Here is a 115343-nt window from a genome sequence, read left to right on the forward strand (position 1 = left end):
GGTTCTAAAACCGAAAAAGAATATACATCGGTTTGTTCTGCTGTTGCATCTGTTCGACCTGGAATAAAAGGTATGGTTACCTTCACACCTGCTTTTTTTGCTGCTTCTTCTATCCCAACATTACCAGCGAGTACGATTAAGTCTGCGAGTGAAATTTTACTACCTGAATCATCAAAATCGGATTTGATTTGTTCCAATTTTTTTAATGTTTTTGATAGTTCTTCAGGGTCATTCACTGGCCAATTCTTTTGTGGTGTGAGTCGGATTCTTGCACCATTCGCTCCGCCTCTCATATCAGTGCTACGAAAACTTGCAGCCGATGCCCAGGCAGTTTTTACAAGTTCTGGAATCGAAAGTCCTGATTTTAGGATTTTACTTTTTAAGGAATCAATTTCCTTCGTTCCAACCAATTTGTGATCTACAGGAGGAAGTGGATCTTGCCAAATCAAAGGTTCTTTTGGTAAGTCTTTAGAAATATAACGAGAGAGAGGTCCCATATCTCTGTGTGTGAGTTTAAACCAAGCCTTAGCAAATGCTAGTTCGAACTCTTTCGGATTTTCCTGGAATTTTTTCGCGATCACTTTGTAACTTGGATCGAATTTTAAAGCTAAGTCGGTTGTGAACATGATGGGAGCATGACGTAATGTTTTGTCATGTGCATCAGGAACCATATTGGCACCAGCTCCGTCTTTGGGAATCCATTGAATCGCACCTGCTGGACTTTTTGTTTGAACCCATTCAAAATTAAAAAGGTTGTTTAGGTATTGAGTTGTCCATTTGGTTGGATTTGCAGTCCATGCTCCTTCGAGCCCACTAGTGATGGTATCTTCTGCATTTCCTTTTTTATATTCATTTTTCCAACCAAACCCTTGTTCTTCGATTCCAGCCGCTGCTGGTTCTTTTCCAACATGTTTGGAAGGATCTGCCTTTCCATGAGCTTTTCCGAATGTATGACCACCTGCAATCAGAGCCACAGTTTCTTCATCATTCATCGCCATGCGACCAAAAGTATCTCTAATGTCTTTTGCTGCGGCAAGAGGGTCTGGATTTCCATTAGGCCCTTCTGGGTTTACATAAATTAGTCCCATTTGAACAGCACCGAGTGGATTTTTTAACTTTCGATCACCTTCGTAACGTTCGTCGGCCAACCATTTTTTTTCTGGTCCCCAATACACAAGATCGGCTTCCCAGTCATCGGTTCTTCCACCTGCAAAACCATAAGTTTTAAATCCCATGGATTCAAGTGCTACGTTTCCAGTGAGAACCATAAGATCTGCCCATGATATTTTTTTTCCGTATTTCTTTTTGATCGGCCAAAGGAGGCGTCTTGCTTTGTCTAGGTTTGCATTATCAGGCCAACTGTTGAGTGGCTCAAATCTTTGTTGTCCACCACCGGCCCCACCGCGACCGTCTGCGATTCGGTAAGTTCCCGCACTGTGCCAAGCCATCCGAATGAAAAAGGGACCATAGTGACCGTAGTCAGAAGGCCACCATTCTTGCGAGGTTTTCATTAGAGTTTTGATCTCTTCTTTTACCTGCTGGATGTCTAGTTCCTTAAACTCTTTCGAGTAGTTGAATTGTTTTCCCATCGGATTGGATTCCGCTGCATGTTGGCGGAGGGGTGCCAAATCGAGTCGTTCTGGCCACCAAAACTGGTTTGAGTTGCCTAGGCGCTCCATTGAATTTTTCGATTCTTTCGTGTCCGTAGCTCCTAGTGAGCTAAAAGCGAACACCAAAATGGCAATAGCAGAGATATTGATTGTTCTCATATTATCCTTCACTTTCTAGATTTAGTTTAAATTTAGAACTAGTCTAATAATGGAAATCAAGCTATTTTTTTAGATTTAGTCTAAATTTATGCAGGTGGAACACCCAAATCGAGATTTTGTCAATGCGAACGGAAAAAAAATCTGAATTAGATTCTCTATTCCTCAGGTTTTCTCACGGAAAAGGAATGGGAGAGGTGGCAGACGAAAAAGAGTTTGTTTCTGATTTTGGAGCTTTCGCGAGGCCGGCAAAAGAGATATTTATAGAAGGTTTTTCTGGAATTTACCTGAGGGACTCCAGCTTGAAATTTTTAAGTTTATCTTTAGGGATTTGGTAGAATTTGACGGAAAGATAAATTAGATCATTTGAAAATTCTAATAGACATTTCGGCACAAAACATAAGTTTTGTGTAAAAAAATACGCTGATTCTATGGTGTATTCAGGAAGGTTTTCTTTTGTTTTTTGTTTTATTTTCTAAATTCACTCGTCATTTGTCTAAGTTTGGAATTCAAATTGGTTTATTGGTTCTTAGTTTTGTTTTAGGTAGCGGTTGTGATAGTCTGGGGAAAGATTGTTCCAAAGCAAAAGACAATGAAATTGTTTGTTTGTATTCTGTGTATGCTGCTTACCCTAGTTGTCTAAAAACTGAATACCGTACTAATTATCAAATGCCTTCCAATCCTTCAACTTATACAATTACGACGCGAGATTTCACCTGTGAAACGACTCGTTCATTGTTATTACAGAATTGTCGGGACCAGAAGAAAAAACAGTGCGGGGGGTAAACTTTTTGTAAAAACTTGGTTGGATGACTGCTTTGTTCGATGAATGCAAAAAACAAAGTCATTTTGCGTAGAGACTACCCAGGGATTCTAAAAACTAGATTTGTTTGAAATCAACAATTCCTTTTAAAAAAAATATCCGAAACCAATAAAATCGGATATAATTAAGGAATGGGTTATCAAACAGTTCTAGGAACCAAAACATATCAATTCCCCGAATTAAAAGACCTTCTCGCGAAGGCAAGTCCGGCCAGGTCTGGGGACGACCTTGCCGGTATATCTGCCATTAGCCAAGAAGAACGGATTGCCGCTCAGATGGCACTTGCTGATATTTATCTTTCCGAATTTTTAAATGTTGAGTTAATCCCAGCAAACAAAGATGAGGTGACTCGCCTTATTTTGGATTCTCATAATAAAGAAGCTTTTATTCCCATCTCTCATCTAACGGTTGGTGGATTTCGTGATTTTTTGTTAGCGGAAACTACAACTTCTGATGTGATTCGTTCCATTCGCTGGGGCATCACTCCTGAGATGGCAGCAGCTGTTTCTAAACTTATGTCCAACCAAGACCTAATTTTAGTTGGGAAAAAAATAAATGTAATCACAAAGTTTAGAAATACGCTGGGTTTACCAGGTAGAATTTCTGTTAGGTTACAGCCGAATCATCCAATAGATGACCCGAAGGGGATTGCCGCTAGTTTACTCGATGGACTTCTTTTGGGAAGTGGAGATGCTGTGATTGGAATCAATCCTGCAACAGATAATATACCAACTTCCATTGCCCTTTTGGAAATGTTGGACAATTTAATCCAAAAATATTCCATTCCGACTCAATCTTGTATTTTATCTCATGTCACTACTTCTATGGAAGTGATGAAAAGAGGTGCCCCCTTAGATTTGGTGTTTCAGTCCATTGGCGGAACGGAAGATTTAAATAAAAGTTTTGGGATAAACCTTTCTATTTTGAAGGAAGCAAGAGAAATGGCTCTTGGTTTGGGGCGCGGGACTGTTGGAGACAACGTGATGTATTTTGAAACAGGTCAGGGAAGTGCCTTGTCTGCAGGTGCTCATCACGGGATCGACCAACAGACGTTAGAGGTTCGAGCATATGCTGTTGCTCGGCAGTTTTCACCACTTCTTGTAAACACAGTGGTTGGATTTATTGGTCCCGAATACTTATATAATGGAAAACAAATCATCCGAGCTGGACTTGAAGACCATTTTTGTGGAAAGTTACTTGGTCTTCCTATGGGTGTAGATGTTTGTTATACAAATCATGCCGAAGCAGATCAAGATGATATGGATACCCTATTGACTTTGTTAGGTGTTGCTGGTTGCACATACATTATGGGAATTCCTGGGGCAGATGATGTAATGTTGTCTTACCAAAGTACGTCCTTTCATGATGCCTTGTATCTCAGGCAAGTCCTTGGGTTAAGACCTGCCCCAGAATTTGAAAGTTGGTTATTGGATCGAGGGATTTTTTCCAATCAGAATGGGTTTTTACCAAAAGAAAATCGAGAGTTGGGCTTACTGGAAGAAATGTTGGGGAAATCAAGTGTATGACTTTTTTGGACGAATGGAAAGAGTTTAGTAATGCAAGGATTGGACTTCCACGCTCTGGTGGTTCAATTTCCACCAAAGAAGTGTTACGTTTTCGTTTGGATCATGCTAGAGCCAGAGATGCCGTTAACTTGAGTCCTGATTTTCTTAAATTAACGCAAAGTTTAGATATGATGGGGAAATCGAAAAACCTTTCTAGTTTACTTGTAAAAAGTCAGGTTGATACCAAAGAAGAATATTTACTACGGCCTGATTTGGGACGAAGGTTAGATTTTGAATCCACTTGTAAGTTACAACCCTTGGCAGGCGATTTTGATTTAGTTTTGATTGCAGTGGATGGACTTTCTGCCAAAGCCATCGATGAAAACCTAATTCCCTTTTTTGAACTTTTGACAGATTCCATTGAAAAAAAACAAATGTCAATGGCTCCTATCATTTTATCGAAGTTTGGAAGAGTTGCCATCGGTGACGAGATTGGAGAAATTTTAAATGCAAAAGTATCTGTTGTCGTGATTGGAGAGAGGCCCGGTTTGTCTTCTGCCGATAGTTTAGGTGTTTACATCACCTATCATCCGCAAGTTGGAAAAACGGATGAAAGTCGCAATTGTATCTCAAATGTTCGTCCTAGTGGGTTTAGTTTTGAGAGTGCAGTACAGAAAACTATATATTTAATTCAAGAATCAATGCAAAGAAAACTTTCCGGGGTAGAGTTAAAGGATGAAATGCCTCCAGAGTTTTTACCAAAACCAAAAGATTCTTTGAGAATCGAAGATAAAAATTAAGTAATAATTCGTTGTGAATGAAAATATTAGAATTTTGATGAACAGAAGATTGACAGAATAGGTTGCATTGGTATTTCATTAAATCAATTCCGGGAGGAATGAGGTGAAACTCCTCAGCTGACGGTGCAACCGTGAATTCACATCCTTAGTGTAGGATGGAAAAGTCGGATCTTCCCACAAATGAATCGCCCGTAAACGATCATTCGTTCCTTGTTATTCAAAAGGGATCCCGGACTTTAGTTTGCCGGGACTTCTCAACCTCCAGAACAGACTGAGATTGTGGTTCCTAGTTTTAAGGAGAAACGTTTGGAAAATTTCAAATCAAATGTCTTTGATACGACAAGTAACGGGAAACCTCCCCTCAAACATGAAGAAAAAATATGCCCTAATTGTTTAAGAAGTTTTGAGTGTAAGGTCGGTTCGATCAGTCTCTGCCAATGTACCAAAGTGAATCTTTCTTTGGAAGAAAGAGAGTATTTGTCTAAACAATTTTCCGATTGTCTTTGTTATCAATGTATGGAAACCCTTGCCTTTGAATATAGAATTACAAAATCTTATAAAACAATCACATGGAAATTTTGAGTTTTTATTTTCTTTGATTTCTTTTGTAAATCCGCCAAACAATTGTATTATTTAAGTGAAAACTTTTTTAAATCACAAATTTGAATGGCTAAAAATTTAGCCTGATGTCTACTTTGTTCAAGTAGGGTGCTGTTTTTTTGTGATTAGTTTATTCTTTTTAGTCCCTTTGTTTGCTTCCTTAGCGAACCTAAGTTGTTTTATTGAAAATATCACTCGAGATCACAGGTTCCACCGTCTCCTCAGCATTTTTTATTTTACCATTGGGGTTCAGAACGCAGCTACAGCCGCTTTATGTTTTGCCAAAGAAGAAACCACTGGACTTGCATTTTGGATTTTTCAATGCCATTCTTTTTTTCTTTTGGCACCAGTTCTGGTTGCTCTCTGTTCTTTTTGTACGGGAAGGAAGTTGTTCAATAAAGCAACCATCTTCATTGCTGTTTATGCTTTGGCGGTAGATTTACTTTGTTCCTCAATGCCCAAAACAATTGTTTATGGATTTGCAATGTTTTCTTTTGGAATGGCACCCATGCTCACCATTTTTGGAGGAATCTTAGGTGGTTCTGTCCATTTTTTTGCCATTGCTGTTTCTTTATATTTTGTTCTTTCTCCTTTGGAATGGAATTCTTTCTTTAACCGAAAAGTATTCATTTTTGCTTTATGTGTTTGGTGGATTGGGCTCTTTTCTAATTTTTTACCAATGTATGGACTTGATTTTCCTCCTTTCCATCCGGTGGTTGATGCCACAATTTCTGTTTTGCTTTCTATTTATTTGAATCGCTTCAATGCATCAAGACCTAGTATTTATAGCCTGATTGCTTCCATTTTGATTTCTCTTGCAGTAGGATTACTTTTTGGAATTTTAGCCTTAGGTTTCCTACCAATTTTTCCACTTAAGGAATTAGTCGTTTCTGTTGTCACAACTTTGACTGGTTTGTTGTTTTTTTCGTATCTATTAAAAACTACATTAAAAGATGAAAAACCACATCTTTCCTTTGTTCTCCCACTCGAAAACTTTGCTTTATCAAAACAAGAACTTCGTATCTGCGAGTTAATAGCAGAGGGTCATAGCCGTTCCTTCATTCGATTGATTTTGAATGTTTCTGATGGAACGTTACGTAACCATTTAAAAAATATCTATGCGAAAGTCCTTCCTGAATCTAACTCAACCTCCAAAGATCAGTTGCAACGTTTGACAGTTTTTTTGTCCAAACAGAAGTTAAGTGAAGATGGACCAGTTAAATAAAATTCGAAATTAATTTTAGAAGTTTTGATTCGGTTTTTTTATTGTTCAACACAAACTAACTCATGATTTACCGAACAAAGCTGTAATCCTCGACCAGCTGTCAGTGTGATGATATCTTGGGTGTAAGCATCTCCTACAATTCCCGAATCGGAAGCCGAGTTTGAGTTCCATTTCTGGCAGGTCCCATTTATATTTGTGGTCCAATCAGTGTTTAGTCCTGTCCAATGGTCTGAACTGATTGTAGTAATGGGTGTTGAAATTCCAGTTATGAATAAACCATTGTTATCTGAAGATTCAATATTAGTGCCATCATCTCGGATATAAGTTTGGTTGGCTTTGAATACCCAATCAATTTGTTTTTCACCGGAATTAGGGGTAAAACTCGCCCGTCGAGATTCCCCGTCAACTAACATCGCTTTGAACTTCCCTGATCCTGGATAGTTGGGATCAGATTGACAGAAAGAATCAAAATTTGCGGCCTTTCCTGCATTCGCAGGATAAGCATTCTGTGTCACAAAAATTTTACAATTGATACAAGACTGAAAACAATGAATTTCTATTTCTTTGATATCTCGATTGAAAATTTTTCCAATGGGGTTTGTTAACTCACAAAAGTTTCCTTGTGCTTGAGTGGCAAAATTAACCTCATACCCAGAGCCGACAGGAATTCGGTCTGGAAAGGAAAACTCTGTTGTACCGGCAGGAAGAAGGAGCTGAGTGTCTTTGTTTAAAATGAGACGTAAACCATTACCGGTCAGTCCTGAAACCTTTCCGCCAATCGTAAATCCAAGCCCTCCCGATTTTCCATCAACCGAACAATGGGAGTTAGTATCACCTAATATCGATTTTGCTGCCACTGCTTTTGAAAAAGATTGCGAATTAACATCACAGACATTTTCCATCTGAGAAGGTTCACAATTTACCAATAGCCCAATCGATAAAATAGAAAACCAAAGTAGTTCCGATAGATTCTTATTTGTGAATGGATTGTAAAACCTGGATGTCTGCGAGATGCATCTCCCAAAGAGATACCCAGGTTTTTGAATTATTATTGCCTCATTCATTCGGAATGCTTACATATCCTTTCAACAAAGTAAAGCGGAACGGTTGATCCACCATAAGTAACGACTGAACGTTCGTACAAAGATATTCCTTCTCGTGAATCCCAAAACTAGTTGTGATTGTATGTTCACCAGCTTTAGGAGTTGCAATGTCTAGGTTGACTGCCGGTGCGATATATTCAGGTAAAGTCGTTCTTGGATTGAGTCCTGCTATGTCCAAAGAGAGAGAGACGCCATCAACGGGTAGGTTGTATTTTACTTTGATTTCAATTCTGTCAGCTACTTGATTGGTCTCGAAACAATGGTCAGTACAGTTTCCGAATGTTCCTGGAGTTTTTATGGCATTGGCACAATTTCTTGCATGCCCTATCTTCAGTTCTTTTGATGAAATTCCAAATTCATTTTTTGCGACAACGAACACTTTGTACTTTCTGTCTGAATCGACAAGAAAGGTATAACCAGAGAAATTCGCCGCAGTCCGATTGACTATTGTTACGGCATTTGTAACCGTTCCATCGGCTAGGAGCTCCATATTTTTTTTTCCTAGATAGAGAGAAACTTCTGTATTAGCAGGAACTGGTTTTACAAAGCTAATACTAGTTTTTTGGAATTGCAAAAGACCTTTTGTGGAGTAAGGGTCATCTGCTGGGTTGGCATTATTTGTGATGTAATTGATATCATTTAGGATGGGGGCGACACTTGGAGGAGGGTCATTCACAGTAATGGGAATTTCAGTTCCTCCTGTCCCTCCACCGTTGCCGGGGTTATTCCCAATGGCAGTGGATGCGTTTGCTTCCGAAGAAACCAAAAGAGGAACTAGGATTGTTTTCACGTCCGTGTTTGCTCCTTCACATTTTAGTATCAAAAGAGATAAACCAGTCATAACTAGAACTGGAAGGTTGGATCGAACCAGCCGAAAGGTTCTTTCGCGGAATTGATGGAAATACAGGGAAGGTTGGCTCAGTGTTTTCATGCACTCAAGGTAACATGAACCTAGTTTTCTTACCATGTCCTGGATGTCATAAGTGGGAGAAGGAGCCTATCCCAAATGTCATGTTTTGATTTTTTTAGTAAATTTCTCCCGAGTCTGCTCACGAACGTGAATTGGACAGGAAAAGAGGACCTACAAGGGAAAGGGACTGGCGTTTTCCAGGGAGTAAAAAGGAAAGATAGGGATTAAAGAGGGAAATAAATGGCTTTTTTCAGGCGATGGAAAGGGAAAGTCGCTTACTTTTTCCTGTCAGTAGAAATCGAAACTCCCTTACCCTTTCGAGCGATGCGAAAATTTGCATTTAGTTATCCACTTGGGTAACTATTTTCTTGCAAAAAAAATACTCCCAGATGATAGTTTTCCAAATGGATAACTATCAAAGACCCAACCTTCTACTATACATCCACCCTCTGGCCTCTTTTTGCCATAAGGTCCTGATTGCTCTTTATGAAAATGGAACGGAGTTTGAGGCCAAGGTTGTCGATCTTATGGACGAGAAGTCGAGCGCCGAACTTTTACAGTATTGGCCGGTAGGAAAAATTCCCCTCCTCAGGGACAGGGCTCGAGAGGAGACGATTCCGGAAACTTCCATCATCATCGAATATCTAAACGAATTCTATCCAGGGAAAGAAAAACTCATTCCTAGTGATTTCTCTTTGGCTTTGGAAACAAAACTTTGGGACCGTTTTTTTGATCTCTATATCAGTGAACCCATGCAAAAGATTGTCATCGATCGTCTGCGGCCGGAAGGTCAGAACGATTTTTTTGGGGTTGAAGGGGCTTACCAGAACCTAAGAGTTTCTTATGATATGTTGGAGGCTAAATTAAACACGACTCGCAGGTTTATCGCAGGTGAGAACTTTAGTATGGCTGATTGTTCTGCAGTTCCGGCTCTGTTTTACGCAGACACAATTTTAAGTTTTCAAACCACTCATCCAAAACTCTCTTCTTACTTTGAAAGGTTACTCGAAAGACCTTCCGTCAAACGGACGATAGCTGAGGCGGAACCATATTTTCACCTGTATCCATTTTATGACAAAATTCCAGAACGGTTCCGGAAGGGAAAATCTTGAAGGCCATTTTTAAAAGTAAAAAGGAATGAGTTCTATTCATTTATGAATTCTAATATTTCGGGTTTAGAACATATTTTTCATGCCCTTGCGGATCGTACGAGATTGGGTATGGTCGAACGATTGAGCCAGGGGCCGGCTTCGGTCAAAGAATTGGCTGAACCTCTTGCTATGGCTTTACCTTCTGTTTTAAAACATTTAAAAGTTCTAGAAGATAGTGGACTTGTGTTTTCAGAAAAATTAGGTAGGGTTCGTACTTATCGGTTGGAGCCTACTAAACTTTCAGGGATTGATGTTTGGATGGCAGAGAGAAAGGCTGCATGGAATTTAAGTTTTGACAGGTTAGGAAATTTTTTAATCGAAACATCCGATGAAAATTCAGATGGAGAGTGAATATGAAAGAAGGATTTGTGAAACATTCTACATTTACCATTGAAAGGATTTTACCTGCTTCCAAGGAAAGGTCTTTTGCTGCTTGGGCAAACGCAGAATCCAAACGAAAGTGGTTTGCTTGTCACGATGATTGGAAAACTGCAGCATTCAGTTTGGACTTTAAAGTAGGGGGAAAAGAATCTAATTTAGTTTTAACACCCGAAGGGGGTCGTCATGTTTTTGACGCAACTTTTTATGATATTGTACCCAATGAAAGAATTGTTTATGCCTTTGGTATGTATGTGAACGACATTCGTATCTCTGTTTCTCTCGTAACAGTTTTATTTGAGTCACCCACTTCTGGAAGAACCAAAATGACCTTTACCGAACAGATTGTACTATTAAAAGAACCTGGTCGCGAAGGATTCTCCACAGAGGAGGAGGTTCGCGGTCGGGTGGAAGGTACAAATGCCGGATTTGACCGACTTGTGAACGAACTGAGTTAGTGGCTCCTTTGTATCGGAGCCTATGATTTGTTGTAATCTTTTGTACTCTAGATAAGATTCAAACAGGATATAAAAATTCATAAAAAGTTCCATTCGTCGTAGGAACTCTTATGTTTTTGATATCTCTCTTTTCTGATTCCGTTTCCAAGTATTGAAAAAAAGTTTTTTCTGGTTTGTAAAAATATTTGGTTCTCGTTCTTTCTAAGGATTGAACCGCATTTTTAATGTTTGTTTCTTTTGATTCTTTTGGATCAAAGAACTGGAAGAGCTGGCGGTTTTTTGCCGAAGCAGGAAGGGAAGATTCCCAACAGATTTCTTCTTCGATGGATAAAATCTCATCATAAAGATCGGAATCCTGCGCAGGACCTCCTAGTGTTGCTAATTTCAAAGAAAGTTCGTAATACTCATCGAGTAGGGATTCAATGTATTCCATAATGTGGTTCACCTCTTTCCTACAAAGATACCAAAGGGGTGGGACAAATTGCGTAAAACTTGGAGAAATTAGCGGCGAAAAAGAGAATTTATGAATTTTTTTTTTGGTTTTAGAACAGATACCCGACTCGGTTGGTTTGTTTGCTTACGTTAATTGTGGATCAGGTATTTGCCTACAAGTAGACGTGAATCCGGTGGTAAAAGGAGCCATCCAGATCCTGCGCGCGTGCAGGAATCAAAACAGCATCGATTCCTTAATCTTGGGAAAGATGCTGTTTGACTAAAAAAAATTGAAAGTTTTATCCTTCTAAATACTTCATAAAGTTAGCAGAAGCCTTTAATTTTTCCATAAGCACTTTGAGGATTGCCACCAAATCTTTTTCTTTATGTTCAAAGAAACGAATGATGTTTAAAATTTCCCAAACCTCTTTTCCTATTTCCATAGTTAGTTTTACCATGGGCGGTGGATTTTTGAGATAAGAATTTTCACCAGCAGCATTCACTTTGACAATGATTTCTGCTAGTTTCCCTGGGATTTGAGGAATTTCAGTGACATATTTCCAGTTGTAACTAAGCCCAGTGAGTAATGGGTTGTCCAAACCATTGAACTCGGTCCTTGGATCATTTTTATAAATGACAATGGGTTTGCCGGTCGCAAAAGAGATTCCTGTTTCGGAAATGGAACCGTCGTCAGCTGGTCTTCCGTTCATATTGAACACAGTTGCATTACATCGTTCCACCACTTGGTAGACATCCATAGCAAAAACAGCTTTTTGAACAAAAATCATAATGTCTCGAAAGATTTCGCCAGAGATGATGGGGGTATTGATGAGTGCCATGACCTTGGCCACTTCAATCCCGTCCCTTTGCGGAAGGTAGGTTTTGTATCCAGCTGCCTCTAGGGTGGCGGCAATCGTTGCCATAGTGCTTAGTTCTTCAGGGCTAAACATCGGGCCAGAACAGTAAATATATTCGCTCATAATCTCCTCTAATTCATTAAAAATGAATCTGAGCAGTTTTTCATTGAAACTAAATTTTAATCATCAATAATTTTCTAATGATTAAAAAAAGTTAAATGTTTGGTGGGACGATTATAAATCCACTACAACAAGTGTTATGTCATCATCGGGAATGGGTTTTCCGCAAAAATCTTTTACCCGTTCGAGTAGCCCATCGGCAAAGAGGTCGGTGGATCTATTTGCGGAGTTGTCTATAATATAACTACTCAGACGTTCGTCCCCAAACATTTCTCCAGAAAGGTTCCTTGCTTCAGAAATTCCATCTGTGTATAAAATAACTCTATCGCCAGGAGCAAAAGGAAGATCCAGGATTTCATCTGGGATTTCTGGAAAACAACCGAGAACTCTTCCACGAGGTCGAACGAGTTCCACTTTGTTAGTTTTTCGTCTATAAAAGGCTACTGGCGGGTGACCTGCACTTGCATATTGGATTCGTTTGTTTTCCAAATCAAAAAACAAATAACAAGCTGTCACAAATTCTTTATGGATTGAGTTGAGTAGTAGTTTGTTGATTCTTTTTAATACTTCGCTTGGTCTTTTTGAAACATGTTTTTGTAAGTTGAATGCCATCTTAAACATGGCAGCAACAATGGCTGCTGGAATTCCATGTCCAGAAACATCCGCAATGACAACACCTAAACTATATTCGTCGGGAGTATGGAAATCATAATAATCTCCTCCAATGGCCATCATTGGATTGTATCTAGAAACTATATTGGCCCTTCCTCCTGTTGGTGGTTGGAGAGGGAGAGAAGAGTCTTGGATTTTTTTTGCAAGTTTGAGTTCTGCTTTGATACTTAAATAATCTTCTTTGTCTTCCACTGCAGACTTTAAAAGCACGAGTGAATTGACGCGTGCCAGAAGTTCCCTTTTATCAAAAGGTTTTCCTAGATAGTCATTGGCACCCACTTCGAGTCCAGAAAGTACATCTTCGATTCTGTTTTTTGCCGTGAGCATCAAAATCGGCATTTCATACATCGAGTAAGTTTCTCGCAAAATTTTGCAAACTTGATACCCGCTCATCTTAGGCATCATGATGTCCAAAAGAACTAAATCTGGTTTTATTTCGTGTGCCACAGAAATGGCCGTGGGTCCATCCAAAACGGGTATTACATTGAATCCAGAACTACTGAGTTGGATTTTTAAAACTTCTAAATTGATAGGGTCATCATCAACGGCAAGAATGGTTAGATTCCGATTCAAATCACTGGATAAATTTGCAGAAACTTCTACCCTTTCCACATATACCTGTTCAACGATAAAGTTTCCGCGAAGGTCTTCCTCGGTTACCAAATGATCGGACGAATCCGTTTTTTGATCTGAAGGATTTTTCTTGAACCCTGTTTGCCCGTTTGCCAAAGGTAAGGTGAATCGAAATACAGATCCTTTCCCTAATTCCGATTCCACGGAAATACTTCCTGTATGCAGTTCTACTAAGTTCTTAGTGATGGAAAGGCCTAGCCCAACTCCTCCAAAGTTTCTAGCAATGCTTGCATCCGCTTGTGCGAAGGGTGTAAAAATTTTCCCTTGGTCTTCTTCGGAAAGTCCAATCCCAGTATCGGTAATCGAAATTTCCAAATAATCAACGATACCACCTCTTGTTGTTGGTTTTGCATTGACTCGGACGCTACCAGATTCTGTAAATTTCAGAGCATTCCCAATTAAGTTAAAGAGGATTTGTTGGATTCTGTTTTCGTCACCAAACACTAGGGGAGTGTCATCTGGAATTTCATTGATGAGAGTAAGTCCTTTTTCTTTGGCGGAACGTTCTAAAAGAGTAATCACAATGTCAACAGAAGGTTGGATGGCAAGAGTGATTGGTGAAAGATTAAACTTTCGATTTTTCATTTTGGAAAAATCAAGTAGATCATTAACTAAGCCAGAGAGTCGTTTGGCAGAAGAAATGATAAGGCTCAAGTTTTTGGAAACTCCGGCAGAAACTACCCCCATTGCACCTTCTAACAAAGATTCTGTGATTCCTATGATTCCATTTAGCGGAGTCATAAGTTCGTGAGAAGTATTAGATAAGAAAACATCCTTCATTTTATCTAATGAAATCAACTCTTCGTTCTTTCGTTCCAATTCTCCTTTTAATTGATTGGTGACTTCATAGAGTTTTGCAAATCGGATCGAAAGGGCAAAAGATAAACTAAGAGTATAAATGAGAAATCCTTCGGAAATGGAACGATCTAAAATGGATACATAAATCTGTAGATAACTTAAAATCGAAAATACGGCAGTAGCTCCAAGAGCCATTTGGCCAAAAAAAATAATGATGGCTCCTGGTTCTTTGTTTTTTACTGCTTTTATGTTAAGCGTAAATGCATAGATAAGTTCTAATATGGATAAAAGGCTACTAATGTTTAGTGTATATTTGGAATAGATCTCCATCATAAAGGGATGGAAGGTAAAAAAAGGAACAAGTCCAATGATAAAATGGAATAGCAGAACTCCCTTTACAATGCGAGAAGGTTTGATCGCTGAAAAGTCCAAAAAGAAAAGAATTCCAAAAACACCAATTAGGTTAAGTGCTGGGTGGAATAGGAAATGATTGAACCAAAAGTTATCCCAAATGAAATATGGGAGAGAAAGATTTCCGAAGACAGTAAGTCCTGCAAGTGTTGCAAAGAAAAAATAAATTAAATAAGCACGTTCTCTTCGACTCCTGATCCAAAGGATCAAACAATACAATGCAGAATAAATAAAACCAAAACAGGTTGCAGAATTCCACATGATATATTTATAAAATTTACTATTGATTAAGGAGGATTCTCCCAGATAGAACTCTGAATTTACAAATCCACCCCAACCCACATCATCTGCGACTCGAACGGCAATGGTGTTTTCGTTTTCAAAATCAAGAATCTCTTCAGGGATTTGGTAAACGCTGATCCGACTACTCTTTTTAAGGATCTCACCTTCTTCGGTGATTTCTCCTGTTTTACCTACAAGAACCCCATTGATATAAATTTCATTGGCATCTGCTATAATTGGTGTTAGAATGCTAATCCTTTGGTTTTGGAAAGCTTTTGATACTTTGAAGGAATGCCTATACCATCCAACCTTAAATCCTGATAAGCCAGAATTATTCCACTGCGCCGGGATTGGTAACTCACTCCAATCTTGGTCGGGGAAATCTTTTTTGGCTTGGGATACATTGTCCTCTGAATGAAACTTCCAAGTTCCGGAAAGCGAGAGAAGTTTTGTCGGTTCTTCTAGCGGGAAGGCGGACTGGTTTGGGCTTGCGAAACTGGGAGAGAAACTGAACAAATAAAAGATGATGAGTAGGTAGCAAATTTTCATTACAAATCCAAAGAAAAAGGGCCCGTCTTTGCATAATTAGCGGGAATGCCTAATTTTATCCAAGAACAAAAGGGTCTTGTTTTTAAGAAAACAAGTAATGGCGAATCTAGTTAAAAACGAACAATGTGCATATTCGGGTGATAGAATTTAAGCCAGATTGCTACAAAAGTAACAAATATGGAATTAAGTTATAATGAAATATAGATGTTTGTTCATGTAACAGACGATAGGTTTTCAGTTTGCAACTTTCCGTAAAGTGATTTGATGGCTAAGGAAACTTCTACAAATACTAAAGGCAACACAACCGTAACCACATCCTCCCTGGTGGCGAAAAAAACTATCTATACTGAGACTCCTTGGAGTTACCTCACAGAAAAATCGTTTTAAAATATTTGTTTGGCAATTTTATTTTGCCAAACAACCTGGGTTTATCAATTCAAGTTGGAAATTTATGTTTAAAACTCGTAAATCACGCCTCTGGTTTTTCCTACTGATCGGACTCATACTTCTATCGTTTTTAAGGCCGAAAGATGAAGGTTCTTCTTATCAAGAATATTATTCTGCTCTTAATGAAGAGTTAAAAACACATGGCTTGGGGAAACCGGTTGTACTTTTGGACTTGGATCGGTTGGATGAGAATTTATCCACACTGTCAAAAAATATTCCGCCTCCTTTAAATTATCGTATTGTTGTTAAGTCCCTTCCTTCTTTGGATCTTCTTCGTTATATTACGAAAGCAACTAAAACAAATCGCCTTATGGTTTTTCATTCCGGTGATCTAGTGATGTTACTTGGTGATCCTGAGTTTTCTTCCTTCGATATTCTTCTTGGAAAACCGATGCCAGTTCGAGCATTAGAAGATATTTATCGAAAAACAAAACTAGACCGGTTCCAGAAAATTCACTGGTTAGTAGATACAAAAACAAGGCTCAATCAATACTTGGAATTTGCAAAACTGAAGAATATAAAGCTAAACCTTGTTTTAGAAATTGATATTGGCCTTCATCGAGGTGGATTCGTCCATCCTGATGAAGTAAATCAAATTCTTTCTTTGATTCAGAGCGATCAAAAAAACTTGGAGTTCGGTGGGTTTATGGGCTATGAGCCACATGTCGCGTCAGTTCCGAATTTGTTAGGTGATAAAAACAAGGCCATTGAAAAAGAAATTCAGTCTTCGTTGAAAAAATATGAAGCATTTGTGGTTACTGCTAAAAAATACTACCCATCCTTATTTGATAAAGAATTGCTATTAAATGGTGGAGGGAGTAAAACATATCGATTTTATCAAAAGAATCAAAATGTTGTAAATGATGTCTCAGTTGGTTCAGCACTAGTGATGCCGACAGATTTTGATGTGAGTACGCTTCTGGAACACAAACCTGCATTTTTTATTGCGACTCCAGTTTTAAAACGATTAGAAGGAACAACAATTCCATTTTTAGAATCCATTTCTTTTTTATTTCCACTTTGGAATCCAAACTTACAAGTGACTTATTTCATTTATGGTGGTGCTTATCTTGCAAAAAAAGAATCTCCGAAAGGTCTTTTTGACAATAACCTTTACGGTACGAGTACAAACCAAGGGATATTGAATGGCAGTTTGGCGACTGGATTAAAACCTGATGACTATGTTTTTTTCCGCCCGACACAGAGTGAGAAGGTGATGGCAGAAATGGGTGAAGTGGTTCTTTTGAGAAAGGGAAAAATCATAGGAACTTGGAAGTGTTTTATTAACTAGCATACAGATGTTATCTGCATACTAGTTGATTATTGTTTTTTTACTTCATTTTGCATTAAAGAATTCCCACATCACGTCATTGGCTCTGATTGCCTTGGATGGAGAAGCAGATCCAAAGAAAAGGGAAGGTTTTTTACCTCCTGGCCAGGAATGGCCCCCAGATTCAGTGACACAAAGTTTTACTTTTACATCATTTTTGCATCCACCATATTCATCACAAGTCACCCCTGGTTCTTCTAATACTCGTTTGGGAACTGGATTACACTCGTTGAAACCCACCCATTTGGAAATGGTTTTCGGAACAGAAACAAAATCAGTCACAAGACTTCTATCATTAAAACTGTTTCCTGCTCCCCCATAAAACAAAACTTTATCATCATCTTTTGCATGGATGTGTAAGACTGAAATGGGTTTGGAGGGAGTACAAGATTCTGTATTGTCGGTTCCAGCAACAGTTGTGATGGCAGCGAACTTATCTGTCATTTCACAAGCCAAACGGTAAGTCATCATTGCCCCATTTGACATACCAGTTGAGTAAACCTTGGATGTGTCAATTTGCAGTTGTTTGGTGGCATGATTTAGAACTTCTTTAATGAAACTAACATCGTCTATTTTTTTGTCACGAGCATCAGCGCAACAGTTCCCCGCATTCCAAGTGGCAATTTTTCCTGATTTGTATTTACTATAACCATTGGGAAAAATTACGATATGACCATTTTCTTCTGATTTAGAAATTTGGTGGTAATACTCTTCATTTGATTGGATTTCCATATCTCCGCCACCACCATGGAATACCAAAAGAAGTGGTGTGGTTTTGTTTGGAGAATATGTTTTGGGAACATGGACTTTATAATAACGAGGGATCTCCCCATGGGAAAAAGTGAATGTATAATCACCAGGAGCTTCAATTTTTTTGGTTAGGTCGGAAGAGGCAATGGGAGCAGGTTTTTCTTCCATTTTTTTTTGGAAACGTTCTTTGATTTTTGTCCGTAACCAACCCCGAGAACAAGACTCAGTGAGAAAAAAAATAGAGAGTAAAGACAAAACAAACAGGAACCGAGTTTTATCATTCATAAATCATCCTTAATCTTTAAGTCAATCCTATACGACCCAAGTTTCATTTCAATAGTTCCTGATTTGTTGTTTAATCAAACCAAAAATAATCCAATCGGGAAGGGAATTTTGACAGAATTTGGATCAATCAGAGTTAATATCTAGGTTTGCCAGAATTTCAAGGGATCGAATTTTTGCATCTGTATCGTAAACAGAAGTTACTGTCATGAGTTCGTCGGCCTTGGTTTCTTCTAAAATTTTAGCGATCCCGGCCTGTACAGTTTCTCTAGAACCCACAACCGAATAAGATAACATTTGTGAGGCGATACTTTTCTCTTCAGGACTCCAGTATGACTCTATGTCCTCAATTGGGGGAGGGAAAGTGCCCCTTCTATTTCGAAGGATCCGAGTAAAAGATTGTTGGGAACTAGTGAATAAAAATTTTGCTTCCTTGTCTGTTTCCGCTGCAATGACATTCACTCCTACCATCACATAAGGTTTCTCCAAATATGGAGAAGGTCTAAATTGTTTTCTGTAAATGGATATGGCTTCCATAAGAGCACCTGGAGCAAAGTGAGAAGCAAAAGCATAGGGAAGTCCAAGCATTGCGGCAAGTTGGGCTCCAAATAAACTCGATCCTAGAATCCAAACAGGTACATGCGTTCCCTTTCCTGGAATTGCATTGACTTGTAATGTTTCCTGATTGTCTTCAAAATAAGAAAGTAGTTCCTGTACATCTTCTGGAAACTGTTGAGAACTCATAGGATCTCGTCTTAAGGCCCGCAAAGTCAGTTGGTCAGTTCCTGGAGCTCTTCCGAGTCCTAAATCAATCCTTCCTGGATATAAACTTTCTAAGGTTCCAAATTGTTCTGCGATCACAAGTGGTGAATGGTTGGGTAACATGATCCCACCCGCACCAATCCGAATGGATTTTGTATGTCCCGCCAAATGTCCGATGACGACAGAAGTAGCTGCACTGGCAATGGAAGGGAAGTTATGATGTTCTGCCACCCAAATGCGATGGTAACCTAATTTTTCTGCTTCCTTTGCCACGCGCACACTGTTCGATAAAGCATCAGGTACATTGTTTCCTTCATTGATAAAAACCAGATCAAGAATAGATAATTTTGCCATTAAGAACACATTCCCGTTTTCCGCTCTACAGTGTAAATGTGGAAAATATTAAAATCATGATTTTTCATTTAAGTTATAAACGTATGTTATGTGGTTATCCTTTGTAATACATAAGATTTTTTCGAAATAATGAACTAACTACTAGAGATTAAAGTCTAAGCTTTTCTTAATTCTCCAACCAGGGATTTGATAAAACTTTCTTTATCTTTCTTTGCTTCCTTTAAGGTGTTTTGTAAACCCTTAGGAATTTTAAAATACTTCTCCGCCCAGAAATGGATCTCAACGAGGATTGGTAACAAATCAATTCCTTTGTCAGTCAGTCGATACAATACCTTAGCTTTACTTTCTGGATGTTCTAGTTTTTCAATGAGTCCATTTTCTTCTAAAGAGAGAAGCCTCGAAGCAAGGATATTTGTAGCAATTCCTTCCTCGGACTTTAGAAAATCTCCGTAAGTTCTCCGTTTGTGAAAAACTAAATCCCTGATGATGAGTAAAGACCATTTGTCTCCCCAAATATCCAGAGAGCAGCTGATAGGACAATCTGACCTTTTTTTGTTCGCAGACATAAATAATATAAGAAAAAAGTGCTTGCAAAATGCAACTACTTTTAAGTTTGATCTACTTGTGAATTGCAAGTGGTTTTGGGGGATCAAATGAAACAAACAATTTTAGTCACAGGAGCCTCTTCGGGGATTGGACGTTTAGTGGCAAGTCAGCTACATAAGGAAGGGCACTCAGTTATAGGTACAAGTCGATACCCAGAAAAATACAGATCGGAACTTCCTTATCCTTTGTTAGAGTTGGATTTGTCTTCTGATTCTTCTATTGGTTCTTTTGGGAAACGTTTATTTCAACAAATTGGACATCTTGATGTTCTAATCAATAACGCTGGTTTTTTGGTTAAAGGCCTTGCGGAAGAAACTTCCGTTACCTTGGGAAAAGAACAATTCGAAACCAATTTTTGGGGTACGGTGAAGGTTACGAATGAAATTTTACCTTATCTAAGGGCAAAGAGGAAGGGAAAAATCATTACGATTGGATCTTTTTTAGGTCGTATTAGTCTTCCTTCCGTTGCCTATTATTCTGCCTCCAAACATTCATTAGAAGGTTATTTTAAATCATTACGATTCGAATTAAATGAATTTAATATTCATGTGAGTATGGTTGAACCAATGAGTTTTAAAACCAATATAGGTGAAAGTTCGATTTCGTCTGAAGGGAACATTCCTGATTATGATTCGGTGAGAAAAAAAGTAGCAGGTTTTTCTAAGGCAGAGTTTGCAAATTCGCCATCTCCGGAGCCTGTGATCCAAACAGTTTTAAAGTTGGTAAATAAAAAGAATCCAGGATTTCATTATCCAGTGGGTAAGGGTGCTCGTTTGATTCTTTTCCTCCAACATTTTGCCTATCGGCTTTTTGAAACTTCCATTTTGAAGAAAATGAACCAAAAAAATTAGATCATCCATTACAGGTAAACATGAAAGCATATACAATCAATCGTTACAGCAAAAAAGAAAAATTTGAACTTGCCCAGATTCCTGAGCCTAGTGTTGGTGAACGAGATGTACTCGTAAAAATCCATGCAGCAGGACTGAATCCTCTAGATTCAAAAATTAAGAGCGGTGCCTTTAAACTCATTTTACCTTATCATTTCCCTTTGGTTTTAGGCCATGATATCGCAGGAGTCGTGATTCGGGTTGGATCTAGTGTTCGTCGGTTCCAAGTGGGAGATGAGGTATTTGCAAGACTCTCCGATTTTCGCATTGGGGGATTTGCGGAATACATTTCTGTAAATGAAGGTGATCTTGCGATCAAACCTTCGAATCTAAGTATGGAAGAAGCTGCTTCTCTCCCCCTCGTTGCATTAACCGCATGGCAGGCATTAGTTGAAAAAATGAAATTACAAAAAGGAGAAAAAGTTTTTGTCCAGGCGGGGACAGGGGGTGTCGGATCATTTGCGATCCAATTGGCAAAACATTTGGGAGCTTTTGTCGCCACGACAGTGAGTGAATCGAATGTTGCCATGGCAAAAGAGCTAGGAGCCGATTTAGTAATTGATTACAGAAAAGATGATTTTGAAAAATTGCTCCATGACTATGATTTTGTTTTGAACAGTCAAGATTCGGGGACTCTTGAAAAATCGATTCCTATTTTAAAACCAGGAGGGAAGGTGGTTTCTATCTCGGGTCCACCTGATTTAGAATTTGCGAAACGGATTGGTGTTTCCTTTTTTTTGCGAATGGTTTTTAAACTACTGAGTTCGGGGATTCGTAAAAAAGCAAAACAAAGAGGAGTAAACTATTCCTTTCTTTTTATGGAAGCAAGTGGAGATCAGTTAGAAAAAATTGCCTCTTTAATCCAAACTAAAAAAATCCATCCTGTTCTAGATCGGGTTTTTTCTTTTCATGAACTCAACGAAGCAATGAATTATATGGAAACAGGCCATCCTAAAGGAAAGGTGGTTTTGAAGATGATCTAGTTTCCCTGATAAAAATATCCTTTTTAACTTAACTTTAGTGAATCGTTATGAACCTTTGTTTGGTCCGTGTTGGACCAAACAAAAACGATTCCTTTACTGTTCGTTTGGGTATCCGCCGTATGTCATTTTTCCAGTTAAATAAATCGGACTTTTTTGTTCTAAAAGGATACGAGTGTTTAGTTTGGATTGAATCTCTTGCAGTTGTTGTGATGAATAAGTATTATCTGACCCATCCACAACCAAAACATAGTGGTAGGAAGAGTTTGGATTTTCATCCAAATCTAAATCATCCCAAATATGTAAAATATTTCCAGAACCAACTTCTCTATTTCGATCAGGGGTGACAAAGGCTTCGTTTGTTTCTTGGCTGAGAGTTGTTGGGATTCCTTGTGGATAAACTTTTTTCTCTGAAATCAAAACGATTTTTTTCGGATCAATATGAGTCGGAAGATAAATTTCTGTGGGTGCGTCAGAGTGTCTTCCTTTCCAAATCACCAATTGGAACCGTTTGCCCACAAAGTATTTTGTTTCAGTATTTCCCGGTTTGATGGCAGCCCAAGAAAACACTTTGTTCCAAGTATCAGAACCTACCGCATTATAATGACTACTCATCAAACGGCCTTGCGATTTCCGAACATAAGCTCGTTCAACCACATGATTGTTTACGTTGAAACTAGTTCCATAATTTCCAACCACGGAGAAATCTTCTTCGTTCCATGCATCCTTGGTTGTAATGAGTTTGGATGTATTCCCATTCATAAATTCTGCATGGTTGTTGTAATAATAATCCCAATGCCATTGGGTTCCCGATACAACAGGATTATAAAAATCGGCAAACCTGGATTTTGAAGTTTGGTTCCCATCTGAAACTTCCATCGCTTGGTAGACGGCATTAATCATTCGTGGTGTGTCTTTGGCACCTGTTCCTTTTAACCACATCCCAAATTCGCTTAAAAAAACTGGGATTTTAAGGAATCTAGATTCCTTTCTGATTTCATCTAAATATCTAAAATAAGTAGCGTTATCGATCCCTGTGAGATCGGTTCCCATTCTCCCCGCATCATAGAAGTGAGAATTAAATACAAAACCAGGGCCTGGTGGATTCAGTAAATGGCCTCCTCCCGTGGCAGGTGCGATCGCCGAACCAATGTTTGTATTCCAAAATACAAGTGGTTCTGCAAATACCCATTTTGATTCCCATCCGTTTTGGTTTAATATGGTTCTCACCTTCTGATACATCGGCCAAAGTTTTTGATTGTCCCAAGCTGCAGGTGTTAAACCTTCCATTCCCCCGTCCACAGGTTCATTCACAGGATCTAAGCCCAATACATAAGAGAACTCTTCTTGTGTGAGTTGCTCTTTGATATAGGAAACTGTTTTTGTGATCTGCCAAAGAAATTCTGTTTGCATATTCCTTGTGCCAAGAGTCGTGGAAAGCGGAGCATTGTTCCAAAAATTACGGAAAGCTCTGCGAACTGCTTCGTTGGTTAAATTGTTTTGGCTCCAACTAGCACAAATGATTCCACAATACTCAGAGGGATAACTTCCACCTTTTGTAATCCAAGCCGGAGCACCATTACCCGTATGCCATGAGTTTTTATTAAAAAGATGTCTTGAAAATAAATCTTGGTGGTAGTCAAGAAGGATGTACATGCGTTTGGCGGTAGCTTTTTTCATCTGTTTGATGACAGCATCTAAATAATAATAATCAATTGTATCTACCGCAGGATGCACTCCTTCCCAAGCAATGGTAAAACGAATGAGATTGGATCCAGTAGTTTTTCCAAGTCTACTAAATGCGATTTCAGCATCGGTGTCATTCGCGAAAGGTTTGAATCCATGTTGTGCCAGTTTCATATTTCCAGAGATATTAAATCCTCGGAAACTAACTTCACGCCCGAGTCCATCCACAAAGATTTGATCTGTAAATTGGTTGTTTGTTTTTTCCGAGATTAAGATCGTCCGTTCCTCTAAGGAACCACTGTAGTCCAGATGATGAAGGGAACTTGTTATGTTTTCTGTCTTCAAAGAAGGTAGGGATGGATTTGTATTTGTCTGCGAAGGTAAGTTCGCACCTGGCAAAAGCAGGGGTAAAAAATTGGAAAGGGATTCTTTTGCAGGGGCACAAGCAAAAGTGGAGAATAGAATTAGGTTAGCTTGTACTAACCCAAGAGTTTGTGTTTTCCAGTTTGGTTTCATAGATCCTCGGGAGCTGGTTTCTTTGCGGTGCCAGGCTTTATGGTCACTTGCGACACACTAGCCGACAATTGTCGATTAAAAAATTGCCATCAAATTTCCATAAATGTGCTATTTGATTCTAAAGACAATGGGCAATCTGTCTGATTCCTCTGAAAAAGAGTTCTCGTTCTGGGTTTATACTGGAATTTCCTTTGATTTTGTCCTCTTTTCGTGAGAATCTGAATGGCGTTTCTTTATTTTTGTAGGGGATTTCTGAACATCGATCTATAAAAACCGACATTTGTCGATTATTTTTCTTGCCATATTTTTAACATCGTTTAGACTAATATCCCGAAAATTGCCTGTGTCCCGCAAAGGACAAGGATGCGAAAAAACGTTTTATTTAGAAATTTTGATTCGGAGAGAGTGTATGAATTCCAAAAGAAAATTCCAAGTGCGCTTGGGTTTTACCATTGTTTGTTGTTTTCTTGTCTTAACTTGTTCAGATGAGAAATCTTCCCCTTCACCAATCCTCGGTTTGGTGGACTCTAGCACTACTGAAAGTTCTAGCTCCGCTAGTTCTTTGGGAGTGAGTCGTGCTGTTGCACCTTCCCTTGGTTCGTCGCCCTATCTAGTGGGTGCAGGGATTTATGATATCACAGGTCCTGCTGCTGAAGTGGGGATGATGGGGTTTGCGGAATCAGCGCAAAAAACAGAAGGGATTTATATGCGCCTTTGGTCAAGGGCCTATATCATTGGAGACGCATCCAAACGAGTGGTCTTTGTAAGTGCTGACTTAGGAATGATTTTCCAATCCATCAAACAAGCAGTGAGTAAAAAAATCGCCTTGGATTCGGAACTTTCTCCTTATTACAATACGTCCAATGTTTTACTTTCAGCAACCCACACTCATAGCGGGCCTGGAGGATACTCTCATTATTTTTTATACAATGCCACAACCTCTGGATTCATCAAAGAAAACTTTGATGTCATTGTGGATGGAATTTACAAGTCGATCAAACTCGCTCATCAGAATTTAGTTCCAGGGAATGTTTATATCAACCAAGGAAATTTGACAGACGCAAGTAAAAACCGTTCGGTGGTTGCTTATGATAAAAACCCTGCTTCGGAAAGGAATTTTTATTCATCCAATGTAGACCAAACCATGACTCTTTTGAAACTGGTTGCGGCCGATGGTCGTGAGATCGGGATGGTGAACTGGTTTGCTGTCCATCCAACAAACGTAGGACCAACGAACAAACTCATTGGTGGAGATAACAAAGGATTAGCTTCCTACTTATTCGAAAAAACAAAAGGAACAAATTATTCCGCAAACCAAACATTCGTTGCTGCTTTTGCTCAATCGAATTCGGGAGATGCCACTCCGAATCTTTGGGGTCCCGCAGATGGAGTAAATGATTATGCGAGACAGAATATCATTGCAGAAAAACAATTAAACAGAGCTCAATCTTTGTATTCTTCTGCTTCGACACAAGTTTCTGGTTCTATTGATTTTCGCCACACGTTTGTTAACTTCTCTAACCTTTATGTTAGTAGTGTAGGAACCACAACTTGTCCTGCCGGTATGGGAGCTTCGTTTTCTGCAGGTAGTGTGGAGGATAATGCGGTCTCTGTTGATTTTTTTGATGAAGGAACTACGATTGATTCCCTGGATTGGAATACCAATTCTGCGGATGCGTTTAAAGCGAGTTTCCTTGGTGGGGCACTTGGTGTTCTTTGGCCGGCTTCTGTCAGTGAAGCTTATAAACTTTGCCACGCAGAAAAACCAGTTCTCATTCCAACGGGTGTTGCTAGTTTTGATGGGAATCCTTGGACTCCTCCTGTCATTCCGATGCAGATCATTAAAATTGGTAACTTAGCCATTCTTGCCATTCCTGCTGAAGTATCTACCATGGCAGGCCGAAGACTTCGGGCTCTTGTGAAAAATGTTCTAGAAAATGAATACACTGTGATTGCTGGTCTTTCCAATTCATACACTTCGTATCTAACTACTAGAGAAGAATATTCTTCCCAACAGTATGAAGGTGCTTCTACACAATTTGGCCCAAATACTCTCTCGGGTTATGAACAAGAATTTGGTAAACTAGCAAGCGCTATGCGTAATGGTGCGGCAAGTCCAGCAGGCCCAACGCCACCTGATCTAACAAATTACCAAGCCACTTTCCAAACAGGAGTGGTATTTGATGATGTTCCCCTCTTTAAGAGTTTTGGAAACGTAGTCACACAACCATCGACTTCCTATGCCAGCGGAGCTACTGTAAGTGCAGTATTCTGGGGAGCCCATCCTAAAAACAATATGCTTATCGGAAGTAGCTTTGTGGATGTAGAAAAACAAAATGGATCTACTTGGACTGTGGTGGCTCGGGACAATGATCCATCCACGACTTACAAATGGCAAAGGGATGGGGTCGCTTATTCCAAAGTCACCGTCACTTGGAAAACAAGTTCGTTTCCGGCAGGAACCTACCGCCTCAGACACCGAGGTCATTGGAAGAGCGGATGGACGGGAGCCATCAGTGCTTACCAAGGAGTCACAAATAACTTCACTGTGCAGTAATATCTGAACAACCACTCACCTGGCCTGTAAAAAGGTCGGGTATTTTCTTTGCAACGAGATTGACTAGGTATCATTTCCTGGAAGGCTCGTACTATGGATAAATTGGTCGACGCATCCTTATCCCCTGACCTCGCTTCTAGACCCTTCAAATTCACTAGCAAACAAGGGAGGAATAGGCGTACACAGTTACTTACGATTGCCTTAGAATTCCTCAGGGAAAAATCCCCGGAAGAAATTAGTTTTGCTGATATCTGCAAAGAAGCAAAAATCCCAAGGCCTTCGGCGTATCATTTTTTTCCCAATGTAGAGGCAATCTTCCATGGGATTCGGTTATTACACTCAGAAAGCCTGATTGAAAAATCCTTATTACTAAAAAGGGAAAGTTTTACTTCTTGGGAACAATACATTGAACGTTCCATTGATGTGGCCGTGGAAGTCACAAAGAAAGAAATTGCTTTTCCTCGTTTGATTTATGGATACCGGGTGAGTAATCCAGAGATGCGCCAAGTAGGGCAAGAGCTGGATGCGAGGCTCGCAAACTTAGCAAAACTCGGGCTTATGGACCGGTTTGAGTTACCAAGTTTTGAAAATGCAGATTCTATCTTTGGGGTCGCTTTTTCTATTGCTGATTCTCTTTTAAAACTTTCTTACCGAACTTACGGAGACTTTACTCCGTGGATGGTGGGAGAAACCAAAAAGGCAACAATCTCTTATTTAAAAAACTATCTTCCTGAAGTTTGTAAACCTAAGTGAACTCTTTAGTAATTTCCTGAGTAGGTGGGACCACCAACAGTCCCTCCATTGATGGTTGCAATATCATTGATGATGGTTGTGGCCTCATCAAAGTATAAAGCTGTTGGACAATCTAAGAGTCTATTCCCATTAAAACTAATGGGATTGGTTCCTCCTCCTTCATACAAACAGTAGCGGTTGGTACCACCAGAAGTAAACAGGACATTATTTTGATAGTTTCCGATATCGCCCGATCCAAATCCATGATAAAGGGCTATGCTTGTAACACCTCCCCCTCCATTCATTAGATTGTTAGTTACAGTGGCATTGGATGGGTAACTCGTATTCAGTGCATAGGATATACTTCCTGATCCTCCCTCTAGTGTGTTGCCAATGATCGTTGGAGAATTCGAATCAGGGGAATTGTATATGGCATGGGCTGATGTTGTCGCATTTCCACCATAGATCGTGTTATACGAAACCGTAGGGGATCCGGCATTTCGGATAAAAATTCCAAAGGTATCTGCTACTGAAGAAGAACCTGAGATGATTGTATTATTAGAAATGAGTGGAGAAGCCGATGTAACCAGGATTCCTGTGGACCAAGCTATATTTAGATTCCCACTTTCCACTCGATTGTTTGTGATCGTTGGGGATCCAGAAACACAAGAAATGGCAATTCCAAATCCAGTAGCATTGGGATTAGAAGCACTCCTGATGGTAAATCCATCAATGACGGTTGTGAGGGTAATGGAAGCTCCTGCGAGGATGGTGATTGTGTCTGTAGTAGCAGATGTCGCTGTATCAATAATTCTTGTACTATATAAACTCGGATTTCGATCCAAAAAATTGGAACTAAGTCCACCATATAGGGAAACATTATTGGTAAGATTGATACTGGATCCAAGAACACTGTCGATCGAATAATCTCCTTCCGAAACTAAAATAGCCGCAGGTGTGGTCGCTCCTGCAATTGCTGATGAAATTGTTAGTTTGGGACTTTGAATGGAAGTCCCTGAGTTTCCATCATTTCCAGAGGGACTAACATAATATAAATTGGTGTTGGAGTTTAGAACCACATAGGAGCCAGTAACGGTTGTCATTCGAATTCCAAAAGTATCTGTCGCATCTAATTGGAAAGGGGTGACACCTGTAGGAATCGATCCAGAAAGTGTTACTGTGTCATTTTGGGAAAAGGTTTCAGACCAAACGGGAGTTAATTGTATTCCTAGGTTTGCCGAAAGAGAGTTTGGATCCATCGATCGATTAAAAATCACACGAATTTGTGCATTCGCTAGAATTACATTTCCCAAAGAAGGAGTGATATTGGCATTGGGACCAGTGAATAAACCGAATAGGAGTCCTAAGTTTCGAAGTTGGTTGTTTTTTTTAGATAGGTCGAACTCTAAAAACTCCCTTACAATGGGGTTTAACAAACAGTGGAATTGAACCAGAAGTGATAGAAAGATTAGAAGTCTGATTGGATTTTGAAATTTATTTCTTTTTCGCATGGGAAAACCGAGGAGCTTAGGATATCTTTTTTCTCACAAAAAGGCAATAAATTTCCAAAACGTTTTTTCGAACAATTTGTACGTATCTGAAAATCTTGTAATTTGTTGTGGTTAAATAAGAGACATAATCCCCGTAATCCATTCCTTCTCGGTGACCACGGAAAATTGGATTTTTGAAATCAGAAGGTTTGTCTCTCGGTGAGATGAATTATTTCATCCCAATATAAGCATACTCGGTCACTGTCTGGATGAAATTTTCCATCTCTTTTGGATCATGTTTCATCTGCAACCGACCTTCCAAAAACAACATCGCAATTCCATGGATCATTGCCCAAGAAGCTAAAGTTTTTTCTCTGGTATTTCCTTTTTCTAAATGTCCCAATCTTTGGCCCATTCGAATAATTTCGTGTAACTGGCGATAGGTTCTTCTTGATACGGCAGACAAACTGGGATGGCTTTTTACATCCACTCCCATACCACCAAACATAATCCTTGCGAATTGTCTGTTGGCCATAATGAATTGAAAGTAGGTCCAACCAAGGGCTCGGTATCTTCCTTTAAAGTCTTGGTTCGTTTTTTCTAATTCTTTTTGGTAAGCTTCAAAATACTTTTGAAATCCGATTTCAGCAATGGCAGAAAATAGAGAATGTTTATTTTCGAAGTGATGGTAACTTGCTACATGACTCACTCCCGCTTTTGCGGCCACTTTGCGAAGGGAAATATCTTCTAGAGCAGTGGTTCCCAAAAGTTCTAGTCCCGCTTGGATGAGCGCCTCTCTGACATTGATCCCTCCGTCTTTGGAAGGTCGGCCAAGACCCTTTGGTTTTTTGGGTAGAGATTTTTTTTTCGAAACCGCCATTTCCCCCAATTCTCCGCCCGGGTCTTAAAATGACTAGTGTTAATTACCGGTGGTAATTTATGGCTTGCTAAGCTTCCTATTTATATTACCAATGGTAAATTATTTAAAATCAAGGGGTTATCAATTATGAATACAGCTTTTTCACCCATAACCATCGGTAATTTGACTCTTCCCAATCGTTTTATTATGGGTTCCATGCACCTTGGTGTGGAAGGAGAAACCGGAACTGCAGAAAGAATGGCTGCGTTTTATGGAAAACGTTTTGAAGGGGGGGTGTCTCTCATTGTGACTGGCGGGATCAGTGTGAATGAAGAAGGAAAAGGTTCTCGGACTTTTTTCAACATCCAAAATCCAGAACATGCGAAAGAATTAAAACGGATGAATGAACTTTTGGAAGGAAAAGGAACAATGTGTGCACAACTTTTCCATGCAGGAAGGTATGCTGCTGATCGGAATTGTGTGGCTCCGTCTGCGATTCGTGCACCAATCAATCGTTATGTTCCCAAAGCACTTTCAGAAGAAGAATGTTGGAGGACCATTGAGGATTTTGGAATTGCTGCAAAGTTAGCTCATGAGTCCGGGTTTGGAGCCGTCGAAATCATGGGGAGTGAGGGTTACCTACTCAACCAATTTTTTTCAGAAGTCACAAACAAACGTGATGATTATTTTGGTGGAGATACAAAACGAAGGATGAACTTATCCATAGAAGTTCTTCGTCTCGTTAAAAAACAATTACCGGATGGTTTTCCTGTAATCTTTCGTATGTCTGGGATTGATCTTATTCCTGGGAATCCTAGTTTTGAAGAGGTCATTCAACTAGCGAAAGTTTTACGAGATGAAAAAGTTTCTGCTTTAAATATTGGAATCGGTTGGCATGAATCTAGAATCCCAACAATTAGCCAACTTGTTCCCAGGGGAGCATGGATTCCTATTGCGGGTCGCATCAAAGAACAAATAACAGATATTCCTATCATTGCTTCAAATCGTGTGAATGATCCTGTTACGATGCAAAAGGTTTTTGATGAAAACAGAGCTGATATCATTTCTATGGCAAGACCATTTCTGGCAGACCCATCGATCGTTAAAAAATTCGAATTAGGAATGTCAAATAGGATCAACACTTGTGTGGCCTGTAACCAAGCTTGCCTCGACCATGCTTTCCAAGAAAAATCTGTTTCTTGTATCGTAAATCCAGAAGCTGTAAACGAATTAGAATATAGAAAACCAAAAGTAAAAGATCCCAAAAAAGTTTTGGTCATTGGAACAGGGCCCGCAGGACTCGAAGCGGCCAGAGCCAGTGCAAGTCTTGGCCATAAAGTGACTCTCGTTGAAAAAGCAAGTGTGCTTGGTGGACAATTTCAATTGGCATCAAACATTCCTGGAAAATCAGAGTTTAAAGAAACCATTCGTTATTTCTCCAGCGAACTTCCTGCTCTTGGCGTAGACATCCGTTTGGATACAACGGCAACTTTAACATTGTTGGAAACAGAAAATCCTGATGTTACCATTTTTGCCAGTGGTGTGAAACCACGCGAATTTACATTAAAAGGACTAGAAAATCTTCCTTCGGGAAATTATACTGAGTATCTTACCGGAAAGTTCCAGCCAGGAAAACGAGTGGCTGTGATTGGAGGAGGAGGGATTGGTGTGGATGTGGCACATCGTTTGACGGAAGATGAAGAACCAACTCTTAGTTCTTACGACAAAAAATATAATATTAGTTCATTTACGAATGCTAATGTTCAAAAAGAAAAAGCAAAAAGGGATGTGGCGGTTTTTCGTAGAAATGGAAAACACGGAGCAGGTCTTGGACCCACAACCTTTTGGGCACTCAAACAAGAATTGGAATCAGTAGGAGTTGAATTCTATCATGGTCTTACTTATAAAGAGGTAACTCCCGAAGGTTTGAAGGTAGAATTAAAAAATGGTGAAGAATTTTTATATCCCTGTGATTCACTTATTTTATGTGTGGGGCAGGAAAAGGAAACATCCATATTGGAAGAATTCCAAACCAAACATCCAAATAAAAAAACCATAGTCATTGGTGGAGCAAAAGATCCAAGGAACATTGATGCCAAACGGGCGTTCTTGGAAGGTTTAGAAGCAGCACATAGTATTAAATAGGAGAAAATATATGATCGCAAATAATTATTTTTCGGATGATGAGGACTTACAGGTCATCTTCAACCAACTTCTCGATTGGAATTCCATCATTAAAGAAACAGAAGGTGATGAATTTTTTGACCATAAAACATTTGTTAAAACAAGTAATCCTCGTTTTGAAATGGCTCCTTCCACAAAAGAAGAAGCTTTGGAATTGTATACTTCCAGTTTGGATGCAATGGGAGATTTTTTTGGGAATGATGTTTCTCAAAAATCACAAATCATGGATCGCAATGAATTAAAGTATGCCAATGGAAAAGTAATTTTTCCCAAAGAGACAGTAGAGATTTACGAAAAATTCCGTAACACTGGTCTTATGGCATATTCGCTTTCCAGAGAAGCTGGTGGTCTTGCTTTTCCTGCGACCGTTGGTGCGTTATATGCAATGCTTATGGCGAGAGCCGATGTTGCTTTTTGTATGACAACCACCTTACTCAATTTAGCACAGATTGTTGATAGGTTTGGAACTCCTGAACAAATTGAAACCTATGCCACTAAGGCTGCCACTGGTGAATGTTTGTTTGCTATGTCTCTGACTGAGCCAGATTACGGCTCTGACCTTAATAATGTAAGAACCGTTGCGGTAAAACAGGAAGATGGAAGTTACCGTCTAACGGGAACCAAACGATTTATATCACAAGGTTGTGGGCTTGGAGATCTTCCAGCACTCCTTTTGACACTAGCTCGCACTGGTAAAGCAGAAGGTGGAGCTCGGGGTTTATCTGTATTCATTGTGAAAAGCGAAGATGTATTTGTTGCAGGAATTGAAAAGAAGATGGGGATTCACGCATCTCCAACTTGTGAAATTGTCTATGAAAACACTTACGGCGAAATTTTAGGAGAAGAAGGGCTCGGCCTCACTCGTTATACTGCGGGTATGACTAATTTTATGCGTCTTGTCAGTGCCTCCGGTGGCTGTGGTGGCGGAGCTGCTGCCTATTTTGAATGTGTAAAATATGCCAATGAAAGAAAACAATTTGGAAAACCCATTGGTGAAATTCCTGCTGTTGCAGAAATGATTCATAAAATCAAACGTGAAACAAACGCTATGCGACTTTTGACTTTGGAAACGGCTCGTGTGATTGATATGTACCAACATCACCAAATCCGAATGGAAAAAGCAAATAAAGATGATAGAGAGATCAGAAAAGATGAAAAAGTGAAGTATTGGTCCACTTTAGCTTCCACTCTCACACCGATGGCAAAATATTATAGTTCCGAGGAAGGTCATAAATGTACAAATCTCGCTGTACAGGTATTTGGTGGTGCTGGTTACACAGAAGATTATGATATTTCTCGTATGTTTAGAGATTCTCGGATCAATACGATTTACGAAGGAACAAGCCAAATCCATGTTCGTATTGCCACGGGTGCTATTCTTGCGGGGATGGTTGGGGATGGAAATTTTAAGAAGTATTTAAATTCTTTAAAGGAAGAAATTCCTTCTCCATCAACTTTCCTTTTGGAACAAGAACGTGTTTTAGAAGAATCCATCCGAGAGATGCGGGCCATCCAAGTGGAAACGAAAAAAGAAACCGTAGCAGAAAATTTAATGATCCAAATGACTCGTTACATCTGTAGTTTGTTATATGAAAAATCAATCACAAAGATCACAGATCCAAAACTTAAAACAATTTGGGAAAAAGATTGTCGCGCTTATGTAATCGATAGTGCGGCGATTGCTCAGTCATCTTTGTATCGAATTCAAAATTTTGGATAAACGCTTAGACTGATTCAAAAACGGTCTGCTTTGACAAATCGAAAATTTATTAAGACCTTTATTGGAATGAAAATTTTAACGAAGGTCTTGACTAAATAAAATTTTGACTCATAGTGAAGCCGAGGTTTTTTATGAAAAAAATTTTAATCTTACTTGCCGGTCTTACGTTTTTCGTATCGGTTTCTGTTTTTGCACACGACCATGAAGGTCATGGAAAAAAGGGAAGAGGTGGTGACCATTTCAAAAAGATGGACATTGATGGGGATAATAAAGTTTCTAAAGAAGAATGGCAAAAATTCCATGATGGGATTTTCACCGAACTGGATAAAGACGCTGATGGTTCTGTAACTTCAGAAGAAATCAAGGCTTTTCATAAAGAAAAACACGAAGAGAAAAAAGAAACAATGAAGGAAAAAGTCAAAGAATCCAAAAAGAAAAAGGAAGATAAAAAGACTAAACCATCCGAATAACATCTGTTTGGAATGGGGCGCCTCGGATTCGGTTCTGAACCAACATTCGTTTGGAATACCGACCGGGTTCTCCGCTCCAATCTTTGCACATCCGTGCAAAGGATTTCCACTGCGATCCCTGGCGCTGTATCTGATTTCTTGATAGAACTTGAATTAGAGAATTTCTAAACTTGAAATTTGTATTCAATTGTACTTGATTGGTTTTGTTTCTTTCGATTGACGAAAAGAATGATTTTATCTTTCTTTATGGATAATAATCTCATGAAAGCGAAAAAATCGAATTCCCAATCACAAAAAAAATCCGCTCTAAGTAAAAAACAATCAAAGAAAAAAATAACTGTAGCGAAGGAAAAGAAATCCTCTCCTGTTCTTTCCAGGAACCTTACGTTTCCCTTAGAATCAAAAACAAACCATTCCGTTGCAGAATTAATTGATACCATTCATGAATATTCAATTGGCCATGAGGTTGCCAACGCAGTCACCCATGGGATTGGAGGAGGATTAAGCATCGCAGGACTTTCTCTTTTACTCACAATGTCGGTGCTTTACGGGAATGTTTGGCATATTGTGAGTTCCGCCATTTATGGGGCGACTCTTATCATTCTTTATCTTGCTTCCACCCTTTATCATGGGATTTATCATACCGCTACAAAACGTATTTTTAAGGTAATTGACCATGCTTCTATTTATTTATTAATTGCTGGGACATATACTCCATTTACTCTTGTTAGTTTACGGGAACATTCGGAGTGGGGATGGACTTTGTTTCTTGTGATTTGGGTCCTTGCTTTTATTGGAGTTCTGCTATTATTACTATTTCCAGGAAAATATAGTGGGGCACGTGTAGTAGTTTATATCCTTATGGGTTGGCTTGCTATTTTTGTTGTGAAGGATATTCGAACCGCAATTGGGATGAGTGGAATTTCTTGGCTTGTCGCAGGTGGGCTTAGTTACACCGTTGGTGTTATTTTTTATCTTTGGGATAGTTTGCCATTCAACCATGCTATCTGGCATTTATTTGTTTTATCTGGTAGCCTTTGTCATTTTTTTGCCATTCTGTTTTACGTTCTTCCTCCTATCCCGAAATAAAGAAATTGTTTTTTTATTTTCACCTAAATAGGGTTATTTGAAAATATCGATCACAACATTTCCTTTTTTATGACCTGCTTCTACATACCTGTGAGCTTCTGGCATGGCTTCGAGAGGATAGGATCTATCGATCACTACCTTGAATTTTTTCTTTTTGGATAAGTCTGATAAAAATTCTAAGTTTTCCAATGTTTCTGTGATGGGTCCAAATTTAATCTGAATGCCTTTTGTGAAGGAAATCCAAAGAGCATGAAACATTTGGCCAAACAAAGCTCCCACAAGAACCAAAACCCCATCTTTTGAAAGAAGTCTTAAATTGGAATTTAAGGTAGATTTACCCACACATTCAAATACAATGTCATAAGTTTTTTGATGAGACTCGGAATGGAATTCTTCATAGTCCATGACAAAATCAGCACCCAGTGATTGAACAAGTTTAAAATTACTTTTACTGCAAACAGCCGTTACATTCACTCCAAAATTTTTAGCCAATTGGATGGTTGCTGTTCCCACGGAACTAGAAGCTCCATAAATGATGATTGATTGTCCTTTTTTTATCTTACATTTATGAAGGAAGTCAATAGCGGTCAAACTACCAAATGGTAAAGTGGCTCCTTCGGAAAAGGAAATTTCTTTAGGAAGAATTGTCATTACGGCTGATTCTGGTAGACAAATGAATTCGGCATAGGCTCCCATTTTGATTCCAGTGGAACCAAAAACTCGGTCACCCACTTTGAATTTTGTGACCCCTTCTCCTACTGTTTCGACCACACCAGAAAACGACCCACCTAATATGGGATACTTGAGTTTGGTCAGTCCAAAAAACAAACGAGCCACTTGAGGATCTGGTTTGCGGATTCGCCAATCTGCAGAATTGACAGAGGTATTATAAATTTTGATTTTAACTTCATTCTTTTTTGGGTTAGGGGTCGCCCAATCTTCTAGTTGGAGTACTTCAGGGGCTCCGTATTTTCTGCAAGTGATGACTTTCAAAGATTTAACTCCCTTGCCACCAATAAAACTTACAGCGTAAGTTTGTCAAGGAAATTTATTTCTTCCTGAACTTGTGGAAAACATTGGAAATTGAAACAAATCTATGATAAACAATGAGTAAGGAGGGGAAGTGACTCTAAAAAAGAAACAGAAAAATAGTTTAGCGAAGACTTCAAAAAAGGGCAAAAAACGAAAAATCCTCTCGAAAGACCTTGTTTTGGAAGCCGCAATCGGACTTGCTGATGAGTTTGGAATCGACGAATTGTCTATGAGAAACTTGGCATTGAGTTTAGGTGTGGAAGCCATGTCCCTATACAATCATGTAAAAAATAAGGACGAACTTTTAGATTCGATGGTTGATTCTGTGATTTCAAAGATCGTATTGCCAAAGATAGGTGGCGATTGGAAAACTGAAATGATTAAAAGGGCAAATTCTGCTCGTAAAGTATTTATTTTACATCCTTGGGTTACATTGCTTGTTGTTTCTCGAATGAATGTTGGGGAAGCTATGTTAACTTATTTTGATACAACACTTGGTTGTCTTCATACAGCGGGGTTTAGTTTGCAAGAAGCCGATCATATCATCAATGCAATTGACAGTCATATTTATGGATATGTATTACAAGAATTAAATTTTCCTATCGAATCAGATGACTATGCCAAAAAAGCAGCCGGTTTTCTTCCTCAATTAGAATTAAGTTCCTTCTTACATCTAACCAATTTAACCAAAGAAGTTGTCGCAAGAAAGTATAACGGATTACATAATTTTGAATTTGGTTTGAATTTGATCTTGGGTGGATTAAGTAATAAATAAAAAAGTAAACTAAGTTTTCAGTATACCGAATCAATTTTTTTATCTTAATCCAAATAGGACTATATTTCTATTTAGAAACGGGAATGAGAAACCATTCTGTTCCTTCCAAATCTAGTTTAGACTCTTTTTCAATTTCATCTTTTATTTCTGGAGTTTGTACAATCTCTTTAAATCCCGAATACCCTGAACTGTCTGGAGCACCACCACCTAATAAAGCTGAAGCGACTGCACCTGCAATCTTAATTCCAAGGCTAGTTTTAAAACTACCAATGATAGACTCACCAACCGTATCCATATCTTGATCTTGGTCTAGCGGAGAACCATTGAAATCAATTCTATATTTTCCTAAAACAAGGATTTGGTTAGGTTTTACCGTAAATTTGGATTTTTCTAAGTTACTTCTATCAAACACATGATAAAAATTGGCTTCCGGTTGGTTTTGGTTTCCTTTTTGGTAGATATGGGCACCAACAAATGCGTATTCACCTGGTTCAATGTTTAGATAGTACAATCGGGATCGCGAACGAAAGTTAGTTTCGAGTAATTTTAATTCGCTGATTTTCTCTTTAGATTTATCAAACTTAACTAACCATACTTTCTCGGCTCCGTAGTCACCAAATAGAATTTGGGGAACACCTAGTTCGAAAACGATAGCAGAAGATTTATTCGGATAATTTGGTAAAATATCCGGTTTCGAACGACAATTGAATAAAACAATTACAATGGAAAGTGTAACTAAGGCTCTCATTTGGTTCCTATAGACTGATAGTTTCGGTAAACTAACAGTCTGTAGGGGAATTCGTCAATGAAAATCTTTGAATTTAAATTGCAAAGACACTTTGGAATGTAAAATAACTTGAGTTCGGTTTGAAATCATATCTATGGTATAAATCCGTTTCGTAAGGGTTGTTTTTTTGGTTTCGAATGGCATCACCTGCATAAAGGGAGCTTGCCCCAAACCAAAAGGAAACATTATCGAAAGGAGTTACAATATAGATAAAATTGATTTCAGTTGCCACATGCCTTCCTAGTTTTGGCCGGTTAGGATTATAGGCTTCTGTGTTGAAATAATCTTCTGTGGATGCTGTTTCCCCGGTTGCTTTGCTTCCTGCCACATAATTATTGTTATCGTAATAACCGTCTTGAAGTTTAACTTTGTAATACCAGTGGGGATTTATGATAAAGGTTCCCCATTTTGAAGATTCATATTTGATGTGTATTGAATAGTCTTTGATGTTTTGCCAAAATACCATCCCGGAATTTCCGTTTCCTGCAAACGGTAGTCCCCCGCCGGCCATCCTCCTTGTTGCAAAAAGTGGATTATAGGTAGCCACACTTCCATCGTTTCTGTTGGGGTCTCCTGAAGCTTGAACATATTGTACGCCAATTCGAAATTCTTTTACCGGAGTGTATCCTAATTGTACAGCAACGATATTCGCCTTATATCGTACAGGTGAGGAATGAGGAGGCGATTCTCCCGTTTTTTTATCTGTGGCATAAGTCCCTGTTTGATTGATCCAATCAGGGGAAACTCGTTCGCCAGTAAATCCAGTTTGCCAAGCTGCTTCCACCATCCAGTCGATCCCTGTTTCACTCGTGATCATATTTCCTTTTGTACGATTTGTTAGGCGAAATCCGGAAGTATTGAGTTGGTCAGGCCCACGGTAATAGATATCAGATCCATAATTGGCAGTTGTATTTGTGGCTTTTAGTTTTTGTTTATAAAGTGTAAAATTATAAATTTCAATCCCTAACCAATCCCAAGGTTTGAATCCATAATGAGCTCCATAATAAGAAGCATTTCCTGTCCCGCCCACTCGAGTGGAATTATTGGAAACCAAACTGTTTGCGTTATTTTCCGATCCAATAAGGGCGCCAAAAAAATCTAAACTATGTTTTTGAATTGTGAGAGTGGAGCGAATGGCATCGAATGAATTTCCATTCAAACTATCATTTCGCGAACCTAAAATTCGACCGTCTCCATAATCTAAAATTTGACGACCAGTTCTCACTCGGAACATTTGGTTTGTTGTTTTTAAATCTAAAAACGCTTCTCTAAATCCTGAGTAATTATTGATCGCAACTTCTTTTTGTTTGGAAGTGTCTACCAAATTGCCGGAATTAGAAATTAATCCTAATTTTTGATCAGAAGTGCCATTAACTATTTCTCCTCCCCACAACCTAACATCTTGAAAGGTGAGTTTGAACATTACATTGGGAGAAATATCTCCGATTAAATAGAATTGAGTTTGATTGCTGGCAGTATTTCTATTATCGGCTGTGGATCTATCAAAGTCTGTGTTGTATAATGAATCTGCCTTGGGTCGCACTCCAAATCCAACCCGAAAGCGATCGGCAAACCAAAGGTTTGTATTTTCCTGTAGCGCCTTTCTTTGTTTGGCGGTAACTTGAAGATTTTTTAAATATTCTCCTGTCAAATTCCCTTTTAAAGGACTTACATACTCTGGTGGTTCTTCTGGAGGGGCAGGAGGTGGAGGCGGTTGTTGTTGTGGAGGAGGCGGTGGGGGAGTTTCTGGAACTTCCTTTTTTACCGGAGTGATGAACTGCGCATCCAATGGTAACGTCAAAGTGAATAGGAAAAACCCTAGCGACACAAGACCCATTGCAACTCGCTGATTGTATGCGTACATTTTATACCACCTGTGATTCAGCCAGTGAACATAGATTCGAAGAAGATTCAAATCTTAAATTTGTCTATTGGTAGGAATCCTAGGTTTTCGAAGAGTTATCTATGTCTTATTGGCAAATTATTGGGAAAGAAAAATCTCGAGATTTTTCCAACCTTCATGACCAAGTTCTTTCATTTTCTTTCGATTGTTTTTAAAAATACTGTCAATATTCGGATGAGTGTCCACGATTCTACTAATACTATCTTCGCGTAACAAATGTAATGTTTGAAAAGGGGATCTTCCTACGTAGTTAGTTATGTCGTTTTTCTTTTTTCCTGCGAATTGAAACTCTGGATGAAAGTTTGCTATTTGAATGATCCCTTCTAAATCCAATTGGTTTAGAAGGAAATCTGCTTCATCTAAAAAATCATTTTGGTCCAAAAAATCATTCAAAACATAAGGATGGATGAGTAAGGTTGTTTCTATCGTCTTGGGATCTACTTCTTTTAGGAAGAGTAACTCAGATTTTAAATCGGAGAGTAAATCTGTTTCACTTTTTGCCTGACTAATCGTATAACGAATTGTATTTGATTGAAAGGTTGGTTTTGCAAAAGGACAGAGATTTAGACCAATCACAGATTTTAGAATCCATTCTTTGGTGTGGTTTAGCACTTCATCTGCATTCCATTCTGACTTTTCTTTCGGCATTCCCAAAATTCCCAATGAATCTTTAAATATCCAGTATTTATTTTATGGAAGGGAATGTAAGCTAAGTTATGATTGTGATGGCTTATTTTTTAAAAAAAATATCGGAAAACAATCGAATTGTTTCCTAAAGGGTGGTGGCTTTCGAATATTTGATTTACTATGTGAGATAGTAACCAGAAGATTTCAATTATTAGTTTCTTATGGCAAATCTTCCCACAAAATTTTCTCAATTCCTTTTTGAACAATCCACAGAGAAAGAACGTGAATGGTTAGAAGAAAAAGTCAAATCGAATGTTTTGGATTTGATGACTGCATTCGTTGCAGCTCCACGTTTTTTATCTAAAAAAAATATTTCTTATGATTCTAAATTTAGCGGGAGTTTAGTCCCGGAACATCCTGGATTTGAAGTGGATGGTTGGAGTTTTGTCCGATTAGCAAGAGTTTGGTTGCTTTTGCATATTCCTTCGGGCCCGAAAGAGCAGTTTCTTAAAAATATAGAAACATTGTTTGATACGGCAGAACTAAATGAATTAGTTGCTTTATACTCAGCTTTACCCCTCCTCGCATATCCTTTGGAATGGCTTCCCAGAGCCACAGATGCAGTTAGATCCAATATGGGATTTGTATTTGATGCCATAGCCCTTCGTAACCCCTACGCAGAACTTTATTTTCCTGAGTCTGCCTGGAACCAACTTGTACTGAAAACTATTTTTAATGGAAAACCAATTCATTTGATTTTGGGAATTGATCGTCGTAGGAACAAGGAACTATCCATCGCTGTATCTGATTTTATGGATGAAAGATCTGCTGCGGGAAGAAGGGTTCCAATTCAAGTTTGGAGACTGATGGGTGGTGCTTCGGATGAGGTTTTACATTCAAAACTCATTCCTTTGTTTTCTTCAGAATCGAAACTAGAAAAAGAGGCGGCAGCTCTTCTCGCCTTTGAATCCAAAGACCCTAAGATTCGTTCTTTACTCGCAAACGAACCAGATTTAGAATTATCAATACAAAATGGAGACTTGGATTGGTCTAAACTAGAGTCCATTCCTGAATAAATGATCTATGTGCCAGAAAGAAATCCATCAAACAAAAAATCCTTCTCATTTTGAATCGGCGGACCTAAGAGAAGATTCTCCAACACATCGTGATATATTATGGGAGGATTATGAGCACCTAATCAAAGATATGCGATTCTTTGATCCTCATATCCATATGGTTTCAAGAACGACAGATGATTACCAAATGATGGCAAAAGCCGGAATTGTTGCTATCATTGAACCTGCCTTTTGGGTGGGTCAACCGAGAACCGGCCTTGCAAGTTTTAAAGACTATTATAGTAGTCTTGTTGGTTGGGAGAGGTTTCGTTCTTCCCAGTTTGGCATTAAACATTATTGTACTATGGGTTTAAATTCTAGAGAGGCAAATAACGAACGTCTTGCGGAAGAGGTAATGGAAATTTTGCCTCTTTTTGCTTATAAAGAGGGTGTTGTTGGAATTGGTGAAATTGGTTTTGATGACCAAACAGCTTTAGAAGAAAAGTATTATCGATTACAACTTGAACTTGCAAAAAAAACAAGTTTGCCAGTTCAAATTCATACCCCACACAGAGACAAAAAAAGAGGAACCGAAAGAAGTATGTCCATTGCCTTGGAACACGGTTTGGATCCTTCTTGGGTTGTGGTAGATCATAATAACGAAGAAACCGTAAAATCAGTGTTAGATCAAGGTTTTTGGGCAGCATTTACTATTTATCCATTCACTAAGATGGGAAATGAGAGGATGGTTTCTGTTGTTGAACAGTATGGATCTGAAAGGATTATGATCAACTCAAGTGCAGATTGGGGAATTTCAGATCCACTGGCGATTCCTAAAACAGCAGCTCTTATGAAACAAAGAGGGATTCCTTTGGAGGTAATCCGTATGGTCACTTATCAAAATGCCATTGATGCTTTTGCGAAAAGTGGACAAATTGATGTAGCCGATTTTGAGACGGAATTCCAGCCAGATCCGAATGCAAAATTTCATGGTAATTCGATCCTTCGTGGTGGTCAACAACCAGTGGTGAATAAAAACTCATTACTAATCCAATAGATGAATTTAAAAGCCTATCTAACCTTACTTCGACCTGCGAACTTAGTCACTGCGATTGCCGATATTCTTGCCGGTATGGCAATCGTTGGTTTTGTTTGGAATGATAAAACTCCTATTTTTTTATTAATTTCCACCATTTGTTTGTATGGTGGTGGAGTTGTTCTGAATGATTATTTTGATCTAGCGATTGATACAAAAGAAAGACCAGAACGACCTATACCGAGTGGAAAAGTATCTGGGGTTTCTGCTTTGATTTTTGGAAGTATACTTTTGGGTTTTGGAATTTGTTTTGCATTCTGTTATCAAATACAAAGTGGTTGGATTGCTTTTTGTATTACAATTCTAGTCCTTGTTTATAATCGATTTGCCAAACACCATCCTTTCTTTGGACCTACTGTGATGGGAATGTGTCGAGGAGGTAATTTACTTCTTGGGATGAGTTTGGTTTCAGGACTAAAGTTGCCTCATATTTATCTTTCTTTACTTCCTATTTTGTATATTGCTGCCATCACGATGATCAGCCGAGATGAAGTTCATGGTGGTAAAAAAACTCCTTTGAGTTTTGCTGGATTCCTTTACCTGATTGTTTTTGGTTTATTGTTATTCATTTCGTTTTGTTTGGGGAATCTACTTTTTAGTTTTCCTTTTGTTTTTTTACACCTAGGAATGGTGATTCCTCCGCTTTATATGGCATACCGTAATCCAATAGGAAAAAATATTGGCAAAGCAGTGAAGATGGGTGTCATTTCTCTGATCATTCTTGATGCAAGTTTCGCGGCCAGTTTTGGATTGTTGACACTTGCGATTTTCATTCTTTGTTTATTACCACTTTCCTTAGTTTTGGCTAAATATTTTTCTGTTACATAAAACCGGTTATGATAGAAGATTCGTTCCCCCCTCTTAATTCAACTTTCCTTGTTCCTTTTCGTTATACGGTTCATTTTACAAAGGATATTTTTTCTCCCACAAATCATTGTTTGTCTGAATTTTTTGTTTCAGAGAAAAAAGAAGGCTCCACAAAAAAAGCATTGGTAGTCATTGATCAGGGATTACTCATTCACAACCCTGATTTAGTTTCTAAAGTTCGTTCCTACTTTAAAGGATTGGATTCTTTCGTTCAGCTAACGGAAGATATAATGGTGATCCCTGGCGGTGAAGATTGTAAAAACGATCCTAAAGTTTGGGAATCCTTGGTAGATGCAGTCGATCGTTATGGAATTGATCGTCATTCTTATATCATAGCCGTGGGTGGAGGTGCCATCCTTGATTTGGTTGGATATGTTGCGGCTATTTCTCACCGAGGGATTCGATTGGTTCGGATTCCTACAACTGTACTCTCGCAAAATGATTCGGGAGTCGGGGTTAAAAACGGAATCAACTACCAAGGTAAAAAGAATTTTTTAGGAAGTTTTGCACCACCTGTGGCCGTGTTCAACGATCTTTTGTTTTTAGAAAGTTTGGATGACAGAGATTGGCGTTCGGGAATGGCAGAAGCAATTAAGGTAGCTCTCATCAAAGATAAAGATTTTTTTCTTTGGATCGAGTCCAATGCAGAGGCACTCCGAAATCGTGATTTAGAAAAGATGTCTTATTTGGTTCATACATGTGCAAAACTTCATATGGATCATATCGCGAAAGGAGATCCATTTGAGTTTGGATCTTCAAGACCATTGGACTTTGGACATTGGGCGGCTCATAAACTGGAATACCTTACCAATTTTTCTCTGCGACATGGAGAGGCAGTGGCGATAGGAATGGCTTTGGATTCAGAGTATTCCTTTCGAATCCAATTTTTACCGGAAGGCGATCGAAATAGAATCCTTTCGCTTTTAAAAGAAATTGGGTTTAGTCTTTATCATCCAAAATTGTCTGAAGGAGAGAAAAAGAATTTATATTTAGGATTACAGGAGTTCCGAGAACATTTGGGAGGGAAACTCACCATTATGTTGTTACATGGGATTGGAATTGCTAAAGAAGTCCATGAAATTGATTTAAAAACTCTTTCAAGTGCAGTTGATTTTTTAGAAGAGAATTTGTGAAAACAAAATACGGTCACTTAACATATTGTTCCAATATTCATTCTGGTGAAACTTGGTCGGATCATTTTTCTCAACTGAAAGAACATTTACCGAAAATTCGTAAAAACCTATCACCTGATTCTGAGATGGGACTCGGACTTCGTTTGGCGAATGCCGCCTCAATCGAACTTATGGAACCAAAAACAATGGAAGAGTTTCAGAGTTGGTTAAAAGAAGAAGGGTTGTATGTGTTTCTCATTAATGGATTTCCTTATGGAGATTTTCATGAAACAAAAGTGAAAGAAAATGTATACAAACCTGATTGGGCTACTAGAGAAAGAATCGATTATACAATTCGTTTGTTTTTAATTCTTTCAAAATTACTTCCGGTTGGAATGGAAGGTGGGGTATCGACTCCACCTCTATCTTATCAGTATTTTGATTCAAATAAATCTACACGAGAAGATAGGGTGAGATTAGCTACAGAGAATATCTTAGAAGTTTTAATCTGGCTCATCCAAATAGAAAAAGAAACGGGGAAAACTTTACATTTAGATATAGAACCAGAGCCTGACGGGATTTTAGGAAATCTTGGACTTTGGGTTCACTGGTTTATAGATTTATTTTTGCCGCTGGCAATTCCTAAAATTCAAAATGAGTGTGGACTTTCTAAGGAAATAGCAGAACTAACAATTCGGAAACATATCAGGGTCTGCTTAGATGTTTGTCATTCTGCCGTAAGTTTTGAAGAAAACAAAACAGTTCTTAATCTTTTACAAAAAAATTCCATTCAAGTTGGTAGAATTCAAATTAGTTCCGCGCTCAAAGCAAACTTTGGAGAACACCCAGAAAAGATTTTAGATCTGTTAGCTGGTTTTGATGAACCAATTTATCTCCATCAAGTAATCGCAAAAAAAAATGAATCTATGATGCATTCATTTCCTGATTTACCAGAAGCCTTAGCAAGTGAAGTTGAATTCGGGGAAGAATGGCGAATCCATTTCCATGTTCCCGTATTTTTAGAATCTTATGGACTTCTTTCTTCCACAAGAAAAGAGTTAATTGAACTTTTAAATTTGCAAAAAGAATTCCTGATTACAAATGCTTTGGAAGTGGAAACTTATACTTGGGGAGTATTGCCAAAGGAACTACAAATGCCAGTGGCAGATTCCATCGTTCGTGAATTAAAATGGGTTTTATCAATCTTAGAACCAGATCATAATACAATAGGATAAAATATGAAAAAGGTAAAAACAATATCCTTCCAGAAAACAGTTGTCATTGATGTTGTGGGACTGAGTAACAATTTGATTGGAGAGTTCACTCCTTTTCTGAAAGACTATCTGAAAAAAAAACATACTTTATTCGTGAAACCTATGTTACCCGCTCTTACGACCAGTTCTCAATCTACTTACCTTACGGGGAAGTGGCCGAAAGAACATGGAATTGTGGGAAACGGTTGGTATGATAGAGATGATGCTGAAGTTAAATTTTGGAAACAATCCAACCATCTGGTCAAAGCAGAAAAAATATGGGAACGAGCTAAAAAAATAGATCCTAACTTTACTTGTTCTAAGATGTTCTGGTGGTACAATATGTACTCTAGTGCCGACTATTCGGTCACACCAAGACCGCAATACCATGCAGATGGTGTCAAAGCCCCCGATTGTTATTCGCACCCACCTGAATTAAGAGAAGAATTACAATCAGAGCTAGGTCAGTTCCCATTATTCAATTTTTGGGGACCAAATGCCAATATTAAATCGACGCAGTGGATTGCCGATGCAACGATTTCTGTAGATAAAAAATACAATCCAACACTTACTTTAGTGTATCTTCCTCATTTGGATTATTGCCTTCAAAAGTATGGACCTGATTTTTCCCATATCCAAAAAGACCTTTTGGAAATCGATTCTGTTCTCAAACAATTAATCTCTTATTATGAGAAAAAAGATACAAAGATCATTTTATTGTCAGAGTATGGAATCACTCCAGTGTCTCGCCCCATCCATATCAATCGGATTCTAAGGGAAGAAGGGCTTCTTGCGGTTCGGAGTGAAAGATGGTATGAACTTTTGGATCCTGGTGCATCTCTTGCCTTTGCGGTTTCAGACCATCAGTTGGCACATATTTATTGTAAAGATTCTAAGATTATAAACCAGGTGACGAATTTGTTACAGAACGTTGACGGAATTTCACTGATTTTAGATAAAAAAGCACAACAAAAATACAATATCGATCATGAACGTTCTGGTGACTTAGTTTTAGTTGCCGATCCAGACTCTTGGTTTACTTACTATCATTGGTTTAACGATCAAAAAGCACCAGATTATGCACGTTTGGTGGACATACACAGAAAACCAGGTTACGATCCATGTGAAATGTTTATGGATCCTAAAAAACCAGGAATTAAGGTTCGGGCGGGTCTTAAATTACTCCGGAAAAAACTTGGATTTCGTTACCTTATGGATGTCATCCCTTTGGATGCCCGTTTGGTGAAGGGTTCTCACGGTGCCATTCACGGACAAAAGGATTTTTATCCTATTTTTGTTTCTGAATTACCTTCCCCCAAGAAAGAAATTTCTGCTGATAAAGTGTACGATTTGATTTGGGAGCAAATGAGTTCTGGGATTTAATAATTGTTTGACTCTTTAGCTTCAAAACCAATATTTCTAATTCAGTGTCTGCAGAAGAAATCAAAGTTGTTAATTATTCCAAGGGTGCTGCCATTGTTGTGCAGAATTCCATCAATACGGGAAATTTTTTTATTGTTCGGTCGGGTCGGGTTTCCGTAGATTCCGAACATATTGTTGTCGATCACGAACTTTCGTTTTATGAAGCGGGGGATAGTTTTGGGCTAGTTTCGGCTCTCACCGAACATCGATTTTTAGTAACATTATTTGCAGACACAGATGTAGAACTTGTTCAAATTCCCATTCGACTTTTAGGATCATACCTCAAAGAAAGAAAAGAACTGGCGATGAAGATCTTAGGTCTTTATTCCAGGGAACTTCGAACCTTACAAAAACATCTTTCCAAGGCGAACAAACCAGCGGACCGAGAATACCATCCAGAAAAGTTGGTTCAGAATGCTCGAACTTATTTATCTTGGCAGAAGCCAAATTTAGCTGCTTATTCTTTGAACAGTTTCCTTAACTGGTCAAAAGAAAATCATTCCACCGACAACGTAACAGAAGCGAATGATTTACTTCGATCATTTGGTTCGAATTACAAACCTTTTGTTTGGGATAGTATGCAGGCGAGTTTAGATGCAGGCGAAATCCTTTTTGTAGAAAGTGAAAAGAATAACGAAATCTACGTAGTGTTAGAGGGAAATGTCAAACTATTTGGAATTGTGCGCGGTTATGAATACGTCATCGATGTGCTTGGGCCCGGTGAAATATTTGGAGAGATGTCTCTGATTGATAATGCACCGCGAATGGCCTCAGCCATCACTGAAACTAAAAGTAAAATCCTTCGTGTAACAGCAGAAAATTTATTTGAATCAGTTGGTCCTTCCTTATTACAAAAGATTTTCGAAAGTATCGCCAGACGAATTTGGTTTTCTCACCAACGTCTCGTAATCCTTCGGCTGAAAACTCCTGTGATTCGACTTTATGCCTATTTATATAATTCTATTCGTGACCAGGACATCCGACTGGGTCGAAATTTGGATGAAAGCCTCGCCAATGCCCATACCATCTATATCCAGATGGAGGAACTTTGTAATATGTGCGGAATCATTAAGGTAAAGTCTGAAAGTATCCACGAATTCTTAAGCGATACCAATTTGGTCATTGAACCAAACCGCATTACTATCAAAAGTCGAAAGCGCCTAGAAGAAAAATTAGGGCAATATAAATCCAAAGAAGGGCAAATTGTCGCTTAAAAAAACATCGGGGAAATGTTAGAAATTTTCCTTATCTGAAAAATTGTAATGATTTTTTTTCCTCGATGTGTTCTAGTTCTCTGATGAAAAAATTTCTCGTGTATTCTCTTAGTGCATTCTATATTACAGCGGGAATCAATCACTTCTTTTCCCCTGAGTTTTATTTGGAAATGATGCCAGATTATCTGCCTTTCCATGAACTTTTGAATGTGACCAGTGGCCTTGCCGAAATCACCCTTGGATCTCTTGTCCTTTACGAACGAATGCGAAAAATTATTTGTTATGGAATCATTCTTTTGTTACTCGCTATTTATCCTGCGAACATCAATATGCTACTAACTGCTTTAGAAGGAAAAGACTTTGGCTTTCCTATTTGGGCTTTGTACGCACGTTTACCAATTCAATTTTTGTTTATCTATTGGGCTTGGTTTATCCGCGACTTTAAATTCTCTGAAGAACCAACTCAAATTTAATTTTGATTTGTAAGATATAAAATTCTTTTCAGTATTTAACAAAGAATGACAAAAGAGCAAAAGAGAAAACCCCAGGAATCTACAAAAAAAATCAGCCAGTGGACTTTTCTTTCCAACCATGCTCATGTATTGATTTGTTTGAGTAAAGATCCAGAAATGAGACTCAAAGATGTTGCCCAACTTGTTGGAATTACAGAAAGAGCCGTACAAACGATCGTGAAAGATCTCGCAGATGCCGGAATTTTAGAGAAGAGTAAGGATGGACGTAGGAATCAGTATCTAATCCAAACAGATCAAAAGTTGCGCCATCCGTTAGAATCAGATCATTCTATATCAGAACTTCTTAATTTAGGAAAGTGACAAATCTAAAGTTTTTATCCTTGTTGTTCTGTCCATTCCTTGACCTTGGAAACAATCCACTCATTTTTGGGTACAGGAATTCCTAAGACCTTACCCATTTTTACTACTTCACCATTGATATAATCAATTTCTGTTTTTCGCCCATTGTCTAGATCTTGAACCATGGAAGTCCGAATACGAAAATATTTTAATCCAAGTATAATTAGAATTAGGTGGCAAATCCACCTAGGTAGAGCTCCTTTTCCATCACCTAATTTACGAATGGGAAACGAACCTGGTACTACTTTTTCTTCAATGTTTAAGGTTTCGATGATTTGTTTGATTTCTGTGACGGTCTCAAGTGCCTCTTTTCTTGAGGTATAATTTAAAAATAATTCTCCTAAACTTTGCCTTTTGGAAGCCGCGAGTCCATTGATAATGGCGTTGATTGCGAGTTTATGCCACCGGAATCCAGTTAATTGATCCGTTAAAATCACGGGTAGGTGAGGGGGTAAGATTTGGTTCCAAACTGGGTTTGGTTTTTTTCCCGAACTTTCTCCGAGGATCAGGCTCCCAACATTCGATTGGTAATACAATCCATCAGAAACGGCTTGAGTGTTCCAACCAACAACCCCTCCAATGATTTTATTTTTGTAGGATTCAAACTGCAACTCAGGGATTCCATTTTGAATTAGAATCCATTTCCCGGTAGGAGTCAGAAATGACTTTGTTTCTTCTATATACTCATTCAGGTTTTGGTTTTTACATCCAATAATGATATAATCGAATTTTTCCTTTGTCTCTTTAGCAATTGTTAAGTGGTTTTGTAAGTTGATGGAGATTTTTTTTCCTTTTGGGCCTTGGAACCGAATAGGAGTTTTACTTAAAGATTGAAATCTATCGGTATTACGGCATAGGATTTTAAAAGGAACCTTATTTTGGTAAAGTGCGTGAATGATGGTAACGGTAACAGATCCAATCCCACTAATGGCAATGGAGGGATATACATTTTGCATTTAGCAAAAAGTATAATCATTCTAATTATAAAAATCTTCTCTTTTTCTTTAAGATACTTTTTTAAAGATAAAAAATTTGAGGGAATGGAGGAGAGAGAAAAAATCATACGAAAGTTTCGTAAGGAAGTTTTATTTCCCTCTCAGCGTGATCACAAGTTTTACGTTGTCTAATTGTTTTCCCGTCTTTTGAAAGTAACTTTCTTTTAGTTCGTTTAAAACTTTCGATTCCAGTTCTTCGTCCATTTCAACATCTGTAATTTCCCCAGTCTCTTCATTGAGGGCGTGGTGGTGAGGATCAATGTTCGAATCAAAATGGGTCACACCATTTTTTAATTCCAAAGTTCCGAGCATACCTTTCTCAGCAAAGAGTTTCAGGTTGTTGAATATGGTCGCTCGTGATGCGTGTGGGAAATGAGAATTCACCAAATGAAAAACTTCTTCCGCAAACAAGTGTTGGTGGCGCTCTAGTAACAGGTGAGCCATTTCCAATCTTTGCGAAGTCGGCCGGATCCCGTGGGATTCGAGGAGTTCTTTGGTTTTTTGGTAACTTAAGTCCATCTCAGTTTCAAATTCTCCGTATGCTTTTTTTTGTCAATAATTAGACTAAGTCTAAAAAATCATTTGATTAGATATTATCTATTTTTAGAGTTAGTCTATTTCTTTTTTTCGCAAAAAAGGGAGCCACTGGAAAAGGAAACTGACTTTCGTTTTCCAGTGATTGGAAATGGATAGGGAGTTTTTTCTAAGAATTTGTTACACAATAGACCTTTTGGGGGAGAGTAAAAAGGAAATTCATTTTTGATCTTGGCTTTTCTGAAAAGCTGTATTGAACTCTTGGTTCATCGTTCCCAAAGCCTATCCTTTCTTCTCCGAAGGACCTAGATCATTTCATTCATTCCATTCTTATGGTTAACTTATTTACATAAAAGCTAACAATGATTTGTTGATTTTGAAGATAATGATCTATCTAAATGAAGGAAATCCTTAAAAATTTACGGTCTTTGGTTCTTTTTCGGTTCATTCCTTCAAAAGAAATTCTTTAAAAAAATCCTTGCACTTCTTTGGAAGTTTTATTCAATCCTTTCGGTGTTCTCCGGAGACTCTATGAAACCCGTTTTTTTATTGGTGTTTCTTTTGACTGCATCACTGAATGCAGAGGTTCTCCCATTGGAATCGGGATGGACGTTTCAATTAGAAGGAGATAACAATTCAAAACCTGTGCTAGTCGGTGTTCCTTTAGTGGGCCAAGGATATAAGGTTCCATTACGAGGAAGATATCGATTAGAAATTTCAATTCCAACTTTCCCTGAATCTTCTAGAGCAATCTATATGGACAGAATTCATTCTGTCGACCAGACTTTTTGGAATGGTAAGGCAATCGGTTCTACAGGTAGTTTTAGTCCAGAATACTATCCATATTGGCACAAAGTCCGTTATTATGAAATTCCTATTTCCTTTTTGAAAGAAGGTAAAAACGAATTGGTCGTTGAGATAGAATGCCGTGAAACACAGTTTAGGTGTGGTATCTTTCGGTCTGTCCCACTATTTGGCGCTCAAGATCAAATCAAGGACAAGATGGTTTTTGAAGATGTAAACCAAATCTTGATTCTTGCTTTATTTTTTGGGATATTTTTGCAACAAGCCATTGGTTATGCATTAAATCGTTCTTCTAAGTCGGGATTGTATCTTGCGGGAACGGCTGTATTTTTTGTGGGTTGGCGGTTACCAGTTTTAAATAAAATTCATTTTCTAATGATTGAACCTGAAGTTCTGGTTCGGTTGTTATTTTTTTGCCAATTTATCTTTCCCGTATTTATCATGTTATTTGTTCACAGCCTTTTTGACAGGCGTATCACTAAACTTGCTGTGATTACTTTCTTTTTGGATACTGTGCTTGCTTTTCTTCAGTTGTTTTCAATGGATCCAGATCATAGATTTTACCTTGTTTATATCTGGTACATCTTACTTGGAATTAAGGTTCCCATTCTCATTCAATTGTTGTTTAGAAATTATAAAAAAACGGTTGAGGCAATTGTTGTTTCACTCGGAGCTCTTGTTGCAACTTTTTTAGGAATAGCGGATGTCATTACCGATTTAATTACGGGGAAAAATGCTTATTTAACTCAATATGGAATATTAACTTTTTTGTTTACTGGTGTGCTCGCAATTGCTTTACAAAGTGCGAGGACAAGAAGAGAACTTCGTAACTTAAATGAATCTTTGGAAATGATCGTCACTCTCCGTACTCAAGAATTACATAAACAATATAAACTTTTACATGACGATTTGGTTATGGCTGCTGGTTTACAATCAAAACTAATTCCTCCGATGGAATTCAAACATAATACTTTGAGTGTAGCGTCAGTTTTTATGCCTATGGAAAAAATTGGTGGCGATTATTTTGATTACTTTGTTCATAATGATGGATCCATCAGTTTTTTGTTATGTGATGTTTTGGGTCACGGGATTGCTGCTGCTCTCATTGCAAGTATGTTAAAAGTGAATTTTTTAGAAATTGCTCCGAAAGAAAAGGATCCTGCACTTTTTTTGTCAGAATTAAATCTAAAAATGTTACCTGTGGTCGAAAAAAATTACATCACTGCGGTGGTGAGTCATTTTGATTTAGAAAATTCTATATTGAAATATTCAGTTATGGGACATCCCAGCCCTTATTCCATGAATCTCAATTCTAATGATTTGACACCTCTTGGTGGAAGAGGTCCTATTATGGGCTGGAAGAAAGATATTTCTCTCGAAACATTTACAAAGGAACTAAAGTCTGGTGATCGTTTCTTTTTTTATACAGATGGGATCACTGAAAGTCAAAATAAAAGTAGGGAAATGTACGGAGAACTACGTTTAAGGCATCAGTTGGCGGAAGGGCTCAATCTTTCCCCAAAAGACCTTAATGAAAAAATCCAAAAGGACATCCGAAATTTCGCATTTCGTTTGTCAGATGACGTGACATACTTTACGATCGATATCAAATGAAAGTTTTACTGGATAAGCTGGGGGTCCGGAAATTACTAAATTTTGGAGTCACTGAACATTTGGGGTTGGAGTCTTCTGTAAGAGTCCAACTTTCTAACTTAATTGCGGTTTTGGGAATATTCTCAAACATTCAATATTCTATTTTTTTCACGATCACTAAGGCTCCTTATTATCAGGTGATGAATTTTGTTCATAGCTTTGTTATTTTTGTTTTTATAATCGTTTTTTATTTCAATATAAAAGGTAAGTATTCTCTTTCTCGAATTTTTTTAGTGTTTATCATGCCTGTTCCGTTATTATGTGTTTCAACATTTAGTTTTGGAACTACTGGTGGATTCTATTATTACTTTTTGGTGTTTGCTATTGTTCCCTTTGTTCTTTTTTCTTATGATGACAAGTGGTGGATTCTTTTTTTATTCCTGATGAATACTGCGTTTTATGTTTGGTTCGAATTTTTTGGTAAACCAGGCATTTTTGAAGAAGGAACTCTTTTGTATCACAAACAAGTTCAGGATTTATTTCGCATCAATTCAGTGGTTTCTTGTTTGTCTTTTGTTGCCCTATTTATGTTTTATTTTTTAAGAAACATAAACCGAATCCATAAGGAAATGATTCGGGTGAATGACCATAAGGATCGAATTTTTTCCATCCTCGCACATGATCTAAAAGGTCCGATTGGAATTATGAGTAGGTATCTGGGTTATTTAACAGACTCCTTACCTGAACGAGAAGAATTGATTTTAGGTTTGAAAGAACTTAAAAAGAGCACAAATCAATCTTATTTAGTTTTGGAAAACCTGCTGGATTGGGTTCAGAACGAAACTAAGAAAACACAATACAATCCCAAAAGTTTAAGTTTATCTTTGCTTTTAAAAAATGCTATTGATATACTCAATATTCAAGCCACAGACAAAGGGATCCAATGGGAAGTGAACCTTTTGAATGATCATCCAATTTATTGTGATGAACGAATGACTTCGACTGTCTTGCGTAATATATTATCCAATGCAATAAAATATTCACATCCAAAAGGTAGGGTGGTCATCGAGGCAGAATTAGTATCATCATCTATAGAAGTTCGGTTTCAAGACCAAGGAATTGGGATGACGGAAGATCTTTTGAAAAAAATAATCGAAGGCAAACGATTTACTTCTGAGTTTGGAACTGTTGGAGAAAAAGGAACAGGTCTAGGGCTTTTAGTTTGTATGGATTTGTTAAAAGAACAAGGTGGTTCACTTCATTTGACAAGTCGCCCAGGAGAAGGAACAAAAATCATCATTCAACTACCACTTGCAGGTTAAATTCATTTCTTTTTTTTACACCTTTGTTTGAATCATAAAATATGTGGCCTTCTTCTTATTTTCAATGGTTAACCAAATCTGCACCGACGGGTGTTGTAGAGGTTTATCCTGAAATTTCTGATTCTTACGAAACCAATCTTCCAAATGTTTTTATTATAGGTGATTTAACGGGTGTTCCGCTATTGAAGTTTGCCGCAGAAAGTGGGGTGAATGTATGGAAACACATTCGAGTCAATAAAACAGATTATTTGGATGCCGTGATCATTGGTTCTGGGCCGGCTGGATTGTCTTGTGCCTACGAAGCAAAACGACTTGGTAAAAAATATGTTGTTCTTGAGGCAAACCTTCCCTTCCAAACCATTCAGAGTTATCCAAAACAAAAACCAATCTTTTCTGAACCAAAGAATTTTAACTCTCAATCGAAAGTTGTCATCCAAGATTCAATCAAAGAAGAATTACTCGAATCCCTGAATGCATTGCTTCAAAAAGAACCTGTTGCATTACATACAAGAAAACGAGTTTCATCGATTCAGTCGAATGGTTCTTTTTATACGGTTCATACAGAATCCGGTGATTCTTATTATACAAACTCTGTGGTGATTGCTATAGGAAAGTCCGGAGATCCAAAACGTTTAGAAGTTAAGGGTGAGACAAATCCAAATGTATTCTACCGCCTCTTTGATCCTTATGATTCTAAAGATAAATCGATTGTGATTGTGGGTGGTGGTGATAGTGCTGTGGAAGCTGCAATCGCTTGTTCTGATTTTGCAAATGAAGTCTCTCTCATACATAGAGGAAAAGAGGTAAGTCGGCCCAAGGAAGAAAATCAAATACTCTTAGAAAAAAAAGTGAAAGAGGGGAAGATAAAACTTTTACTGGAATCTCAAGTAACGGAGATTACAGAGCAGAATGTCTTTGTAAAATCCTCAGTTTCCTCGAGCAAACATAAGGCTGATTTGGTTTATATTTTGATAGGAAACTTAGCTCCTATTCCTTTTCTGAAAAAAATAGGAATCAAAATACAAAATGAAAAATCATTATCTGACTGGGTGGGTTTCTTTTCTCTTTTTTCATTTGCAGGTCTTGCTTATTTGGGGAAGGCTTCGTTTTATGGGCCAGGTTGGTTTTCGCCTTTAGCAACTGGATTTGCTGGTTTGTCAATTCTAGGTTTGATTCTTTTTTGTTATCTGAAACTTACGGGAGGGACTCGACCTCTTCAACCTTGGATACTAATCCGTAATACTTATCTCCTTTGGCTTTTTTTCTATTTTTTATTTGTTTATATTTCGGCAACTTACTTTGGTTATACTTTATTTGGTAAATATCCTTCCTTCCATTATACCATGTTATACTCTCTCACGATATTGGTATTTGGAATTCGAAGGATTCTTGTTCGGAAAACAAATTACATTCTCTATCAGACACTTTGTTTGATTTTTGTACAAGTTTTCTTTTTGTTCCTTTTGCCTGAACTCATTCTGCCAGAACTTGGAGGCCTTGGTTATTTGGGTAGTCCTGATGGATTCCTCCGCACGCAAGTTTTTCCAAATGATGCCTATTGGAAAGCTTATGGATTTATTTTGGCATGGCCTTTGAGTATGGGTGTATTATATGATGGAGGAATCACTAACTTTTGGTTAGGTTATGGAGTTCTATTTAGTTTTGGACTGATTCCATTTTTAGTTTATCGTTATGGGAAGGGTGCTTATTGTGGTTGGATTTGTTCTTGTGGAGGACTTGCGGAAACACTCGGCGATGAACATCGACAAAAAATGCCACATGGGAAATGGGCTTACCGTTTAGAACATTCTGGTCAATACATTCTATTCATTGCCTTTCTACTCACAGCTTTAAAACTATTTGGGGTATACGGAAAAAGAATAAATCCAGGTCTGGAGGCGACTGAGTTCATTGCAGATTCCGTTAAGTGGATTTATGATCTCTTTGTTGATATTGGCCTTGCCGGTGTTGTAGGTGTAGGGTTTTATTTTTTGTTTTCCGGACGGATTTGGTGTCGGATGTTTTGTCCTTTAGCTTCTCTGATGCATATCTATGCAAAGTTTAGTCGCTTCCGTATTTTCTCCGAAAAAAAGAAATGTATCTCTTGTAATATTTGTACCAAAAATTGCCATCAAGGAATTGATGTTATGGGTTATGCGAGTCGCGGAATTCCATTGGATAGCGTACAATGTGTACGTTGCTCTGCTTGCGTTTCCCTTTGTCCAACCGACGTATTGGAGTTTGGAAGGTTTGTGTCTAGTGGAATTCAATATGATTCTATCCAGGCAAAGTTAGGTAAATAAGTTCTTTGAGAGGTCTAAGAGAAGATATTGAAGGTCTTTTTTTGGAGGGTGTCCATGCGGCTACTCCCAAACATCTTTCCCCTCTTTTTTGGAGAGAACATTCTGAACTAAAACATCTTTTGTCTCATCCAGATAAAAAGAACTATGTCTTTGCCTTAGGAAAGGCAGCTTACTCGATGGCTTTATCTTTTCAGGATTTTTTTTCGGTGGATTCTGGATTTATCCTTACAAAATACAAACACCTTCCTAGTGAAATTGCATCCAAAGGCCAATTGGGGGTCTGGAAGTGTAGGGAAGCTTCTCATCCAATCCCAGATCAGAATTCAGAAAGATACTCACGCGAAGTTTTATTTGATTTAAAAAATTTAAACGAAGACCACCAATTGATTGTTTTGTTGTCTGGTGGGGGATCTAGTTTATTTGAGATTCCAGAACTAGGTTATTCATTAGAAGATATCATCCAACTGAATCAAAATTTACTAAAGAAGGGTCTCTCTATACAAGAGATCAATTCCGCAAGAAAAGAATATTCTGCACTAAAAGCAGGAAAGTTATTGGGTCAACTCAATCCAAATTTGAAAGTTTATACTTTTGTGATTTCTGATGTATTAGGTGATGATCCTAATGTGATTGCTTCCGCCCCTACCTATCCCGGAAGTGAATATTTTATCATGGGGAATTTGTCTTCTTCTCTTAACGCGATTCAAAACAAAGCAGTTGATTTGGGTTATCAAGTAAAACAAATTTCTAATTCTTGGGACTTATCTAGTGAGGAGACCGCAAAGCGAATGATAGACGAGCTTTTGGTAGCGAATGAAAACCCAAATCCGCAAGCCATTCTACTTGGTGGGGAACTGGTTTGTCCTGTTCATGGAGATGGACTAGGTGGGCGAAATCAAGAAACTGCTCTTCGGGTGGGCATCCTCGTTGATTCGATCAGAACCAATCGAGAATGGATGTTTTTATCTTGTGGAACTGATGGTACGGATGGGCCCACTGATGCTGCTGGTGGGATTGTTGGGCCGGAGAGTTTGAAGCAAATGAAAACTAAAGGATGGGATCCTGTGTTAGAATTGGAGCGGTCCAACTCCTATCCAATCCTCAAAGATATTGGGTCACTACTTTTTACTGGTGCTACAGGAACCAATGTAAATGATATTATCATTCTTTTACTCGCTAAAAGGAATTCCTAACTTTCTATTTTGACCTGACCAATAAATTTGAAAGAGTGGATTCTGCCAGCGACTCTTCCCAATTTTTGCCTCTATCAATTCTTCATCGATCTTTTTCAGGACATTGACATGATCTTTTAAAAATCTCCATTGGGATTCTTCTTTTTTTTGTGGAGAAAGGTTTTCTTTGGATAAATTTAATATAGATTCTTGAAGTCCCGTTAAGGCAGGAACTAAGATAGAACGTACTGATTGGTAGTCGAAGTTTGATTTTCTCGCAATTGATTCGTGTAACCACCATAAGGTTTCCGAATAAGTTTCATTGGATACCAGGCTAGATGAGTTGATAAAGTTTTTTGTTCCAAAAAAGAATGGTTTGAACAAACTAAGACAAGGTGTCGATGTTCCTGTATAGAATATACGGAGAGGATCTTGGTTTGTTTCTGACGTATCCCATTCCACGACCAAACTTCCGTTGGTTTGGTTGGGTGTTGTAGGACCAGTTGCGTGTAAACAAAGTGACTTCATTGAGGAAGAAGAAGGTTCAAATTCATCAGTATCAATCGAGTGTGTTCGTAAAGTTTCAATAGCTTGTTTGATCGAATACTTTTCGTTTTCTTTACTCGCTTTTTCGGCTGTTTTTTCGTGTAATTTCCTTCTATCTTTACAATGGCTCATAAAAGTAAAAAAATGATCACTGAAATGATCTTTAAAAGAAAAATCTTTATTGTTTTTTCCTTTTAGTTTATCGATTAAATTGGTAGAAGAATATTCAAAATCGGATCCAATGGTTAAACCATTGGAGATGGCATAAAAAGAATCGATTTTTTTAGCAACCCAATACCTGTCAGCCGTTTCTAAAACATATCCCTCTGTTCTATCTGCTATGATAAAACTATTGTGGTAGAAAAAAGAACGATTTTCATATCCACCACAAGCATCCTGTCCATAAGTTTCTAATAGTTCTGTAATTAAAAATAAACCATCTTTGGCAGATTTACATCTTTCAAGGGCCAAACGGATCAAATCCATTCCCGTCAAACCATTGTTTTGTTTTTTAATTTTTAGATTTGTAAAAACAGCTTCATTTCCGATGCATAATCCAAATTCGTTTACACCCATTTCCGCTCCCCACATATGAAACGGTTTACTTAAAAAAACTTCGTAAGTCATCGTTGCCTGAGGAATATCGATATAAGTAGTTCGTAATCTAGAGCCCTTAGGGTATTCCATTCGAGGAAGGTGAATGATTGATTGGGCTTCGTTTGGTTCCCGATCTGAGTTTTTAGCGAAGATTCTTTTTTGGGTATTGGTAAATTTTTCAGTGGCAAGAGAGGTATCGCACATTCTAGAATGTTAAACAGATTTCTTTTAAAAAACAAGACCAAATAACTCAAGAATATGCTTTCAATTCCAAAACAAATTTCCGAATTCATCCTTATGGGGCTCAGCCAAGAACAAGTCAGAGAAAACCGTAACAAATACGGAATGAATGAAATCAGTTCCTCACAAAAGAAAGGGATCTTTCGAATGTTATTTGAGGTAGTTACGGAACCGATGATTTTGCTTCTCATTTCCATCAGTATTGTTTATTTACTTTTAGGAGATCGCGGAGAAGCCATTCTTCTGCTCTTCTCTGTTGTTGGAATCATTACAATTACTTTTGTCCAAGAAAAAAAAACGGAAACCGCAATTTCTGCTCTTCGTTCTCTCGCAAGCCCAAGAACCAATGTCATTCGAGATAAACAAATCATTCGAATTGAAGGAAAGGATGTTGTTTATGGTGATCTACTCATTTTGAATGAAGGGGACCGGGTTCCTGCTGATTCGGAACTCATCTCTGATCGATTATTTTCCTGTGACGAATCCCTGTTAACAGGAGAATCTGTTCCTGTTTCTAAGTTGCAATCTGAAGTCATTTATTGTGGATCGTTAGTTGTTAGTGGAGAAGGTGTTTGTCGAGTGACAGCCGTTGGAAACTCTACAGAAATCGGAAAAATAGGCCGAAAGATTGCCGATGAAACTGTCGGCAGAACTTTACTCGAAGTGGAAGTGGCAAGGTTAGTTCGTAACTTGTTTATGGTTGCTGCCTCTTTGTGTCTGATTCTAGCTTTGTATTTTGGAATTGCAAAAAATGAGTGGTTACAAGGATTACTTTCTGGTCTTACACTTGCGATTGGACTTATGCCAGAAGAACTTCCTTTGGTTTTAACTATATTTTTTGCACTTGGTGCATTTCGTTTGAGCACAAAGAATGTTTTAGTAAGACGGTCCTCTATTATCGAAACATTAGGTGCTGCAACAGTTCTTTGTTCGGATAAAACGGGAACCATCACACAAAACAAAATGACTGTTGGAATCGTCATTACAAAATCAGAGACAATAAAACTGAATCCGAATCTAAAACTTTCGGAGGAAACAAAATCATTACTTCAAATAGCATATTCTGCATCCAAACATCCAAGTTTTGATCCAATGGATATTGCAATCTCTGATTGTTTAGTTTCCTATGATCAGGTAAATGATTCAGATTTAATTTCTGTAAAAGATTTTCCTTTAAGCCCAGAACATTTAACAATGGTTCGTGTTTTGAAAGAAAATGATTTTTACTTTTGTTACGCAAAAGGATCCCCTGAGGCAATTTTTGATTTATGTAATTTTGATGTGTCTGAATTTGATTTTTGGACTAATAAAACAAATGAATTAGCGAAAGAGGGTTATCGAGTATTAGGAGTTGCTAAATCAACATCCCCTTTGGATCGGGTTCCCAAAAACAGAAAAGAATTAGTATATCAGTTTTATGGTTTATTAGCTTTTTTAGATCCCATTCGAGAGATTGTTCCTTTAGCCGTAAAAACGGCTTATGATTCGGGAATTCGAGTGATTATGATCACAGGAGACTATCCAGAGACTGCAAAAAACATCGCAGGCCAAATTGGATTAAAGGATTCTCACTTAGTGTATACCGGAAAAGAATTTTCTAATTTAAATGAAGAAGAAATGCAATCTGCCATTCGTAAATGTAATATTTTTTCAAGAGTGAGCCCTGAGGACAAATGGCGAATTGTTCGAATGTTAAAAGCTGATGGTGAGATTGTTGCTATGACAGGAGATGGTGTCAACGATGCACCGGCTCTTCGCACAGCCAATATTGGTGTTGCGATGGGGGAAAGAGGAACCGACGTTGCTCGTGAGGCCGCCGATATTGTTCTGTTAGATGATTCTTTTTCTTCAATTTTAGAATCGGTTCGTATTGGTCGTCAGATTTTTGATAATTTAAAAAAGGCACTGGGATATTTGATCGGGGTTCATATACCTATTGTTGGAATCACCTTTTTCCCAATTATCTTTGATTGGCCAATCATCGTTTTGTCGGCGGTTCATATCGTGTTTATGGAAATGGTCATTGATCCCACATGCACCATTGTATTTGAAAAAGAATCTGCTGAATCCGATTTAATGAAAAGAAAACCTCGTGAAACGGCAGAACCATTGCTCGATCGTGAATTGTTTGTTAATTCCCTCATCCAAGGTGCATTTTCCTTGTTGTCTGTTGTTTCCTCTTATTGGATTACGGAATTTTTTCTGAAAGGAAATTCTTCACCCAAAGTGGTCAGCACTGCGACATTTGTTACATTAGTATTTTCAAATTTATTCTTAATCCTTGCTAACCGATCTTTACATGAGTCGATGTGGAGTCGGATGCGAATTCCTAATCCCATCATTCGTTATGTCTTTACCGGAACTATCGCTGTTTTGGTTCTCTCCATATATTTGCCAGGAATGAATTCGATGTTTCGATTTGTTCCGCTCAATTTTCTGCAATTTTCTTCGGCGATACTGGTTGCTTTTGTGGGAGTATTGTTTTACGATATGACAAAACTTTTAGTTTCGAAATTACTTCGTGGCTGACATTCCTGGAGTCATTTTCTAAACTGAGTCAAAGCTTATGATCGAACTTTTCTTTCCTAAAAAGTATTCTGCCCTTTGTTTAAAATCTGCCTTTTTTGGTTTTTTTGCCCATACAGGATTTGTGCGTGGTTTACAGGAAATTGGTTTTAAACCGGCGGTTGTCACTGGTTCTAGTTCGGGAGCGATGATTGGTGCTTTGTATGCCACTGGTCGCGAGATGGTTGAATTTGAATCCTTAATTTTAGGCTTAAAAAAGAAGGATTTTTGGGAAGGGAATTCTCTTACGATGCTTGGTCGTTTGTTACGAAAAGGTCTGAACGGCTATAGTGGGGTTCTCACAGGTCAGGCCACGAGGAAAATTCTTTATCCATATCTGGGGAATCAAAAGTTTTCCGATTTACCGATTAAACTTGGGATCGCTGTTTCCAATCTCTCTAAAAATAAACGTGAACTCATAACGGAGGGAAATGTTCTCGATGCAGTGATGGCATCGATTGCTTTTCCTTTTTTGTATGAAGTCCAAGAATTTCAGGGCCAGGAATTTTTAGATGGTGGTATTGGAGATGGAGAACCAATCAAAGAATTGATTCTCGACCCAAGTATTGATAGAATCGTAATCCATCAAATTAACAATCACAGACCACTCAGTCGAAATACCATGAAGCGAGCATTAGATGCCTCGGTTCAAATTATTGATTCGGAAACGGAAGATTTAAAATCTCTTTTGGCAAAAGAAAAAGGAAAAAAACTAATCAGGCTTGAAACGAATACTCCTTATTTATCACCGAATGATTTTTCGAAAGGGAAATTTGCACTGGCTGAGGGTCGTGGAACGGCTTACCGGCATAAGGCGGAAATTTTAGGAGATTTAGAACTTCCTGTATTTGGATTTTTTAATCAATAGGAATATATGGATATTCAAAAGAAACTCAATGTACTCATTGTAGAAGATTCACTTGCTTCTTATAAAGCAATTGTTTCTGTACTGCAAAACTTTGGGTTTTCTATTTTTTCAGAAAGGGCCGAGTGGAAATCTGAATTTGAACAACGAATTACAGATGAAACATGGGATATCGTGATTTCCGATTTTTACCTTCCTGATTTTGACGGCCGGTATGTCATTTCTCGAGTGAAAGAAATCAACCCTGATTTGCCAGTCATTCTCGTTACTGAATTTTTGCCAGAGGAAGCCGCCTCTGAGTTTCTAAATTTGGGTGCTGCCGAGTTTTTACCAAAATCTTCGATCATTAAACTTCCGTTTGTTGTCAATCGAGAACTCGAAGCCTACCGTCTCAAATTATCTCAAAAAAAAGCTTGGGACATGTTGGTCCATGGAGAAGAACTTCTCACTCGTTCTCAAAAAATTTCTCATTTAGGTCACTTTGAGGTTATATTTCCTGAGAAAAATACATTATGGTCGTTGGAATTATATCGAATTTTGGAATTTGATTTTGGTGAAATTCCGCTTATGGAAAAAGTTTGGTCTCTCTTGGATGAGACAGAACATGATCACATCAAAGTAGTTTGGGATGAACTTTTGAAAGACAATCATTCCAAGGAAATGATTGTTACTTTAAATACCAAAGTCGGTAGAAAAAAAGTAAACTTGTGGTTAGAAGCAGAACGTTTTGAAGAGTCAAGGCTTCGGATTTTTGGAACCATCCATGATATATCAGATCTTTCTGAGTTGGAACATTCGATTCAAGTCAACGAACAGTTGTTTAAGGGAATTTTTAATAATTCGTCACAAGCAATTTTTCTCTTAGATTTACAGGGTCATGTGATTCGGATGAATCGAAATGCTGTTTTGTCTTTTGAACGAGATGAGACAGATATCCAAGGTTTAGAATTAATTCGATCTGTGTTTTCTAATTCCGATGAAGAATCGATTAAAAAATTAACTTATGGGATGAAACTCGCACTGAAAAACCAGAGTTTTGAAGTGTTTGTAAGTTATAGTTTATCAGATGGTCGGGAAAAGTATTTTGATTGCGACTTTTATTCTCTTACTGACCCTTCTGGAAAAATTATCTATATAGTTTTAGAAGCAAAAGATATTACCGAAAAAATTGTTTTGGAACGCGCTTATGCTCAGTCTCAAAAATTAGAGGCACTCGGAACCTTTGCAGGTGGAATTGCACATGATTTTAATAATCTCCTGACACCCATGCTTGCTTATGTTTCGTATCTGAATTCTGAATGGTCAAAACATGATTCAAATGAAGCGATTAAAAAATCCTTACCTGCAATCGAAGGTATCTCCAAATCATTGGACCGTGCTAGAAACCTAATCCAACAAATTCTTACTTATTCGAAAATTGATAACTCTATATCCAAACAGTTGGATTTACGAGAACAGCTATTGCAAGTTTTACAAGAAGTCAGAGTTGTCTCTTCTAATCAAATTGTGCTTTTTACGGATTTAGGAAACGAACCTGCATTTATCAACGCAGATCCAATTCAAATTTTTCAGATCCTTTCCAATCTTTATGAAAATGCAGTGTTTGCATTACAAGAAATACCAAATCCTAAAATTACAATTTCTCTCTCTAAGGTATCGTACGAAAAATCAGAACTTCTTCATGTCGGTTTTATGAAAAATACTGACTATTGGAAGTTGGGATTTGCTGATAATGGTTCCGGAATTGCACCAGAGATTATCGAAAAGATTTTTGATCCTTTTTTTACTACAAAAGGTGGAAAAGGGACAGGACTTGGACTACCGATCATTTACGGGATCATGGTTAAGATGGGTGGAACCATTCTAGTGAATTCCACTTTAGAGAAAGGTACGGAGTTTGATTTGTATTTTCCCGCATGGAGAACCATGGTTTAAACAATTGACAAATTCATATTGTTCCATTAACTATTTATGATTCCATGAGTAATTTTCTTAGAAAACACTTTGAGTCACTCTACATTGGATTTCTTTGGGGGCTACTCTCCTTACTTTTCTTTTCCTCCTTTTTTTTCTTTTATCAAGTCTATGAAAGTCGAATGGACCGAAATTCCTTCGAAAATAAAAGTCGCTGGAATTCCCTTTTAAATGATTACTCATCTTACTTAAAAGACGTGGAAACCGGTGGCCGGGGTTACCTCCTAACAGGTGATTCAAATTTTTTAGAGCCTTATGAAAATTCGCTCTCCCATATGGTTGTGATAGAGGCCTTACTTCGAGCCGAGTGTGAACCCATATATAAAGCAGATCTTGAATCTATCATTCAAGCCAAACAATTGAAGTTAGAATTCGTGAAAGGACTAATCGATTCTTATTCACAAGGGAAACTTCCTAAAACAGTTTTTATCGAAAGTAAAAGACGAATGGATGTTTTTCGAGATGCAGTCAAAAAGTTGTTAGATCCAAAAGTAGCAAAGGAAGAAATAGAAAAGGAAAAAAATCGGAAATTTACGATTCGTTTGGTGGCGGTTTCAGGAGGTTTTTTCTTTCTTTTGTCTATCTTGATTTTATGGATGATTTTTGTTTTAAAACGAAATGCTCGAATTTTAGTAGAGAAAGAGTTAATCGAAGATCGACTTTTTGAAATCGATGATTTATATCAGAATTCACCTGTTGGTTTTCATAGTTTAGATGCCAATGGATATTTTGTAAAAATCAATCGTACCGAATGTGAATGGCTAGGTTATACAGAAGAAGAGTTAGTCGGTAAAATTAGACTGATTGATATCCTTACCGAAGGTAGCAAGGAGGTCTTTAATAAAAATTTCCCCATCTTAAAGAAAACAGGTCGTATTGATAATTTACGTTTTGAAGTTTTACGTAAAGATGGAAGGCCTTTATACTTAAATCTTTCTGCAACGGCAATTTTTTCAAAATCAAATGAGATGATTCGTACACGTTCTGTATTACTTGATATTTCTCAAATGGTTTTGTATGAAAAGGAGTTAATCGATTCACGTGTTCGTGCAGAAGATGCCAATCGTGCTAAGTCGGAATTTCTTTCCAGTATGAGTCATGAGCTCAGAACTCCGTTAAATGCTGTAATCGGCCTTTCTATGTGGCTTATGGAAGATAACCCAAAACATGAACAAGTTGAACATTTAAAAAACTTACGTTTCTCTAGTGAAACTCTTCTTACATTAATTAATGATATATTAGATTTTAATAAAATTGAAGAGCAAATGATCATTATTGAGGAAATTGATTTTAGTTTATCCGAATTCATTCGCTCTGTTTCCACTTCCTTCTCTGTTAAAGCAAAAGAACAATTGTTATCATTTTATGAAGAAGTTGACCCCAATTTACCTGAACATATTCGTTTTGACCCAACAAGGATGCTTCAGGTAGTAAATAATTTACTATCAAATGCAATTAAATTTACTAAAGAAGGAACCATTACATTTCGCGTATTGTTAGTATCAAAAAACGAAGATCTAGCGGAAATTCGAATCGATGTTGAGGATACCGGAATTGGGATTCCTTTCGACAAACGTCAATATGTCTTTGAAAAATTTACACAAGCAAGTCAGGATACCACAAGAAAATATGGTGGGTCTGGACTTGGTCTTGCAATTTCTAAAGGCCTCGTGGAATTAATGAAAGGAAAATTGGAGTTAGAGTCTGAATTTGGTAAGGGATCAAAGTTTTCCTTTATATTTAGTTGTAAAATTGGTAAGGCAAATTCTTTAGCCCAAGTTCTTTCTGCAACAGATCGTAGTGACTTGACAGGGAAAAGAATTTTAGTTGCTGATGATATAGAAATCAATCGTTCTATAGTAATTCGTTTTTTGAATCGTTGGGGGATTGAATCAGAAGAGGCATCTGATGGAGAAGAGGTTGTGAGTAAGTTATCAAATGGAAAGTATGATTTGATACTTATGGATTTACATATGCCAAATGTAGATGGATATACGGCAACGAGAAAAATTCGAGAAAGCGAGAATTGGAAACATATCCCTATCATAGCATTAACTGCCTCTGCGCAATTGGAAACGCAGGAAAAGATACATTCAGTCGGGATGAATGATTTTATTTCCAAACCATTTTATCCTAATGAGTTATATCAAAAATTAGTTCACTGGCTCGCCGGTTAAATTTCTTTCTCTAGGGAAATAGCGAGTATCGTAATATCATCATCTGATCTTTTTGACTTCTGAAACTTTTCGATTTCCGTAATCACTTGGTCGCATATATTTTGTGGAGTTTTAGTTGCTAAGGTTTGTAATAAAGCGTGAAAACGATCCTCGCCAAATAGTTCTCCTTGGTTTGCGTTCCTTGCTTCAAGGACACCATCTGTATACAATATCAAAGTCCCAGAATCTGGTAGGGAGAGAGTTTTTTCAACTAAGCCCGATTCGACATATTCATTCATCGCTCTTCCTGGACTTGTTATGTGTTTTAAGTTGCCTTCTCGGTCCAAATATATCATTGGATGGTGTCCGGCATTTGCGATTTTGATCATCTTTTCTTTTTGGTTTATGTAAACAAAGAAGGCACTTAAAAAATGACCGGCAAGGGAACTGAGTAAAGACAATCGAATTCTTTCTGCTGCATAAACTGGTTTGTCTAAAGAATCATCCCAGATTTGTAATGAAACTTTAGTCATGGAAGCTATCATGGCGGCAGGAATTCCGTGACCAGAAACATCACATAAGAATAAACCAATTTCATTTTCTTTCACAATGATTTGGACAAAATCACCGCCAATGTCAGTTGCTGGTAAATAACGAAATCCTAAAGCATGTCCGTTGGCATGGGTTCTTTTTTGAGGGAGAAGACCATTTTGAAGTTTTTGAGCAATTTTTAATTGAAGGTCTAATTCTTGTTTTTCTTCGGTAGCTTTTCTATAATCTGAAACTTTGAGAACTAGTGCCATTGATAAAAAGAAAACTTCGATAGCAGATCCCAAAGGTAAGGAATAAGACGATAAATGAACAGGCCTTATCCACCCTTGGACTGTGAGTGTATTTAAGGCACCACCAAGTAGAATCGATCCAAATGCTAATAGAAAGAGAAGTGTTTCTAGTTTCCTTTTGCTTTTGAAAAATACCATTAAGGATATAATGAGTACTAAAAAAATGGGAACAATAACTAACGTGACCCCTAGTTGAATGAAACTTCTTTGTTCCAGAAAGAATATAGAAAAGATAAGTGAAATGAAGAAGAGAATAAATCCTTTTGTTAATTTTGTGATTTTTGGGAAATTTTTTTCAGTCTCTAAAAACTCTATTGTGAATAATAATCCAAACACTGAGGTTAAATAAATTGTGATCGGGAAAAGATAATTTTTCCATGTATGTGAATTTCCAATTTCTATATATTGAATGAATCCAGTAGAGAAAGAATTTATCAAAAGCACTGTTGCTAGGTAAAAGAAATAATAAAAAAACTTTTTATAACGTAATGTGTGCGCAAGGAAGATGCTAAAAAGAAACATCATAAATCCTGCACCGAAGTAAGCGGCAAAAAATATATCCTGTTTTTTTGAAAACGCTATAAAACTTCTCGAATTATAAATCGAAACAAAATTGAAAATGGGATTTGCGGAATTAATTTTTACATAAATGGTTCTTGTTTCATCTGGTGAAAGTGTGATCGGGAAGGCGGGGATATGAGAGTAAAGGGGTTTGTTTCTTTGTAATACTTGCTCTCCTGACCATTGAGTGACCCAATTCCCTTTGACCTGCGAATGTAACTCAAACACATCAACCACTGGACTTGAGAAGTGAAGAAAAAACGTATGAGGTAAGTTCCCATAATGAATCAATGTTATCTTAATCCAAAGAGGATCTTTGATTCTTGGAAAAGAGATCGTCACTCTTGGATTTGGTTTCCAAATCGTATCTTCTCGTAGGACCCGGTCGAAACTCGACTCACTTTCTGGTAGGATCATATATTCAAAATACTTTCCAATGTCTCGGTAGTTTTTAGATTCTTCAATCGAGAGGGGAAAGGACCAGGTCGGTCGGCTTAAGAAAAAAAGGCATGCTAAAGTTAGGAGTTTTACGGTGTGCTGCATTAGAAGAGCTTTCCTTCCGTCCGGGTTGAACCGGAAAAAAGTAACCCAATTTCGAAACATTGTCTCTACCATAGGACGAGGCCAAGAGAAAGAAAGTGAATTTCGGGGAAAAAACTGTAAGAAGAACGCAAAATTGGCAGTCTAATGTTCAGAGTGCTAAAATAGGGAGATGTTATGAAACAATATGATTCCAACGTCCAGGGAGCCTTGGACATCGCGCAGACAGAAGCTATGAGGAGACAAAACACAGAAATCACTCCTTATCATTTGGTTTGGGGATTTATGACCCTTCCCACTTCGGTTTCTGGAAAAGCACTGATAAAGTATAAATCTACAGTGGATGAATTTTTAAAAAAACAGGCAAGGGCTTCAGGGGAGATTCCTTTTGAATCTTTAAGAACCTCACCGAAACTCGCGCAGTGGTTTACGATGGCCTCTTCGCGAGCTGCTGAGAATGGTAGGGAGGAGTTAAAGGAAGCTGACTTTCTAAAATTTTTACCTCAGATTCTGCCTGAACTCAAAATCAATTACGAAGATTTACAAGTGAAAGAAACGGATGAAGAGGTCCCCAACTTTCTAGTGAATTTGAATGATTTAGCAAAAGAAGGGAAATTGGACCCTGTCATCGGAAGGAGTAAGGAAATTCGATCGGTGATGGAAATTTTGGGAAGAAGATCCAAAAACAATCCAGTGTTAGTTGGTAGTGCTGGTGTAGGAAAAACTGCAATTGTGGAAGGTCTTGCTGAACAAATTGTGAAAGGACGAGTTCCCGATGTATTAAAAGGAAAAACAATTTATTCTTTAGATATGGGACAACTGATGGCAGGAACTAAGTATCGTGGCGAGTTTGAAGAAAAACTAACAGCATTACTTCGATACATTAAAGGTCAGTCTGGAGAGGCCATTCTTTTTATCGATGAAATTCATCAACTTGTTGGTGCAGGAAAAACAGATGGTGCCATGGATGCGGCAAATCTATTGAAACCTGCACTCGCGCGGGGCGAATTACACTGTATAGGTGCAACCACTCAAGATGAATTTCAAAAATACATTTTAGGTGACCAAGCATTGGAAAGAAGATTTCGTGCTGTTCCTGTAAATGAACCAAGTAAAGAGGATGCTATCGAAATTCTTATGGGAATTCGAGATAAACATGAAATTCACCATGGGATTAAGATTTCTGATGAAGCGATTTATGCCTCGGTACTATTGTCGGATCAGTACATCACTGATAAGTTTTTACCGGACAAAGCGATTGATCTCGTGGATGAAGCTGCGTCTGCGTTAAAACTTTCAGCGGAAGCAATGCCAACGGAACTTGTGGAATTAGAAAGTGAGATTCGTTCTAAAAAAATCTTTGCCCAAGTAGAAAAGAAAAACGAAGAGATCTTAAAGGAAATTGAAAGTTTAGAAAAAAAATTCGAATCAGGAAAACTTGTTTGGGAAAAAGAAGTTAATTCTTTGAAACAAATTGCTTCGATCAAAAACAAAATTGATCGAGTGAAGTTTGATTTGGATGCCGCCCAACAAAGAGCTGATTATACGGAAGCTTCTCGTTTAAAATATGCGGTTCTTCCTGAATTGGAAAAAGAGTTAAATAATTTTCAAAATAGTTGGGTTCTGGAAAGGAATCATATCGCAGCCGTTATTTCTAGACAAACAGGAATTCCATCGGAAAAAATTCTGAAAACCAAACAGGATAATTTACTTCATTTAGAAGAAGATTTAAATTCTGTTGTATATGGTCAGAAAGAATCCATTCGAGAAATAGCAGATACTCTCCTCACTTCCTATGCAGGGATATCTTCTGAATCTAGGCCTCTTGGTTCCTTTTTGTTAAAAGGGCCTACTGGTGTAGGAAAAACAGAAACGGCTAAAGCGATTGCTAAATTTCTATTTGATCAAGAAACAAATTTAGTTCGTTTGGATCTTAGTGAATACTCAGAAAAACATTCTGTGGCTAAACTAATAGGAGCACCCGCAGGTTATATTGGTTATGATGAAGGTGGAATTTTAACAGAAGCGATCCGTAGAAAACCATATTCAGTGGTTCTTTTTGATGAAGTGGAAAAGGCACATCCTGATTTTTCGGATATCTTACTTCAGATTTTAGATGATGGTAGATTAACGGATAATAAAGGTAGGACAATTAATTTTAAGAATACAATTTTGATTCTGACTACTAATTCTAAAAATATTGAAGCCGATTTTAAACCGGAAGTTTTGGGTCGTTTGGATGCAGTTCTTACCTATCATTCCTTGGATTCATCGATTATGGAAAAACTAATCGAAAAACAACTTCGCCAGTTGAATGAAAGGTTAAAGGTAAAAGGAATTGCGATCGAACTTTCTGAAAGTACAGAACACATCTTACGAGAACAAGGATTTGATCCAAAATTTGGAGCAAGACCACTCGCCAGTGTATTCAATCGTGTCGTCAATCGGCCTTTGGCCAAAGAAATCCTTTCAGGTTCAATGGCTGAGGGCAAATACAGAGCAGATTGGGATGGGGAAGGGTTACGGTTTGTTTTAATTCCTGAATTTGCCGGAACTAAACCATAAATTTTCAGAATTTCAATCCTAACACCTGACCGTATTTTTTACGGTTGGGTGTTTATTTCGTCTAAGGTTTACTCTATGTCAAATTTAGAAATCACATCTATCTTAAAATCCAATCAATCCGTGTCGGTTCCACAGTTGGGACTTGGTGTATGGAAGGCTCGTCCCAAGGAATGTTTGGAAGCTGTAAAATCAGCTCTTTCTTTCGGATATCGGCATATTGATACCGCTGCCATTTATGGGAATGAAGCAGAAGTTGGTTCCGCAATCCAAGAAAGTGGTTTGAATCGAAGTGAAATTTTTCTTGTAACCAAACTTTGGAATGCCGACCAAGGTTATGAATCCACCTTACGTGCGATAGATGTTTCCCTTAAGAAATTAGGAACCGATTATGTTGATATGTATTTGATTCACTTCCCTGTTTCTGGTAAAAGAAATGAATCTTGGAAAGCTTTGGAAAAAATTAAATCAGAGGGAAAAGCAAAATCAATCGGTGTTAGTAATTTTATGGTGAGTCACCTAAAGGAACTTTTAAAAGAAACAGGGACCGTCCCTGCAATGAATCAAGTGGAGTATCATCCATTTTTGCAGGATACTGAATTGAAAGAGTATTGCCAAAAGAATGGAATTTTATTGGAAGCTTATAGCCCTCTCGCTCATGGACAAAAGTTGGAAGATTCGCGTCTAACGAAAATAGCAAATCGTTACCATAAGTCGAATGCGCAAATACTCATTCGTTGGTCTCTACAAGCAGGGAATGTTGTGATCCCGAAATCTATCAATCCGACTCGTATTAAAGAAAACGCGGATGTTTTTGATTTTGTTTTATCGGAAAATGATATGAAAGAGATTTCTTCTTGGAACGAAAACTTTCGAACTTGTTGGGATCCTACCACCGTTGAGTGATAGGATTTGATATATCAGAATATATCGTTAGATTTTATTTTTTAGAAAAAACTAAGACTGCTGATTGACGATTGTCCTTGGTTCCGAGAAATCCATAACCAAAGGGAAAAGGAAGTGGGCCATCGTTCGTGATCTCACTTAATTTTTTTAGTTCTGGTTGAACTTCTGGAATGACTGCTCCAGATAAATTCCAAGATCTTTCGTATCGGCCAAAAACCTGTCGTTTCCAATTGTCTTCTGGAAAAAACCGAATCGGAAATCCTGATTCGTCTTGGACTATAAATTCAGCATTTTTCAGAAGGAGGTCTCGGATTAACTTTCGTTTTTCTCCATGAAATAGATATTCTGCTGACTTTGTAAATATTCCAACTTTTGGTAAATCTGAAAAATATTCATACAATCCGTCGCCAGGAACACCTTCGTTACCAATTAAGAATATTTTGAAATACGTAAGTGATTCTTTCTTTTGTAGTTTTGTGTCATAAAGGGAAAGGGTAAATCCTTTATAAGTAATTCCTTTTCCTTCGATTGTTGCTTCTTTTGAATCGAGAATTTCTTTCCCCATCCGGCGGAGGAAAGCAACAAATACTGGATAAGCTCCGCTCAGTTCTTTTTTCTTGGTTTCTTCTTTCATTTTACGATAAGTAAAATAATTTCTACCGGCTAAATGATCGGAAAGATTCCGAATCCCTTGTTTTACGATCTGTTTTTCTTTTTCAGAAAGTGTATTGTATGCGTTGGGGTAACCAGGATCTTCTAGTCCAAACAAGATATAACGGTCAGAGTGTGGATAAAATGAAAATAGGTTGAGAACATCGATTCCACTAAAAGGGTAGATGACTGTTTTTACATTTGGATTGTAACTTTTCCCTTTTAGGTAATTGGAAATTGTATCACTGGTTTGCATTAGTTTTTTCCAACTAAGATCCATTTCATTTTTATGCAGTAGGTCAGATTCACTAAGGCCAGCCCACTCATCATAGATGGGAGTTTCTATATAAGCTAGTTCTGTTTTCTTTTCTTGGATTTGGCACTGAAGAGTAAAAATAAAAAATATGAGTATGATTTTATTTGTCATAAGATTCTGAAATGTTTAAGGAACAGTCTCCAAGTGGACAGTTTCCAGGCATCCTTTTTCAGAGGGAAGTTTTGATTTTTCGTAGGGTTTCTTTGTATCTTTTGATTTTGGCAAAAAAAAACCGGCCCGGGAAACCCCGAACCGGTCAATGGTTCCTAAAAAGAAAGCCGAATGGTTTTATTCTCCGACAGCAACTTCTCCTTCTGCTTCGGTAGAGAAACTAACTGGTTGTTTTGATTTTGTTTCTTTAGTTTCCTTTGGGTCCCTTTCAATGGATTTCACTTCTCTGGTTTGGATTTTGGATTGGTCCATGAGTGGAAGGCTATTGAGATCCCGAACTTGGTTTTCAATTTTAAATGCTATGTCTGGATTTTCGAGAAAGAAGTTTTTGACTTGTTCCTTCCCTTGTCCAATCTTCTCTCCACCGTAAGAATACCAAGAACCTGCTTTTGCAACGAGGTCATGGCGAACTGCGAGATCAATAAGAGAACTTTCTCTGTTGATTCCGTTCGCATACATGATGTCAAACTCCGCTTGTCGGAAAGGAGGAGCACATTTGTTTTTCACAACCTTCACGCGAACGCGGTTACCAACAGGTTCTTCTTTTTCTTTTAGTGTTTCAATACGACGGATGTCCAACCGGATAGAAGCATAGAACTTTAAGGCGTTACCACCTGTAGTGGTTTCTGGACTTCCAAACATCACACCAATTTTCATACGAATTTGGTTGATAAAGATGACAGTTGTATTGGATTTTGCAATGGTTCCTGTGAGTTTACGAAGGGCTTGGGACATGAGTCGAGCTTGGAGTCCCATATGTGAATCTCCCATATCTCCCTCGATCTCTGCTTTCGGAACGAGAGCAGCCACAGAGTCGATGACGATCAGGTCAATTGCATTGGAGCGAACGAGGGACTCACAAATTTCCAATGCTTCTTCCCCGTTGTCTGGTTGGGCAACCAGTAAGTCGTCTACATTGACCCCTAGTTTTTTAGCATAAGATGGATCGAGAGCGTGTTCTGCATCGATGAAGGCGGCAATGCCTCCTTTTTTTTGCGTCTCCGCAATGGCAGAAAGAGTGAGTGTTGTTTTTCCAGAAGACTCTGGTCCGTAGATCTCTACAATCCTACCAGAAGGAAACCCGCCAATCCCCAAGGCGATGTCTAAGTCCAAAGAACCTGTGGATACCACGCTCATCTCTGACATACGTGTATCAGCACCGAGCCTCATGATGGAACCCTTACCGAATTGTTTTTCAATTTGGCCTAGGGCAGCGTCAATGGCCTGTTTTCTTTGGTCGGTTTCTTTCTCTTGAGCCTTGTCAGCTTTCTCTTTTTTCATGAATCAAACGTTCTCCTAAAATCGGTGTTCCGAAAGACTAGGTAGGGGAATGGGTCAGTTGGTTTCAAAAAAACAGATCTGACCGACTCTCTCAAGGATGAACCCATCCCTTCCGAATTCCACTCTTTTTCTCTTCCGGATTAGCTCCAGCATGCATGAGACCTGGGACAAATTGGATAGAGGGAGGGAATTTTTTCTGGATTATGTCTTTTTTGTCGTTTTCAACACTAAACAAAATGTAAGTACTTGTATAGTATTTTTTTGCCATCGGAGAAAGAAAACTTTGCCGATAGTTTCATTGTATGACCCTGCCAGCTCTTGAAGTCCAGATTCCCGACCACTTTCCCCAAGCCATGGCTGACCTCTTCCGAAGTTACCGAACCTATTTAAAAATTGAGAAAAACTATTCGGAGCATACCTTATTTGCTTATCTCCGCGATTTAAAATTTTTCTTTGAGTTCTGCCTGAAAGAGGAAATCGATATTTTGAGTGTGGATGTTTTGGACGTGAGAGCTTATTTTTCCGATTTGAAATCAGCCAAAAAACAGGACAAAAGAACACAAAGCCGTAAACTTTCTTCTTTGCGAACTTTTTATAAATTTTTATTTCGGGAAGAGAAGATAGGTGCCAATCCCATCTTACAAGTCAGTTTCCCAAAAACTAAAAAGAAGTTACCAAAAAACTTCACACCCATTGAAACGGAAGACATCCTAGATTACGAAAATGGTGAAAAAGCAGAAGTTTTAGGAAAACGAGACAAAGCCATTGTTGAAGTATTGTATAGCACTGGCCTACGCGTATTTGAGTTGGTGAATGCCAAGTTAAGCGATTTAAATGAGGAGCTTACCACACTCAAAGTCATGGGAAAAAGACAGAAAGAACGTTTCGTGTTTATTGGGGAAGAAGCACAAGTTGCTCTCCGAGAATATTTACAAGAACGAGGAACTTCTGGCCCAGAAGAAATTTTTCTCAACCAACGTGGTGGCAAACTAACCACACGTGGGATTCGATATATTTTGTCTGAACGTAGAACTGTGATGGGGATGGAAAAAGCCATCACTCCCCATAAATTTCGACATACCTTTGCTACAGATCTTTTGAATGCCGGTGCTGACATTCGCGCCGTACAAGAGTTACTTGGTCATGCCTCATTGTCATCAACACAGGTTTACTTAAGTGTATCGAGAGACCGGTTGAAGGAAGTATATCGGAATGCACACCCTCATGCGAAGAAATAGAGAGTAGGTTTTCCCGCGTGGGTACAATCTCCCCGCCCTGAATTTGGGAGGGGAACTAGACCCGCCAGGAATTACCCGAATGATGTCTCATTAGAGACCATTTCCCCGCAAAATATCAAATTTAGACCTTCCTGACCTTTTCCGATCTTATCCCCAAAAAAAAATGATAAGATCAATCGAACCTCACATAATATCTGATAGTTTACCGCTTCTCACTACACGCGACCAGTATCGTGTAACTAAATTCCTTACGTGGAACAAAGGTGAGACGATAACTCCAAAAAGGTTTTTAAATTTTCTACAAGAACGGAAAAATTTAGGAATAAAATCCGCCACCCTTAGAGATGACAAAAACTCAGTTTTCCGAGCAATGAAAAAGGCAACGATCGGGACTGAGTTAGGTTTGTACATCGATGCCTTTCGGAAAGAGTTAAATCAAGTCTTCCCTATCAAAGTTCCACGAACTAGAGTTAGTGAAGCGGATTTAGTTACTCTCTCAGAGATTCAGAGGATCAGCAAATTTGGAACTGCTCGCCAAAAAGCAATCTCGCTTTTCCTTTATACAACTGGTGCCAGAGCCGGGGACTTAGTAAGTATCAAACTAAAGGACTGTCGTCCATTAGATAACAACCTAATGGAAATTAAGCTATTAGGAAAAAACGAAAAGAAAAGAAATATTGTTATTCCGATTTCCCTCTTTCAGCAAATCAGACAAACCTTCTGTGGTTATATTTACTTATTCGAAACTGTAAATAAAATTCAGTATAAACCGCACGCAATTTGGAAAATCGTTTCAATCATTGGTAAAAAATATCTTGGAAGAGATATTTACCCTCACCTGTTTCGACACACCTTCATAACAGATATGATTCGCTCTGGAAATGATATAGGAGCCGTTGCCGAGTTCGCAGGGAACACTGCTGAGGTAATAGCGAGAACTTACCTTCACTCATCGTTAGATCGTTCTGCAATTACGAGACGTTTCGATAAAATTTGCGCATGATAAATATAGAAAAAGATGAACCTAAAAAGAAAGAAAACGAAACCCCAAAGTCCTGTAAAAAATGCGGGGCTTCTAATGTTCAATTGTATCAATACGATATGTGTAAGGACTGTTTGTCGGACTGGTTTAAAAAAATCAAAATTGGTTTAAAGGAAGCAGAAGTTCACCATTATGTCTGAGCAAATAGAAAATCAAATTAAAAAAGAATTACAGAAAATAGTCCCTGCTATTTACTACGATAGAATTTTTAAAGATATGCGTTTAGTAAAACTAAACGAAAGTAAGGTGGTTTTTGGCTTTTCTGGATCGGGAGCAGTAACAGCAAAGAAACACGTTGAGAGCAAGTATATGGATAGCCTAAGTCTTGCAGTATCGAATTCAATTGGGAAGAGAGCCGTTGAACTAATTGTAGATGAAAAAGTTGATACTACGAAAAAGCAAAAGAATTCAGACCAAATCGACATCGATGGAGAGGTTCACAAGCTAGAGAACTATTTGAAAAAGAATGTTAGTTTGCGATTTAATGAAATCTCTCAATCATTGGAACACAAGCCAGCTAACGCTAAGAATTATATTCAGTGGAGTGATCGAGATTTTAACGATCTATGGATTTTTGTAAAAAAACAAAAAGAGTTTAAATATGCTTCTAAAGATAATCTCCTTTCACTTCTCAGTTCTTCTGTAATTCCTTCATTCCACCCGATCAAAGATTATTTCGAAAATCTTGAGAAATGGGACAAGAAGACAGATTGGATTGGGAAAGTTTGTTCCTGTGTAAAAGTATCGAATGAGTTAGATTTTAGAAGCTACTTCGAAAAGTGGTGCATTCGTGCAGTCTATTCAATTTATAGTGATGGCGAGTTTGTCAATGAACACTGCTTAACAATTCAATCAAACCAGGGGTGGTATAAAAGTACTTTTATAAATGGATTAATTCCTAAAGAACTTAGACCTTACTACAACTCACGAATTCCCACGGATTTCAAAAGTAAAGACGCTTCTGTTGCCGCTTCCAAAATCTTTGTTTGGTTATTTGACGAAATTGATAAAATCACGAACAAGAAAGAAGCTGCTGAAGTAAGAGACTTCTTTTCTATGAAAGGATCTTTTGAGAGAGCCGCTTATGGAAGGAACGCACAGCATTTTAAGAGGATTTCTAGTTTTATTGCCGCTTGTAATAAAGTTGAGTTCTTAGTTGATGATACCGGAAACAGACGATACATTATCTTTTCTTTATTAAAGCCAATTGAGATAGACAAGTTTCAGAAAATACCAATAGAAAAGTTTTGGTCTCAAGTCTTCCATTTATATAAAGCAACTCGTTGGAATCAAATCCATTGGAACAGTAGCGAGCAAAAGCAAATCCAAGAGAACAACCTTCAGTATGAATACTCAAATAACGAGTATGAGGTGATTTTAAAGTATTTTAGACCTATTTCGCTTGAAGAGTTTGATGAAAAAAACAAAAGTCACGCAAAGCTAAGTGCAACGGACATTTATCTCTTTATTCACGAAAAACATCCAACATTTAAGCTAGATACCAGGTGGATTGGAAGAGGTTTATCTAAGATGGGCTTCATAAGAACAAAAATTGATAAAAACCATCGAGTCTTTTTGGTAAAGAAGGTAGGAGACAAAGAGACATCAGAGACATTATTTTCCAAAAAACAATAACGGAGAGAAAGAAAAATGAAAAGCCGTGATTATCATACCAACTTAGTTCCTAAAATCAAAATGCCGGACTTCTGCAAGTTCTGTGACAGCTTTGCAGAGTACGAATATCTAGGAAGACTTCTTTGCGAAGATCACTTCTACAAAGAATCAAACAAGATCGTTAACATTGGCTTATATGGCTCACTACTTAAATCGTAAAAGGAAATGGAATCGGTGCGAATAATGAAAAATTGGATGAAAGTTCTATTGTTATCGAGTTCTTCTTCGGCTCTCACCTTCATTTGTTTCAATCTCACATTTGGTACATTTAAGCAATGGGATACTTACCTTTGGATCTTCTTCTTATTCGTTACGATGGTTGTCATCGATGTCTTAGATTATTGGGTTAAGAGAGGCTGAACATGAGTCCTATTGAAGCTAGAATTGAAGCATACAAAAAGAGAATTAAGCGATTGAAACGAATGAATTTTACTTATCGAAGTTTTGCCGTCCAAAAACGAATAAAAGAAAAGATTCGAGCTCTAAAGGATCAAATAAGGATTCTTTCTATTATCAATACCGAGCTTCTTACTTTTGAAAAGAAGGAAGTTCCTTTTATGGTGTCATCCAAATGAGGCCACCCGTTCGCTTAGAGAAGTTAGATGAAACCATTGATGGTGAAGAACAATTCGAAGCCTTCATTTACGACCACGTTGTGGAACGAGGCTCTTTCGAAAAGTGTCGAGTAACACTTAGACTAAACGGGGAGTTTATTACAAGGAACAGCATTTATTCAAAGAATAAAGAAAATTCATCGGAGGAAAAAAGATGAAAGATTACACAAAACTAGCAAAGGAATTTTCTGCAAAAGGAGTGAGAGTAAATTCAAATTTGGATTCATTCTTAATTTCATTACAGAAAGCACAGGAACCAAACGAAGATCCGATCACTCTATGGGATGCAATCCGAATTCTTCAAACAATGGTTTGGCATGAGTGGTGTCATACATTCGGTTTCACAATAGACTTAGATGTCGATGCAATCATCGACGAAGAATCCTTTAAAGTAGAGATGAGGCGAAGGGGTTATGATCCTACACTTGGCCTTTCAATGCACGAAGCGATTAAGGAGAATCTAAACGATGGAGCAGACCTCATACAGGGAACAACTAATGCTTCACAAGATGGCTCTGCCAATTTGCCTATTATTAATGGTGAGCCAGTTTCTAACGGTAACGACAAGCCTAATGAAACTAAAGGAGAAGCCAAAGATGGTAACTCTCAAAGCGGTTGATCCTAAGTCGGCATATATGGACGCAAAAAATCTAGTACCAATTTGGAAAAGAGAAATCGCTTTGAAAAAAGCGATGGAAGACCAGGTTCTCTTTCAATGAATGTAATTCGATTATATAAAGAAGAATATATTTTCGACATTTACTACGACGTTGATCTTGGGAACACCCACGTTGCAGATCACGGAGTTACTGACCTTGAACTTTATGAGTTTTTTTCGTTAGAAAAATACTTGGCGATTAAACGAAAAGATGGTAGCTTTGAGGCTGTGGGAATGACAGCCAATCGCTCTTTGAAAGTGATATTCAGAAATCAGAAGATGACAAAGAAACAGAAACACTTTTTTGTCATCACTGCTTGGGAATACAAACTAAGTAAGGATGAAACGGACGCTATTCGATCCAGGGAAGAACAATGAAAACAAAAGTTGCATTTAATGTTGTAACACCTTCGAAAGCAGAGGATAAGAAAATTAAAAAGATTCTATCCGAAGCGGAAAAAAACAAGGATACATTTGATCTTTCTAAGGCAAAGCATCCAGACGGAAAAGCGATAAAGAAAAAAACAAAAAAAGCCTCTTGACTTAAACTCACCCTTACACCCCGAAATATCGATTATGCGAAAAATCGAAAAAGTCGGGGAATACACTCGAACCAGAAGACCTCTTAAAACCTACAAACAAACCGTTGCGGATTGCTTTGACCTTGCCCGTTTATATTGGAGAGACTTACTCCTTTTCAATGCAAACGGTGTACCGATCAAAGATTTAACAATTCAAGAATTCTACGAATATGTTAAATCAATACGGTATGTTAAAGATCCGTACAGAAAAGAACACGTAAGCCGACCAAAGATTCTTTTGGAACGTGCGAATACAGATCATCCTTTTGATTGTGATGATAGATCCATTTTATCACTTAGCTTCTTTCTTCTCCAAAACAATATGTTTGGAAAGAAATATAAAACTAGATTGGCTGTGACCGGTCGGTACGCAAATCCAAGACATATCTATGTTGAATTCAAAGACGAAAACAATGCGGAAAGTCAATGGACTCCTTACGATTGCACCTATCCTTGGAATCATTTTGGGAAAACATTGTATATTCCACAGTTCAAAAGGGTTTTCTATGAGGAAAATCATCCAGTAAGAAAATAATTATTCACTGTGACTTATAAGCATTAATTCGTATTAGGTTGTATCACTTTAATACTTGTTAAGGTTTAACAAATTTTTATCTTTACAGTTTCTCTTTCTGAGAAGTGATTCTGTTAAGCGAAAATGTCACAAGTAGAATCAATTCGATTAGAGGGGGACGAAGCTCCCCCTCAATCGGTCAAAAATATTTTAGTAAGTTATGATTCAATTCTTCACGGTGAAGAAATTGAATCACCATTGTTTTCTAATGAACCTGTCTTTCTTTCCGGAGACGATGGAGAGGAATATCTTCTCTTAGGTGAAGATGAAGACACTGGTTATCTTGTTTATGGATTCGAAGATGAAAACGGTGAAACCGTTCTTGTCTTTGGTGATGAAGAAGGTAACGTACATGAGTATGAAACTTTAGACGGATTTGGCTTCAAAGGCTTCAAAGGTTTTAGTCTTCCTAAAATGCCGAAAATGAAACTCGGCAAACTTCCTAAAGTAAAATTCAAAGCACCTAAGATCAAAACCAAAGGCTTAACTAAAGGTTTTAGCAAAGTTGGGAAAGGAATCTCAAAAGGCGTTAGTAGCGTTGGAAAGGGAATTTCTCAAGCAGGTAAAGCATATACTAAACATCTCTCTGATGTCGGCAAAGGCATCTCTAAAGGTGTCTCTTCACTTGCAAAAGGTGCAGGAGATATTTTGTCACAAGTTGCTGAAGGTGCTGGGAGCCTCCTAAGTCCAGACTCTGGAATGCCTGAAGAAGAATCAGAAGAAGAAGAGGAAGAATTTGAAGAAGAGATTCCATCCGAAGAATATTCGGAAGAAGAAAGCGATCAATACTATGAAGAACAGGATGAAGAAATGAACGGTGAACTAGGATTTGCACAATTTATTCCAATGGCGATGAGTGCGGCCTCAACCATTCAGCAAAAGCAAGCGGCAAAGAGTGCGAAGAAAAAAGCCTCAAAACAAAAGGCAACCGATGCGATTCTAAAAGCACTCTCACAAACAAACAAGCCCGTAAAAATCAAAAAGGCGACTCCAACAAAAGCCGCAAGCATTAAGATTGCGAAACCCACTTCAAGTGCGGCTTATGCAAGCGGTAGTACAGCATCACGAGGAATTTTAGATTCTGAAATCACTCACAAGGTTGATAATGATAGCAAAAACACCATCTTGTTAGTTGGTGTTGGTCTCGGTGTATTATTTTTATTTAAAAAATAAGTAAGTAGGTAAGCGAAAAATGTTCGGATCAACAAAGCGAAAAAAAAGAAAACTTCCAAAAAAGCCGAAGGCTCCAAAGGAATCAGCTTCCATTGAAACTTGGAAGCGATACGGCGAGCGAGTTAAGGCTTGGGAAGCAAAGGTAAAGGCGAAAACAGAGCCTTTGAAAAAGAAGAAAGCACTCATAAACCAAATTCGAAGTGCAGCGTCCAGAGTAAAGGCGGCTTAATATGAGTTTTAAACAAAACGTCATGTCAGGAGCCAAACTTGGTGGAGCTGCGTTTGTTGGTTATGCTTTGAACCGATTCCTTTCAACGATGGAGTATTCCAAACAAATCTTGAAAGAATCTCCAGAGACTGGAGCGGTCATTGTATCTGCTGGTATCACAGCCGGAGCAATCAAATTCCAAGAGAAGATCAAGGATAAACTTGTTCGTGTTGGTCTTGTGGCTGGTTCTGCTTCTGCAACAATTCATTTAGCAACTAGAATACCGACCGTGCAAAATGCACTTCCTGCCGGTGTTGTAACTGCGTTATCCGGTGAAACCGATGAATACATCGAAGTATCCGGAGAGGATGCGGAAAACCAAATCAATGCTGAAGTAGATCAAAGAATCCAACAAGCATTCAATGAAGGTAAGATCCAATATCTTACACCAAGTGTAGGATCGGAAGTTGGAGAGTCTGAATCAGTTTATGAAATTGGTGAAGAAGAAGACGAGTACGAAGAAGAAGTCGCTGGTGAAGAATCAGTCTTCGACCTTGTGTAAATGATTTCAAAAAGCGAAAATAGGTAAGCGAAAAAAATGCAAACACAACAACAACCAACACAAGCACGTGTTATCAAAACCCAAAACATGAGAAAAACTGTTCAATCAGAAATCTCTCAACTTATGAAAAAGGGTGGAATTCCAATTGAACTTCATTCCGTTGCAAAGTTAGGAACAGGAGAAAAGACTTTTGGTTTCTTTGCTGGTAATGAAGACCGAGCCAATTATGGCCATCTTGCACATTATGGCCTAGGTGGTAAGAACCCAATTGAGTCCCAAAAAGGGAAACTCGTTGGCTTTCAAGTAGAACTTCATGGGCCAGACTTTGCAGCTATTAATCTTGCTGGTGATGGAACCTACAATGTTTTAGATGCCGCAAACAAACTTATCAATATGATTCGATTCAAAATCACAAAGAACAAAACGGTTCTTAGAGAAGGATCTTTCAAATCGATCATTGACCCTCTTCCAAGAGTATTGAAGCCTTTCAAAATTGGAACTGGTATTGAAAACGGTCTTATCGCTGTTAGTGCAGTTCATACACAAACAGGGAACATTGAAGAAAGAAACTCCAAACTAAGAGTTCTTTACCTTCCAGTGGAATTCTCAAACAACGATTCCTTTGTTTTCGAGGCTTGGTTACCATCTTCATCAGCCGGTGTTGAAGCAGCTTTAAACAATCACCTTTTGGTTGTTACTGCTCTTGGTGTTGAATTTCCAAAGTAATCGTTTCGAAAGAAACTAATTCAAAATAAAGACCGGTGAGAAGCCGGTCTTTTCAATGGTAAGCGAAAAAATGAATACTAAAGTAAATTACAAAGGTAAGGATTATACCTTGCTAGGCGGGATGAATAGTTCCATAAACGCAAGCAATGGAGACAGCTTCACAAAAGCGATGACCATTGAAAATAATACGAACAAACACGGAAAAGTCATCGGTGTTATCGTACGATTCAAAGGTAACATCGATGATGTTTGCATTGACTTCAAAACGAACAAAACAAAGAACAACCCTGCAATTTCAGGTGACCTTGCTTTGGCTGTAATAGGCTCAAAAGTCGGTGATAATATTTCTACACCAGGATTTCAAATTTTTCCATTCCCAGGAGATGGAATCAGAATCCCAAAGAACCTTTCTCTTGATGTTCTATTAAAGACTTGGACTGTTCCAGTACCAGCTAGGAACGTAATGGTTGGTCTAATCATGGAAGAAATCGATGATGATACTGATGAGAAGGAAGTTTCAAAGAAATAATCAATGGAACGTCGAATCTCTCATCCATTTTCATTTACGCAAGACTACCGATCAGCTTCGGAAGATCCACCGCCTCTATTCACTGAAACTTTCAGTATTGGAAAAATTGATATTGAAAAAGCTAAGAACTTAGTAATACGCAATGTACTTGTCCAAAGTTATTTTTTTAGATCAACTCAGGCACTTTCTAATCCGGTAACTCTTGCTCTTGTATTGTCAGACAATTTGGAAGACTCTCTAAATGATGGCTTTATCAAGTTAGTTGATTATGGTTCAGGACTCTTCGCACCTGACAACAATGTTCCGGCAAACACAGAGTTTCCAGAACTAAGTGTGGCGGATAAGATTTCTAGAATGCCAACTATTGTTTGTTATGAGGATATTCTGGAATATGAAGAATACATCGACGAAGAAAACTTCTCAAACCCTCAATATGATTTAGCGTCTGCTTCAAAACTATTACTTAGTAACTCTTTGGTAGATACTTTTCTATTAAACGGAACACCCTATCCAGTGCCCGGAGATATACCGATCAGTAATCCAAACGGAAAGAAATATCTTTATATCATTCCTTACACAGCCAAATGCCAAAGAACCAGAGTTGCAATGAGTGGTCGTATCAATTTCTCAATCGTTTCTCTCCTCGATGAAGATGAGGAGGAATAGTAAATGTCCAAACAGATTTATTCCGCTTGGTTAGATTGGCCAGTTGGTGGAGAAATTTTTGCAAATATATATGCGACCGATTGGGAAAACGAATACGCTGATTTAGCTGAAGTTTCCGATTTAGAAGATTTAAGAGAATCCATCTTAGATCAGTTTAATGAATTAACAGAAAGATTCGATAGACTTGCTCATGGTGAAGCACCTTCTCAAGATTCGAGAAATGGTCATAGAAAATATCTATGGGAATTTTTCGAATTAATTTCAACCGATCAAATCGATGGATACAAACAGCAAATGCAATTTTTTTCCAATGCTCTTGGAGAAAAAATCAATGGCTTAGATTCAGACAGTTCAACGGGCATTGTTATTTCAAATGCAAATCCAGTAAGACCTCGTATCGTACAAAATAAACCTAAATGGGAAGATGTTCAACTAAAACCCGATAACTTTCCACCTTCTAGCCATACACATACAAAAGCTGAAATCATCGACTTAGGAGAATCAGGCGGTGGTGCTTCAACATGGGATGAACTTTCTGGAAAGCCTACTTCATTTCCTCCAAGTGCTCACGGTCACGATTGGGGCGAAGTCTCTGGAAAGCCTGCTTCATTTCCTCCAAGTGCTCACGGTCACGATTGGGGCGAAGTCTCTGGAAAGCCTGCTTCATTTCCTCCAAGTGCTCACGGTCACGATTGGGGCGAAGTCTCTGGAAAGCCTACTTCGTTTCCTCCAAGTGCTCACGGTCATTCGCAATCTGAAATATCTGGATTGGAAACTAAACTTACGGATCTTCAAAACCAAATTGAAACATTATCGGGAGGTGGATCATTATTCGATGCAATTAAATTTTTTGCCGGTTGGTTCTCCGATCAATGGGTAACAAGAATAAATCCAGTAGATAACAATTGGAATTCCATTTGTTGGTCTCAAGAGCTTGGGATCTTCGTTGCTGTTGCAATATCTGGTGCGGGCAATCGAGTAATGACATCGCATGATGGCATTAACTGGACAATCAGAACAAGTCCAGCAGATAACAATTGGAATTCAGTTTGTTGGTCTTCAGCATTAGGTATATTCGTTGCTGTTGCAACTACTGGAACAGGAAACAGAATAATGACCTCACCTGATGGCATTAACTGGACCATTAGAACAAGTCCAGCAGATAACCAATGGTATTCGGTTTGCTGGTCTTCGGAATTAGGTATCTTCGTTGCTGTTGCAATTTCTGGTGCGGGCAATCGAGTAATGACATCGCCTGATGGCATTAACTGGACAATCAGAACAAGTCCAGTAGACAACTATTGGGTTACAATTTGTTGGTCTTCGGAATTAGGCATCTTTGTGGCTATTTCATCAACTGGAACTAATGACCGAATTATGACATCGCTTGATGGCATTAACTGGACAATCAGAACAAGTCCAGCAGATAACAATTGGAATTCAGTTTGTTGGGCTTCGGAACTAGGTATCTTTGTTGCCGTTGCAGCTAGTGGAACAGGAAACAGAATTATGACATCACCTGATGGCATTAACTGGACAATCAGAACAAGTCCAGCCGATAACAGTTGGTATTCGGTTTGCTGGTCTTCGGAATTAGGAATTTTTGTTGCCGTTGCGATCTCCGGTACTGGCAACCGATTAATGACCACAAGAACGGGTCTAGGAAAAGGTCACTTGTGATGGAAATCGGATTTCAAGAGTTAGTTGGTGCTGTAACAGGATTTTCTATTTACTATGTGAACTCACAAGTAAATCAAAAGCTCTCAAAATTCAAAGAAGAGCTAAACGAAAAAATTCAATCAAACACTGATAAAATAACGGAAGTGAAATCAGAACATGACCGCAACAATGATAAGGTCATGTCTGAACTTTCCAACCTAAATAGAAATTTAGAAAAGACTGAAACTGCTATGAGAAGTTTCTCCGATGAGTCTTCAGCTACAAGAGATTTAGTTTTAAAAATTTATGAACAAATAATGGGGCTTGGTAAAAAGACAAGCAACAAAGGAAAAAGGCAATGAGTAACGTAAACTATTATCCCGATCGATTTCTAGAAACCATGCCAACGGAATCTTTGATTCCTGGATGGGATGTTCCATGGATACCAAAAAGCAATAACAGCTCCCCTCGCTATGCTTTAGATTATTCACTAAGCGGTGTAACACAACCTATTGGATTTGATATTGATACATTCAATTATTTAAGTAAATTCAAAGGTTTCAAACACAATGCAGAATTGAAAAGAATCTCTTTCGTTGTACCGAAAGAAACGGTCTTTCGTAAGTCTATTGCATCGACTCTTTTTTCTACAGATCAGGACATCCAAAAATTTAGGGAAGTAATCTTAGCGAAACATCCTTCCTTAAACCAATTGAAAGAGTATGTATTCGAAGAAGGTGGTTTAGTAGATCCAATTCGAACCATTGCAGACGCAACAGGTACCAAGAAAGAAGAAGTTAAAGATGGTTTAAAATATGGAACCTTTGCAGCTATCGGCGTTGGCCTTTTTCTTTTGTTTAGAAAGTAAATGTCTTCTGAAGTAACACAGGCAAACAATTCAATTGATCTAGTTACTTCTAGACTCCAAACTTTTTGGAAAGATTTAAAGAAGACAATTCCGGAAGCGGAACTTTTCGAAACCAAAAGATCAAATGAAAGACAAACCTATCTTTATTCTTTGGGAAGAACGAGATCCGGAGAGATAGTAACTTATGCAACTGCTGGTAACTCTCCACATAATCATGGTTTAGCTTTTGATATTAAGAATATAAATTTTTCAAACAGGGAAAAAGACATCAGAGACCTATTGAGTAAAAACTCAGATATAGCATGGGGAATGGACTTTTGGAGAATCGACACAAAGAACAAGAAGAAAGTTAAGTTTCCAGATCCTGCACATTTTCAAATCAAGAATTGGAAAAGTTTAGTTCCGGGATTAAATAGCAAGATAGTCTTCCCTCTAGTCGCAATCATTGGTATTTCAATTTATAGTTTAAGAGGTAAGCGAAAATGAAAGGTCGAGTTTATGTTTATGTACCAACAAACAAAAAGTACAACTACCCAACGGTAGAAGGACTATTGTATAACACTCAAGAGAAAAGATTTTCTTTTCTTTCGGAAATTGACTCAAGCGGAAAAGCAATTGGGGAAACAGTGGGAAAAGCTATTCGGGATTTTCAAACAAAGAATCCAGGAGTAGGAATCATTAAAGTTGAAACCAAACCAATTTCAACCACTACCACAACACAAAATCCACCAAAAACAAATGTGACCACAACTCAAACGAACACAAAGGAGAAATCCGGATCTAATGTTCTTTTAGTTATAGCAGCGATTGCAGCCGGATTTTTCTTCTAGTTAAAAAATGGATTCTTATACCGATCATCTTTTAACTAGAACGGATTATCTTTCTCAAAGAGATAATATAAATCCTTACTTCATCGAGGACGAGAAAGTTTTTGATAAGAAAGGAAAGTATCTCTTTGATTTGGATGATTTTGAAAAATACGAACACTTGCTCTATGATCGAGTGACAAAGTGTTTTATTTCTACTGGTTCAATGTTCTGCGGTTTCTTACATGAAAGAGGAATTATCAAAACCATTGTCGATGAGGTGGCCTATGAACTTACTTTAGACAAGGTAATGAAGAAAGGTGAAACTCGATATCACTGGGAAGCACACAAAAGATTGATGAACGAAGTGATTTTGAAGGATTCCGATTTTACTTTTGATTATGAAAAATCTACTCTTTCAGGAATTCAAAAGATTATGAAGGGGGGAGATCCTCTGATGATTTCTTTATTCATAAAACCTTGGTATCCATCGGGTAAAGGACATCTAACATTTGGAAGTGGGTTTAGAGAAGATTCAAATGGAAAGATCGTTGGTGTAAATTTAAAAGATCCATTCGGGAAACTTTTAACCAATTACAAGGACCATGACGGAGACAATTCGTTTATTCCCATTGCGGAATTTAAGAAAGCTATTAATGGTCCATCGAAGTCACCTTGTCACATTGGATTTTTAAAGGAAAAAAAATGAAAAGCGAAAACAAAATTTTAAACTTCTTACACAGGTTCGGTATTGCTATTTTCTTTTTAGGATTTATTGCCGATGCCGTTCTTCAGTATTTCGAACGTGCTCCGGAGGTGAAACTTCTCGGAGAGAATTCCTTTCCGGCGTTTTGGTCTTTGTCTGTTTTGGGGATCTTCTTTATTGCTTCTCCAATTTATCCGAATGTCTGGGAAAAGTGGCGTAACCGGAATTCATTTAGTACGTGGCCACAACTAAAGAGGAAAAAGAAATGAAAGTTTTACTATTAGTCTTCATTTTTCTTTTTGGTTGTACTAGCGTACCTCAAAATCCCTCTTCTAAGCCGCTTACAGGCCTTCTACGAAGCTCTGCAAAGGAAAAGAAGGATCTAGGGGACAATAAGACTTCGGAGCTGCTAGAAGCGGCAGCCGACACTATTGATAGTTCTGATGAGAATGCAAGGATTGCAATTGCAAACCAGGCAAGTACAACTAAAGAAAATTCGGATCTTCAAAGGGAAGCGGGTTTTACTGATGGATTGAAAGCATTGAGAAACTGGTCTATCATTGCACTTTCTTTAATTGTTCTAATCCTCGGATTGTATGCTTATATAAAAGGCAAAATTAAAATACCTTCTTTACCTTTACCGTAAATCCTATTCGTCTCCGGAGACAGAACTCCGGAGAGTCTCCGCACTTAAATTCAATTTTAAAATTTCTTCTATATATTCTATTTCTTTCCAATCGAACGAGCTTTGTTCTTTCTTTTCTTTTAGAAACTTCAATCGCCTATCATACGTATATTTGTAATCACTCGTCTTGTGAAGAATAGATCCTAAGACATCCGAGTGAGTCGGATTGAATCCATTCTGATTAATAAATTCTTTTCTGTACTCTTCCCATGATAAAATCAAATTATGTTCGCTTAAGCGTGCTTGTATCTTGATAGAATTTCTCATAGCACTTTCTTAATACTTACTTTTCTCTTGACAAGCTTTATAAAAATCGTTCATTCACTTAATATGTACTTTGTGGTCACTTGGTTTTTACTTGGTAATCACTTAGTTTTCACAAAGATACAACAAAAAACTAAGCGAAAAGGTAGAAAACTTGTATGATTGATTCAAACGATGCGTTCCGCAAAATGAAAACTCTTTATGGAAAGCGTAAAAACGACTTTCCTGATGCAGAGTATTCTCTCGAATTATTCACAGAAAAAGCAAAAGTTGTATTGAAAGGTGAAGATATACCAACTTCATTTGAAGTAATCAATACAAATCTAGAAAATCCTCATTTTATAAACTATGAACTGAAGAAAGATGGAAACGTAATAGGCTCCGGAAAATTGAAAGAGTTTAATTCTTACGAAAAGAAACAAGAAGAAGCCGCAACTTCACAGCTTTCAACTAGTCCTCTTGATATTATGAAAGCAACTTTCGAAATGAATCGTATTTATTCTGATGACTTAGAAAGAGTGACTAAAAAGTATTCTGATAAGTTTGCTTTGTATGACAAAGAAGTTGAAGAAAGAATCAACAAACAAAAAGAGAATCTAAACGAAAAACTAGATTCTATTGAGTATGCAAATAAACGTAGAATGGAAATTAAAGAGGAAGAATTTTCATTGGAAAGGAAAAAGTGGGAATTAGAAAAAGAACAAATTCTCGCTCGTAAGAGAATTAGAGAAGATCGATTTCGATTTTCAGACGTTTTCGGTAAAGTTGCAGAAGGTGCAATGGAAGCCTTGTCCGCCGATCCGGAAAGATCAGTAAACCTTTTGGTTACTGGTGTAAAATTTTTGGGTAAGGCTTGGAGAGGTGAATCTTTTGAAACGGAGATCCCATCTTCATGAAGAAGAAATTTCCTTTTGGTCGTATTGCACTTGCTATTTCTAAAGCAATACTCAAAGAAGGAACTCCTTTCATACTGAAGAAATTAGATCCGGATCTTAAAAGAGAAATAGAAAAGTTTGAATTGCATAGGGAACAATTGAAACGGCAAGAAAAGATTCGGAACAAATTATTCCCAAATGCAATTGAAGTAAAAGATTATACGGTATTAGAAAATGACAATTGATGAAAAAATTTCTAAATTAGTTTTGGTAATGGATAAAGTAGAGAAATTTGTATCTGGAAAAATGCCAGGCTCGGCTATGTTTAATCCAGAATTAAAATTTATAAGGAATGAGATAAAAGAACTAAAGTCTGAATGCAACATTCCTTAGTCAGTTCACCAAACAGAACTATGAAAGACAAGGTTATCGAGTTAAAATTAAAACTACAGAAACAACATGATGAGTTAAATGATTCCGAGTTGGATGACTCAATGTATGCTTTAATTAGACAAGGAATGATTGTAGAGTTTTTAAAAGAATTGGATAACTTGGTAAAGCCTAACGGAGTTTAATAGACTATTTCGGTCTACCCTTCCCGAAATAACAAAGAAGGCAGTCTTTGAAATGAGCGTCTTGACAGAATGGTTATGTGAGGATCTGCAAAATCCTAAATATCGGTTCAATTCCGATAGACGCTTCCACCTAATCCAAAGGATGGCTCATAAACTCTTCCAGATAAGTATATTCGTCCCTGACTTTGATTTTGAGTTTTACTGATACGGATAATGATTCTTTTTCTTCCAATTTCTTTTTTATAAACTCAAGCTGTTTTCCTGAAATCGGAAATTCAACCATACTACTAGAATCATCTTTTACCTTTACTAGTTCAAAGACATTTGACTCAAATTTAAGAAGCGTTCCATAATTATTTCTATAAGTAATTTCGGCAGTAAGTATTTCAATATCTGCATAACTCATATTTGATATTGTCCAAAAGAAAACTAGAATATCATTTTCAGTTCTAAATCGAATATTAGTCTTACCGAAAAAAATTCGACTTTTATCGAAAGGGAAAATTACTTTATCAATTTTCTTTAGAATTGTAGGAATCAATTTTAGTAACCACCCTAAACCTTGTTTTAATAAAAACAATTTATCGAGAATCATTTTAACCTCTTGACTTTTAAAACAGAACGTACAAGAAGTTATCAAAGATTAACCTCTTGACCCTCGGACGGCAATCCGGGGGTTTCCTTTTTTTAAAATTAAACCACCTAGCGTCTACAGAAAAATGAAAGTTTATATTTGTGAATATAAAGAGAAAGATGGGGAACCTTCGCTTCAAATCAGGAAAAACCACCCGTTAGATTCTCGATTTAGGCTTAGAATTTATCGTGGCCCAACGAATGAAGGAAGATTAATTCGATTTTGTGAAGTTGAAATTGATCCAAATGCCTGGAAAATAATGTTACCACCTAACGCCTAAACCAAAAAAAGGGTTTTGGGTAGTACCGAAAAGGCTTTCTGAAACACTAGCTTTTGGACGAGCCTTTCGGGACTAGCTTATTCCGGTTCCGATATTTTTCCTTCCTGAATTCATCCCTTGCAATTTCAAGTAGTTCAAATTCGATATTCATTCTTGGATAGAAGCTAGAAGTAAAAACATGTTTAATACTTTGAAGTTCGCCTTCCTCGAAATTTTCGATATGGTCAAAAGATACGTCTTCTAGTAAAACCAAAAGGCTGTTCAATTCAGAAGTAATTGAATCTAAAGTTTCATATAGATTTATATCATTAGGATTTTTAATCGTTAGAGATTGGTTGATTTTTGAAAATTGCGATAAAAGAAGATTCCTTGCGTTGGCGGTTTTTTCATATATCTTTTTGAAATTCTCTCTAGTTATGTGAGAACTATATCGCTTAAACTTTGCAAATTCCTTATGTGCTTCATTTAACGATTCGAGTTGTTTTTCGTTTCCCACTTGTTCTTTGAAATAATTGGCGAAGTCGTTATAAGACTTCATTGAATCTTTTAGTTCACCCTTTTGGATCAACTCTCGAACAAAATCAGTCCAGAACAAATCTCTGATTGCTTGTTTGCGAACCCACGAACCGAAACTTTCATCACTCATGGAATCTAAAAAATTTACCACAAAACACCTCTCAAGCGGTGGAAACAGTATTTACTATCTTGGGATTAAAAAAACTCTCAATCCTAATTTTTCCCAGCCGGACTGGTTTTTGGGAAAATCATGTCTCTAATGTCTCCATGTCTTTTAATAAAATCAAATACAAAACAATAAAAAGTATTACTTTGTATTTGACATAATTCGAGCTTGTTTTATATTTTGGGAAGTTACCAAATTTGGAGCTAAGGGGGTGGGGAGTGTTGGCGATACAAAAGGAAAAGACCGTGACTTTTAAATGTGAAGAAGATTTAATTGCAGCAGCGGAAGTTTATGCTGCAAACAATGAAATGGATCGTTCAAAGGTTATTAGATTAGCATTAAAACGATTTCTGAACGTCTCGCCGGTTGAAATAAAACGATCGGCAAAGAAGTAAAGAAAGATAGATTTGGATTGGGGGCGGATGCCCGTGATACTGCACAACCGTGTAGGCAATACATCCCGCCACCCAATGTTTTCCCTCTATCACATCTAATCATTTCCATCAAACCTTAAGTCAAAACCGTTAAAAATTCTAAAAGTAAGTTCATATTTGATAAATCAAAAATAGTATAGTTGACTGCAAAAAATGTGTGAACTATATTTAATTCTTGTCTGTAAAAAATAAATACCCATCTGATTCCTTAGTCAAATTTCCTCTGAAGGAAAGGAAGTTCGCGAAAACTCAGGACTAGTCTGATTTTTGCTTTTCTGAATGAACTTGAGTCCAAGGATTTTGATTCCATTAAAATCAAAGACCTTTGTGAGTTGGCAGAGGTTTCTGAGCCAACATTCTATAATTATTTTCCAGAAAAGGGGGACCTAATCCTTTATTACATCCAAATCTGGAGTTTACAAGTATCAGTTTTTGTAAAGGAAATGGAATTGTCTGAGTCCGGATGGGGGCTCCTTTCCGCATTATTTCGTTATACGGCAAAGGAATCAAAAAAAAATCCTAGAATCCTGATGGAAATCATCGCCTTCCAAGCAAAATATAAAAATACTATGCAAAGGCCAAAACTGACTAGCGCCGAACGGGTATTAATTTTCCCAAATGTTTTGGAGATAGAAGAATTAAGTGCGGAGGGAGTGGAGGGGATCATTCAAAAGGCATTATCCAATGCCGCAAAAAATGGAGAACTGCCTAAGTCTACAGACTGGAAATCACTAGGTTTGGCTTTAGGGTCTTGTTTTTTTGGAGTTCCTATTCTTTCCTTCCAACTAAATCAAAATTTAGAAAAACTCTGGATTGAGTCACTTCGTTATCTATGGATAGGAGCTGGTGGAACTATTAAAGAATAAAAGTATATAGGACTATATGAAATGATTCAATGAAATCGAAATTGGAGCCTTAGGGATTAGGTTTCTGATATATTTAGTAAACGCAAGTATAGAACAATCTTTGAATGATATTACCCAAAATGATCAACTATCAAAAAACTCTACCTATTCAATTCTCACTTGTTTTTTGTTAGTCGTTGGAATTTATTCTTATGGTGCCATTCGGATCACAATTCCTATCAAAGAGAGTAGTATCAACGTAGGGACTGTCACCATTAAAGATGGAGATCCAAAACATTTGGATCTGTCCAAGCCAAAACTGGCAAAATACAGAACTATTATTCCTTCGAACGAAACCAGCAGTTCATTCCTCCCAGTGAACCAGTCTCCCGGGTTCCGTACCAGTATCTAGTGTGATTACAATATACCGCCTATTTGGAAATTGGTTGGGTTAGGCGTTCTTTATTTTTTAATTTCACGCAATTTAATTTCTGTATTTGTACTAAAAAATAGGAACTAACAGCAATTTGCGTAATGATAACCGGGGTAAATTGGTTCACAATTAGAAAATTTCTAAATAATTGGTTGAATTAATTCGTCTTTCTGTTATGATTTGATGTTTGCGAATTCCGGGTCTTTCCCACCTCAGGTTTTCGCAAAGGATGGTTTGATGACTTCAGTCGCTGATAAATCCATTTTGCTCGTTGAAGATGAAGCCATTCTTGCTATGTTTGAGAAACAACAGTTAGAGCAAGGTGGATACAACGTAACCCATGTTAATAACGGGGAAAATGCAATTCAACTCATCATTCAAGCAGAAAAACCATTTGATCTCATCTTAATGGACATTGATTTGGGGCAAGGTCTAGATGGAACTCAAACAGCTACCGAAATATTAAACCACAAAGAAATTCCGGTGGTGTTTCTTTCTTCGCATACAGAACGCGAGATTGTTAAAAAAACAGAAACCATTACCTCTTACGGTTATGTTGTCAAAAACTCTGGATTTACTGTGTTAGATGCCTCAATCAAAATGGCGTTTAAATTATTTGAAGCAAACGAACTCACAAAAAGTAAAAAAGAACATTTGGAGACCGTTTTACATTCCATAGGTGATGGTGTCATTGCTACTGATAGTGATGGAAAAGTGATCCGAATGAATCCTATTGCGGAAAAGTTAACTGGCTGGTCTCATGATGAAGCAGTGGGCCTTGAGATCAATCATGTATTTAAAATCGTAAATGTAAAAACTCGTAGCTTAGTAGAAAATCCTGTAGATATTGTTCTTCGTACCAATTCTGTAGTTGGTCTTGCCAATCATACAGTCCTTCTTTCTCGGGATGGATCGGAATACCAAATTTCGGATTCAGGTTCTCCCATCAAAGACTTAAATGGTGAAACAAGGGGAGTTGTACTTGTATTTCGTGATATCACTGCAGAATACAATGTCCAAAGTCACATCGCCAAACAAGCAAATATGCTAAACAATGTTTTAGATGCCGTGATTGGAACTGATTTTAGCCATAGAATTAATTATTGGAACAAAGCTGCTGAAAAAATCTATCTTTGGAAAGCAGAAGAAGTTATGGGAAAGTCAGTATTAGAAGTTCTAAAAACAGATTATTTAAATCTTTCCAGTGAACAAGTGATGCAGAGGGTCAATTTGGATGGTAGTTTTATTGGGGAAGTCGTTCAGTACGCAAAAGATGGAAGCATTCGAAACATTGAAGTAAACCAAGTTCTTTTGGATGATGAAAGTGATTTACCGATTGGATACATTGCAGTTGGTCGAGATATTTCTGATCGTTTGAATGCGATGAGGCGGGTAAAAGAATCAGAAGCCAAACTTACAGAAATCATTGAATCGGCAATGGATGCCATCATCAGTATTGACCAATCTAAAAAAATCATTCTTTTTAACGGTGCGGCGGAAAAGATGTTCGGGTACCAATCTTTGGAAATCATTGGCCAACCGTTAGACCAATTGATTCCAATGAATTTTCGGAGCCAACATGATAGTAATATTGATTCTTTTTCTAAAACTGGAGTTAGTCGTAGAGCAATGGGAGCACTTGGGCAGATTAGCGGTCTCCGGGCCAATGGAGAGGAGTTCCCGATTGAGGCATCCATTTCTCAGATTTCTGTGAAAGAAGAGAAATTATTTACCGTAATTTTACGAGATGTTAGCGTTAGAAATCTATCTGAGTCTAGAATCCAAAAACTTTTACTCGAAAAAGAGAACATACTGAAAGAAATACACCATCGTGTTAAAAACAATATGAGTTCCATCTTTACATTGTTAACTCTTCAGGCAAGGGCACAGTCCGAAAGTTCTGTTCAAACCATTCTTTATGAGGCAGCGGGTCGGGTCAAAAGTATGATTGTTTTATACGATAAACTTTATCATTCTGAAACAGATAATACGGTTTCTTTACAAGATTATTTCCCTGCTATTTTCAATGAGATTGTTGCTATTTTCCCCAAAAAAGTAGAAGTGAAAATGAATATTCTGGAAGATACCATTGAACTCAATGCCAAACTTCTTTCTTCTTTGGGAATCATTTTGAACGAACTCATTACCAATTCAATGAAACATGCATTCAATGAGACAACGAATGCAGAAATTGGACTAAAGATTTTTCGTGCGGATAAAAAACTTTATTTAGAGTATTCGGATACTGGAATTGGAATTCCTCCTTCTATCTCCTTTGAAAATTCGCCAGGATTTGGTTTACAATTGATTGGAATGCTTGTCGATCAAATTGAGGGTAAAATTAGCATCGTTAGACAACCGGCAACAGCTTTTTTATTAGAATTAGCTGTTTGATCTGTTCTAGGTTTCAATTGGTAAACACTTAAATTTTACGATAATGTAATAGAATTATTGTTTACCATACTTAGCCTTCCGCTCCTATTCTCACATGGGCCAACTCCAGTTATTTGTTGTTTTATGTTATGCAATTCCTTTCCTTGTGATACTTTTTCCCATTGGATTATCTTTCTCTTATGTATTTAAAATCACTGGTCTCGACAAATGGTCGAATCGAATTAATAATTATTTAGGATATTTCTGGTATCGTTCTTTTTTCGTTTTAACCGGACGAAAATTACAGTTTGAACAAGGAAACTGGAATCCAGATGGCAACAATCGGTTTTTGATTTGTAATCATACCAATGCATTGGAAGTTCCACTCATAGTTGCTCTTCCGTATTTATCAAAATCAAAAGATGTAAAACTTTCTTACTTAGGAGGTGATATCATTCAAAGATACAAAATCATTCCTCTAATGATGCACAAAACCATTGTGGAAGCTGTTATTTATTCAGAAAAGAAACCAAATTTTAGAAATTTTAAAACGGATGTTCTACGTGTCTTAAAAACAAGATCTATTTTTTTATATCCAGAAGGTGAAAGAACTTTTACCGAAGAAATTAAACCCTTCCAAACAGGGGTTATGAAAATTGCTTATAAATTTAATATAGATTTAGATGTATTTGTTGTGAGTGGAATGATGGGATATTCTAACGTACAAGAATATTCACAACTTAAAAAATCCAAAACTGTTTATTTCCAGTTCTGCGGATCCATCAAAGCCAAAGACTATGATAGTTTTGAAGCTTACCTGTCTGCGGCAGAAACTTTGATGAAAGAGAAGAAAAAGGAAATTGAAGTATTGGAAAAATCTGCCGTAATTAAATAACTACGGCAAATTTTAGGGATTTACCTTTACTTTGTTTTGGGTAAGGTTTTTGTGAAAGACACAAGTTGGTCCAGGGCAGTTCCCCAACCTTCTAAAAATCCCATGTCTTCATGTTGTTTCCTTGTTTCAGGGTCTTTGTGTTTTGCTACTGCTTTGTATTTTGTAGCAGTTCCAATTGCTTCCAAAGTGAGAAAAGCGGTCATAAAACTATTCCCAGATGGACGATAGCCTGGGAGTAGACTATCGGTAAAAACTAGTTTTTTTAGATAATCAATTTCCAGAAAACAACCGTTATTTGGAAATAAATTTCCTTCAGGGGACTCCATCATTGTGTAGAATTCGCCACCAGGTTTTAAATCAATCCTACAATCGATAGTTTTCCATGGAACTGGAGTGAACCATTGTTTCAATTGCTCCGGTATTGTCCAAGCATTCCAAACAAGTTCGACTGGCACTTCGACAATTCTTTCCAATACCAAGTCCAACTCTGGATTGAAAGTTTCTTTTGATTCTTGATTCATATTTTTCCCTTTGTTTTTAATAAAAATGAGTCCAGTTGGTTTAGTCTAGTTTCCCATAACGACTTCTGAACCTGTAACCAAGATTCCATCACTGAAAATGGATTTGGATTTAAATAACAAGTTCGTACCCGACCAACCTTCTCAGTATAGATCAACTGAGAAGATTCCAAAATTTCCAAATGTTGCATAAAGGATGGCATCGCCATAGAAAAAGGAGCGGCCAAATCACTAACGCTAGCAGGGCCGATGCTCAGTCGTTCGACTACTTGGCGTCTAGTGGGATCGGAAAGAGCCTGCAAAACTACATCGATATTGTAAGTTCTTTTGACCATAGAGACAATTGTATCAGATTTTAATACTTAGGTCAGCACCTAAGTATTATTTTCACAGAAAAGTTGGTTTTCTGTCAGAAGGATATCCATTTCATGGGAAAGGTAAGTTGATGGAAAACTCGAGTCCGGAACAAAAGAAAGTCAGTGTAAAAATAAACTCCCTTTCTAATTTTATCAAATGGATCACCATTTCTGGATTGATTGCCGTTTTCGTCGGTTCTGCATCCGCTTTCTTTCTCGTGTCCCTGGAAAAAGTAACTCAGTTTCGTGAATCCAATCCTTATTTCGTTTATTTCCTTCCCTTGGCCGGTTTTCTGATTGGTTGGATTTATTTTGAATACGGAAAAAATGTAAGTAAGGGAAATAATTTACTCTTAGAAGAAATCCATTCGCCTACCTCTATCATTCCAATTCGTATGGCCCCTTTTGTGTTTTTCGGAACTCTCATCACCCACCTATTTGGTGGATCAGCGGGAAGGGAGGGAACGGCGGTTCAGATGGGAGGAGCTATTTCTCATCAATTGGTTCGTTTGTTTTCTTTATCGATTAAGGAACAACAAACATTGATTATACTTGGAATCAGTGCAGGATTTGCATCCGTTTTTGGAACGCCGATTGCAGCGGCAATTTTTTCAATAGAAGTCATTAGGATCGGGACTTATCGCTTGCGATTGATTTTTCTTTCCCTTGTCATCGCTTATTTGTCCCATTGGGTTTGTTTACTTTGGGGGGTCGACCACTCTCATTATCAGAAAATACCTTTTGAATTTACTTGGATCATTTTAATTTGTTTGGTGGTCTTGGGAATTTTGTCTGGATGGGTTGCAAAAATATTTAGTGCAGGGATCCATCTAGTTTCTCATTTTTTGGGTGAATACATTTTATATCCTCCCTTTCGACCTGTTGTTGGCGGTTTCATAATATTACTGTTAGTTGTTCTTGGTTTGAGTCCAGTTTATTTAGGATTGGGGTTACCCACTTTGCAATCAGCATTTGTGAATCCTTTACCTATTGAAACATTTCTTTTAAAGATAATTGTCACTGCAATTACCATAGGTTCTGGTTTTAAGGGAGGGGAGGTGACCCCCCTTTTTTTTATTGGTGCTAGTTTAGGAAATCTATTTGGATATTTTGATCCTGCGCATTTAGCTTTGTTTGCCGGTATTGGGTTTATTTCTGTATTTGCTGGTGCGACCAATACCCCGTTTGCCTGTGCCATGATGGGGATCGAGTTATTTGGTTGGGAATGTGGACTTTATTTTTTCCTAACTGCTTGGATTTCTTTTATTGCCTCTGGCCATACGAGTATTTACCAATCACAGCATATTGGTAAAACGAAACTCTTTAGTAGAAGTTCTGATCTTGGCAAAAAAATCGCTGATTTAAGAAAATAAATTCTGATTTCTTTTGATTGCATTTTTAATTCGGTTTTCCTTTCCAAAATTTGGACGGAAAGGTCGGCGGAGAGATTAACAGGTATTATTTTACCTTTGAAACCGAACGAATTGTGTCATCTTCGTAAATATTCGATTGATTTAGGGTAAATTCCTATTTAAATTTGCAGAAATCGAATTTTGTTTTTACAAAAATGAAAATCGGGTTATCTTGAGTTGTTTCTTCTTTTACAAGGACAGATTCGGAAAAAACATATGAAAACATCAATCACACTCATTACTATCTTTCTAATATCATTACAGTGCAGCCGTTTCCAATTTGGATCCAGCCAGGAAAAAGATGAAAAGGCAGGAGCCGTTGTGACTTTCCTGCAAGGAACCATTCTCATTACAAACCAGGGAAAAGAATCCAAGGCAAAAATTGGGGATGTGGTTCGACCTGGTGATCGCATCATCACAAAATTAGGAAGGGTGGATTTACAAACCTATCGAGGAGAAGTGATCCGGATTAAAGATAATTCTGATGTATTATTTCGAGACATTGCAGGTGAAAGTCGCCCCAATACAGACATTCATTTATGGGCTGGAAACCTGCTTGTAAAATCAGTAAAATTAAAATCAGGCCAAAATCTTTCTGTCACTTCACCTACTATGGTGGCGGGGGTACGCGGAACTGTATTTTCTTTTGAATTGGAAAAAGGGTCCGTTCCAAAGGTAAAAGTCTACGAAGGTGCTGTTTCTGTTGCTTTCAAAACTTCACCAAAATTGATTGAACTGAACGAAGGTTTATCAAAAGAGAATTACAACCGTTTAGTGAAGACATTGGAAGAAAATGATGTCGTTTTGGAACCAGGCGAAAAATTAGAGGTCAATCCCAATCTAAATGAGCTTGTATACTTGATTAATGCAAAAGTAGCTGCCGGTTCCTTGAAAGGGGATGAATTATCTGGGTTTATCGATTTTGATAATGGCCTATCGAAAACAACAAGTGTAGTCACACCACAAGAGAAAGCGGAGGCCGAGACTTTGGTTGCCATTCCAGCAGAAACAGTCAAAAAACAAATTGAATTACAAAATGCTGGGACCGGAGAAGTTGCGACTCAAGAAATCGAAAAAGCACACGAAGAAAAACGAGCTGAAGTGTTGAATCAAATTGCGGCTGAAGCAGCAAAAACAGGGTTGGATGATGAGGAAGAAATTCATAACCATTATAGTGTTTTAGAGACCATTCACAAATCTAATGGAGATGTCCTTTCTGGTGCCGTTGTTGCTCAGTTAGGTGATATATTTATCGTCCATTCCACCAAGGGTGTGTTCCAATTGTCTGTCGATGACATAGAATACGTGGAATATAGAAACTTTAAGGTTCAAACTAGATCGAAAAAGTAACAGCGGTCAGTAAAAGGAACTCCGAACACATTGTCTCTCGAGTTCCTTTTGCTTTTTAGATTTTCTACTGGGTCTAATGAGACCAAATACGAAAAAACACTCAATAGGACTTTAAGAACTAGCTCGTTTCTTAGTAAAACCACCAAACCTAACGAAACACTCTTCGATTATGAAAGAGGATTTCGATTTTTCCGTAATCTAGATTTCGATGGTAGATACGGTAATATATTTACAAAAAATTTATAAAACATAAGATCGATCCTTATGAGTATACGCCAAAGGGTCTCCTTATCGATCGCAGGTATTTTATTTGTTGGGTTTTTAATACTAACTACATTTCAAATCTACCGTACAATCTCAGACCTCAACGCTGAAATCAAAGAGAATTCAAAAATTACCTCTGAAAAATGGTCATTTGAAATCCAAGAACACCTTAATGCGATGATGGGTGTGATTCGAGGGTTTCGATTTGCTCTATTTTATACCTCTCCACCACGAGAATCGATCATTAGTAGTATGAGAGAGATCTTAGAGAGGAACGATGATATCTTTGCCATTTGGCTTTGTTATGAACCTAACGCTTATGAAGGTAGGGATGCTGCATTTGTTAAGAAACCAGGCCACGACAAAACAGGGAGATTCATTCCTTATCTACACAGAACACCAGACGGTAAAATCAATTTTGAACCGTTAGTTGATTATGACAATCCAGAAGGTGCAGGTGACTATTATCTCCAAGTCAAAAAATCTAACAAAGCAAAGGTGTTTGGTCCATACGAATATTTAGCTGGTGGGAAAAAGATCCAGATGATTTCCCTTGTTGTTCCTATTTATCCTAAGGGAAAATTTATGGGAGCTGCAGGAATTGATTTAGATATTAGCACATTACAAGAAAAAATTGGAGATACTCGCCCGTTCAGAGGGAAAGGTCATATCGCATTTTTATCATCTAATGGAACTTATGTGATGTATGGGCAAGACAAAACAAAACTTGGAAAAAAGATAGAAAACCCTGAACATTTAAAATACTATTTAGACAATTTGAAATTAGGAAAAATGTTCACCATCCAACATGACGGATATACACATTATTTTTCTCCGTTTCATATTGGGAAAGACCCTCAGTTTTGGGCACTTCAGATTAGTATTCCGGATTCTATTTTTAGTGACCAAATCTCAAAGGTAGTCTTAAGTTCGATATTGATTTCTGTTGTGATTTTAGTTGTCGTTTTGTTTTTTCTAAATTTTATTTTTAAGAAACAAATTAGTCTTCGTTTGGAAAAGGCAATGGCGTTTTCTTCTCAAATTGCAAATGGGAACTTAGCTATCAATGCGGAAGAAATCAATCAAGATGAAATTGGAAGTTTATTAGATTCCATGAATCAAATGAAAAATAGTTTGGTTTCTATCATAGGAGATATAAAACATACAGTTGAAAAATTGGGAAACCAATCGAACACCATGGCCTCAACTTCACAAAATCTTTCTGACACTTCGCAGACACAAGCATCAGCTGCGGAAGAGTCCTCTGCGGCCGTAGAAGAATTATCAGCATCGGCAGAAAACGTCGGTAAGTCGATGGAAGAAGCTGTCGTCAAGATGAAAGAAATTGATAAGTCTGTTTTAACTTTACGAGAAGAAGTTCAAAACATTAACAAAGAAATGGAATATCTTGCAAAATTTGCATCTGAGTCCAGAGAACATGCTGTTGTTGGTGAAACAGCAATGAATGAATCCACTAGGGCAATGGAAGACATTGGTGAAAAGGCGGAGCGAATTAGTGAAGTTTTGGACATTATTACAGAGATTTCAGAAAAAACAAATTTACTCGCTTTGAATGCAGCCATTGAAGCTGCTAGAGCTGGTGATGCTGGGCGAGGGTTTGCAGTGGTTGCAGAAGAGATCGGAAAACTTGCCTTACAAACGGGATCATCAGTAAAAGAGATTGGAGATCTAGTCATTTCGACAAACTCTGCAGTGGAAAACGGAAATAAAAAAGTTACAGAGGCTGCGCAGGTTTTGAATTTGCTCAATAGTCGTGTCAAAGAGTTTGAAACTTCCGCAACACGAGTATTAGGTTCTGTTCTTTTGCAGGAAAATAACGCAAGGGATATTGCTCAAAATTCGAATTTACTGACTAATTTGAATCTACAAATCGAAGATGCAGTTTTTGAACAAAAAAGAGCAACCGAAGAAATTTCCAAAACGATCATTAGTATTTCTAATGGAACTCAAGATGTGGCTACTGGGTCAGACCAATTAACTATCGTTTCTTCTGAAATTGCTTCGCAAGCTTCCTATCTTTCTACGCAAGTGGAAAGGTTCAAACTAAACTAAAATAAATATTCAGAACCAAAACATTATGGTCTTGGTTCTGAATTACTATTTTTTTAAATAGCAAAAACTGTTTGGAATGTTGCCATTGTAGCTGTTGGGCTTAAATCATATCTATGAAGAGGATCAACTTCATAAGGATTATTCTTTTGATTACGAATTGCATCGCCAGCGCGAAGCACAGTCGCTCCGAACCAGAAAGAAACATTCTCAAATGGAGTAATGATATAGATAAAGTTAAGTTCTGTGGCTACAAGATTCCCTAGTTTTGGTCTCGTTGTGTTGTATGCTTCTGAATTATAATAATCTTCGGTAGAAGCGGTTTCGCCCGTCGCTTTGCTACCACTAACATAATTGTTATTATCATAATATCCATCCTGTAATTTCACTTTATAATACCAGTGCGGATTTATGATAAAAGTTCCATAATTGGAAGTTTCATATTTTAAGTGTAAGGAATAGTCTTTAATATTTTGCCAAAATACAAGTCCTGAGTTCCCATTTCCTGCAAAGGGTAGGGATCCACCAGCCATTCGTCTTGTGGCAAATAATGGGTTGTAAGTTCCCACACTAGAGTCATTACGATTGGGATCTCCGGATGCTTGAACATATTGTACACCAATACGAAATTCTTTTACAGGTGTATATCCAAGTTGTACGGCAACAATATTTGCCTTGTATCTCACTGCTTCTGAAAGTGGAGGTGGCTCTCCTGTTTTTTGGTTAGTGGAATAAGTGCCATTTTGGTTTAGCCAATCGGGAGTCACACGTTCTCCATTAAATCCGGTTTGCCAAGCAGCTTCTACCATCCAATCAATTCCAGTGGAATCTGGTAATGCATTGTTTTTTGTCCTGTTGGTCAATCGGAAACCTGAAGTGTTTAATTGGTCGTCCCCACGATAGTTTCTTGTTTCTGAAAGGGCAGGTGGAGCACTAGCTTTTCTTTGTTGTTTGAACAAACTATAGTTGTATAAATCAATTCCAAGCCAATCGGCTACTTTCCAGTTATAATGAGCTCCACCATAATAAGAATCACCAACTCCACCTAACTTTGTTGAATTGTTGGAAACGATACTATTTGAATTATTTTCAGCCCCAATCACCGATCCAAATAAATCTAAAGTATGGTTGCTAATTTTCCCTGTAAACCGAAGTGCATCAAATGAATTTCCGTTTAAACTATCATTTCTTGCACCAAGGATCCTTCCGTCTCCAAATTCTAAAATCTGCCTTCCCGTTCTTAATCGAAAATTTTGGTTTGTTGTTTTTAGATCTAAAAATGCTTCTCTAATGCCAGTGAAATTATTAATAGCAACTTCTCGTTGTTTGCTGGTATCAATAGTAGTTCCTGCATTGGCAATTGCACCGTATTTTTGGTCCGCACTTCCATTGGCTACTACTTCGCCTCCCCAGAGACGAACATCTTGTAAGGTAATTTTAAAGAGAACATTCTCATTGATATCCCCTATAATATAAAACTGTGTTTGAGTTAATGCATTGTTTCTATTGTCTGCAGTCGATTTGTCAAAGTCGGTATTATTTAGTGAATCTACTTTAGGTCGAATCCCAAAACCAACCCGAAACTTATCGGCAAACCAAAGTCCTTTGTTTTCTTGGAGGGCCTTTCTTTGTTTGCTTGTTACTTGAAGGCTTCGTAAGTATTCGCTGGAAAGGTTCCCGATTTGAGGACTCGAATAACCTTCCTTTTTTTCCTCTTTGGGTAAGGGAGGAAGTGGCTCTTGGACGAGTTCCGGCTTGGGATTTACCGTTGGTTCTGCTGATTGCCCGAAAACCGCCGTTCCTAAACTGGCGATGTTTAGGAAGAGAAGGATCGAAAGAAAGGGATAGGATATTGATATTCGCTTACTCATAATTTAGGACAATAACCATTCTAAATCCAGTATTGCAAACAAAAAATCATTATATTGGACGTAAAGTCTGCGAAAACGGAAAAAAGTCTGAAATATTGGGAAATCAAACCTGGAAATCTGATCGGCGCCTTTGAGTTTTCTGGTCTGTGGGTATAAAAAAGGCTCCGAAAGGAGCCTGATTCAGGATTGGTTTGAAGGTGGTCTTGGGTTTTTGTTACCTTGAAAGGAAAACGAGGCGGGATTTCTCGTCGCTTACAAAGGTGAGCGTCTCACAAAGTAAAGTCACTTACCTTTTCGCTTGGCTTTCCAAGGTAAGCCGGTCACCAAAGTCACCCGCTTACCAAATCCAGTGAGTGAATTTCTCTATTAGTTAGAAAAGAATCTCTTCTCTACTTCTTCTGGAAGTTTTTGTCCTGTGAGTTTTGCTCTTTGCACTAGTTCCCAGAAATAACGGTAAGTAGCGCGGTCATGTAAGTCACCATCGTGTTGGATCGGTCCCCATTCTGCATCTTGTGCTTTGATGAGAATGTCACATGCAGTTTGTGTTTCTGCAAAGTTTGGAGCCATTGCATCCAAAATCGATTGGATTTGAGCTGGATAAATGGACCACATACGTAAGAAACCAAATTCATCATGAGCACGTTTTGCATCGGCATAAGTTTGGTAAATATTCTTAAGATCAAGAGTTACATTATGGGCTGGAATCACTCCATTCATTAGGGCTGCTGCCACTAAATTTGCCTTTCCACGACGAAGGAGTTCGTGGTCAAATTGGCCAGGTGATTTCATACAAGATGCAGGGATAGCACCATGGTGACCAGAAATGAAGTCCATAAGACCGAAATCTAGAACTTGCAACCAAGGAAGTGCTGCAATTTCGAATACATCATTCAGTGCACCGTGAGTTTCGATGAGAACATGAATTGGAATTTCGCGTTTGATTCCCGCTTTTTTGCAAGCTTCTTGAATGTAAGTGATTTGCTCTTTCACCTGACTTGCTTTTGTCGGTTTTGGAATTGTGATGTAAGCAATTACGTTTCCTGCACCAGGAACAATGATATCAACATCCCCACGCCAGTGTTCGTTTGTGTAGTCGTGAATACGAACCCCACTCATTTTGTGTTTGTTCAACTCGGAGTTTTGAATGCGAACAATCATTTCTGCGTGTTCTTTCTCTTTTCCTGTTTGGGCACCGTCTTCGCAGTCCATCGTGATGTCGAAAAGTCCACCGAGTTTATTTTGTAACTCGAGAGCTTTCGTGATGAGTTTTTCAGATCCAGCGAAGTGTTCACAAGCAGGGATGATAGGGAAAGGTTTTTCTCCTGCAAAGAGTGCAGATTGCGGGTGAGTCAGTGCCATTTAAGTATACCTTTTTCGGATTTTTTTACCAAGTTTTGTGAATTTTACCTATCGTCCAGGAAATAATACTGAAATCCGGATGGGACCGGCTCCGAAAGAAAGTCACTTACCTTTGCTAGTCTCTTTCCAAAGATACTAACTGTTCTTTTTCTGGGGCGAACCCCTCGTGACCTCGGGGCCGGGCCATTCCGGGCTTCGCCTTCGGCTCCGGTCGAAAATTCGACTTCCCCTCCATGTCCCTTCCGCGAAACTGACTATCGATTTGGATCCGAATGAAATATACACCCCACCCGGTGGTCCTCCTCCCCCAAACCCAAACGTAAAATTTCTATTTGAAAAATGGGGTGAACCTGCCATTCGACAGCTTGTCTCTAATTTTTATGACTTAGTTGCTAGTTCCGAAATCAAATGGATGTTTCAAAGTGATTGGGACATCGCCAAAGAGAAACAAGCTGATTTTTTAATTCAAGTGTTAGGTGGGCCAAGTTATTATATTGAAAAATGGGGTCCTGCCAGGATGCGGATGCGTCATTTTGTATTTCCCATTTCTGAAAAAGAAAGGGCAGTGTGGTTTCGTTGTTATGATGAAGCCTTACAAGGGTTTGATTTCGAACATGAAGATAAGATCGATTTTTTGTATTTTTTAGATGGGTTTAGTGGTTGGATGGTCAATCGAAAAGATTCAGTTTCGGAATGATTGGATAGCAGAAGTTATCTGGAAAAGTTTTGATCCTGAATCAAATGCATCTCAAACATTTTAATATTCCTTTTGCCAATTGGTATAACACCAAACATATGGTCTCTACATTTTTTGAGTTTCGGTTTTTATGATTTGAGAAGAATATAGTCAATCATTGACCGAAAATCGGTTCAACCAAGTTTGAGATTAACCATGGTTTTCTAATAGTTTGAGTATGATTGCTTTTTGAGCATCCAGACGATTTTCGGCCTGTGTGAATATAATAGAACGTTCGCTTTCCACCATTTCTCTCGTGATTTCATAACCTGAATGAATGGGCATATCGTGCATTACTTTTGCTTTTGAGTTTTTTACTAATTCTGCATTCACCTGATAGGGCATCATTAGCTGAATTCTTTCTTCTTTTTCCTTTTGGAATTTTGGATCGTTAAAGAATTCCATATCTACCCAAGTATCTGTGTAAACATAATCAGCAGACGCGACGGCCTTTTTTACATCAGATTCCCAGGAAATAGTACCTTTCTTTTTTGCTCTTTCGATAGACGCTTTCACGATTGATTCATCTGAAGCAATGGGTGTAACTAAAGTTAAATGAATTCCAAGGGCTGCAGTGATTTCAATCAGGGAGTTTGCTACGTTATTATGAACGCCTATATAACAAATACTTTTCTTTTGCCAATCGTTCGGTGAGTCCATAACAATAGTTAATATATCCGCAAGAGATTGGCAGGGATGAAATAAATTACAACATCCGTTTATCACGGGAACAGTAGATCCTGATTTTAACACCAAAAGATCTTCATGTTTTTTGAGTCTTGCCATGATGATGGCCACATTACTGGAAAGATATTTTCCTTCAAAATCGATATCGGAAAGGAGGAAGTTCGATGCCATCCAATCAAGAAAAATTGCATGTCCTCCGAGTTCTGTCATTCCCGCTTCAAAAGAAACCCTCGTTCTGGTAGAGGTCTTTTGGAATAACATCGCAAGAGAGCGGCCGGCCATATGTCCGGAAAAATAAACTCGATTTTTCTTTACATAAACAGCAAATTCAAGAAGTTCTTGGATTTCTCCATCGCTCCAATCTTGCCAAGATATCAAATGTTTTACTTGGGACATAGCCTTCCCCATTAGTATCGGCCTTAATTGGTTTCAAATCGAGAGATTCTAGCCAGAAACCTGTTTTGAATCTTGTTTTTTTTGGCACTTAGGCAGCAGACTCTGCAATGGATCTTGCAATGATGAAATTTGGCAAAATCAACTCTTCCAAAAATTTGATTCCGAAATGTCTGCCTCGGTCCGTTTCTTTGATCCAAGCAATCTTTCCTTTGAATGAAATCCGCGACCGAGTCAGGTCACTTTCAATGATTCCCGTTACGAGATCACGATCATTCAACCGGATTTCTTGGTTTAGGTTTCCGCTCACACCTAATTCCGAAATGTTGCCAATCCTTGCGATCAGGAACTCTGGATTTTCATTGATTGAAAAAAGTTTCAAAACCAAATCATCCCAATCCATTGATTCAATGCGTTCCGTTCTTCTTGTATTCAACATAACCAGCTCCTAAAACTCTAAAGGGAGTATAAGCATAAATCGTGCCAATATCGAAAGAGGGTCACTTTTCTTCGTTTGTCACTGGCATAAAATGGAGAAGACATCTATTTGCCCTAAATTGCTGATTCAAAGATCTGGCTTAGGTCATTAATTGGTTTAGAACCATTCAAATTGTCTAGTTTTGATACAATTAACATGATTCTAATTTTAGACTCATTGTATAATATTTCTAACTTGCCGATTCCGTAGGAAATCTGGGACTATCCGTCTAGAGGATCGATATGCTCAAACAAATATTTACACCTTTTCTTCTCTCCATTCTACTCGTATCGTTCGCAAATTGTGAACCTTCTCCGGAAACCAAGGATTTGCAAGCGAAGGCTAAACAAATCATCGGCGCATTGCCGTCAAAAATGCCTGGTTCTGAAAATGATACCCAGGAACTTATTTCCCTTGGGAAAAAACTCTACTTTGAGAAAAAGTTATCTCTCAATGAAACTCAATCTTGTAACTCTTGTCACAACGTTGAAGGCAAGGCTGCAGGAGTGGACAATCTTCCAACTTCACCAGGTGCCTTTGGAAAAAATGGAGATAGAAATTCTCCAACGGTTTTAAATGCAGGATTTCACTTTGTTCAATTCTGGGACGGTCGTGCGGCTGATTTAAAAGCACAGGCAAAAGGTCCAATTCTAAACCCAGTTGAGATGGCAATGCCTTCAGAGGCTGAAGTTTTGAAGCGAATTAACGCAGATGCCGATTATCCTGCTTTATTTGCAAAAGCTTTCCCTAATGATAAAACTCCAGTGACTTACGAAAACTTGGCAGGCGCGATTGCTGCTTTCGAGAGAACTTTCGTCACTAGTTCACGATTTGATGATTTCATCAACGGAGATCATAAAAGTATTTCGAAAGAAGAACAAGAAGGTTTCAAAAGTTTTCTTGCGGCAGGTTGTACTTCTTGCCATTCAGGGAATTTGCTCGGCGGGAATTCTTATCGAAAAATCGGACAAGTCAATGAATATAAAACAAGTGACCTTGGTCTTTATAATGTAACGAAAAAAGCAGAAGATAAGTTTTTCTTTAAAGTGCCAAGTCTTCGAAACATCGCATTGACTGGCCCATACTTTCATGATGGTCAAGTAACATCACTAGATGATGCGGTTCAAAAAATGGCTTTTCATCAGCTCGGAATGAACCTTTCTGGTGAAGAAACCAAAAAGATTGTCCTTTTCCTTGGAACTTTATCTGATAAGACGCGCGTTGACTAATTTACCAATTTCAGGTTAATGTATCTGCATTAATTTAGAATAACCTTGGATCCCTGATATCATTTCTAGGGATCCAAGTAGCCATTTTTCCAGTGCTCGGTGTCTGAGTGCGATCGGTATTGGCTTTAAATAATCCTTAAAAGCTTTAGAACCTAATATCCGTAATATGGACACCATTTGTCCTGAGACCACTCTTAAAATTGGATTAAATTCAGTATTTCCAGATTCCAGTTGCAACGCGTCCGCTAATCTGATTTCGTAGTGTTCCCAAAGGAGCAAATACCTTTGTTCCAGCTCTGGGCTGTCCATCCAAGGGTGAAAGCCGGGGAGTGATTCTATTAATTCTTCTGGATCGATTGATTGGATTAATTTCCAAAGGAAATGTTTGAAGGCATCGAAAATCGAATCTTCATTTCTTTTGCCAAGTAGAGATTGGATCAGCTCATCGCAAAATAGGATTTCGTCTTGGAAAGCAAGGTCCTCCTTGGAACGAAAGTAGGTAAAAAGCGTTTTCACGGAAATATCTGCATAATCCGCAATCTCAGAAACCGTCACGGCAGAATATCCCTTTTCCCGAAAAAGTTGTTTCGCTGCCTGTAAAACGGCAGACTGGATGGCATATTTCTTTCGTTCTCTTAGTGGCATTCTCATGATCATTGTTTCCATAGGGGTTTTGCTTTCTTGTCTTTGGTTCCTTGCGGGATTTCATTTCTGAAAATCGATCTAAAATAATCAGATTTGAGTTAGTAAATTTGGAAATTGAGTTAATTTCGAAAGTCACTTACTAAATAAAGTGACTTTATTTTTACATTCGCTTACTTTAGTAAGTGACTATAAAAAGTAAGTCACTTACTTTTTATAGTCACACATTTAATCTCTTCAAGATAAAAATATACTTTCCGAGTCAGAATTCGGAAAATAATTGGAATATGTCCCAAAAGTTTCGAGACCAACTCCTTGTGTGGATGAAATCGCACGTTTATCGCTATTCTGAGACTCCCTTCCGGCTAGCCAGTGGCTTAGAATCCCACCACTACTTCAATTGTAAGGAAGTCACTCTCCATCCCGAGCGACTTACCATTTTGGCTGAGTGTTTTGTGGAGGAAATCATTCCTAAACTGGGTATCGAATTCCAAGCAGTGGGTGGCTTGACTCTTGGTGCCGACCCATTGGCATATTCCATTGCTTTGTCCTACCAAAAGAGAGGGAAACTCGTTTACCCGCTTGTTGTTAGGAAAGAGGCAAAAGGTCATGGCACAGGCCAACAAATCGAAGGATTTTGGAAGGAAGTAAAATCTTGTTTAGTGGTGGATGACGTAATTACTACTGGTGGATCGACGCTGAAAGCAGTCCAAGTTTTGAGAGAAGTTGGAATTTCTGTGACTAAGGGAATCTGCATTTTGAATCGAGAAGAGGGTGGTGCTGAAAACTTAGAAAATGCAGGGATTCAAATGGAATCAATCTTTCGCAAAAGTGAGTTTTTTTAATGAGCACGCAGAAAACATTTCATTATAACGTAGATTTATTCAGGAACAAATTATTAAAAAGGACATGGATCGTAATCTCACTGTTTGTTGTTTTTGTTTCTTATAATAGTTTACAAGTGCCGCAAGAAGGCAGAATTCAATTTTTTACAATTTTTCTTCCTTTGTTAGCATTGTTTTTCTGGTTTTTGAGGAAAAACTATTTAAAACAAATAGAAATTTTGTCTTCGGGAAAAGTTGAGATCGAAGGTGGTTCGCTCAAACAATTTGATGCTAATGGAAATTGTGCAACGATTCGTATTAAAGATTTAGAACAGATCACAACTGATAAATTTCGTGGTTACGATCGTATTGTTTTGGAAACAAAGGAAAAGATACACCCTATTGTGAATATTTCCTTACAAGATGAATTGGTTTCAGTTTTGGAAAGAGAATCAGGTGTTAAAAGAATTGTTGATTTAACAGAGGATAGGTTGTGGAATTTAAAAACACCATTATATTTTTTACCAAGTGTTTTTGCTTTAATAGCCATTTATATTCCGGTGATCAAGGGAAAATTCCTAATTCTTTCTCCTGAATTTTTAGGATTATTTTTTAATGTAAATTTAATCATTTACCTACTTTATCTGCCAGAAAAACAAAATCATACCATCAGTCAGTTTTCATTGAAAAGAAGATTGATTTTTATTAGTTTGGTGGTGTTTTTCTTTCAAGTATACATTCAACTAGATAAATCTGGTTGGTTTAAAAGCTAAAATTTAATAGTTCTCTTGTTTTGAAGTAACATTTTGCCTGAGCATATTGAGTTTTGCTTGGGCATATCTTCTCAGTTCAATCATTTCAGTTGAATACCTTTTTAACAAGTTGTCTTGTTCCAGTCGGTTTTCCATCAATTGAAGAGTATCTCGGACGTATTTAATGTCTTTTTCCTCTTTTAGTTTTCCAGATTGAATTAGTTTTTTGACTATGTCGAACTCGTATTTTCTAAAATGAACTCGTAGTAAAAATTCAGTAGAAAAATTTTCTTTGGCTTTAACCCAGTTCTGGTCGATTTTTTCTTTTGGGCCTTGATCTTTGAGTTGGTCAACTGCGCGTTTTGTGGGATCAAAGTCTTTAGTCGATGATGCGTTTGTTAATTCATCTGCACTATTAATTTCATCTTTAAAGATTTCTTGAAGTTTGGTTCTGCGCCACTGGTCGGTATATTCGTAACTTTGAGCCGTAAGCATTCTTTGAAATTCTTCAAGCATCACAGAAACATTGATGGATCGGCCTAATGGAGTGTTGTTGAATTCTTTGATTTTGGGGAATAGTTCTCTCGTGATTTGAAACGCAGATTTTCTTTTATAATTACTTGCTTCGTAGAGTTTTTCTAAAGAATCTTCTGAATGTTTTTTGAGTTCATTTAAAATGAACGGTTCTGCAAAAACATAGGCATCTTCTCCATAAACAAATAAGTTGGGGTCAGGTGCAACGACTGATACTATAAAAATGTAATGACTATCTCTTAGTGCCGTAAGTAATTTTCTGAGATCTTCTTCGGTTCGAGATAATTGAGAAGACCAAATTCGTAGATGTGTATCAGATGTTGGGATTTTTTCTCTTGATTCGATGTTCTCTTTTCGAATCAAGTCTGCGAGTTCCAAACAAACTTTGATACTTCCGGCCATGAATAGAAGTTATCTGTAGTGCTTTTCCGGTAAAGAATTATTCATACTTCAATTCTTTGGAAATTTTCATTCGTTGTAGAAAATAAAATGGTATGAGACAAATGAGAAATGTGATGAGGGGGATTAATATCGGGAGTTTTACTACAAAGTGGAAAGGGTATTGAAAATGGAGTATCCAACCAAAGGCATTTCGATTGATTCCAAAAATAACTAAAGGGGAGAGGATGGCGCTATTTAGAATTCCAGAAAAAATACCCAACGTTACCAAAAACAATGCTTGGGAGTAAACCAATTGAAACGTTTGGAATGAATCCATCCCGATTGCTCTTAAGCCAGCAATCAATTGGGATTTTTCTTTTATGAAGTAGACGAGAGATGTGGAAAGGGCGAGGATCGAAATGATCAAGGCAGAAATCTTTAAAGTATCTAATATGGAAAATACTTGGTTCATTCCTTTTAGATAGATTTTTTTTAATTCGGTCAGGTTTATATATTTTAAATCATTTTCTTCGGCGATTTTTTGAAGAGATTCTGTTATTTCTTTTTCTGTAATGTTTTTGTTTTTAAAAATTCGGATGGAACTTAAAAACCTAACATTGAAGTTTTTTCGAAAAAAAGAATAATCCATCATTATGGTTCCTCTTTCTGAAAAAAAATGTTCTCTTTCATCCTGAATTCTGATTTTTACTTGAGAATTAAGATCTGTGTTGATCGTTATGATCTCTCCTTTGCAAATTTGGTCCAAAAAACATAAGTTTTTTGATGCAATTAATTGATTTTTGTCATAGGGTTTGTTTAGGTTTAATACGTGTAAGGTGTAGTATCTTCCGTTGACTATAAATTTGGAATCAACATAGAAAGGTTCGGCAGTAAAAAGATTTTGGTTCTTTGTCATGGATTCAAAAAGTTCGGCCGGAACACCGGGTTCACCGGTATTTAACTTTTTTTCATTGATTAGGGAATAGTCTGACTTGTTTTCTTCGTTTACCCACTGAACAAGAGATTTTTCGTAACTATCAGTTAAACTCGTCAAAGTAAGGACGAGAGAAGTGGAAAGCATAATTGTGGATGCAGTGAGTCCAAATTTCCAAGGCTCTTTTTCTATCTCTTTTAAACCAATTTTGATACTAGGTGAAAATTGAAAATTTGAGATCAATTTCTCCAAAACTTTCACGAAAAAAGGAATGGTTAGGAAGATGAATAAAACGAAGCCAATGATAACGAATCCAATTCCTATCATACCGGGAACCATTTGTTTTGCAAGTTTGAGAAGGCCTAAAGTGGCTCCGATGGTAATGGATAAAATAGAGAGATAAAATAGTTTTGTTTCTGTTAGTCCAAATACAAAGTTTTTCTTTTGCGGCTCTCTTTCGCGTATTAAATCAATGGGAAGTATTTGTAGAGTTTTATATGAATTGTAAATGGATGCGAGTATCGATCCTAAAATGGAAATACCAAAACCTGTCATAATGATAGAAAAAGGAATGTTTCTGTAGGTTTGTAACTGATTGGAATCGGT

107 protein-coding genes (2 of these 107 cut by a window edge) are annotated in these 115343 nt (G+C 37.8%); 73 read left to right on the forward strand and 34 right to left on the reverse strand.

Features of this window, described 5'->3' with window-relative positions; all coding sequences use genetic code 11:
• Positions 1-1769, reverse strand: partial view of a catalase/peroxidase HPI gene (katG, locus tag CH361_RS11720; RefSeq protein WP_100791008.1) — the 5' portion only. It extends 463 nt beyond the left edge of the window; the window shows 1769 of its 2232 coding nt (coding positions 1-1769); the start codon lies at positions 1767-1769; the stop codon falls past the left edge of the window.
• A 194-nt stretch (positions 1770-1963) separates the two neighbouring features.
• Here katG and CH361_RS19705 point away from each other — a divergent pair, with 194 nt between their 5' ends.
• From CH361_RS19705 to CH361_RS11750, 6 genes are all read left to right on the forward strand, one after another.
• Complete coding sequence (locus CH361_RS19705) at positions 1964-2104, forward strand: hypothetical protein (RefSeq protein WP_165782261.1); 141 nt, start codon at positions 1964-1966, stop codon at positions 2102-2104.
• A gap of 118 nt (positions 2105-2222) precedes the next feature.
• The gene (locus CH361_RS11730) at positions 2223-2552 is read left to right on the forward strand and encodes a hypothetical protein (RefSeq protein ID WP_100791010.1); all 330 of its coding nucleotides are present in this window, start codon (positions 2223-2225) and stop codon (positions 2550-2552) included.
• Positions 2553-2720: 168 nt separating this feature from the next.
• The gene (locus CH361_RS11735; RefSeq protein WP_100791011.1) at positions 2721-4115 is read left to right on the forward strand and encodes an ethanolamine ammonia-lyase subunit EutB; all 1395 of its coding nucleotides are present in this window, start codon (positions 2721-2723) and stop codon (positions 4113-4115) included.
• Positions 4112-4894: an ethanolamine ammonia-lyase subunit EutC gene (gene eutC / locus CH361_RS11740; protein ID WP_100791012.1), complete on the forward strand. Its 783-nt coding sequence runs from the start codon at positions 4112-4114 to the stop codon at positions 4892-4894. Before CH361_RS11735 ends, eutC begins: the two co-directional genes overlap by 4 nt.
• A gap of 279 nt (positions 4895-5173) precedes the next feature.
• A complete protein-coding gene (locus tag CH361_RS11745) occupies positions 5174-5476 on the forward strand; it encodes a cysteine-rich CWC family protein (protein ID WP_244279824.1) in 303 nt (100 codons plus the stop codon).
• A gap of 139 nt (positions 5477-5615) precedes the next feature.
• A complete protein-coding gene (locus tag CH361_RS11750; RefSeq protein ID WP_100791013.1) occupies positions 5616-6719 on the forward strand; it encodes a helix-turn-helix transcriptional regulator in 1104 nt (367 codons plus the stop codon).
• Between the two features lie 38 nt (positions 6720-6757).
• On the opposite strand, the gene CH361_RS11755 is transcribed toward CH361_RS11750, so the two are convergent.
• Both CH361_RS11755 and CH361_RS11760 read right to left on the reverse strand, forming a co-directional pair.
• Complete coding sequence (locus tag CH361_RS11755; RefSeq protein WP_244279826.1) at positions 6758-7621, reverse strand: DUF1554 domain-containing protein; 864 nt, start codon at positions 7619-7621, stop codon at positions 6758-6760.
• Between the two features lie 154 nt (positions 7622-7775).
• Positions 7776-8753 (reverse strand): hypothetical protein, encoded by a 978-nt coding sequence (locus CH361_RS11760; protein WP_100791015.1) that lies wholly within the window; start codon positions 8751-8753, stop codon positions 7776-7778.
• 383 nt (positions 8754-9136) lie between these two features.
• Between CH361_RS11760 and CH361_RS11765 the strand changes: the two genes are divergently transcribed.
• From CH361_RS11765 to CH361_RS11775, 3 genes are read left to right on the forward strand one after another with little or no spacing between them, the layout of a single operon-like run.
• Positions 9137-9844 (forward strand): glutathione S-transferase family protein, encoded by a 708-nt coding sequence (locus CH361_RS11765; protein ID WP_100791259.1) that lies wholly within the window; start codon positions 9137-9139, stop codon positions 9842-9844.
• Between the two features lie 42 nt (positions 9845-9886).
• A complete protein-coding gene (locus tag CH361_RS11770) occupies positions 9887-10234 on the forward strand; it encodes an ArsR/SmtB family transcription factor (RefSeq protein WP_100791016.1) in 348 nt (115 codons plus the stop codon).
• Between the two features lie 2 nt (positions 10235-10236).
• On the forward strand, positions 10237-10719 hold the full coding sequence (locus CH361_RS11775; protein ID WP_100791017.1) for an SRPBCC family protein: 483 nt from the start codon (positions 10237-10239) through the stop codon (positions 10717-10719).
• 58 nt (positions 10720-10777) lie between these two features.
• On the opposite strand, the gene CH361_RS11780 is transcribed toward CH361_RS11775, so the two are convergent.
• The 3 genes from CH361_RS11780 to CH361_RS11790 all read right to left on the reverse strand — a co-directional run bounded on the left by CH361_RS11780 (position 10778) and on the right by CH361_RS11790 (position 15473).
• Complete coding sequence (locus CH361_RS11780; RefSeq protein ID WP_244279828.1) at positions 10778-11164, reverse strand: hypothetical protein; 387 nt, start codon at positions 11162-11164, stop codon at positions 10778-10780.
• A gap of 286 nt (positions 11165-11450) precedes the next feature.
• Positions 11451-12131, reverse strand: coding sequence for a nucleoside 2-deoxyribosyltransferase (locus tag CH361_RS11785; RefSeq protein WP_100791019.1), 681 nt, complete (start codon positions 12129-12131; stop codon positions 11451-11453).
• Between the two features lie 111 nt (positions 12132-12242).
• On the reverse strand, positions 12243-15473 hold the full coding sequence (locus CH361_RS11790) for a SpoIIE family protein phosphatase (RefSeq protein WP_100791020.1): 3231 nt from the start codon (positions 15471-15473) through the stop codon (positions 12243-12245).
• Positions 15474-15924: 451 nt separating this feature from the next.
• On the opposite strand from CH361_RS11790, the gene CH361_RS11795 reads away from it, so the two are divergent.
• The gene (locus tag CH361_RS11795; RefSeq protein ID WP_100791021.1) at positions 15925-17211 is read left to right on the forward strand and encodes an alanine racemase; all 1287 of its coding nucleotides are present in this window, start codon (positions 15925-15927) and stop codon (positions 17209-17211) included.
• A 45-nt stretch (positions 17212-17256) separates the two neighbouring features.
• Here CH361_RS11795 and CH361_RS11800 read toward each other — a convergent pair whose 3' ends face one another.
• From CH361_RS11800 to CH361_RS11810, 3 genes are all read right to left on the reverse strand, one after another.
• Positions 17257-18285, reverse strand: coding sequence for an extracellular catalytic domain type 1 short-chain-length polyhydroxyalkanoate depolymerase (locus CH361_RS11800; RefSeq protein ID WP_100791022.1), 1029 nt, complete (start codon positions 18283-18285; stop codon positions 17257-17259).
• Between the two features lie 123 nt (positions 18286-18408).
• Entirely contained in the window at positions 18409-19398 is a 990-nt protein-coding gene (locus CH361_RS11805; protein WP_100791023.1) for an LLM class flavin-dependent oxidoreductase, read from the reverse strand.
• 155 nt (positions 19399-19553) lie between these two features.
• Entirely contained in the window at positions 19554-19964 is a 411-nt protein-coding gene (locus tag CH361_RS11810) for a winged helix-turn-helix transcriptional regulator (protein ID WP_100791024.1), read from the reverse strand.
• 87 nt (positions 19965-20051) lie between these two features.
• Here CH361_RS11810 and CH361_RS11815 point away from each other — a divergent pair, with 87 nt between their 5' ends.
• Both CH361_RS11815 and CH361_RS11820 read left to right on the forward strand, forming a co-directional pair.
• The gene (locus CH361_RS11815; protein WP_100791025.1) at positions 20052-20855 is read left to right on the forward strand and encodes an SDR family NAD(P)-dependent oxidoreductase; all 804 of its coding nucleotides are present in this window, start codon (positions 20052-20054) and stop codon (positions 20853-20855) included.
• Between the two features lie 20 nt (positions 20856-20875).
• Positions 20876-21877, forward strand: a complete 1002-nt coding sequence (locus CH361_RS11820) for an NADP-dependent oxidoreductase (protein WP_100791026.1) — start codon at positions 20876-20878, stop codon at positions 21875-21877.
• Between the two features lie 93 nt (positions 21878-21970).
• Here the strand turns inward: CH361_RS11820 and CH361_RS11825 are convergent, their stop codons facing one another.
• Complete coding sequence (locus CH361_RS11825; RefSeq protein WP_100791027.1) at positions 21971-24076, reverse strand: glycoside hydrolase family 5 protein; 2106 nt, start codon at positions 24074-24076, stop codon at positions 21971-21973.
• Positions 24077-24485: 409 nt separating this feature from the next.
• Here CH361_RS11825 and CH361_RS11830 point away from each other — a divergent pair, with 409 nt between their 5' ends.
• Positions 24486-26633 (forward strand): neutral/alkaline ceramidase, encoded by a 2148-nt coding sequence (locus CH361_RS11830; protein WP_100791028.1) that lies wholly within the window; start codon positions 24486-24488, stop codon positions 26631-26633.
• 93 nt (positions 26634-26726) lie between these two features.
• Positions 26727-27386, forward strand: a complete 660-nt coding sequence (locus CH361_RS11835; RefSeq protein ID WP_100791029.1) for a TetR/AcrR family transcriptional regulator — start codon at positions 26727-26729, stop codon at positions 27384-27386.
• A 5-nt stretch (positions 27387-27391) separates the two neighbouring features.
• On the opposite strand, the gene CH361_RS11840 is transcribed toward CH361_RS11835, so the two are convergent.
• Together CH361_RS11840 and CH361_RS11845 are read right to left on the reverse strand one after the other, a co-directional pair.
• Positions 27392-28876, reverse strand: a complete 1485-nt coding sequence (locus tag CH361_RS11840; RefSeq protein WP_100791030.1) for a DUF1565 domain-containing protein — start codon at positions 28874-28876, stop codon at positions 27392-27394.
• A gap of 208 nt (positions 28877-29084) precedes the next feature.
• Entirely contained in the window at positions 29085-29735 is a 651-nt protein-coding gene (locus CH361_RS11845) for a TetR/AcrR family transcriptional regulator (RefSeq protein ID WP_100791031.1), read from the reverse strand.
• A gap of 126 nt (positions 29736-29861) precedes the next feature.
• Here CH361_RS11845 and CH361_RS11850 point away from each other — a divergent pair, with 126 nt between their 5' ends.
• The 4 genes from CH361_RS11850 (at position 29862) to trhA (ending at position 35177) form a co-directional block, all read left to right on the forward strand.
• Positions 29862-31859 (forward strand): oxidoreductase, encoded by a 1998-nt coding sequence (locus CH361_RS11850; RefSeq protein WP_100791032.1) that lies wholly within the window; start codon positions 29862-29864, stop codon positions 31857-31859.
• Between the two features lie 10 nt (positions 31860-31869).
• Positions 31870-33618, forward strand: a complete 1749-nt coding sequence (locus CH361_RS11855; protein WP_100791033.1) for an acyl-CoA dehydrogenase family protein — start codon at positions 31870-31872, stop codon at positions 33616-33618.
• Positions 33619-33749: 131 nt separating this feature from the next.
• Entirely contained in the window at positions 33750-34088 is a 339-nt protein-coding gene (locus CH361_RS11860; RefSeq protein ID WP_100791034.1) for a calcium-binding protein, read from the forward strand.
• A 246-nt stretch (positions 34089-34334) separates the two neighbouring features.
• Positions 34335-35177 carry a PAQR family membrane homeostasis protein TrhA gene (gene trhA, locus CH361_RS11865; protein WP_244279830.1) on the forward strand — a complete coding sequence of 281 codons (843 nt, stop codon included), beginning with the start codon at positions 34335-34337 and terminating at the stop codon, positions 35175-35177.
• A 33-nt stretch (positions 35178-35210) separates the two neighbouring features.
• Here trhA and CH361_RS11870 read toward each other — a convergent pair whose 3' ends face one another.
• On the reverse strand, positions 35211-36170 hold the full coding sequence (locus CH361_RS11870; protein WP_100791035.1) for an NAD(P)-dependent alcohol dehydrogenase: 960 nt from the start codon (positions 36168-36170) through the stop codon (positions 35211-35213).
• A 130-nt stretch (positions 36171-36300) separates the two neighbouring features.
• On the opposite strand from CH361_RS11870, the gene CH361_RS11875 reads away from it, so the two are divergent.
• Positions 36301-36984, forward strand: a complete 684-nt coding sequence (locus CH361_RS11875) for a TetR/AcrR family transcriptional regulator (RefSeq protein ID WP_244279832.1) — start codon at positions 36301-36303, stop codon at positions 36982-36984.
• Positions 36985-37051: 67 nt separating this feature from the next.
• Here CH361_RS11875 and CH361_RS11880 read toward each other — a convergent pair whose 3' ends face one another.
• The 3 genes from CH361_RS11880 to CH361_RS11890 all read right to left on the reverse strand — a co-directional run bounded on the left by CH361_RS11880 (position 37052) and on the right by CH361_RS11890 (position 40322).
• Positions 37052-37732, reverse strand: a complete 681-nt coding sequence (locus tag CH361_RS11880) for a hypothetical protein (protein ID WP_100791036.1) — start codon at positions 37730-37732, stop codon at positions 37052-37054.
• 73 nt (positions 37733-37805) lie between these two features.
• Entirely contained in the window at positions 37806-39635 is a 1830-nt protein-coding gene (locus CH361_RS11885; protein WP_100791037.1) for an alginate export family protein, read from the reverse strand.
• Positions 39636-39752: 117 nt separating this feature from the next.
• Complete coding sequence (locus tag CH361_RS11890; protein ID WP_100791038.1) at positions 39753-40322, reverse strand: DUF1415 domain-containing protein; 570 nt, start codon at positions 40320-40322, stop codon at positions 39753-39755.
• 200 nt (positions 40323-40522) lie between these two features.
• On the opposite strand from CH361_RS11890, the gene CH361_RS11895 reads away from it, so the two are divergent.
• The 9 genes from CH361_RS11895 to CH361_RS11935 all read left to right on the forward strand — a co-directional run bounded on the left by CH361_RS11895 (position 40523) and on the right by CH361_RS11935 (position 49153).
• A complete protein-coding gene (locus CH361_RS11895) occupies positions 40523-41377 on the forward strand; it encodes an EboA domain-containing protein (RefSeq protein ID WP_100791039.1) in 855 nt (284 codons plus the stop codon).
• Positions 41378-41384: 7 nt separating this feature from the next.
• Positions 41385-42413 carry a TatD family hydrolase gene (locus CH361_RS11900; protein WP_100791040.1) on the forward strand — a complete coding sequence of 343 codons (1029 nt, stop codon included), beginning with the start codon at positions 41385-41387 and terminating at the stop codon, positions 42411-42413.
• On the forward strand, positions 42414-43280 hold the full coding sequence (gene eboC, locus CH361_RS11905; RefSeq protein ID WP_100791041.1) for a UbiA-like protein EboC: 867 nt from the start codon (positions 42414-42416) through the stop codon (positions 43278-43280). It abuts the gene before it with no gap.
• Between the two features lie 8 nt (positions 43281-43288).
• A complete protein-coding gene (locus tag CH361_RS11910; RefSeq protein ID WP_100791042.1) occupies positions 43289-44452 on the forward strand; it encodes a 3-dehydroquinate synthase in 1164 nt (387 codons plus the stop codon).
• Positions 44449-45666: a metabolite traffic protein EboE gene (gene eboE, locus CH361_RS11915; RefSeq protein ID WP_100791043.1), complete on the forward strand. Its 1218-nt coding sequence runs from the start codon at positions 44449-44451 to the stop codon at positions 45664-45666. Before CH361_RS11910 ends, eboE begins: the two co-directional genes overlap by 4 nt.
• A 3-nt stretch (positions 45667-45669) precedes the next feature.
• A complete protein-coding gene (locus tag CH361_RS11920) occupies positions 45670-47067 on the forward strand; it encodes an alkaline phosphatase family protein (RefSeq protein WP_100791044.1) in 1398 nt (465 codons plus the stop codon).
• Positions 47068-47111: 44 nt separating this feature from the next.
• The gene (locus tag CH361_RS11925) at positions 47112-48320 is read left to right on the forward strand and encodes a Crp/Fnr family transcriptional regulator (RefSeq protein ID WP_100791045.1); all 1209 of its coding nucleotides are present in this window, start codon (positions 47112-47114) and stop codon (positions 48318-48320) included.
• 83 nt (positions 48321-48403) lie between these two features.
• Positions 48404-48793 (forward strand): DoxX family protein, encoded by a 390-nt coding sequence (locus tag CH361_RS11930; RefSeq protein ID WP_208861433.1) that lies wholly within the window; start codon positions 48404-48406, stop codon positions 48791-48793.
• Between the two features lie 45 nt (positions 48794-48838).
• The gene (locus CH361_RS11935; RefSeq protein ID WP_100791046.1) at positions 48839-49153 is read left to right on the forward strand and encodes a winged helix-turn-helix transcriptional regulator; all 315 of its coding nucleotides are present in this window, start codon (positions 48839-48841) and stop codon (positions 49151-49153) included.
• A gap of 14 nt (positions 49154-49167) precedes the next feature.
• Here CH361_RS11935 and CH361_RS11940 read toward each other — a convergent pair whose 3' ends face one another.
• Positions 49168-50148, reverse strand: a complete 981-nt coding sequence (locus tag CH361_RS11940; RefSeq protein WP_100791047.1) for a ketopantoate reductase family protein — start codon at positions 50146-50148, stop codon at positions 49168-49170.
• A 129-nt stretch (positions 50149-50277) separates the two neighbouring features.
• On the reverse strand, positions 50278-50706 hold the full coding sequence (gene perRA / locus CH361_RS11945; protein ID WP_100791048.1) for a peroxide-responsive transcriptional repressor PerRA: 429 nt from the start codon (positions 50704-50706) through the stop codon (positions 50278-50280).
• A 546-nt stretch (positions 50707-51252) separates the two neighbouring features.
• Between perRA and CH361_RS11950 the strand changes: the two genes are divergently transcribed.
• Genes CH361_RS11950 through CH361_RS11965 form a run of 4 tightly spaced genes read left to right on the forward strand, consistent with a single transcriptional unit; the run spans position 51253 to position 57936 of the window.
• The gene (locus CH361_RS11950; RefSeq protein WP_100791049.1) at positions 51253-53139 is read left to right on the forward strand and encodes a PP2C family protein-serine/threonine phosphatase; all 1887 of its coding nucleotides are present in this window, start codon (positions 51253-51255) and stop codon (positions 53137-53139) included.
• Positions 53136-54440 carry a sensor histidine kinase gene (locus tag CH361_RS11955; protein WP_100791050.1) on the forward strand — a complete coding sequence of 435 codons (1305 nt, stop codon included), beginning with the start codon at positions 53136-53138 and terminating at the stop codon, positions 54438-54440. Before CH361_RS11950 ends, CH361_RS11955 begins: the two co-directional genes overlap by 4 nt.
• Before the next feature lie 41 nt (positions 54441-54481).
• Positions 54482-56743 carry an NAD(P)-binding domain-containing protein gene (locus CH361_RS11960; protein WP_100791051.1) on the forward strand — a complete coding sequence of 754 codons (2262 nt, stop codon included), beginning with the start codon at positions 54482-54484 and terminating at the stop codon, positions 56741-56743.
• A 5-nt stretch (positions 56744-56748) separates the two neighbouring features.
• Positions 56749-57936, forward strand: coding sequence for a glycerate kinase type-2 family protein (locus tag CH361_RS11965; RefSeq protein ID WP_100791052.1), 1188 nt, complete (start codon positions 56749-56751; stop codon positions 57934-57936).
• Here the strand turns inward: CH361_RS11965 and CH361_RS11970 are convergent.
• Entirely contained in the window at positions 57913-59262 is a 1350-nt protein-coding gene (locus CH361_RS11970; protein ID WP_100791053.1) for a C69 family dipeptidase, read from the reverse strand. The genes CH361_RS11965 and CH361_RS11970 overlap by 24 nt on opposite strands.
• Before the next feature lie 54 nt (positions 59263-59316).
• On the opposite strand from CH361_RS11970, the gene CH361_RS11975 reads away from it, so the two are divergent.
• The 4 genes from CH361_RS11975 (at position 59317) to CH361_RS11990 (ending at position 66879) form a co-directional block, all read left to right on the forward strand.
• Entirely contained in the window at positions 59317-61827 is a 2511-nt protein-coding gene (locus CH361_RS11975) for a cation-translocating P-type ATPase (protein ID WP_100791054.1), read from the forward strand.
• A gap of 37 nt (positions 61828-61864) precedes the next feature.
• The gene (locus tag CH361_RS11980) at positions 61865-62731 is read left to right on the forward strand and encodes a patatin-like phospholipase family protein (protein ID WP_100791055.1); all 867 of its coding nucleotides are present in this window, start codon (positions 61865-61867) and stop codon (positions 62729-62731) included.
• A gap of 6 nt (positions 62732-62737) precedes the next feature.
• Complete coding sequence (locus tag CH361_RS11985) at positions 62738-64663, forward strand: hybrid sensor histidine kinase/response regulator (protein WP_100791056.1); 1926 nt, start codon at positions 62738-62740, stop codon at positions 64661-64663.
• Positions 64664-64824: 161 nt separating this feature from the next.
• Positions 64825-66879, forward strand: coding sequence for a response regulator (locus CH361_RS11990; RefSeq protein WP_244279833.1), 2055 nt, complete (start codon positions 64825-64827; stop codon positions 66877-66879).
• Here CH361_RS11990 and CH361_RS11995 read toward each other — a convergent pair.
• Positions 66876-68804 (reverse strand): SpoIIE family protein phosphatase, encoded by a 1929-nt coding sequence (locus CH361_RS11995; protein WP_244279835.1) that lies wholly within the window; start codon positions 68802-68804, stop codon positions 66876-66878. The genes CH361_RS11990 and CH361_RS11995 overlap by 4 nt on opposite strands.
• 174 nt (positions 68805-68978) lie before the next feature.
• On the opposite strand from CH361_RS11995, the gene CH361_RS12000 reads away from it, so the two are divergent.
• The gene (locus tag CH361_RS12000) at positions 68979-71366 is read left to right on the forward strand and encodes an ATP-dependent Clp protease ATP-binding subunit (RefSeq protein ID WP_100791059.1); all 2388 of its coding nucleotides are present in this window, start codon (positions 68979-68981) and stop codon (positions 71364-71366) included.
• Positions 71367-71441: 75 nt separating this feature from the next.
• A complete protein-coding gene (locus CH361_RS12005; RefSeq protein ID WP_100791060.1) occupies positions 71442-72269 on the forward strand; it encodes an aldo/keto reductase in 828 nt (275 codons plus the stop codon).
• A 34-nt stretch (positions 72270-72303) separates the two neighbouring features.
• Here the strand turns inward: CH361_RS12005 and CH361_RS12010 are convergent, their stop codons facing one another.
• Positions 72304-73347 carry a hypothetical protein gene (locus CH361_RS12010; protein WP_100791061.1) on the reverse strand — a complete coding sequence of 348 codons (1044 nt, stop codon included), beginning with the start codon at positions 73345-73347 and terminating at the stop codon, positions 72304-72306.
• 177 nt (positions 73348-73524) lie between these two features.
• Entirely contained in the window at positions 73525-74688 is a 1164-nt protein-coding gene (recA, locus tag CH361_RS12015) for a recombinase RecA (RefSeq protein WP_100791062.1), read from the reverse strand.
• Between the two features lie 302 nt (positions 74689-74990).
• Here recA and xerA point away from each other — a divergent pair, with 302 nt between their 5' ends.
• From xerA to CH361_RS12130, 20 genes are all read left to right on the forward strand, one after another.
• On the forward strand, positions 74991-75926 hold the full coding sequence (gene xerA, locus CH361_RS12020; RefSeq protein ID WP_100791063.1) for a site-specific tyrosine recombinase/integron integrase: 936 nt from the start codon (positions 74991-74993) through the stop codon (positions 75924-75926).
• Positions 75927-76296: 370 nt separating this feature from the next.
• On the forward strand, positions 76297-76929 hold the full coding sequence (locus tag CH361_RS12025; RefSeq protein ID WP_165782262.1) for a tyrosine-type recombinase/integrase: 633 nt from the start codon (positions 76297-76299) through the stop codon (positions 76927-76929).
• On the forward strand, positions 76926-77108 hold the full coding sequence (locus tag CH361_RS12030) for a hypothetical protein (RefSeq protein WP_100791065.1): 183 nt from the start codon (positions 76926-76928) through the stop codon (positions 77106-77108). The genes CH361_RS12025 and CH361_RS12030 overlap by 4 nt, the downstream gene beginning before the upstream one ends.
• Positions 77101-78603, forward strand: a complete 1503-nt coding sequence (locus CH361_RS12035; RefSeq protein WP_100791066.1) for a VapE domain-containing protein — start codon at positions 77101-77103, stop codon at positions 78601-78603. Before CH361_RS12030 ends, CH361_RS12035 begins: the two co-directional genes overlap by 8 nt.
• Positions 78604-79410: 807 nt before the next feature.
• Positions 79411-79875: a hypothetical protein gene (locus CH361_RS12050; RefSeq protein WP_100791069.1), complete on the forward strand. Its 465-nt coding sequence runs from the start codon at positions 79411-79413 to the stop codon at positions 79873-79875.
• Positions 79876-79971: 96 nt separating this feature from the next.
• Positions 79972-80292 carry a hypothetical protein gene (locus CH361_RS12055; protein ID WP_100791070.1) on the forward strand — a complete coding sequence of 107 codons (321 nt, stop codon included), beginning with the start codon at positions 79972-79974 and terminating at the stop codon, positions 80290-80292.
• Positions 80289-80456, forward strand: a complete 168-nt coding sequence (locus tag CH361_RS19710; protein ID WP_165782263.1) for a hypothetical protein — start codon at positions 80289-80291, stop codon at positions 80454-80456. Before CH361_RS12055 ends, CH361_RS19710 begins: the two co-directional genes overlap by 4 nt.
• Before the next feature lie 34 nt (positions 80457-80490).
• Positions 80491-81030 carry a hypothetical protein gene (locus CH361_RS12060; protein ID WP_100791071.1) on the forward strand — a complete coding sequence of 180 codons (540 nt, stop codon included), beginning with the start codon at positions 80491-80493 and terminating at the stop codon, positions 81028-81030.
• Between the two features lie 123 nt (positions 81031-81153).
• Complete coding sequence (locus CH361_RS12065; protein ID WP_100791072.1) at positions 81154-82242, forward strand: hypothetical protein; 1089 nt, start codon at positions 81154-81156, stop codon at positions 82240-82242.
• Between the two features lie 230 nt (positions 82243-82472).
• On the forward strand, positions 82473-83012 hold the full coding sequence (locus CH361_RS12075) for a hypothetical protein (protein WP_100791074.1): 540 nt from the start codon (positions 82473-82475) through the stop codon (positions 83010-83012).
• A gap of 36 nt (positions 83013-83048) precedes the next feature.
• Complete coding sequence (locus tag CH361_RS12080; protein ID WP_100791075.1) at positions 83049-83738, forward strand: hypothetical protein; 690 nt, start codon at positions 83049-83051, stop codon at positions 83736-83738.
• Between the two features lie 70 nt (positions 83739-83808).
• Entirely contained in the window at positions 83809-84267 is a 459-nt protein-coding gene (locus CH361_RS12085) for a hypothetical protein (RefSeq protein WP_125232065.1), read from the forward strand.
• Positions 84268-84270: 3 nt separating this feature from the next.
• Entirely contained in the window at positions 84271-84933 is a 663-nt protein-coding gene (locus tag CH361_RS12090; RefSeq protein WP_100791077.1) for a hypothetical protein, read from the forward strand.
• Between the two features lie 3 nt (positions 84934-84936).
• Complete coding sequence (locus tag CH361_RS12095; protein ID WP_100791078.1) at positions 84937-86613, forward strand: beta propeller repeat protein; 1677 nt, start codon at positions 84937-84939, stop codon at positions 86611-86613.
• A complete protein-coding gene (locus CH361_RS12100; protein ID WP_100791079.1) occupies positions 86613-86954 on the forward strand; it encodes a hypothetical protein in 342 nt (113 codons plus the stop codon). The genes CH361_RS12095 and CH361_RS12100 overlap by 1 nt, the downstream gene beginning before the upstream one ends.
• Entirely contained in the window at positions 86951-87460 is a 510-nt protein-coding gene (locus CH361_RS12105; RefSeq protein WP_100791080.1) for a hypothetical protein, read from the forward strand. Before CH361_RS12100 ends, CH361_RS12105 begins: the two co-directional genes overlap by 4 nt.
• On the forward strand, positions 87461-87946 hold the full coding sequence (locus CH361_RS12110) for a M15 family metallopeptidase (RefSeq protein WP_100791081.1): 486 nt from the start codon (positions 87461-87463) through the stop codon (positions 87944-87946).
• Complete coding sequence (locus CH361_RS12115) at positions 87943-88290, forward strand: hypothetical protein (RefSeq protein ID WP_100791082.1); 348 nt, start codon at positions 87943-87945, stop codon at positions 88288-88290. The genes CH361_RS12110 and CH361_RS12115 overlap by 4 nt, the downstream gene beginning before the upstream one ends.
• 7 nt (positions 88291-88297) lie before the next feature.
• Complete coding sequence (locus CH361_RS12120; protein ID WP_100791083.1) at positions 88298-88975, forward strand: hypothetical protein; 678 nt, start codon at positions 88298-88300, stop codon at positions 88973-88975.
• A 262-nt stretch (positions 88976-89237) separates the two neighbouring features.
• Positions 89238-89618, forward strand: a complete 381-nt coding sequence (locus tag CH361_RS12130; protein ID WP_244279837.1) for a hypothetical protein — start codon at positions 89238-89240, stop codon at positions 89616-89618.
• A gap of 3 nt (positions 89619-89621) precedes the next feature.
• Here the strand turns inward: CH361_RS12130 and CH361_RS12135 are convergent, their stop codons facing one another.
• A complete protein-coding gene (locus CH361_RS12135; protein ID WP_100791085.1) occupies positions 89622-89924 on the reverse strand; it encodes a hypothetical protein in 303 nt (100 codons plus the stop codon).
• A gap of 155 nt (positions 89925-90079) precedes the next feature.
• On the opposite strand from CH361_RS12135, the gene CH361_RS12140 reads away from it, so the two are divergent.
• The 3 genes from CH361_RS12140 (at position 90080) to CH361_RS19625 (ending at position 91371) form a co-directional block, all read left to right on the forward strand.
• The gene (locus tag CH361_RS12140; RefSeq protein ID WP_100791086.1) at positions 90080-90817 is read left to right on the forward strand and encodes a hypothetical protein; all 738 of its coding nucleotides are present in this window, start codon (positions 90080-90082) and stop codon (positions 90815-90817) included.
• On the forward strand, positions 90814-91041 hold the full coding sequence (locus tag CH361_RS12145; protein WP_100791087.1) for a hypothetical protein: 228 nt from the start codon (positions 90814-90816) through the stop codon (positions 91039-91041). Before CH361_RS12140 ends, CH361_RS12145 begins: the two co-directional genes overlap by 4 nt.
• 132 nt (positions 91042-91173) lie before the next feature.
• Positions 91174-91371, forward strand: a complete 198-nt coding sequence (locus CH361_RS19625; protein ID WP_125232066.1) for a hypothetical protein — start codon at positions 91174-91176, stop codon at positions 91369-91371.
• A 130-nt stretch (positions 91372-91501) separates the two neighbouring features.
• Here the strand turns inward: CH361_RS19625 and CH361_RS12150 are convergent, their stop codons facing one another.
• Positions 91502-91966, reverse strand: a complete 465-nt coding sequence (locus tag CH361_RS12150) for a hypothetical protein (protein WP_100791088.1) — start codon at positions 91964-91966, stop codon at positions 91502-91504.
• 365 nt (positions 91967-92331) lie between these two features.
• A complete protein-coding gene (locus CH361_RS12160; protein WP_125232067.1) occupies positions 92332-92952 on the reverse strand; it encodes a hypothetical protein in 621 nt (206 codons plus the stop codon).
• Positions 92953-93185: 233 nt separating this feature from the next.
• On the opposite strand from CH361_RS12160, the gene CH361_RS19715 reads away from it, so the two are divergent.
• The 5 genes from CH361_RS19715 to CH361_RS12185 all read left to right on the forward strand — a co-directional run bounded on the left by CH361_RS19715 (position 93186) and on the right by CH361_RS12185 (position 97947).
• On the forward strand, positions 93186-93362 hold the full coding sequence (locus tag CH361_RS19715; RefSeq protein ID WP_165782264.1) for a hypothetical protein: 177 nt from the start codon (positions 93186-93188) through the stop codon (positions 93360-93362).
• Positions 93363-93733: 371 nt separating this feature from the next.
• Positions 93734-94267 carry a TetR/AcrR family transcriptional regulator gene (locus CH361_RS12170; RefSeq protein ID WP_244279839.1) on the forward strand — a complete coding sequence of 178 codons (534 nt, stop codon included), beginning with the start codon at positions 93734-93736 and terminating at the stop codon, positions 94265-94267.
• A gap of 100 nt (positions 94268-94367) precedes the next feature.
• On the forward strand, positions 94368-94658 hold the full coding sequence (locus CH361_RS12175; RefSeq protein WP_100791092.1) for a hypothetical protein: 291 nt from the start codon (positions 94368-94370) through the stop codon (positions 94656-94658).
• Positions 94659-94916: 258 nt separating this feature from the next.
• Positions 94917-97073, forward strand: coding sequence for a PAS domain S-box protein (locus CH361_RS12180; RefSeq protein WP_100791264.1), 2157 nt, complete (start codon positions 94917-94919; stop codon positions 97071-97073).
• Positions 97074-97167: 94 nt separating this feature from the next.
• Positions 97168-97947, forward strand: a complete 780-nt coding sequence (locus CH361_RS12185; protein WP_100791093.1) for a lysophospholipid acyltransferase family protein — start codon at positions 97168-97170, stop codon at positions 97945-97947.
• Positions 97948-97973: 26 nt separating this feature from the next.
• Here the strand turns inward: CH361_RS12185 and CH361_RS12190 are convergent, their stop codons facing one another.
• Positions 97974-98468: an SRPBCC family protein gene (locus CH361_RS12190; RefSeq protein ID WP_100791094.1), complete on the reverse strand. Its 495-nt coding sequence runs from the start codon at positions 98466-98468 to the stop codon at positions 97974-97976.
• Positions 98465-98800 (reverse strand): ArsR/SmtB family transcription factor, encoded by a 336-nt coding sequence (locus CH361_RS12195; protein ID WP_165782265.1) that lies wholly within the window; start codon positions 98798-98800, stop codon positions 98465-98467. Before CH361_RS12195 ends, CH361_RS12190 begins: the two co-directional genes overlap by 4 nt.
• A 110-nt stretch (positions 98801-98910) precedes the next feature.
• Here CH361_RS12195 and CH361_RS12200 point away from each other — a divergent pair, with 110 nt between their 5' ends.
• The 3 genes from CH361_RS12200 to CH361_RS12210 all read left to right on the forward strand — a co-directional run bounded on the left by CH361_RS12200 (position 98911) and on the right by CH361_RS12210 (position 103920).
• Positions 98911-100194, forward strand: coding sequence for a chloride channel protein (locus tag CH361_RS12200; protein ID WP_100791095.1), 1284 nt, complete (start codon positions 98911-98913; stop codon positions 100192-100194).
• A gap of 255 nt (positions 100195-100449) precedes the next feature.
• A complete protein-coding gene (locus CH361_RS12205; RefSeq protein ID WP_100791096.1) occupies positions 100450-101583 on the forward strand; it encodes a FecR family protein in 1134 nt (377 codons plus the stop codon).
• 264 nt (positions 101584-101847) lie between these two features.
• Entirely contained in the window at positions 101848-103920 is a 2073-nt protein-coding gene (locus CH361_RS12210; RefSeq protein ID WP_100791097.1) for a methyl-accepting chemotaxis protein, read from the forward strand.
• 53 nt (positions 103921-103973) lie between these two features.
• Here CH361_RS12210 and CH361_RS12215 read toward each other — a convergent pair whose 3' ends face one another.
• Together CH361_RS12215 and CH361_RS12220 are read right to left on the reverse strand one after the other, a co-directional pair.
• Positions 103974-105788, reverse strand: coding sequence for an alginate export family protein (locus tag CH361_RS12215; protein WP_100791098.1), 1815 nt, complete (start codon positions 105786-105788; stop codon positions 103974-103976).
• Positions 105789-106154: 366 nt separating this feature from the next.
• Positions 106155-107147, reverse strand: a complete 993-nt coding sequence (locus tag CH361_RS12220; RefSeq protein WP_100791099.1) for an HpcH/HpaI aldolase/citrate lyase family protein — start codon at positions 107145-107147, stop codon at positions 106155-106157.
• Positions 107148-107409: 262 nt separating this feature from the next.
• On the opposite strand from CH361_RS12220, the gene CH361_RS12225 reads away from it, so the two are divergent.
• Positions 107410-107844 carry a globin domain-containing protein gene (locus tag CH361_RS12225; RefSeq protein WP_100791265.1) on the forward strand — a complete coding sequence of 145 codons (435 nt, stop codon included), beginning with the start codon at positions 107410-107412 and terminating at the stop codon, positions 107842-107844.
• A 189-nt stretch (positions 107845-108033) separates the two neighbouring features.
• Here the strand turns inward: CH361_RS12225 and CH361_RS12230 are convergent, their stop codons facing one another.
• Positions 108034-108966, reverse strand: a complete 933-nt coding sequence (locus CH361_RS12230) for an ornithine carbamoyltransferase (RefSeq protein ID WP_100791100.1) — start codon at positions 108964-108966, stop codon at positions 108034-108036.
• A gap of 88 nt (positions 108967-109054) precedes the next feature.
• On the reverse strand, positions 109055-109402 hold the full coding sequence (locus CH361_RS12235) for an LEPBI_I2431 family sigma-54 regulated protein (RefSeq protein WP_100791101.1): 348 nt from the start codon (positions 109400-109402) through the stop codon (positions 109055-109057).
• 281 nt (positions 109403-109683) lie between these two features.
• Here CH361_RS12235 and CH361_RS12240 point away from each other — a divergent pair, with 281 nt between their 5' ends.
• A complete protein-coding gene (locus tag CH361_RS12240) occupies positions 109684-110670 on the forward strand; it encodes a cytochrome-c peroxidase (RefSeq protein WP_100791102.1) in 987 nt (328 codons plus the stop codon).
• 15 nt (positions 110671-110685) lie between these two features.
• On the opposite strand, the gene CH361_RS12245 is transcribed toward CH361_RS12240, so the two are convergent.
• Positions 110686-111336 (reverse strand): TetR/AcrR family transcriptional regulator, encoded by a 651-nt coding sequence (locus tag CH361_RS12245; RefSeq protein WP_100791103.1) that lies wholly within the window; start codon positions 111334-111336, stop codon positions 110686-110688.
• A gap of 263 nt (positions 111337-111599) precedes the next feature.
• On the opposite strand from CH361_RS12245, the gene pyrE reads away from it, so the two are divergent.
• Positions 111600-112157: an orotate phosphoribosyltransferase gene (pyrE, locus tag CH361_RS12250; protein WP_100791104.1), complete on the forward strand. Its 558-nt coding sequence runs from the start codon at positions 111600-111602 to the stop codon at positions 112155-112157.
• Positions 112157-112909, forward strand: coding sequence for a hypothetical protein (locus tag CH361_RS12255; RefSeq protein ID WP_100791105.1), 753 nt, complete (start codon positions 112157-112159; stop codon positions 112907-112909). Before pyrE ends, CH361_RS12255 begins: the two co-directional genes overlap by 1 nt.
• Positions 112910-112912: 3 nt before the next feature.
• Here the strand turns inward: CH361_RS12255 and CH361_RS12260 are convergent, their stop codons facing one another.
• Both CH361_RS12260 and CH361_RS12265 read right to left on the reverse strand, forming a co-directional pair.
• Positions 112913-113824 carry a hypothetical protein gene (locus CH361_RS12260; protein WP_100791106.1) on the reverse strand — a complete coding sequence of 304 codons (912 nt, stop codon included), beginning with the start codon at positions 113822-113824 and terminating at the stop codon, positions 112913-112915.
• Positions 113825-113861: 37 nt separating this feature from the next.
• Positions 113862-115343, reverse strand: the 3' portion of a protein-coding gene (locus CH361_RS12265; RefSeq protein WP_100791107.1) for an ABC transporter permease. Its footprint extends 981 nt past the window's final position; the window shows 1482 of its 2463 coding nt (coding positions 982-2463); its start codon lies off the right edge, out of view — the gene reads right to left on this strand; its stop codon occupies positions 113862-113864.

Origin of the sequence: Leptospira brenneri (genome assembly GCF_002812125.1) — a bacterium.
GTDB lineage: Bacteria > Spirochaetota > Leptospiria > Leptospirales > Leptospiraceae > Leptospira_A > Leptospira_A brenneri.

What these genes read in the sequence shown, in the direction of transcription:
- CH361_RS11735 (WP_100791011.1), top strand. Translation starts at nt 2,721, where the DNA reads ATGGGTTATCAAACAGTTCTAGGAACCAAAACATATCAATTCCCCGAA.
- eutC (WP_100791012.1), top strand. Translation starts at nt 4,112, where the DNA reads ATGACTTTTTTGGACGAATGGAAAGAGTTTAGTAATGCAAGGATTGGA.
- CH361_RS11755 (WP_244279826.1), bottom strand. Translation starts at nt 7,621, where the DNA reads ATGGAAAATGTCTGTGATGTTAATTCGCAATCTTTTTCAAAAGCAGTG.
- CH361_RS11760 (WP_100791015.1), bottom strand. Translation starts at nt 8,753, where the DNA reads ATGAAAACACTGAGCCAACCTTCCCTGTATTTCCATCAATTCCGCGAA.
- CH361_RS11765 (WP_100791259.1), top strand. Translation starts at nt 9,137, where the DNA reads ATGGATAACTATCAAAGACCCAACCTTCTACTATACATCCACCCTCTG.
- CH361_RS11770 (WP_100791016.1), top strand. Translation starts at nt 9,887, where the DNA reads ATGAATTCTAATATTTCGGGTTTAGAACATATTTTTCATGCCCTTGCG.
- CH361_RS11775 (WP_100791017.1), top strand. Translation starts at nt 10,237, where the DNA reads ATGAAAGAAGGATTTGTGAAACATTCTACATTTACCATTGAAAGGATT.
- CH361_RS11785 (WP_100791019.1), bottom strand. Translation starts at nt 12,131, where the DNA reads ATGAGCGAATATATTTACTGTTCTGGCCCGATGTTTAGCCCTGAAGAA.
- CH361_RS11790 (WP_100791020.1), bottom strand. Translation starts at nt 15,473, where the DNA reads ATGAAAATTTGCTACCTACTCATCATCTTTTATTTGTTCAGTTTCTCT.
- CH361_RS11795 (WP_100791021.1), top strand. Translation starts at nt 15,925, where the DNA reads ATGTTTAAAACTCGTAAATCACGCCTCTGGTTTTTCCTACTGATCGGA.
- CH361_RS11800 (WP_100791022.1), bottom strand. Translation starts at nt 18,285, where the DNA reads ATGAATGATAAAACTCGGTTCCTGTTTGTTTTGTCTTTACTCTCTATT.
- CH361_RS11805 (WP_100791023.1), bottom strand. Translation starts at nt 19,398, where the DNA reads ATGGCAAAATTATCTATTCTTGATCTGGTTTTTATCAATGAAGGAAAC.
- CH361_RS11810 (WP_100791024.1), bottom strand. Translation starts at nt 19,964, where the DNA reads ATGTCTGCGAACAAAAAAAGGTCAGATTGTCCTATCAGCTGCTCTCTG.
- CH361_RS11815 (WP_100791025.1), top strand. Translation starts at nt 20,052, where the DNA reads ATGAAACAAACAATTTTAGTCACAGGAGCCTCTTCGGGGATTGGACGT.
- CH361_RS11820 (WP_100791026.1), top strand. Translation starts at nt 20,876, where the DNA reads ATGAAAGCATATACAATCAATCGTTACAGCAAAAAAGAAAAATTTGAA.
- CH361_RS11825 (WP_100791027.1), bottom strand. Translation starts at nt 24,076, where the DNA reads ATGAAACCAAACTGGAAAACACAAACTCTTGGGTTAGTACAAGCTAAC.
- CH361_RS11830 (WP_100791028.1), top strand. Translation starts at nt 24,486, where the DNA reads ATGAATTCCAAAAGAAAATTCCAAGTGCGCTTGGGTTTTACCATTGTT.
- CH361_RS11835 (WP_100791029.1), top strand. Translation starts at nt 26,727, where the DNA reads ATGGATAAATTGGTCGACGCATCCTTATCCCCTGACCTCGCTTCTAGA.
- CH361_RS11840 (WP_100791030.1), bottom strand. Translation starts at nt 28,876, where the DNA reads ATGCGAAAAAGAAATAAATTTCAAAATCCAATCAGACTTCTAATCTTT.
- CH361_RS11845 (WP_100791031.1), bottom strand. Translation starts at nt 29,735, where the DNA reads ATGGCGGTTTCGAAAAAAAAATCTCTACCCAAAAAACCAAAGGGTCTT.
- CH361_RS11850 (WP_100791032.1), top strand. Translation starts at nt 29,862, where the DNA reads ATGAATACAGCTTTTTCACCCATAACCATCGGTAATTTGACTCTTCCC.
- CH361_RS11855 (WP_100791033.1), top strand. Translation starts at nt 31,870, where the DNA reads ATGATCGCAAATAATTATTTTTCGGATGATGAGGACTTACAGGTCATC.
- CH361_RS11860 (WP_100791034.1), top strand. Translation starts at nt 33,750, where the DNA reads ATGAAAAAAATTTTAATCTTACTTGCCGGTCTTACGTTTTTCGTATCG.
- trhA (WP_244279830.1), top strand. Translation starts at nt 34,335, where the DNA reads ATGGATAATAATCTCATGAAAGCGAAAAAATCGAATTCCCAATCACAA.
- CH361_RS11880 (WP_100791036.1), bottom strand. Translation starts at nt 37,732, where the DNA reads ATGAGAGCCTTAGTTACACTTTCCATTGTAATTGTTTTATTCAATTGT.
- CH361_RS11885 (WP_100791037.1), bottom strand. Translation starts at nt 39,635, where the DNA reads ATGTACGCATACAATCAGCGAGTTGCAATGGGTCTTGTGTCGCTAGGG.
- CH361_RS11890 (WP_100791038.1), bottom strand. Translation starts at nt 40,322, where the DNA reads ATGCCGAAAGAAAAGTCAGAATGGAATGCAGATGAAGTGCTAAACCAC.
- CH361_RS11895 (WP_100791039.1), top strand. Translation starts at nt 40,523, where the DNA reads ATGGCAAATCTTCCCACAAAATTTTCTCAATTCCTTTTTGAACAATCC.
- CH361_RS11900 (WP_100791040.1), top strand. Translation starts at nt 41,385, where the DNA reads ATGTGCCAGAAAGAAATCCATCAAACAAAAAATCCTTCTCATTTTGAA.
- eboC (WP_100791041.1), top strand. Translation starts at nt 42,414, where the DNA reads ATGAATTTAAAAGCCTATCTAACCTTACTTCGACCTGCGAACTTAGTC.
- CH361_RS11910 (WP_100791042.1), top strand. Translation starts at nt 43,289, where the DNA reads ATGATAGAAGATTCGTTCCCCCCTCTTAATTCAACTTTCCTTGTTCCT.
- CH361_RS11920 (WP_100791044.1), top strand. Translation starts at nt 45,670, where the DNA reads ATGAAAAAGGTAAAAACAATATCCTTCCAGAAAACAGTTGTCATTGAT.
- CH361_RS11930 (WP_208861433.1), top strand. Translation starts at nt 48,404, where the DNA reads ATGAAAAAATTTCTCGTGTATTCTCTTAGTGCATTCTATATTACAGCG.
- CH361_RS11935 (WP_100791046.1), top strand. Translation starts at nt 48,839, where the DNA reads ATGACAAAAGAGCAAAAGAGAAAACCCCAGGAATCTACAAAAAAAATC.
- CH361_RS11940 (WP_100791047.1), bottom strand. Translation starts at nt 50,148, where the DNA reads ATGCAAAATGTATATCCCTCCATTGCCATTAGTGGGATTGGATCTGTT.
- perRA (WP_100791048.1), bottom strand. Translation starts at nt 50,706, where the DNA reads ATGGACTTAAGTTACCAAAAAACCAAAGAACTCCTCGAATCCCACGGG.
- CH361_RS11950 (WP_100791049.1), top strand. Translation starts at nt 51,253, where the DNA reads ATGAAACCCGTTTTTTTATTGGTGTTTCTTTTGACTGCATCACTGAAT.
- CH361_RS11955 (WP_100791050.1), top strand. Translation starts at nt 53,136, where the DNA reads ATGAAAGTTTTACTGGATAAGCTGGGGGTCCGGAAATTACTAAATTTT.
- CH361_RS11960 (WP_100791051.1), top strand. Translation starts at nt 54,482, where the DNA reads ATGTGGCCTTCTTCTTATTTTCAATGGTTAACCAAATCTGCACCGACG.
- CH361_RS11970 (WP_100791053.1), bottom strand. Translation starts at nt 59,262, where the DNA reads ATGTGCGATACCTCTCTTGCCACTGAAAAATTTACCAATACCCAAAAA.
- CH361_RS11975 (WP_100791054.1), top strand. Translation starts at nt 59,317, where the DNA reads ATGCTTTCAATTCCAAAACAAATTTCCGAATTCATCCTTATGGGGCTC.
- CH361_RS11980 (WP_100791055.1), top strand. Translation starts at nt 61,865, where the DNA reads ATGATCGAACTTTTCTTTCCTAAAAAGTATTCTGCCCTTTGTTTAAAA.
- CH361_RS11985 (WP_100791056.1), top strand. Translation starts at nt 62,738, where the DNA reads ATGGATATTCAAAAGAAACTCAATGTACTCATTGTAGAAGATTCACTT.
- CH361_RS11990 (WP_244279833.1), top strand. Translation starts at nt 64,825, where the DNA reads ATGGACCGAAATTCCTTCGAAAATAAAAGTCGCTGGAATTCCCTTTTA.
- CH361_RS11995 (WP_244279835.1), bottom strand. Translation starts at nt 68,804, where the DNA reads ATGCAGCACACCGTAAAACTCCTAACTTTAGCATGCCTTTTTTTCTTA.
- CH361_RS12000 (WP_100791059.1), top strand. Translation starts at nt 68,979, where the DNA reads ATGAAACAATATGATTCCAACGTCCAGGGAGCCTTGGACATCGCGCAG.
- CH361_RS12005 (WP_100791060.1), top strand. Translation starts at nt 71,442, where the DNA reads ATGTCAAATTTAGAAATCACATCTATCTTAAAATCCAATCAATCCGTG.
- CH361_RS12010 (WP_100791061.1), bottom strand. Translation starts at nt 73,347, where the DNA reads ATGACAAATAAAATCATACTCATATTTTTTATTTTTACTCTTCAGTGC.
- recA (WP_100791062.1), bottom strand. Translation starts at nt 74,688, where the DNA reads ATGAAAAAAGAGAAAGCTGACAAGGCTCAAGAGAAAGAAACCGACCAA.
- xerA (WP_100791063.1), top strand. Translation starts at nt 74,991, where the DNA reads ATGACCCTGCCAGCTCTTGAAGTCCAGATTCCCGACCACTTTCCCCAA.
- CH361_RS12025 (WP_165782262.1), top strand. Translation starts at nt 76,297, where the DNA reads ATGAAAAAGGCAACGATCGGGACTGAGTTAGGTTTGTACATCGATGCC.
- CH361_RS12030 (WP_100791065.1), top strand. Translation starts at nt 76,926, where the DNA reads ATGATAAATATAGAAAAAGATGAACCTAAAAAGAAAGAAAACGAAACC.
- CH361_RS12035 (WP_100791066.1), top strand. Translation starts at nt 77,101, where the DNA reads ATGTCTGAGCAAATAGAAAATCAAATTAAAAAAGAATTACAGAAAATA.
- CH361_RS12050 (WP_100791069.1), top strand. Translation starts at nt 79,411, where the DNA reads ATGAAAGATTACACAAAACTAGCAAAGGAATTTTCTGCAAAAGGAGTG.
- CH361_RS12055 (WP_100791070.1), top strand. Translation starts at nt 79,972, where the DNA reads ATGAATGTAATTCGATTATATAAAGAAGAATATATTTTCGACATTTAC.
- CH361_RS19710 (WP_165782263.1), top strand. Translation starts at nt 80,289, where the DNA reads ATGAAAACAAAAGTTGCATTTAATGTTGTAACACCTTCGAAAGCAGAG.
- CH361_RS12060 (WP_100791071.1), top strand. Translation starts at nt 80,491, where the DNA reads ATGCGAAAAATCGAAAAAGTCGGGGAATACACTCGAACCAGAAGACCT.
- CH361_RS12065 (WP_100791072.1), top strand. Translation starts at nt 81,154, where the DNA reads ATGTCACAAGTAGAATCAATTCGATTAGAGGGGGACGAAGCTCCCCCT.
- CH361_RS12075 (WP_100791074.1), top strand. Translation starts at nt 82,473, where the DNA reads ATGAGTTTTAAACAAAACGTCATGTCAGGAGCCAAACTTGGTGGAGCT.
- CH361_RS12080 (WP_100791075.1), top strand. Translation starts at nt 83,049, where the DNA reads ATGCAAACACAACAACAACCAACACAAGCACGTGTTATCAAAACCCAA.
- CH361_RS12085 (WP_125232065.1), top strand. Translation starts at nt 83,809, where the DNA reads ATGAATACTAAAGTAAATTACAAAGGTAAGGATTATACCTTGCTAGGC.
- CH361_RS12090 (WP_100791077.1), top strand. Translation starts at nt 84,271, where the DNA reads ATGGAACGTCGAATCTCTCATCCATTTTCATTTACGCAAGACTACCGA.
- CH361_RS12095 (WP_100791078.1), top strand. Translation starts at nt 84,937, where the DNA reads ATGTCCAAACAGATTTATTCCGCTTGGTTAGATTGGCCAGTTGGTGGA.
- CH361_RS12100 (WP_100791079.1), top strand. Translation starts at nt 86,613, where the DNA reads ATGGAAATCGGATTTCAAGAGTTAGTTGGTGCTGTAACAGGATTTTCT.
- CH361_RS12105 (WP_100791080.1), top strand. Translation starts at nt 86,951, where the DNA reads ATGAGTAACGTAAACTATTATCCCGATCGATTTCTAGAAACCATGCCA.
- CH361_RS12110 (WP_100791081.1), top strand. Translation starts at nt 87,461, where the DNA reads ATGTCTTCTGAAGTAACACAGGCAAACAATTCAATTGATCTAGTTACT.
- CH361_RS12115 (WP_100791082.1), top strand. Translation starts at nt 87,943, where the DNA reads ATGAAAGGTCGAGTTTATGTTTATGTACCAACAAACAAAAAGTACAAC.
- CH361_RS12120 (WP_100791083.1), top strand. Translation starts at nt 88,298, where the DNA reads ATGGATTCTTATACCGATCATCTTTTAACTAGAACGGATTATCTTTCT.
- CH361_RS12130 (WP_244279837.1), top strand. Translation starts at nt 89,238, where the DNA reads ATGAAAGTTTTACTATTAGTCTTCATTTTTCTTTTTGGTTGTACTAGC.
- CH361_RS12135 (WP_100791085.1), bottom strand. Translation starts at nt 89,924, where the DNA reads ATGAGAAATTCTATCAAGATACAAGCACGCTTAAGCGAACATAATTTG.
- CH361_RS12140 (WP_100791086.1), top strand. Translation starts at nt 90,080, where the DNA reads ATGATTGATTCAAACGATGCGTTCCGCAAAATGAAAACTCTTTATGGA.
- CH361_RS12145 (WP_100791087.1), top strand. Translation starts at nt 90,814, where the DNA reads ATGAAGAAGAAATTTCCTTTTGGTCGTATTGCACTTGCTATTTCTAAA.
- CH361_RS19625 (WP_125232066.1), top strand. Translation starts at nt 91,174, where the DNA reads ATGCAACATTCCTTAGTCAGTTCACCAAACAGAACTATGAAAGACAAG.
- CH361_RS12150 (WP_100791088.1), bottom strand. Translation starts at nt 91,966, where the DNA reads ATGATTCTCGATAAATTGTTTTTATTAAAACAAGGTTTAGGGTGGTTA.
- CH361_RS12180 (WP_100791264.1), top strand. Translation starts at nt 94,917, where the DNA reads ATGACTTCAGTCGCTGATAAATCCATTTTGCTCGTTGAAGATGAAGCC.
- CH361_RS12185 (WP_100791093.1), top strand. Translation starts at nt 97,168, where the DNA reads ATGGGCCAACTCCAGTTATTTGTTGTTTTATGTTATGCAATTCCTTTC.
- CH361_RS12190 (WP_100791094.1), bottom strand. Translation starts at nt 98,468, where the DNA reads ATGAATCAAGAATCAAAAGAAACTTTCAATCCAGAGTTGGACTTGGTA.
- CH361_RS12195 (WP_165782265.1), bottom strand. Translation starts at nt 98,800, where the DNA reads ATGGTCAAAAGAACTTACAATATCGATGTAGTTTTGCAGGCTCTTTCC.
- CH361_RS12200 (WP_100791095.1), top strand. Translation starts at nt 98,911, where the DNA reads ATGGAAAACTCGAGTCCGGAACAAAAGAAAGTCAGTGTAAAAATAAAC.
- CH361_RS12205 (WP_100791096.1), top strand. Translation starts at nt 100,450, where the DNA reads ATGAAAACATCAATCACACTCATTACTATCTTTCTAATATCATTACAG.
- CH361_RS12210 (WP_100791097.1), top strand. Translation starts at nt 101,848, where the DNA reads ATGAGTATACGCCAAAGGGTCTCCTTATCGATCGCAGGTATTTTATTT.
- CH361_RS12215 (WP_100791098.1), bottom strand. Translation starts at nt 105,788, where the DNA reads ATGAGTAAGCGAATATCAATATCCTATCCCTTTCTTTCGATCCTTCTC.
- CH361_RS12220 (WP_100791099.1), bottom strand. Translation starts at nt 107,147, where the DNA reads ATGGCACTGACTCACCCGCAATCTGCACTCTTTGCAGGAGAAAAACCT.
- CH361_RS12230 (WP_100791100.1), bottom strand. Translation starts at nt 108,966, where the DNA reads ATGTCCCAAGTAAAACATTTGATATCTTGGCAAGATTGGAGCGATGGA.
- CH361_RS12235 (WP_100791101.1), bottom strand. Translation starts at nt 109,402, where the DNA reads ATGTTGAATACAAGAAGAACGGAACGCATTGAATCAATGGATTGGGAT.
- CH361_RS12240 (WP_100791102.1), top strand. Translation starts at nt 109,684, where the DNA reads ATGCTCAAACAAATATTTACACCTTTTCTTCTCTCCATTCTACTCGTA.
- CH361_RS12245 (WP_100791103.1), bottom strand. Translation starts at nt 111,336, where the DNA reads ATGGAAACAATGATCATGAGAATGCCACTAAGAGAACGAAAGAAATAT.
- pyrE (WP_100791104.1), top strand. Translation starts at nt 111,600, where the DNA reads ATGTCCCAAAAGTTTCGAGACCAACTCCTTGTGTGGATGAAATCGCAC.
- CH361_RS12255 (WP_100791105.1), top strand. Translation starts at nt 112,157, where the DNA reads ATGAGCACGCAGAAAACATTTCATTATAACGTAGATTTATTCAGGAAC.
- CH361_RS12260 (WP_100791106.1), bottom strand. Translation starts at nt 113,824, where the DNA reads ATGGCCGGAAGTATCAAAGTTTGTTTGGAACTCGCAGACTTGATTCGA.